The following is a 111,535-nucleotide window of genomic DNA, read 5'->3' as shown; positions in this document are numbered from 1 at the left end:
GGTCGGCGACGAGGCGTTCGAGCAGCAGGGGCACCGGATGATCGCGGACGCGCTCGCGGGCCTTCCCTGAGCGTCCGGGCCCCGAACCGTCCGGGCGAAGCACGCGACCGGCAGCGTGGTGCCCCTTGGTGGGGGCCCGCGTGCGGGACGCGGCACACCGTCGCAGGATGGCCTGCACGGGAGCCGGCCCCCGACAGGACGGGAGTGACCATGCCCAAGACGACGAAGAGCGGGAAGCCGAAGCACGACGAGCTGCCCGGCACGCTGCAGCGGTCGGGCGCGAAGGCCCAGCGCACGTTCGCCAAGGCGCACGACTCGGCGGCCGAGGAGTACGACGACGCCGAGCGGGCCCACCGGGTCGCCTACTCGGCGCTCAAGCACACGCACGAGAAGGTCGGCGACCACTGGGAGCCGAAGGACGAGAACGGCCCCTCGGACCCCCAGGCCGAGGGCGGGCGTGGCACGTCGCGGACGACGGCCGAGGGGGTCGACGCCAACGCCTCCAAGAGCCACCTGTACGACATCGCCAAGCGCCTGGACATCGCGGGCCGCTCGTCGATGGACAAGGACGCGCTCGTCGAGGCGATCAAGAAGGAGAACCGACGCCGCAGCCGATGATGCGACGTGGATCATGGGCGCATGCCGGACCGTCCTGCGCCCAGCCTGACCCTTGACCCTGACACCGTGTGAGGCCGTCCGATGGTCCATGACATGTTGAGCATCGGGCAGATCGCGCAGGGCACGGGCGTGTCACGCCGCATGCTGCGCCACTGGGAGACGCTGGGGCTGATCGAGCCTGCCCGCGTCGACGAGTCGACGGGGTACCGCCGCTACGCGCAGAGCCAGATCGGGCGGGTGCGGGCGGTGACGTCGCTGCGGGCACTGGGGTTCGGGCTGGAGGCGATCGTCGAGCTCCTCGACGCAGGCCTGACCGAGACCCGCCTCGTGGCGCTCCTGCAGGCCCGTGAGCGCGAGCTCGCGGAGCAGGTCGACGAGGCATCGGCACGTCTCGCGGAGGTGCGCTCGCGCCTCGCGTCCGTCGAGAAGGGAAACCGCACAGTCATGGACACTCTTCGACTCGCCCCGTTGCCGGCCCTCCGGCTGTCCGCCGTCCGCACGACCGTGCTCGACGAGACCGAGATCCCGCGTGCTGCCGGCGAAGCCGTGGCACGACTCCGGGAGCACCTGCGCTCCCAGGGCGTCGAGGACGCCGCGCTCGTCCTCACGTTCGACGGCACGGCCGACGACGTCATCGTGGTCACGGCCGGTGTCGAGACGGACGCCCAGGGACGCGAGCTCGACGTGGTCGAGGTCCCCGCCGTGCCTGAGGGCGTCTCCGTGACGTTCGACCAGGCGCCCGCCCTCCTCTCGGACGCCTGGGCCGCTGTGGACGCCGAGCTGGCGGACCGGCGCCTGCGCACGACCGGCGTGCACCGCCAGCTCGTCGCGTCGGGCGGCGCCTTGACGCTCCAGGCCGAGGTCCGCGCGCTCGCAGCCGAAGCCGGGCCCGGAGGAAGCTGAGCGCGGGAGCGCGTCCCCTGTCTCGGCGGTGACCGTCGTCCGGCCGGTCCGCTACCCGTGACCGGGGCGGCGTCGTCACACCAGGGCGACGCGGATCTCCGCGAGGCGCAGCAGGAAGGCCTTCTCGTCGAGCTTCTTGCGCCGGAGCCACGTCGTGACCTCCGCGTTGCACTTGCTCGCGTTGCACGATGCGCACGCGGGGACCACGTTGCCCACCGTGTACCGGCCTCCGCGCGAGATCGGGAGCACGCAGTCGCGCTGCAACGGGCGACCGGTCGCGCCGCAGTAGGCGCACCCGCCCCACGCGGCCTGGACGGCCTGCCACTGCGCGTCGGTCAGGTCGTTGTCGACCAGCCCGAGCCGACGCCTGCGACGCCGGGCGTAGCGGCCCTGCCGGGTGGAGGGGGTCATGGGCGACAGCGTAGGAGCGGCGCCCCCGAGCTCAGGCGTGGCGCACCGGACGGCGCGACGAGGCGGGCGGCCCCCGCCGGACAGCCCGCGATCACCCTGGTGCGCCATCCGGGACGAACTGCCATGCTCCAGACATCCGCGGTTCCGGTGACTCGAAGGAGCGTCCCGTGCGCAGCTCCCACCGCCCCACCCTCGCAGCCCTCCTCTCCCTCGTCACGAGCGCGCTCGTGGCGGTCCTCGTCGCCACCGCGCCCGCCGCCGGTGTGGCGCCGACGCCGGGCGCGACGCCGACGTGGCCGGGGCCCGTGCCGTCGCCGTGCCCGTCGCGGTCACCCGTCCCGGCGCCCGAGCCCACGTCCAGCGCCGGGCCGGTGCCCCTCTCGACGCCCGTGGCATGTCTCCCGCTCGGCACGTCGACGCTGGGCGGTCGCGTCACCGACGAGGGCGGCACGCCGGCGCAGGGCGTGACGGTCCGCGTGCGGAGCACCGTCACCGGTGAGGCGACGGCGTCCACCGACGGGGACGGCTGGTGGGCGGTCGGCAGCCTGCCCGGCGGGTCGTACCGGGTGTCGTTCGACGCCTGGCAGCAGGGCTTCGTCTCCGAGTGGTGGGACGACGCGCCGGACTCCGTGACCGCCACGGTGGTGACGCTGGCCGAGGGCGAGTCGGTGCGCGACCTGCAGACCCGGCTGGCGCGCACGGCGACGCTGAGCGGGCGCGTCGTCGCGCCGGGCGGCACGGTGCCCACCGGGACGAGCGTCATGGTCGACGACGCGACCGGGAGCGGGACCTACGGGTACTCGCCTGTCGGGGCCGACGGCACCTACCAGGTGGACGGGCTGGACCCCGGCTCGTACGTCATCCGGGTCGTCCCGGGAGCCGGCAGCTCCTGGGGCCCCACCTACTACCCGGACGCGCGCGGGCCGGCGACGGCGACGCCCGTCGCGGTGGCCGCGGGCCAGCGGCTCGACGGCCTCGACGTGACGCTGCAGACCAGCGTGGGCATCACCGGCACCGTCACCCTGCCGTCCGGTACCGACCCGTCCCAGGTCCGGGTCGTCGCGACGCCCCTGGACGACCCGCGGCTGTGGGTCCGCGCGGCCGGCGTCGCCGCCGACGGCACGTACCGCGTGACCGACGTGTTCCCGGGGTCGTACACCGTGCGCGTCGAGGACGCGGGTGCGAACCCGCCGATCACGACGCGGTACTACCCCGACTCGCCGACGGCCGACGGCGCACGGCCGGTCGTCGTCGTCGACGGGGCCGACACGACCGGCATCGACATCACCGCGGTGGCCGCCTCCCGCGTCACGGGTGTCGTCACGGGGGCGTCGGGACCCCTGCAGTGGGTCGAGGTCATGCTGGAGCCCGTCCGCGGGGGCGCCGGGGTCGGGCCCACGTTCACGGACGCGCAGGGCGCCTTCTCGTTCGCCGGGCTGCCCGCCGGCGAGTACCGGGTCCGGTTCACGGTGCCGACGGACGGACGCAACCGCACCCTGTACTTCCGCGCGCCGTCCGGCACGGTCTCGCAGGTGCGCGCCGCGAGCGTCGTGAAGGTCGGCAGCGGCGCCACGGTCGAGGTCCGGGCACGGGTCAAGGGCCGCAGCTGACCCGCACCGCCCACCCTCCGGGACGACGCGCTCGCGAGACCGGGCCTGGCTCGATCATCCGGCGTCGGGACGTCGCCAGGTCCGGTCTCGCAGCGGACCGGTCTCGGTGGGTGAGCGGGCCGGCGTCAGTAGCGGTAGACCGTCTCCGCGCGGTGGACGCCGCGGGGCCCGTACGGCGCCTTCTCGAGCCACACCGACGCCTCGGCGTCCCCGGGCGCGCGCTCCGCGGCGGCCAGCACGCGCGCCGCGGTCTGCTCGTCGGGGCGCAGGTGCGCGAGCGCCTCGCCCGCGGCGTCGCGGTTGAACAGCGCGGCGGAGCGGCGCGCGAGGGCGAACGCCTCGACCGGTGTGCGCGCGGCGGCGCCCGCCGCGCGGGTCGCCGCGGCGATCGCGATGGCGGCGGCCTCGGCGTCCGGCACACCGGAGTTCAGCCCGCGCGCACCGAAGGGCGCGAAGAGGTGGGCGGCCTCCCCGACGAGCAGGACGCGGCGGTGCGGGTCGGCGAAGTCGTGGGCCACGAGCTGGAGGAACTGGTAGGTCGACACCCAGGTCGTGCGCTCGCCGTAGCCGGGCGGCAGGACCGCGTCGAGCCACGCGCTCACGCCCTCGTCCGACGCGAGCGCGTCGGGGTCGTCGCCCTCGACGAGCTGGAGGTCGACGCGGTAGCCGCCCGCGAACGGCACGATGAGCACGTTGCGCCCGCCCACCGCGGGGTGCGCGTAGTGGAAGTGCCGCTCGTTCGGCAGGGTCGGCTCGTCCTTCTCGGCGACGTCGACGACGACGTACCAGCCCTCGTCGCGCGTGCCCTCCATGCGCGCCCCGACCTGCTTGCGGACCGCCGACCGTGACCCGTCGGCGCCGACGACGTACGACGCCTCCCAGCGGCGGCCGGCGACGGTGGTGAGCGTGACCCCGTCGTCGTCGGCGGCGACCTGCGCGATCTCCTGCGACCACGCGAACGTGACCCCGGCGGCCAGGGCACGCGCGTACAGGTACGCCTCGATCTGCACCTGCGGCAGGCTCGTGAAGTGCGGGTACACCCCGGCGGGCGGGTCCGGGTACGTCTTGGCGTACACCTCCTTGCCGCCGTGGAACGTGCGCTGGGTGTTCCAGTAGACGCCGTGCCCGTACAGCTCGGCGCCGAGCCCGGGGCTGATCCGGTCGAGGATCTGCAGGGTCTGGCTGTGCGTGAAGATCGCCCGGCTGCCGGGCCGCTGCCGTCCCTCGGGCCCAGCCTCGAGGACGGTGACGGGGACGCCGTAGGTGCGCAGCGCGAGCGCGGCGGTCAGGCCGACGGGACCCGCACCGACGACCACCACACCCTGGTCCTCGTCCCGCCGGGTGACGGGGTGGGCGGCGTCGGAGGGTGCCGTGCCGGGCTGGGCGGCGACGGGCTGGGCGGCGACGGGCTGGGCGGCGACGGGGGGTGTGCTCACGTCGGACATGTGTCTCCTCTCGGGGCCGCGACGACGACGGCGTCGAGGACGACCGGCCCGTCGGCCGTGATCCGGACCGGGTTGAGGTCCAGCTCGGTGATGTCGGCGTGCTCGCAGACGACCTGCCCGACGGCCCGCAGCACCGCTGCGAGCGCCGGCACGTCGACGGGCGGGGCCCCGCGGAACCCGGCGAGGACGGCGGGCGGCAACGCGCGGACCATCTCCTCGGAACGCGCGACGGACAGCGGGGCGAGCCGCAGGACGGGTTCGCCCCCCAGCTCTGCCGCGACGCCGCCCGGGCCCAGCAGGACGACGGGACCGAAGGCGGCGTCCCGCACGGCCCCGACGATGAGCTCGGTGCCCGGTGCCGCCAGCTCCTCGAGCAGGTACCGGCGGGCGGGCCGGGTCGCGGCACCCGACGCCTCGGTCGCGGGCGCGACCGCGTCGATCGCGTCGATCGCGTCGATCGCACGGTCCAGCCCCGCACCGTCGCGCACCCCGACGTGCACGCCGCCGACGTCGGATTTGTGCAGGACCGCGGCGTCGAGCACCTTCACGACGACCGCCGCACCGTCGCGACCGAGCTCCGCCAGCGCCGCGTGGGCCTGCGCCCGGTCGGCCGCGACGCGCCGCTGGGGCGTGCGGACGCCGTAGGACTCCAGCAGCGTCTTCGCGTCGTGCTCGTCCAGCGTGCGACCGACGGTCCGCGTCGCCGCGACGGGCGGGGCGTCGGCGACGGACCGCACGCGCGCGTCGGCGACCACGGCCGCGAGGCCCGTCGCGAGGTCGCCCGGGCCGGCGAGCACAGGGACGCCGACGTCGCCGAGTGCCGCACGACGCTCGGCGAGCGCGTCCGCCGGCCCACCGCTGGCGAACAGCACGCGGCCGGCGGCCGGGCCGAGCGCGGCGACGGGGTCGAGCGCACCCGGCTCGTCGAGCGCGTAGACCCCGACGACGTCGACGCGCGGGTCCGCCACGACGGCACCCAGCACGTCGCCGAACGTCGGTGACGGACGCCCGGTGTCCACCGGGTTGGCCTGGAAGGTGAGGGGCGGCAGCAGCTCGGCGATGCGCCGCTGCGTCGCGTCGGTGAGCCGCGGCAGCGCGATGCCCCGCGCACCGAGCGCGTCCGCGACGACCAGCCCGGGCCCCGCCTGACCGGTGAGCAGCCCCACGCCCGCGCGGTCGCCGGCCGGCAGCCGGACCGTGCGCAGCGCGACGAGCGCGGCGACCATCTCCTCGAGGCTGTCGACGACCACGGCCCCGGCCTGCTGCAGCGCCGCGCGGGTCACCGCGTAGGAGCCGGTCAGCGCACCGGTGTGCGACTGCGCGAACTCCGCGACGTCGGACCGGCCGACCTTGAACGCCACGACGGGCTTGCGTGCCGTCGTCCGACGCAGCGCGGCGACCAGGGCCGGACCGTCGGCGACGCCCTCGACGTGCAGCCCGACGGCCGTGGTCGCCTCGTCGCGTGCCAGGTGGTCGAGCAGCTCGGGGAAGTCGACGTCGACCGCGTTGCCGAGCCCGACCCCCAGCCGCAGGCCGACCCCCGCGCGGGCCAGCAGGAACGCGAGCGCGAGGTTCACGCCGCCGGACTGCGCCACGACGCTCACGGTCCCCGGGGCGAGGTCCGCGACGGCGGGCATGAAGTTCGCGGTGGTCCGGTCGACCGGGTTCATGAACCCCGACGTGTTGGGCCCCAGCAGCCGGATGCCGGCCTCACGGGCCACGCGCACGACCCGCTCCTGGAGGCGTGCACCGTCGGGGCCGGACTCCGCGAACCCGCCCGCGCACACCACGGCCGCACGCACCCCCGCGTCGCGCGCGTCCTCGAGCGCGCCGGGGACCGCGTCCGGCGGCACGACGAGCACCGCGAGGTCGACGTCCGACGCCTCCCGCAGGCTCGGCAGGGCGGTGCGCCCGAGCACCTCACCCCCGCGCGGGTTGACCAGGTGCAGGGTGCCGGGGAACCGGCGCAGCGCCTGGACCATGGCGTGCCCCGCCTTGCCCTCGCGCGCGGAGGCGCCGACCACCGCGATGCTCGAGGGGCGGAACATCGCGTCGAGGGGGGTGCGTGCGTCCCGCGGGTCGCGCGGGCCCGGGCGCCCGCGAGCGGCCCGCGGGGACCCGCCGCGGGCACGGGCGTCCGCGGTCGAGGCGGCGCTCACCGGCGCCCCGGCCGGTCGGTGTAGGCGATCGCGCCCTCGTCGGTGACGCCCACGTCGAGGCGGCCGAGCCCTTCGATCTCGACCGCGACGCGCTGACCGGCGGCGATCGGCCCGACGCCGGCCGGGGTGCCCGTCGCGATCACGTCGCCGGGGTGCAGGGTCATGACGTGGCTCGTGTAGGAGATGAGTTCGGCGACGCCGTAGATGAGGTCGGCCGTCGAGGCGTGCTGCCGCAGCTCGCCGTCCACCCAGCAGCGCAGCTCGAGCGCGTCGGGGTCGGGGACCTCGTCGGCGGTCGTCACCCAGGGACCGAACGGCGTGAACGTGTCGAAGGACTTGCGGGTCGAGCGGTCCTCGCCGGACCGGACGGTGATGTCGAGGACGGGCGCGTACCCGAGGACGTGGTCGAGCGCGCGCTCGGCGGGGACCCGGTGGGCCGTGCGGCCGATGACGACGCCCAGCTCGCCCTCGTGGTCGGTGCGCACGTCCAGGTACGGCAGCCGGATGGACCCGGTGGGCCCGATGACCGACGAGGTCGCCTTGAGGAACATCCCGTAGTCGGCGATGGTCCGCTGCTCGCCCATCTCGGCCTGGTGGTCGAGGTAGTTGACGGGCGCGCCGACGACCTTGCCGGGCCGCGCGATCGGTGCGGCGAGGCGGCTCGGGTCGGTCGGCTGCGACGGCAGCGCGTCGAGGTCGAGCCCGTGCAGGTCGCTCAGCGAGCCGCCGCGCTCCAGGAACGCCAGCAGCGGGCCGCCGGCGCCGGGCCGCAGCCCGAGGGCGTCAGTCAGGTCGACCGACCGGTCGTCCAGCACGGCGTGCAGGCGCCCGTCCAGGGTGCTGGCCAACTTCATCGTCAGTGGCTCCCGGCTCGCTCGAATGTGACACGACTATCTGCGGACGACGTAAGATATGTCAAGCATCGTCGCGGGCTGCGGCGACCGGCAGGGAGGGGACCCGCTGTGGCACAGACGAGCGAGGACGACCCGCGCGCCCCGCGCACGCGCGCCGGGTCGCCCCCGAGCCTGCTGCTGACGCTGCTCGGCGACTACTGGTGGGCCCAGACCGACCCGCTGCCGTCGGCGGCGCTCGTCGACCTGCTCGCCGACTTCGGCGTCAGCGACGTCGCCGCGCGGGCCGCGCTCAGCCGCATGGTCAAGCACGGCCTCCTGGTCTCGGCGCGCAGCGGGCGCCACACGTTCTACTCCCTGACCCCGCGCGCCCAGGCGATCATGCGCACGGGCGCCGAGCGCATCGTCGCCTTCGGTGCCGGGGACGGCGCCGACTGGGACGGACGCTGGAGCCTCGTGGCGTTCTCGGTGCCGGAGGCGAACCGCTCGGCGCGCGAGGCCCTGCGCACGCGGCTGCGCTGGCTCGGGTTCGCGCCGCTGTACGACGCCCTGTGGATCTCCCCGCACGCGCGTCACGACGAGGCGCTCGCCGAGCTCGGGGACCTCGGCGTCACGCGTGCGACGGCCTTCGTCGCAGCCTGCCCGCCGCTGCCCGACGCGGCCCTGGCACCCGAGAGCGCGTGGGACCTGGACGGCCTGGCCGAGCTCTACCGCGGCTTCGTCGCCACCTGGGAGCCCACCCACGCGGCCCTCAACAAGGGGGCCATCTCCCCCGTCGAGGCGCTCGTCAAGCGCACCGAGCTCATGGACGCCTGGCGCGCGTTCCCCGGCGTGGACCCGGACCTGCCGCGCCGGCTGCTGCCCGCGGACTGGCCGCGGGACCGCGCGCGTGACCTCTTCCTCGACACGTACGAGCAGCTCGGCGCCCCGGCCTCGGTGCGGGTGCGGCAGGTCATCAGCGGCTACGCGCCCGAGCTCGCCGACCGCGTCGTCCAGTTCTCGGTCGTCGCGGACCCACCCGGTCCGCGCCCCGTCCCCGTCACGTCGGCGGTTCGAGCGGCGGCAGGGTGATCCCGCTGGGCTGCAGGTGCGGCCCGAACGTGCTCCCCCACGCCTCACCGATCGCCTCGGCGCTCCACCCGCCCTCCCGGTACGTCACGGCGAGCTCCTGCGGGACGGAGTAGACCGACAGCTTGTCCCCGCCGATGCCGATCGCCTGCCCGGTGACGCCCGCGGACGCCTCCGACGCGAGCCACACCACGAGCGGTGCGACGTCCTCGGGTCCGCCCAGCGCGTGCTCCTGGCGCACGGTCCGCGGCAGCGGCTCCCCCCGGTCGTAGGCCGCGGCGACCTCCGCGTAGACCGGGATGGTCGCGGTCATCGCGGTGATCGCGGTCGGCACGACGGCGTTGACGGTGATCCCGGCCCGCGCCAGCTCGAGCGACCACGTCCGGGCCATCGCGACGATCCCCGCCTTCGCCGCCGCGTAGCTCGTCTGGCCGAAGTTGCCGTGCTGCCCGGCGGGCGAGCCGACGAGCACGATCCGCCCGCCCTCGCCACGCTCGCGCATCTGGGCGGCGGCGGCCCGCGCGCACGTGAACGTGCCCCGCAGGTGCGTGTCGACGACCAGGTCGAAGTCCTCGTCGGTCGTCTTCCACAGCACGCGGTCACGCAGCACGCCGGCGTTGGTGACGAGCACGTCGAGGCGTCCGAAGGCCTCGACGGCCGCGGCGACGAGCCGGTCGGCGGTCGCTGTGGGCCCCACGGGCGCGACGACGGCGACGGCCGAGCCCCCATCGGCGACGATCGCGTCGACGGTCGCCTGCGCGGTCTCGGCGTCGACGTCGTTGACCACCACGCCGGCGCCCGCGGCCGCCAGTGCCTGCGCGTACGCCCGGCCCAGCCCTCGCCCGCTGCCGGTGACGACGGCGCCCTTGCCGGTCAGGTCGACGCCCGCGCCCGCGCTCACGCGTAGTACCGCACGATCATCACGGCGACCGCCGCGGGCTTGGTCAGCCCCTCGGCCTCGAAGGTGTTCTCGAAGACGGCCTGGTACCCGCCCGCCACCTCGGTGACGGCGGACAGCGTCGACGCCACGCGGATGCGCGACCCGACCCGCACGGGCGCCGGGAACCGCAGACGGTCGAGCCCGTAGTTGACCCCCGTGCCCACCCCCGTCACCTCGACGACCTCCGCCATGAGCGGCACGACGAGCGCGAGCGTGAGGTAGCCGTGGACGATCGTCCCGCCGAACGGCGTACCCGCGGCGTACTCGGGGTCCAGGTGGATCGGGTTGTGGTCACCGGTCAGGTCGGCGAACCGGTCGACCTGCTCCTGGGTGATGGTGCGCCAGGACGACGGGCCGAACGTCGTGCCGACGAGCGACGGCAGGTCGGCCAGGGCGACCGTCGTCCGGGTCGGGGCCGACTCGCCGGGTGCGGTGGTGGCGGCTGCGGGTTCGGTCATGAGGTGCGCTCCGTCGGTCGTCGGGTCGGGTCGAGGTCGGGTCGGGTCCGGGTCGGGTGGGGTCGGTGGTCGGGTGGGGTCGGTGGTCGGTGCCGGCCGTCCGGCGCCGTCGGTCCCGGGTCGGCGTCGCTCACCCGTCGACGCGCACGACGACGGCCCCGGCGGAGTCGCCCGCGGCGCAGCCGGTGAACAGGCCGATCCCCCCACCCCGGGCGTGCAGCGCGTGGATCAGCTCGGTCACGGCGCGGGCGCCGGTCGGGCCCTGCGGGTGGCCGTAGACGAGCGACGAGCCGTACGGGTTCATGCGCTCGAGCGGGAAGCCGGTCTGCTCGGCGAACCACAGGTCGTTGACCGCGAACGGGTTGTGCGTCGTCACGACGTCGAGGTCCGCGACGTCCACGCCCGCGTCCGCGAGCGCGCGCCGGGCCGCGGGCACGGGCGCCTGCGGCATGTACGCGGGCTCCGCGCGCGCGAAGCCGGTCGCGAGGACCTGCGCGGTCACGCCGCCGCCGAGGTCACGCGCCCGGGCGGCGCTCGCGACGACGACGCCCGCGCAGCCGTCGGCGGGGTGCGTCTGCGCGCCGTACGTCACGACGCCGTCGGGCGTCACGGGCCGCAACCGGGCCAGCCCCTCGGCCGTCGTCGGGAAGACCCCGTGGTCCTCGGTCACCCACTCCTCGCCGCGGCGCGTCGGGATGCGCACCGGCACCATGTAGGCGCGCTGGACCGCGCGGTCGTCGGCCAGCGCGCTGCGGTACTGCTCGTGCCGCAGCAGCGCGACCTCGTCGACCTGCTCGCGCGTGTAGCCCGCGGCGCGCGCGGTGTTCTCGGCCGTGTCGTTCATGCTCTGCCCGGTGGTCGGGTCGAGCTTCATCGGGTCCAGCACCCAGTGCTCGCTGGTGGGCGCGCCCCCCGGGCTCGCCGCGCTGCTCCAGAGCATGAGCGGACCGTTGCTGGTGCGGTCGGTGACGACGCCGATCGTCGTCGTGTGCGCACCGAGCTGCACCTGCGCGGCGAGGTGCTCGATGACGGCGGCCGACGTCGCGCACGCCCGCGAGATCCACGGCCCCCCATGGTCCCCGGCGCCGAGGCGGCGCGAGACGAGGGTGACGCCGTAGAAGGAGTGCTGCTGCGGGACCGTGCACCCCAGCGTCCACTCGGTGATCTCCTCGGGCGGCAGCCCGCGGTCGGCCAGGGCGCGGCCCGTGACGTCGACCGCGAGGTCCAGGCTGTTGACCTCCGCCAGCGGTCCCTGCCACTTGGCGAAGGGCGAGGTCCAGCTCATGCCGAACGGGATGTGGGCGTCGGTGAACTTCACGGGGTCCTCTCGGCGTCGGGTGCGGTGTCGGGTGCGGCGACCGGGTCCACGAGCACGGGGACCTCGACCTCGGTGATGCGCCGACGCAGCCGGTGCATGTCGACCTTGCCGCTGGGGCTGCGCGCGAGCTCGTCGACCACGTACAGGCGGCGTGGCTTCTTGTACCCGGCCAGGCGCCGGCCGACCTCGTCCTGGACCTGCTCGGGCGTGAGCGGCGCGCCGGGCGCGGTGACGACGACGGCCGTGACGACCTCGCCCCAGCGCGGGTCCGGCAGCCCGAGGACGACGGCATCGACGACGCCGGGCAGCGCGAGCAGCACCTTCTCGACCTCGCCGGGGAAGACCTTCTCCCCGCCGGTGTTCACGACCCCGGACCCCCGCCCGAGCATCTCGACGTACCCGTCGCCCAGGACGCGCACCCAGTCGCCCGGCATGACGTGGCGCACGCCGTCGATCACGGGGTACGTCTCGGCGGTGCGGGCCGGGTCGTCGTGGTACCCCAGGGGCATCGCGCCGCGGTACGCGAGCATCCCGGTCTCCCCCACGTCGTGGACCGGCGTCAGGTCGGGCGCCAGGACGACCGCCCCGGGTGCGAGCCGCGGCCGGGACGGCAGGTCGTCCGGGCCGCGCACGACGCCGTAGGCGAACGGCCCGCCCTCGCTCGACCCGATGATGTCGATGAGGGTCGCGCCCGGCGCGTGGGCGATCAGCCGGGCCTTGAGGTCGTCGGACCAGACCATGCCGGAGCTCAGGACCGTGTTGAGGCACGAGATGTCACCGGCCCCCGCCTCGAGCGCGTCGACGAGCGGCCCGACGATCGCGTTGCCCGCGACGACGAGGCGCGTGACGCCGTGCTCCTCGACGGCGCGGACTGCCGCGCGCGGGTCGAACCGGGCGGCGGTGAGGAACACGACCGTGCCGCCGAGGACCATCGCGTTCATCACGTTGAACAGGGCCGTCGCGTGCATCATCGGCGGCAGCGGCAGGCACACCGTGCGCGGCAGGTCCTCGCGCGCGGCGACCTGCGTGACGTCGTCGAGGGACGTCGGGACGTCCACGGGCAGGGAGCCGTAGATCGAGAACAGCTGGCTGTCGAACAGGTTGCCGTGGGTCCAGACGACCGCCTTGGGGCGGCCGGTCGTGCCCCCGGTGAACATGAAGATCTTGTGGTCCGGCCCGCGGGGGTGCGGTGGGAGCGGCGGGGCGTCGAGCGCGGACGCGAAGGGCACCCCGGGGACGGGTGGCACGGCGTCCGCCGCACCGACCGCCTGGTCGGCGTCGTCGTGCGCCGTGTCCGGGACGACGAGGACGAGGCCCGGCAGCGGGACGCGCCCGGCGGCGCCGACCACGGCGGCGGCGAGGCTGCTGGGGTAGACGAGCGCGGACGGCCGCGACATCTCCAGCAGCTCGGCCAGCTCGGCACCGTGGTAGCGGAAGTTGATGTTGACCGGGATCGCGCCGATCTTGTACGCGGCGTACAGCGTGGTCAGGTACTCGACGCGGTTGTACATGAAGATCGCGACGGTCGAGTCGGGGCCCAGGCCGTGCGCGACGAAGGTCGCGGCGAGGCGTGCGGCGAGCTCCTCGAAGGCGGCGTAGGTGACGTCCGCGCCGTCGGCGTGCACTGCGACGCGGTCCGGCACGGCGCGCGCCACGGCGTCCCAGATCGTCGCGTAGTTGGCGCGATCCAGGTCACCGGACGACGGCGGGACGTCTGCCACTGCTCACATCCTCGTGGGCGGACCGCACGCGGGTCGCGGCGGTGCGATGACGTGGCATCGTGCCTGCCCCGAGCAGCCGACGTCAACCATTTCGGTGACGATCGTCAGAACTCTGTCGAATGACGAGGGTGGCCCCGCCGGGTCCGGCGCGGAGTTCGCCGCCCGCTCAGGCCGTGAGCCGCCGGGCGAGATCGGCCTGCGCCGGCCCCGCGAGGGCGGCGTGCAGGCGACGGAACGTCCCGACGGACCGCGCCGCCGGCCAGTCCGGCGAGAGGTGCTCGGCCGGGAGCCGCGGGACCGCCCGCAGCAGGTCCAGCCAGTCGGCGACCAGCGCCGTCACGTCGCGCAGCGCGTGGTCGACGTCGGGCGCGCGGTCCGCCCAGCGGTCCTGGAACTGCTCGTGCCGCGCCCGCATCGCCTCGAGCCGCCAGGCCGTCCGGACGCTGCGCGCGGCCGAGAAGCCCGGCACCTCGTGCGCGCGGAACGCCAGGAGCTCCAGCTCGCCGTCGTCGAGCGGGCCGTCGTCCGGCCCGTCGTCCTGCACCCCGCCGAGGGCCTGCGCGACGTCGACCTCCCCCGGCGCGATCCACAGACCGTCGCGCAGCAGCCCGAAGCCGGCCCACGCCAGCTGGGCGCGCACGCGGTGCCGCACGTCCCGCCGACGCTCCGGCACGGAGAAGCTGACGAGCGTCCACCCGCTGCCGTGCGGGGCGAAGGGGTCGTCGTCGAAGACGCGGCCCCGCGCCTCCTCCAGCACCCGCGCACTCTCCGGCGTGAGCCCGTAGGAGACGGTGCGCCCGACGCGCACGGGGGCGAGCAGGTGGCGGGCCGCCATCCGGCTCAGCGCCGCCCGCGTCGCGGCCTGCCCGACCCCCAGCTCGCCGAGCACGGCGATGAGCACGGACGCCGGCAGCGGCCCCGTGCCGCCGGCCACCATGAGCTCGCCCATGAACGCCAGCAGCAGCTGCTCCGGTCGCCGTCGGACCCCGGCGGGCTCCGGGCCGGGCGCGTCCCCGGGCGGCGTCGACATGCGCGCGATTCTCGCACGGAGGCCGGTCACCGACCCGCGTCGGGCAGTTCCGGATCATTGACACATGTGACATTCGACTGCACGATTGCTGGACGAGTGTCATGCATGGTCCGAGCGCTGGTCGGTCTCGACGGCGCGCGGTGCAGACCGCCCGTCACCCGAGATTCAACGGAGAATTGAGGACCCCATGAACCGACGTCCCGCTCTCGTGGCGGCGCTCGTCGCGGCGCTGTCGCTCGGACTGGCCGCGTGCTCCTCGTCCGACCCCGCGCCCGGCGCCGAGCCGGAGGCGTCGGCCGCACCGGACGCCGACAACCCCCGCGCCGTCACCATCGGGGCGCTCAGCATCAGCGAGACGGCTCCCCTGTGGGCCGCCGTGGAGGCCGGCATCTTCGCCGAGCACGGGCTCGACGTCACGGTCCAGCCCATCCAGGGCGGCGCGCAGGCCATGCCGGCCCTCGTCAACGGTGACATCGACTTCTCCGTCGGCCAGCCCTTCGGCGCGATGCGCGCGGGCTTGCAGGGCCTCGACGTCAAGATCGTCGCCAACTACGCGCAGAGCCTGACCGAGGGGGACGACATCAACTCGGTCGTCGTGGGCGCCGGCAGCGACATCACGTCGCCCGCCGACCTCGCGGGCAAGAAGGTCGCGGTGAACTCGCTCGGCGCGGCCGGTGACCTCACGATCATGGCGGCGGTCGAGGAGGACGGCGGCGACCCGGGCACCATCGAGTTCGTCGAGGTCGCCTTCCCCGACGCGCAGGCCCAGCTCGACGCGGGCAACATCGACGCCGCCTGGGTGCCCGAGCCGTTCGTGTCGATCATCCTCGGCGCCGGCGGCGCGCGGGTCGTCGACCCGTACCAGTCCGTGCTGCCCGGCCTTCCGACCCTCGTCCTGCAGACCACCGGCGCGACGGTCGCCGACGACCCCGAGCTGGTCGACGCCGTGCGCGAGGCCTTCACGGCCGCGTTCGCGTGGGCCGCGGACAACGACGAGGCCGTCCGGCAGTCGCTCGTCGACGAGATGTCGCTGCCCGAGCCGGCCGCAGCCAACCTCCGGCTCCCGCAGTTCTCCACCGAGATCGACCGTGACGTGCTGCAGGGCCTGGCGGACCTCGCCGTGGAGCACGAGTTCTTCGACCAGGCCCCCGACCTCGACACGCTCGTCGTCGTCGACTGATGCAGCTGGCCGACACGGTGTCCGGTCCGGGCCCCGGGGACGTCGCCCCCGGGGTCCGGTCCGGGGCCGGCGCCCGGGCGGGCGCCCGCCGTGGCGTCGGCCCGCGCGCCGGCGGCCCAGCCGTGCTCGGCACGCTCGGGGTCGCCGGCTTCGCGCTCACCTGGGAGCTCGTCGCGTGGGCCGAGGTCGTGAACCCGGCGTACCTGCCGCGGTTCTCGACGACGGCCGCGCGGCTGGTCACCGAGCTCGGCGAGCCCCGCTTCTGGTCGGCCCTCGGCGACACCGTGGTGACCTGGGCGCTCGGGCTCGGGATCGCGGTGGTGGCCGCCGTCGTCGCGGGCGCCGTCATCGGCCTCGTGCCGTTCCTGCGCCGGGCGACGCACAGCACCGTGGAGTTCCTGCGGCCCATCCCGTCGGTCGCGATCATCCCGCTCGCCGTCCTGGTGGCCGGGCTCTCGCGGGAGGCGGCGCTGGTGATCGTCGTCTACGCGCCGTTCTGGCAGGTGTTCATCCAGGTCCTGTACGGCGTCGGCGACGTCGACACCGTCGCCGACGACACGGCCCGCAGCTTCGGCCTCGGGCGGCTGCAGCGGCTGCGGCACGTCGTCCTGCCCACGGCCCTGCCGTACGTCATCACGGGTTTCCGGCTCGCGGCGTCGATCGCGCTCGTCCTGACGATCACGGCCGAGCTGGTCATCGGCAACCCCGGCATCGGCCGGCAGATCGACGTGTACCGCTCCGCGCCCGACGCCCCCGGCCTGTACGCGCTGGTGCTGGTCACGGGCCTGCTGGGGCTGCTGGTCAACCTCGTCACGCGGCTCGTCGAGCGCCGCGTCCTGCACTGGCACCCGTCGGTGCGGCGGGAAGGGGTCGCCTGATGCCCGCCGGTCCCGTGCCCGCGGTGCTGAGGTCCCCCCTGCGCCGCGCGCTCGCGTCGCTCGGCTACGCCGTGGGCCTGCCGGTCCTGCTCGTGATCGCCTGGGCGGTCGCCACGCGCGGCACGACGAACCTCTACTACCCGCCGCCAGCGCGCGTGCTCACGGCGTTCGTGAACACCTGGTTGGCACCCGACACCCTCGTGCGCGACGTCCTGCCGAGCCTGGGCCGGTTCGCCGTCGGGGTCCTGCTGTCGATCCTCATCGGCGTGGTCGTGGGCACGGCGATCGGCGCGACCCCGTGGCTGCGCGCCCTCCTGGAGCCGATGCTCGAGTTCTTCCGGGCCATCCCGCCCGTCGTGCTCGTGCCCGTCCTCATGCTGCTGCTCGGCATCGACGACACCATGAAGCTCGCGGTGATCGTCTCGGGCAGCGTGTGGCCCGTCCTGCTCAACACGATCGAGGGCGTCCGCGGGACCGACCCCGTGCTGGTCGACACCTCACGGTCCTACCGCGTGCGCGGCCTGCTGGCGTACCGGTACGTCGTCCTGCCGGCCGCGAGCCCGCAGATCATGGCCGGCGTGCGGCTGGCCCTGTCGATCGGGCTGATCCTCATGGTGATCTCGGAGATGTTCGCCTCGTCGTCGGGGCTCGGCTACCAGATCGTCTACTTCCAGCGGCAGTACATGGTCGCCGAGATGTGGAGCGGCATCCTGCTGCTCGGCCTCGTCGGCGTGGCCGTCGCCGCCGTCTTCCAGCTCGTCGAACGACGGGTCCTGCACTGGTACCACGGCTCGAGAGAGGTCGCCCGTGCCTGAGAACACGCCGCTGCTGTCCGTCCGGGACCTGAAGAAGACGTACCAGGGCGCCTCCGGGCCGGTCGAGGCCATCGGCTCGATCAGCTTCGACGTGCGCCCCGGCGAGCTCGTCTGCATCGTCGGGCCGTCCGGCTGCGGCAAGACGACGCTGCTCAAGTGCCTGTCCGGCCTGCTGCCGCCCACGGCCGGCTCGGTCACGCTCGACGGCGCCGAGGTCACCGCGCCGCCGAAGAAGATGGCCGTGGTGTTCCAGGAGTACGGACGCAGCCTCTACCCGTGGCTGACCGTGCGCGACAACGTCGGCCTGCCGCTCAAGGCCCGGGGTGTGCCGCGCCGCGAGCGTCTCGCCGCGGTCGAGCGGGCGCTCGCGGAGGTCGGGCTCGGTCACGCGCTCGACACCTACCCGTGGCAGCTGTCCGGCGGCATGCAGCAGCGCGTCGCGATCGCACGCGCCGTGGCCTACGAGCCCGAGATCCTCGTGATGGACGAGCCGTTCGCCGCGGTCGACGCCCAGACCCGCGCCGACCTGGAGGACCTGGTCCGGCGGGTCTGGCAGGACCTGGGGGTGACCGTCCTGTTCGTCACGCACGACATCGACGAGTCCGTGTATCTGGGCGAGCGCGTGCTCATGCTGTCGTCGTCGCCGACCGTCGTGCAGCAGGACCTGGCGATCGACCTGCCGGCCGCGCGCGACCAGCTGACGACGCGGGCCATGCCGAGGTTCACCGCGCTGCGGACGCAGGTGTACGAGCAGATCCAGCGCGCGAAGCGGGGGGAGACGGTCGCGGCGACGTCATGAGCGGCCGCACCTACGTACTGGGGGACGCCTGCGTGAGCCCTGGTGGCGGCTGCGGGCTCCAGCCGGGCTCCGGCTCGCTCGGTGGCAGGCCGCGCATCACGTGGATGCGGTCCACGACGGTGACGACGCCGAGCACGACGACGGCCAGACCGCCCGCCGCGACGACGTCCGTCAGGAAGTGGTAGCCGAGGTACAGGCGACTCAGGGCGACCGCCGCGGCACCGACGACACCGACGACCAGCCAGCCGACGACGACCCGCCAGGTCCGGTGCCGGCTCGCCACGAGGTACCCGGCGACCAGCAGGAAGGTCGCCGTCCCGATGGTGTGGCCGGACGGGAACGACCCGGTCGTCTCCGAGCCGGGGATGTACATGGTCTCCTCCGGCGGGCGGGGCCGGGCGACGATGCCCTTGACCAGCAGCGAGAGCAGCGTGGACGCGATCATCGCGCCGGCGAGCAGGAGCGGCCGCCACCACTCGCGAGCGCGCAGGCCCCAGGCCACGCACGCGACCAGGATGATGACCGGCAGCACCGTCGGACCGGTGACGAACGTGAGCGCGGCGAGGACCGCGGTGACGACGTCGCTGCGGACGCCGACCAGGAACTCGAGGACCGGTCGGTCCCACAGGGAGAAGTCGTCACGATCCTGGACCGCGTCGAACATGCCCCAGAAGACGAGCAGGCCGAGAGCCACGAGCACGACGCCGGGCACGACCGCCCGGAGCAGGGGCTGGTCGGCGTACCACGCGAGCAGACGGCGCGGCGGATCTCCGGCTGGCATCCGGTCACGCTACCGGCGCTCGTCGCGGACGGCTCCTTGACAGCCCTCGGCTCCGCCTACAGGTCGAGGGTCACGAGACGGTAGCCGGCATCGAGCTCGTCGAGGTCCAGCAGGTCGGCGTACGTCCTGGCCCACACGCCTGTCGCGATGTCGTTCTCGAGCCGATCCAGTCCTCGGCGGATCTCCGCGTCGCCAATTCGGCTCAGGACCGACATCCCCGCCCGGACCGACGGGTCCAGGTAGGCGGCCGGCCGCCTCCAGTAGGCGGCGGCGAACCCGTCGACGCAGTCGTGGGGCACGGGGACGGCCTCCACCTCGCACGGGCCGAGTGCCGCGACGAGACGCTCCATCGGGACGGCGTGCGCCCTGTCGTACTCGCGGGCCGCGGGGAGGTAGTCGCGCAACAGCCAGAAGTCACGGGTCACGGTCTCGTCGAAGGTCAGGACCACGACGCGGCGACGTGCGACCCGCTTCAGCTCGGCGATCCCGCGTTCCAGGTCGGTCCAGTGGTGCACGGTGAGGACCGCCAGGGCCGCGTCCACCGCGTCGTCCTCGAGGGGGATCGACTCGGCCACCGCGCACACGGCCGGCGCGGACCCGGCGGGCCGCTGGTCGATCATCGTCCTGCTCGGCTCGATGGCGACGACGGTGGTCGGCGGCTCGTAGGACCCGGTGCCGGCGCCGACGTTCACGACGCTCGACACGTCCCCGAGGGCCCGGTCGATCTGCGCGGCGATGGCGGGGTCGGCCCTGCGGGTAGAGGTGTACGTCCGGCCGATCTCGTCGTAGATGACCATCCGCCGATCCTGCCAGGCGGTGCCCTGCCGCCGACAGACACGCGTCGATCCCGTCGTCGGCCCGGCAGGGGTGGGCGGTCACGACGCTCCCCTGCCGTCAGGAGACGACCGGTGCCGCCGCACGCTCCTGCACCAGGATCTTGGTGAGCAGCCGCTGCAGCGTCTCGCGCTCCTGGCGGGTCAGCGCGGACGTCAGGACGTCGTCCACGCGGGCAGCCGCCGGGACGAGCTCGGTGAGCACGGCGAGCCCCTCGTCGGTGAGCCGCACGACGTTGCGTCGTCGGTCCACCTCGGCCCGCACGCGCTCGATCAGCCCGCGCGCCTCCAGCCGTGCGACGAGCCCGGCGACCGTCGACCGGTCGAGGTCGAGGTCGTCGCACAGCTCACGTTGGCTGGCCTCCCCCCGGGTCTGCAGCACGTTGAGCACGCCGAACTGCACGTTCGTCAGGCGGGACCCCACCTCCTGCGCCCAGGCCGCGAGGTGGGCCTGCTGCGTCCGGCGGACGAGGTAGCCCGTGTGGTGCGCGAGGTCGATCGGCAGCGGGTCCGTCACGACGCCATCGTGACAGCAGTCCCCCGCCGCGTCTGTGTACCCCGGTCAGAGCCAGCGTGGCGGCGGCGGGACGGGTGAGCCGTCGGATGTCGTCAGCAGGCGCTCGCCACCGCGACCCGTCGCCCAGCGGGCGAGGTCGGCGGCGCGGCCGCACACGCGCACCGACCCGTCGTCACCGTCGCGCGCCACGGGCCGGTCGGTGGGTTCCAGCACGGGCACCGCGCCCTCGCCGGGGCGCGAGCGCCACATCCGCGCCACGTCCGCGAGCAGCGCGTCGACGAGCTCGGGCGGGAACTGCCGGTACGACGCACCGTTGTCGAGGTCGACGGCATGCACCCAGACCTCGCGCGTGCGCATCCACACCGTCTCGCTCGCCGGCACCGTGCGCCCGAGCGCGGTGCGGACCGGGGCCGCCCACGCGTCGGGCGGCAGGTCCCGCCACTCGACGTCGAGGTGCACGGCCGCGTGCGCGGACAGGCTCCGCAGGGCCCGCGCCGGCAGCGTGGCCCCGTACGCGATCTCCGCGTCCCGCTCCTCGCGCGAGGCGTACATCGGGGTCTCGACGCCCGTCGCGGCCCACTCCGTCAGGCGCGTGAGCGCGCGCGCGTTGAGCCCGACGTGCGCGACGACGTGCCGCCGCGTCCACCCCGGCACGAGGGACGGGACGTCGAGCTCGTCGTTGCCCAGCTCGTTGAGCTTGCGCGAGAAGTACGCCTGCCCGCGCCGCGCCAGCAGCAGCGCAGCGAGCAGGTCGGGGTCGGCCGTCCGGTCGGTGCGTGCCGCCACGTCAGGCCTCCGCGACGACGTCGTTGCGGAGCTCGCCGAGCCCGCTCACCGATGTCGTGAGCACCTGCCCCGGCCGCAGGTAGCGCGGTGGTGTGCGGGCGTGCCCGACGCCGCCTGGCGTCCCGGTCGCGATGACATCGCCCGGGTGCAGGGTGACGATCTGGGAGACGTACGCGACGAGCGCGGCCGGTCCGAAGACCATGTCGTCGACAGCCGTGTGCTGCACCTGCTCGTCGTCGACGACGGTCCGCAGGTCGCCCGTCAGCGGCCCGGCCCCGGCCACCGTGAGCCAGGGGCCGAACGGCGTCGTCGCCTCGAACGTCTTGCCCTGCAGCCACTGCGCGGTGCGGTACTGGTAGTCGCGCATGGTGACGTCGTTGAGCACCGCGTACCCGGCGATCGCGTCGCGCGCGCCGGCCTCGTCGAGGCGGCGGGCCGTGCTGCCGACGACGACGGCGACCTCGCCCTCCCAGTCGACCGCGTCGGCGGCGTGCGCGGGCAGCACGATCGGGTCGTACGGTCCGACGAGCGCCTCGGGGTACTTCGCGAACAGCGTCGGGTACGACGGCAGGTCGCGGCCCATCTCGAGGATGTGGTTGCGGTAGTTGAGCCCGACGCACACGATCTTCGACGGCCGCAGCACGGGCGGCGCCCAGGCCCGGGGCTCGAGGTCCGCGAGCGCGTGCCGTCGTCCGTCGGCGGCCGCGGCACGCTCGCGCCAGTCGGCGCCTGCCAGCAGCGCGCCGACGTCGGCCACCCCGGGCAGCTCGACGGCCGCGTCGTCGTCGACCCGCACGGCGACGGTCGCCATCGGCGCCTCGCCGGGGGCGGCGAGGCGCAGCGTGCCCAGCCTCACGCGAGGTCCTCGTTGCGCTGCCCGGGGACGTAGGTGCGCGTGAACTGCAGCCGGTCGATGATCGGCCCGTCGGAGAACCGGAAGAGGTCGAACTGGCTGTCGGCGTGCAGAGACCACGGCACCCAGGAAGGGACGGCGAACAGGTCGCCGGTCTCGACGCGGTGCTCGGTGCCGCCGAGCACGACCGTGCCCTCGCCCTCGAACACCTGCCACACCGAGGACCCGACCTCGTGGCGCACCGGCGTCTGCGCCCCGGCGCGCAGCCGGTGGAACTCGCAGCGCAGGGTCGGCATGACGTCCCCGCCGGTCGTGGGGTTGGTGTAGCGGATCGCGGCGTGGCCCTGCTCGACGGTCGCCGGGTGACCCTCGTCCTCGAGCCTGAGCTGCTCGGTCAGCGCGCGGTCGGTGTGCTCCCACCGGTACGCGGAGAGCGGTGAGCTGCTCTGGTCCTGCAGCCCGGACAGGGGCCGCAGGCCGGGGTGCGCCCACAGCCGCTCGGACCGCGAGACGTCCGGTGACGCCTCGTCCGTGACGCGCTCGGAGCCGAACTCGAAGAAGCCCACGTCGGCGTAGTGCGAGAACGGGACGTCGAGGCCGTCGATCCAGGCCATCGGCTGGTCGGTGTCGTTGTGGTGGCCGTGGAAGTTCCAGCCGGGGGTCAGCAGCAGGTCGCCGCGGCGCATGGCGACGGGGTCGCCGTTGACGACGGTCCACACGCCCTCGCCCTCGACGACGAACCGGAACGCGTTCTGGCTGTGCCGGTGCTCGGGGGCGGTCTCGTGGCCGCCGAGGTACTGGATCGCGCACCACAGCGTGGGCGTGGCGTAGGCGGTGCCGGGCAGGCCGGGGTTCGCCAGGCCCATCGCGCGACGCTCGCCGCCGCGGCCGACAGGCACGAGCTCGCCGGAGCGCTGCGCGATGTCCAGGAGCGCCTTCCAGCGCCACACGAACGGGACGGCCTTCGGCGAGGGCGACATCGGCATGAGGTCGTCGCGCTGCGTCCACAGGGGGGCCAGGCTCTCGGCCTCGAAGTCCGCGTAGAGCTGCTTCAGCTCCGGGGTGTCGGCGGTGCCGTCCATCTGGTGCACGGTGGCCTCCTCGGTGGCGTCGTCGCCAGTCGTTGGTGTGCCAACGATAGAGGCACCGGGTGTCGGGAGGAAGGGCAGCCATCACCTCTCGATGCCCACTCCTGCATGTCTCAGAATCCGGGAGATAGGATGGGCAGCATGTCCGGTGCCACAGCCCTGTTCCGCACGGAGGTCCAGCGCGACGTCCTGCGCGACCTCGTGCTGTCGGCCGACAACACCCGGACGGCCGCCGACCTCGCTCGGAGTACGGGCCATCCCCCGTCGTCGGTGGCACGAGAGGTCGCCCGGCTCGTCGACGCCGGGCTGGTGCGGACGACGCCACGCGGCAGACGCCACCTGCTGAGCGCCGACTACGCCGACCCGTTCATGGCTGCCGTCCGTGACGCCTTCGCCGCCGAGGCGACCATCGAGGCCGAGCGCGACCGTGGCGTCCGGTGGTGGTCGACGATGCCCGAGGTCGCCGAACGCGTTCGTGACGCCCTCGCCGACGACGACAGCGTCTGGGCCAACCGGATGCTGTGCGACGCCGTCAACCAGATCCCGCTGGTCGCGGCGCTCGACGGTCTCGACGTCATGCTCGCAGCGCCGGAACCCATCGGGGACGACCGCTGGGACGCGCTGCTCGCCGGCGCCGTCCGGTACCGGCTGCGCCTCATCGACCGCTCGGCCCCGTCGTGGACCGAGCGCGACCCGCTGCCCGCGTGGTGGTGGCCCGGCGGCCGCGGTGCCCGCGCCGTCCTCGCGATGCAGCGCACCCCACCCGAGCTGTCCCGCCTCGGCATCTGGTTCGACGCCCGCAACTTCACCGGCGCATGACACCCGACCCGGCGCTCTCCCGCGAGGACATCCAGCAGCTGCTGACCGAGGTCGGCGCGTACCTGCACGTGCGCGGCTGGACGGCGACGGTCTACGTCGCGGGCGGCGCGGCGATGTCGCTGCTGTTCGACGGTCGGACCACCACCCGCGACATCGACGCCGTGTTCCGCTCCGACCGGGGGCAGCTCGAGGCGGCGGTCCGGGACGTGGCCACCCGGCACGGCCTGCCCGTCGACTGGCTGAACGACCGGGTCACCAGGCTCGTCCCGAGCGCGCTCGACACCGGCGTGACGGAGCTGGTCGTCCCCGGTCTGCACGTCCTCGTCTCCTCCGAACGGCACCTGCTCGCCATGAAGATGCTGGCCGGGCGCGAACGGGACGTGCCGGACCTGGCACTCCTCTTCCGACGTCTGGGCGTCAGCACCCCGGCGCAGGCCGTGGCGATCACCGAGGACGTGTTCGGGGACACCTACCCCGTCGAGCGACCGCCGGTGGAGTACCTGGAGGCCCTCGCCGCGGACGTGCTCGACGTGCGGTGACGCCCGCGTCCCCCCGGTAGGGTGCGTGCATTCGACGTCCGGGAGGACACTTGCTGGCACTGCAGCCACCGAAAGTGGAGCCGTTCTGCACGCTCGAGGTCGAGCTGGCGCCGATCATGGACCTCGGCCTCGGCCGGTTCGGCGAGCGCCGGATCATCCCCATCGTGGGCGGCCGCGTGACCGGTCGTGTCAGCGGGACGATCATGAACCTCGGCGCCGACTGGCAGTCCGTCGCGCACGACGGCGTGGCCGAGCTCGACGCGCGGTACGCCTTCGAGACGCCCGACGGGGCGCTGGTCGAGGTCGTCAACAAGGGCTACCGGCACGGCCCGGCGGACGTGATGCGGCAGCTCGCGTCCGGTGCGCCGACGCCGCCGGAGTCGTACTTCATGCGCTCGACCGCCCGGCTCGAGAGCGGGCACCCGGACTACCGGTGGCTCAACCGGATGGTGTTCGTCGGCACGGGCGCGCGCGACGCGAACAGCGTGCAGATCGACCTCTACAGCGTGGGATGAGGACCGGACATGGCTGAACCACGGGTGCTCGTCGCCGGTGGCGGGATCGGCGGGCTCGCCGTCGCGCTGACGCTGCACCAGATCGGCGTGCCGTTCACGGTGCTCGAGGGCGCGCGCGAGCTCGCGCCGCTGGGCGTGGGGATCAACCTGCAGCCCAACGCCGTGCGCGAGCTCGACGACCTCGGCATCGGCCCCGACGTGCTCGACACGATCGGCGTGGCCGCGCGCGAGTGGGCGCTGGTCGGGCGCAACGGCCACGACATCTACAGCGAGCCGCGCGGCCTGGACGCCGGGTACCGCTGGCCGCAGTACGCGCTGCACCGCGGCCGGCTGCAGCTGCTGCTCGCGCAGACGCTGCAGGACCGCGCCGGCCTCGACGCGATCCGGCTGGGTCACCGGGTGACCGGGTACGAGAAGAACGCCGACGGCTCGGTCACCGCGACCGGGCAGCACCCCGACGGGACCGTGTGGCGCGAGGACGGGGCGGTCCTCATCGGGGCCGACGGCATCCACTCGGCCGTCCGCGCGCAGATGCACCCCGCCCAGCCGCCCATCCACTGGGGCGGCACGATGATGTGGCGCGGCACCACGCAGGCCGTGCCCGTGCGCACCGGCTCGTCGTTCGTGGGCCTCGGTTCCGCGCGGCACCGCGTCGTCGTCTACCCCATCTCCCCCGCGGACCCCGTCACCGGCCTGGCGACCGTCAACTGGATCGCCGAGCTCACGGTCGACGACACCGCCTGGCAGCGCAGCGGCTGGTTCCGGCAGGTCGGCATCGAGGAGTTCGCGCACCACTTCGACGACTGGACGTACGACTGGCTGGACGTGCCCGACCTGCTGCGGCGGGCCGAGGTCGTGTACGAGAACCCGATGATCGACCGCGACCCCGTCCCCACCTGGCAGGACGGCCCGGTCCTGCTCGTCGGGGACGCCGCGCACGCGATGTACCCGACGGGCTCCAACGGCGCGAGCCAGGCGATCATGGACGCCCGCCACCTGGGCGCCGCGATGCTGCGGCACGGCGTGACGACGGACGCGCTCGCCGCGTTCGACGCGCAGCTGTGCGGCCCGATCTCCCAGCTGGTCCTGCGCAACCGCGGGGCCGGGCCGTTCGGGCTCCTCGACCTCGTCGACGAGCGGTGCGGCGGGGACTTCGACGACATCGAGGACGTCGTCCCGGAGCCCGAGCGGTCCGCGTTCATGGCCGGGTACAAGGCCGCTGCGGGCTTCGCGGTCGAGCAGCTGAACACGGCGGAGCCGACGATCCCGTCGGGCGCCCAGGCCCCCGTGACCGTCACCGGCCGATGAGCTCACGCTGCGGGCGTGGTCGGTTTCGCCACGACCGCTGACACGTCGGCGCAGCAGGATGCCGGTCGTGGTCACGTCCGTGACCACGACCGGCATTCCTGCCCTGCTACGCGACGGCTGTCGCCAGCTTCGTCGTGCGCCGGGCGGCCAGCGCGGTCGCGACGAGCGCGAACACGACGACGGCCCCACTGACGATGCCGTAGGACAGCAGGTCCACCACCGGCGGCCCGTCGAGCACACCGGCGCTGACGCCGATCACCGCCGGCACCACCGCCACGGTGCCCAGCACCCAGGCCGTGACCCCGGTGACCGCCGCCTCGACGGTGGTCATCCCCATGAGCTGGCGGCGTGTGGTCCCGGTGCGGTGCAGCAGCGCGAGCTCGTCGCGACGCGCCATCGTGGTCATGGCCAGCGTGCTCGCCGCACCGACCGCCACGACGCCGAGCAGCAGCAGGAGCAGGGCGACGCCGATGTCGTTCTCGCCGCCGGCCGACTGCATGGCCGTGGCGATGTGGGTCTCGGGGTCGGCCGCGGTCGCACCCAGGGCGGTGATCGCCGCGGTGGCGCCCGCCGTGTCCGCGCCGTCGGCGAGGTCGACCAGCAGCGTGTCGGGCACCACGGGCAGGCCGTGGGCCTCGGCGGTCGCCGGGCCGGTGATGATGGCCCCGACGCCCATGCCCCGCGAGTACACCGCGACGACGGTCGCGTCGACGACGTCCTCGCCGAGGCGGAGCGTGAGCGTCTCGCCCACGCCGGCACCGGACATGAACGCGGTGTCGGTGCTGACCGCCACGGTGTCGGGGGCGTCGATGCCGTCGAGCGAGCCCTTGACGACGTCGGGGTCGACCGCGGCGGTGCCGAGGGGCAGGACGCGCAGCGCGGTCGCCTCCCACCCCATGGCCCCACTCTCGGCGTCGGTGCGCATCTCGCCCGGGACCGACGCGAGCGGCACGGTCGACGCGACGCCCGGCACCGCGGCGACCTGCGCAGGCAGGTCCGGCGACGCACCCTCGGTCGGCGTCACGACGAGGTCGGCCTCGACCGCGGCGACGAACTGCTGCTCGGCGCCCTCCGAGATCGCGCGGTTGACGCTCGTCTGGACGGTCGCCGCGGCGACGACCAGGGCCAGCGGCACGACGACCGTGGTCAGCCGACGGGAGAAGCCGCGCACGTTGCGGACCGCGAGCATCGTGGCAGGACGGCCACCCGACGGGTGCATCCGCGCCACCCGGTCGAAGATCCAGCCGACGAGCACAGGCCCGGCGAGCGCCGCGGCGCCGACCAGCAGGAACGCCGACAGCGACGCCATCGCGGCCCCCATGGTGCCGGGAATGAACAGGGTCGAGAAGGCCATGGCCAGACCGCCGAGGGTCATCGCCAGGGCCGTCAGCCGCCGGCCGATCCCGACCTGCCGGTCCTCGACAGCGCTCTGCTGCAACGCCGCGGTGGGGTCGGTGCGGGCGGCCTCCCGGGCCCCGAGCCGGCCCACGGGCACCGCGGTGACCACGATCAGCGCGACGGCGGCCAGGACAGGCAGCGGCGAGAGCGCCGACGTGAAGTCCGGTGCGACCATCCCGCTGCTCACGAGCACGGGGTCGAGCAGGCGGGCACCGAACAGGCCCGCGATCGCCCCGAGGGGAGCGGCGACGAGCGAGACCACACCCACCTCGAGGGTGACGGTGCGCCGCACCTGCGACGGCGTCGCACCGACGGCGCGCAGCAGCGCGAACTCCCGGCGGCGGCTGCGCAGCGCGAGGCTGACGGTCGCCGCGACGACCATCACGACGACGACGATCAGCGTGCCGGCGTAGGAGGACGCGAGGGAGACGAGCAGGCTCCCGGAGGCGGAGTCACCGCCGGACTGCAGGCGCGTACCGGACTCGAAGAGGACACCCGTGATCGCGAGGACCGCCGCTGCGACGGCGAGGACGACGGCGGTGCCGGCGAAGGCACCGCGGTGGGCGCGGACGCCCGTGGAGGCGAGCTGCCACATCGTGCTCACCGACCCTTCGTGAGGAGGCTGGCGGTGACCTGCTCGGCCGTGGGGCCCTCGAGCCGGTCGACGATCAGCCCGTCCGCCAGGACGACGACCCGCTCGGCGGCTGCGGCGACCTGCGCGTCGTGCGTCACGACGACGACCGTCTGCCGGAGCTCGCGGGCCGTGTCGCGCAGCACCTGGAGCACCGCGGCGCCGGTCTTGGAGTCCAGGGCGCCCGTGGGCTCGTCCGCGAAGACGACCGCCGGGCGGGTGATGAGGGCACGGGCGATCGCGACGCGCTGCGCCTGACCGCCGGACAGCTCACCCGGCAGGCGGTCCATGAGCTCCGGCACGCCGAGGAACTCCAGCAGCGCCGACTCCCACGCCGCGTCCACCTTCCGGCCCGCGAGCACGAGCGGCAGGCGCACGTTCTCGCGCGCCGTCAGGTGCCCGATGAGGTTGTACGCCTGGAAGACGAAGCCCACGTGCTCACGGCGGAACCGCGTCAGGTCGTCGGGTCGCAGCGTCGTCAGGTCGTGACCGCCGACGACGACGGACCCACGGCTGGGCGTGTCGAGCCCCGCCGCGCAGTTCAGGAGGGTGGACTTGCCCGAGCCGGACTGCCCGACGATCGCGGTCACGGAACCGGCGTGCAGGTCGAGGGACACCCCGCGCAGCGCGTGGACGGGCTCGCGTGCCGGGTAGGTCTTGTGGATGTCGACGAGGCGGACGGCTGTGCTCGTCGCCTCGGCCGTGGTCAGCGTGGCCATGATGTGCTCCGGAGGTCGAGTGGTCTTGTCACTCTCGAACCTAGGTACCGGACGGGGTGCCCATCGAGCCTCCAAAGGACGGCCCGGCAGGGTTCCATCCTTCGATGCAAGGGCCGCCGGAGACCCGCGGGGCGACGTCCCGAGGCCCTCGCGCTGACCCCGTCACCGACCTGGCCTATGGTCAAGCAGTCCCGTGACACAGTCCGGTCCCCAACACGATCGGGGACGAATCGCCCCAAAGCGCTACAGTGACCGCCGCACCTCCGTGAACCGCGGCGGTGTCACGCGCTCGCCGGCTCTGGCGGGCACCCAGGGGTGGGGGGGTTCGCAGAGCGGCGCGGAGCGCGCTACGGGGGTACAGGGGAGACACGCATGGCCGTTGACGAGAGCGTGCGCGCCGCGGTGTCGACGGCTGACGTCGTGGCGGTCCCCCGGTCGGGGGGCGACGGCAGTCCGCTGTCGTGGTTCCAGGAGCGCCTGTGGGTCCACCACCGACGCAGCCCGCTGACCACGAGCTACAACCTGCCCCTGGTGCTGCTCGTGCGGGGCGACCTCGACGTGTCCGCGCTCGAGCGGAGCGTCGACGTCATCGTCGCGCGCCACGAGATCCTGCGGACCTCGTACGGCGAGACGGCCACGGGCGAGCCCCGGCAGCTGGTCACGCCGCCGGGACGCGTGCACCTGCCGGTCGTGGCGGTCGACCGCGAGGGGATGCTCAAGCACCTCGACGAGCTCCTCGAGCACCGCTTCGACCTCGAGCGCGGCCCGGTGTACGTCGCCCGGCTGCTGCGGCTGGCGGACGACCGGCACCTGCTGCTGCTGAACGTGCACCACATCGCCGCGGACGCCTGGTCGCTCAAGGCCGTCCTGCTGGGTGAGCTCCAGAGCGCCTACGCGGCGTTCTGCCGCGGGCAGGAGCCGGACCTGCCCCCGCTGACGGTGCAGTACCAGGACTTCGCGCGCGAGCAGCGCACCGCCGACCTGACCGACGACGTCGAGTACTGGCGCGAGACGCTCGAGGGCTACGAGGACAGCCTGGAGCTGCCGACCGTGCACGCGCGGCAGCTGCGGTCCGGCACGACGAGCGGGACCTTCGTGCACCGCTACTCCCCCGAGCTGTCCCAGGCGCTCGAGCGCTTCTCGCGGTCGCACGGCTGCACGATGTTCATGACCCTCCTCGCCGCGCTCGGCGTGACGCTCAGCCGCTACACGGACAAGGACGACCTGTGCGTCGGCACCACGACGTCCGACCGGCCGGCGGTCGAGCTCGAGCCGCTGATCGGCTTCTTCGTCAACATCCTGCCCATGCGGCTGCGCATCGACGAGGAGAGCACCGTCACCGCCCTGCTCGAGGCCGTGCGGGCGCAGGTGCTCGGTGCGTTCGAGCACCCGGTGCCCTTCGAGCGGATCCTGCAGACGACGGACGTGGCGCGTCGCGGCAGCGAGAACCCGCTGGTCCCCATCGTGATGCGGCACCAGAACTTCCCGGAGACGTCGCTGGACACGCCCCTGCCGGGTGGCGTCACGTTCCGCCCCTTCCCCGAGCCGGACGAGACGGACGAGGACGTGCTGCGGCTGCTCGCGCAGGAGCACGTGCCCGCGCGCTGCGAGATCGAGCTGTCGTACACCGGCGGCGCGGACGGGCTCGCGGTCGAGGTGGTCTACGCCTCGGACCTGTACGACCGGGGCGCGGTCGAGCGCCTGCTCGCCCACCACCAGTGCGTGCTGGAGGGCATGCTCGCCGACGCGGACCGCCGGGTGCTGGAGCTGCCGCTGCTGCGCGGCTCGGACGTCGCGGAGCTCCTGGCGCGCTCCGACCAGGCACCGGTGACCCCTGCGCCCGCCTGGACCTTCGTCGAGCGCTTCGACGCGCAGGCCGAGCGGACCCCGGACTCGGTCGCGTGCCGGGACGAGCACGGCGCGTGGAGCTACGGGCAGGTCGCCCGCCACGCCGACCGGGTGGCCCACGCGCTCGCCGCGCGCGGCACCGGGCCGGGCGAGCTCGTGGCCGTGTGCCTGCCCCGTGGCGGCGAGCTCATCGCCACGCTGCTGGGCGTCTGGAAGGCGGGGGCGGCGTACGTGCCGCTCGACCCGTCGTACCCCGCGGCGTACCTGCAGCAGATCCTCGACGACGCGAGCCCCGGCGCCGTCGTGTGCGACACCCCGCGCCAGGCGGTGCTGGGGGTCGACGACGCCCGTTGCGTGCTGCTGGACCGGCTCGACGACGTCCCGCCGGACGCCCCGGGGGCGTGGCGCCCGCAGCCCGGGCGGCCCGACGCGGTCGCGTACGTGATGTACACGTCGGGGTCGACCGGCACGCCCAAGGGCGTCCGCGTCCCGCACCGCCAGCTCGTCAACTGGCTCGGCGCGCTCGAGGCGAGCCTGCCGTTCCAGACCGGTGAGGTCGTGGGACAGAAGACCACCTTCGCGTTCGCGGTCGGGGTCAAGGAGCTGTTCGCGGGCCTGCTCAACGGCTGCCCGCAGGTCGTCCTGCCCGACGCGACCGTCCGCGACACCGCCGCGTTCGTCGACGCGCTCGCGGAGCACCACGTCAGCCGTCTCAACATCGTCCCGTCGCACCTGGCGGCGGTGATCGAGCACCTGGTGTCCAGCGGCAAGCGGCTGCCGGCGCTCCGGGTCGTCGTCACCGCCGGCGAGCCGCTGCCCCGCGCGCAGGTGCTGGGCTTCCGCGAGGTCGTCCCCGGGGCGCGGCTGCTCAACAACTACGGCTGCACCGAGCTCAACGACGTGACGTACCACGACACGGCGGGCTTCGACGGGCAGTCCGAGTTCGTGCCGATCGGCACCCCGGTCGCCAACACCAAGGTCTACGTGCTCGACCGCCACGGCCGCCTCGTGCCCGACGGCGTCCCCGGGGAGCTGCACGTCGCCACCGTCGGCCTGCCCGACGGCTACCACCGCCTCGACTCGCTCACCGCCGAGCGGTTCGTGCCGAACCCCTTCGGCACCGCGCCCAGCGACCGCCTGTACAACACCGGCGACGTCGTGCGGTACCTGCCCGACGGGACGCTCGACTTCATCGGCCGCTGGGACTTCCAGATCAAGGTCCGCGGCTCGCGCCTCGACGTGCGCCACGTCGAGGAGGTGATGAGCGGCTTCGACGGCATCCGGGCCCGCGCCGTCGTGGGCCGGGGTGACCGGCTGGTCGCGTTCTTCACGAGCCACCCGGGTCGTGCGGTCGACGTCGCGTCGCTGCGCGCGTACCTGCAGGACCGGCTCCCCGACTTCATGGTGCCCGACGCGTTCGTCCTGCTCGAGGCCATGCCGCAGCTGCCCAACGGCAAGCTGAACCGCCGCGCCCTGCGCGAGACGCAGGGCGAGCTGCAGCAGAGCGACGCGTACGAGGCCCCGGCCACCGCGACCGAGCGCACGCTCGCCGACATCTGGGGGCTCGTCGTCAACGTCCCGGCCGCGCGCATCGGCCGGCGGACGCACTTCTTCGAGATCGGCGGGCACTCGCTCGCGGCGATGCGGGTCCTGGCCCGGACGAAGGACTCGTTCGGTGTGGCGCTCGGACTCTCGGAGCTCTTCGACGCGCCGCGACTGGACACCCTGGCGGCGGCGATCGACCGTGAGATCGCGCGCCTGCCCGCCGGCGAGCACGGGACGTCGTCCTCGCGCCGTGCGGCTCGGGTCCCGCAGACCCGTGCGGAGGGTTCCGGCCTGCTCCACGACAAGGTCGTGCTGGTCACCGGCGGCAGCCGCGGGATCGGGCTCGCGACGGCCCTCCTGCTCGCCGAGCAGGGCGCGACGGTCGCCATCAACTACCGGGACAGCGAGGTGCAGGCGCGGCACGTCAAGGACCTGATCGAGGCGGACGGCGGGACGGCCGAGGTCTTCGGGGCGGACGTGACCCGCGCGGACGACGTCGCCGAGATGGTCGCGGCGGTCCAGGAGCGGTTCGAACGCATCGACGTCCTGGTGACGAACGCGCACATGCACTTCCGTCACGCGCCGTTCCTCGGGTACGACTGGGACGACCTCGAGCGGAAGGTCGGCGACGAGCTCAAGGCCGTCTTCCACCCGTGCCAGGCGGTCGCCCCCGAGATGATCCGCCGGGGCGAGGGCAGCATCATCGCCGTGTCGAGCACCCTGTCGAAGCGCAGCACCGAGGGGTTCCTCGCGCAGAGCACCGCCAAGGCCGCGGTCGACGCGTTCATCCGCTCGCTCGCCACCGAGCTCGGGCAGCACGGCGTCCGCGCGAACACGGTGGCGCCCGGGCTGACGCTGACGGACGCCGCCATGCCGATGGCCCCGCACGTCAAGGAGTCGGTCGCCGCCCGTTCCCCGATGCGTCGCAACGGCCTGCCGGAGGACATGGCCGGTGCCGTCGTCTTCCTCGCGAGCGACCTGTCGCGCTTCATGACGGGCACGTACCTGCCCGTCGACGGCGGCTTCACCACCCTGTAGCGCCCCCGAGACCGCTCGTCCAGGAAGGATCGGTCCCGCCCATGAGTGCCCGGCTCGTCGTCATCGACAACTACGACTCGTTCACGTTCAACCTCGTCCAGATGTTCCGCAGGTACGACCTGGACGTCGCGGTGTTCCGCGCGGACGCGCTCTCGGTGCAGGACGTCGCGCAGGAGGCCCCCGACTACGTCCTCGTGAGCCCGGGCCCCCGGGCCCCGCGGGACGCCGGGATCTCCACCGACCTCGTGCGCCGGCTCCACGACCAGGTCCCGATCCTCGGGGTGTGCCTGGGCATGCAGTGCATCGTCGAGGCGCTGGGCGGCAGCACCGTGCACGCCCCGGTGCCGATGCACGGCAAGACGAGCCGTGTGCACCACGACGGCACGGGGCTGTTCGCGGGGGTCCCCGAGGCGCTCACCGTCGCGCGGTACCACTCGCTGGCCACCACGGGCTTCGCCGACGAGCTGCGGGTCAACGCGCGCTCGGAGGACGGCGTCGCCATGGGGGTGCAGCACGTGCGACACCCGCTGTCCGGCGTCCAGTTCCACCCCGAGAGCTTCCTCACCGAGCACGGGTTCACGCTGATCGAGAACTTCCTGCGGACCGGTCCGCTGGCAGGATCCCTCCCATGAGCGCCGTGACCGAGCGGCCGCTGTCCGCGATCCGCACGCTGACGGGGGTCCACCGCGAGACCGTCGAGCTGGACGAGCCGTTCGTCGACGTGGTGCGCCGCTTCGCGCACCTGCCGGGAACGGTCGCGCTGCTCAGCGGTGGCGACCTGGACAGCGCACGGCACCACGTCCTGGGGGTGGACCCGTGGCTGACGCTGCGCGGGCACCGCGCGCGGACCACCCTCGTCGACGGCGACCGGCGGGTCGACCTGGACGAGGACCCCTTCGCCGCGCTGCAGCGCGTGCTGCGGCACGTCACCCTGCCCGCGGACGACTCGCTGCCGCTGACCGGCGGGCTCCTGGGCTACCTCGCGTACGACCTGAAGGACTGCCTGGAGGACCTGCCGCGGACCAGCGTCGACGACCTGGGGCTGCCGCTGATGCACCTCGTGGCGCCCACGGTCCTGCTGGTCCACGACCGGGTCACGGCGACGACGACGCTCCTGGTGATGCGCCTGCAGGACGACGACGACGCTGCCGTCGCACGACGGGTGGGACGGTTCACGGCGGCGTTGCACGCACCGGCCCCGGGTCCCGCGCCCGCGCCGCAACCGGCGGGGCCGGGCACGTCGGTCTTCACCCGGAGCGAGTACCTCGCCGCCGTCGAGGCGATCCGCGCCTACATCGTCGAGGGCGACGTCTACCAGGTGAACATGTCGCAGCGCTTCCAGGCACCGTTCACGGCCGACCCGTTCGACCGCTTCGCGACGATGTTCGCGGCCAACCCGGCGCCGTTCTTCGCGTACGTCGACGCGGGGGACCACCAGGTCGTCTCGACCTCCCCGGAGCGGTTCCTGCGGCTGCGGGACGGCACGGTGGAGACGCGCCCCATCAAGGGGACCCGGCCGCGCGGCGCGACCCCCGCGGAGGACGACCTGCTGCGGGCCGAGCTGCGGGAGAGCCCGAAGGAGGACGCGGAGCTGTCGATGATCGTCGACCTGCTCCGCAACGACATCGGCAAGGTCTGCCGCCCGGGCTCGGTGCGCGTGGCCGAGCACAAGCGCCTCGAGACCTACCGCAACGTCCACCACCTCGTCTCGACGGTGACCGGCGAGCTCGACCCCGGGACGGACGCCGTCGACCTGCTGCGCGCCACCTTCCCCGGCGGGTCGATCACCGGGTGCCCCAAGATCCGGGCGATGGAGGTCATCGACGAGCTCGAGCCCGTGCGTCGGCACGTGTACACGGGCAGCATCGGCTACCTGGGGTTCGACGGCGCGATGGACCTGTCGATCGCGATCCGCACCGCGACGTTCACCGGCGACAGGGCCGTGTTCTCCGTCGGCGGCGGCATCGTCATCGACTCCGACGCAGTGAGCGAGTTCGAGGAGACGCTGCACAAGGGGCGCACGCTCATGGACGCCCTGCACGCCGGCGGAGCGGAGCGCGACGAGCCGACCGTCTGGCAGGACGGCGCGTTCCTGCCGCGCTCGGCCGCGACCGTGCCGGTCGACAGCGAGGGCCTGGCGTACGGCTTCGGGTTCTTCGAGACGCTGCGCGTCGAGGCGGGGCGGCCGGTGCTGCTGCACGCGCACGTCGCACGCTTCGAGCGCGCGTGGCGTGAGCTGTTCGGCGGGACGCCGCCGGACGTGACGTGGGCGGACGTGATCGCCCGGCTCGTCGAGCGCAACGGGCTCGGGGCCACGACCGCCGTGGTCAAGCTCGTCGCCGCCGCGGGCAACGCGCCCGGCACGCCACCGGCGCGGACGCTGTTCGCGTCCGCCAAGCCCTACGCCCCGCGCTCCGCCCTGACGCGCTACGGCGGCCTGCGTCTGCGGACGTACCCGCACGCCCGGCACACGCACCTCGCCGACCACAAGACCCTGAACCACCTGTACTACCGGCTCGCCGGGCAGTGGGCGGACCGCCACGACGCCGACGAGGCGGTGGTGCTCAACGCCGACGGCACGGTGTCCGAGACCAGCTCGGGGACGCTCTGCGCGGTGCACGGCGGCACGGTGCGGTTCGCGACGTCCGAGCACGCGCTGCGCGGCACGACCGCCGAGCACGTCCGGCGCGTCCTGGCGGACCGGGGGTTCGTCGTCGAGGACGCCCGTCAGACGGTCGAGGACCTGCTGGCTGCCGACCAGGTGCTCGTGATGAACGCGCTCATGGGCGTCGTCCCGGCGGTGAGCCTCGACGGCACGGCGCTCGACGCGGACCCGACGCTGGCCGAGGAGCTCACCAGGGCGGTGCTGGGCGGCTGAGCGCGCGGCGGGGCGACGACCGGGGCGTCAGGACGGCGCGGGGCGTCAGGACGGCGCGGGGGCGAGGGCGACGCCGCGGGGCCGACGGGTCACGAGCACGATGAGGACCACCGCCACCAGCGGCGCGGCCAGCGGCAGCACGGCCAGCATGGGCAGCGCGACGAGCCACCCGACTGCCGCACCGACGACCACGACGAGCGCCCACCTGGCGACGGCGGGTCCCGGCAGGCGACCGACCAGCGGCACCGCACCGGCGACGCCGGCGAGCAGCGCCGCGGAGAACAGCAGGGCGGAGGGGGCCTCGCCCTCCGGTCCCATCGCGGCGGCCACGCCCCGGACGACGAGCGCGAGGGCCACCATCACCGTCATGACGAGCGCGCGGCGCCCCCACCAGCGCGTCGCGGCGAGCCCGGCGGCCACCACCAGCGGCAGAGCGGTCAGGGCCCCGACCGCGAGTCCGGCGTTCATGGCCGGCAGCCCCGCGAGGGCGGCCGGCAACCACGCCGGGTCCGCCGGATCCGGGGCGGCGAGGGCGTAGAGCGCCGCCGGCAGGGTCAGGGCACCGCTCACGGCGGCCAGCACGACGACGAGCCGCCGGTGCGGGACCACGGTGGGGTCGGGCCGCGACGCGACGCCCACAGGGAGCGTGGGGGCCGAGGGCACCGAGAGGTGGACGGAGTCGACGAGGGCCGCGAGCTGCCGCTCGCGCAGCCACGTCCGGCCGCACGCGAGGAGCAGCACGGTCGCGCAGGCCAGGACGCTGCCGGGTGCCAGCGCGGCGGCGCCCGCCACCACCGCCCCGCCGACCGCCAGGGCCGCGACCGCCGCCCGCCGCGCCACGGCGGGGCGCACCGAGCGCAGCACGTCCGACATCAGCGGCAGCAGCGCGACGGCGCCCGTGGCGACCGCCGCCCCGAGCAGGGGCAGGAAGGCCTCGGCGAACGGGGTCGACGCGGCACCGGCGTCCGTCTGGTCGAAGGCGACCGCCCAGGACAGCGCGGCGAGCGCGGCGAGCGTCCACGCGGCCGTCGAGGCCACCGCCGCCTGCAGGGCTCCGCGCGCGGCGACCAGGCCCACGTCGCGCGCCAGGACGACGAGGCTCAGCGACGCGAGGGCCGGCGCGAGGCCCAGCAGGAGGACGGTCGTGGCGACCGCCGCGACGCCACCGCGTCCGGCGAGGGTGAGGAGCCCCACGACGCCCGCGAGCCCGAGGACGACGCCCGCGAGTGCCAGCAGTGCCGCGGTCCCGGCTGCCGACGCCGAGGGCCTCCGCAGGCGCCGGCCGGAGGTGGTCGATCCGTCGTGCGACATGGCACCGGTGCTCTCTGCGACGACGGGCTCGCGCACGTCTGGCGGCGGGACGCACAGGTTAGCGCCCGGTCGTCGCTGCCGGAGGCGGTTCGGGCCGGCACTACCCGGCTCGGCGGTGGCGTCCCTACAGTGGTGGCCGCGCCGGTTTCGTCCCGATCCTCACGGTGCACTCCCGGCGTCGGTGGGGGCCCGCGCCCGGGGAGTCGCCACGCCCCCGTCGAAGGGGTACACCGATGCGATCCAGACTCACGACCGCCCTCGCCACCGTCGCGGCACTCACGCTCGTGACCGCCGTCCCGGCGTCCGCGCACGGCCCGCACGGGCACGGCTCCGAGCGGCCCACGACGTACCTGCTCGACCCCGTCGGCCCCGCCGCGGACGACGTCTACCCCGAGGGCATCGCCACGCGCGGCGACGACTTCTACGTCAGCAGCACGACCGACGGGACCATCTACCGGGGCAACCTCGACGACCCGACCGCCACGCCGTTCCTGCCCGGTGGGCAGGACGGGCGCGCGATGGCCGTCGGGCTGAAGGTCGACGGCCGGACGCTGCTCGTCGCCGGGGGCGCCACCGGCCGCGTGTGGGCGTACGACCTGCGGACGCGCGAGCTGACCGGGTCGTGGCAGGTCGTGCAGGACGGCACGCCGACGTTCGTCAACGACCTCGCCGTCAGCCCGCGCGGTGACGTGTACGTCACCGACTCCATGCGCCCGGTGCTCTACCGGATCGCCGCCCGCGAGCGCACGACGACGGGCACGGAGCTGCTGGAGCCGGTCGTGTCGTTCGAGGGCACCGACTTCACGTACGACCAGGACGTCAACGCCAACGGCCTCGTGGTCTCGCGCGACGGGCGGACCGCGGTCGTCGCGAAGACCCGCACCGGGCAGCTCTTCCGCGTCGGGCTGACCGACGGGAGCGTCGAGCTGATCGACCTGCGCGGCGGGTCCGTCGCGGGCGACGGGCTGCTGCTCGACGGCAACCGGCTGCTCGCGTCCGAGTGGACGGCCGACCCGCAGTCGGTCGTGACCGTGCGCCTCGACCGGGACCTCCGGTCCGGGACCGTCGTGTCGCGCACGACCGACCCGTCGTTCGACGACCCGACGACCATCGCCCGCGCCGGGCGCGACCTGCTCGTGGTGAACAGCCAGTTCGAGACGCGGTCGGCCGGCGGGACGCCGGAGCCGTTCACGGTGTCCCGCATCCCGGTCCCCTGAGCCTCCGTGAGCACCCGGCGAGCGGCGGTGCTGCTCAGCGCAGCCAGCGGCGCAGCCGCTTCCGGCTGGCCGCGGCCCAGACGGACGGCAACCGACCCTCCACCTCCCGCGCCCGGACCTCTTCCAGGGCGTGCATGCGACCGTAGGTGAACGCGGCGGCCGGGTCGGTCGTCGCCTCGGCCCGCTCCCGCAGGTGGGCTCGCAGCACGACCGTGTCCTGGTACTCCCCCAGCGCCTCCTGCATGCTCTCCATCGCCGCAGCGAAGGCGACGGCCTCGGCACCGAGGACGTCCCCGGCGAGCTCGGCCGCGTACCGCGTGCGCTTCGCGGCCTTGCGGGCGTCGTGGAGCAGACGAGCGCGCTCCTCCGGCTCCGCCGTCGCCATCGCGCGCTTCATGAGCCGACGCACGTCGGCGTACTCGGTCGCGATCCCGCGCCGCAGCGCCTTGCCCGCCGGCCGGTCACCCCGCTCCGTCGTGGGTGGAGCGGCCACGAGCTCCCCGAGGGTGTCGAGCACGCGGTCGTACCGGTCGCCCTCGAGCGCCCCCAGCATCGCCGTCCGGGCTGCGGCATGGGCGGACCGCGCATCCGTCTCGGCCGGACCGGGTCCGATCGCGGTGTCCGCCGACCCCGCCACGAGGGCCTCGCTCACCCGGTCGCTCACGACCTCGGCATCGCGGACGTCGCCCAGGACCCCCGCCAGCCACCGCAGCTCGCCCCGCAACGGCCCGACCACGTCCGGGTCGAACGCCGCGCGGAACGTGGCCAGGGCGCTGCGCGACCTCCGGGTCGCCACGCGCATCCGGTGGACGCTCCCGGGCGCACCCAGCCGGACCAGGAGGTCCTGGGACCGGATCTGCTCGAGCTGCTCCGCCAGGTAGGCCACGACCACGCTGCTCGTCGAGGGCTTCCTGGTCGGGCTGCTGCGCGGCGGGCGTCCGTCCTGCTCCGCGGGTGTCCCGAGGTCCAGGACGCGGGCGAGCTCGGAGGTGGTCGTCGGCTCCTCGGTCGGACCACCCTCGCCCAGCGCACCGGCGACAGCGGCCAGTCGCTCGTCAGCCCCGTCCGGCGCCCTGACCGTGACCTCGCGCCACGTCACCTCGGCGCCCGCGGCCTCACCGGAGCCGTCGACCGGCAGGATCCGACGGGCACTGACGCGGTCGTCCACCAGCTCGAGGACCTCCCGGTCCGTCGCGTCGAACACCCGGTGGACGGTGCGCCCGGTCATGACCCTGGCGACCGCGGCGAGTGGCCGGCCCCCGGTGCGGGCCCGCACCAGCCGCTGCAGCTCGTCGGGCACGGCGCTCCCGGCCCGCCCGGGCGGCAGACGGACCCCGCCAGGCCCGGGCGCACCACCCGCGACCTGCAGGTACCAGCCGCCGCCTCCTCCCCCGACGCGTCGACGCAGGGTGATCCCGTGCCGGGCGAGGAGCAGGTCCGCCGTGTCGACGTACGTGGTGCGCAGCACGTGCTGCTCCGGCTCGCCGCTGATCAGCGGCAGGGAGTCGTCCGGAGACGCGGCGAGCACGGCGAGGCTCGGCAGGTCGTGGCCGTCATCGACGGAGAGCCTCACCTCGGGCATGTCCCCGTCATACCGGAGAACCGCCGCGGCGGCTCGGGGAACGCGCGCTCGACGCGGGGTCGCCGGCGTGGTCCGACTGGCCGCACGGGCTGAGCGGCCCCTCGCCGAGCGCTGGCACGCGAACGGACGCCGTCCCTACAGTGGGCTCGGCGCCGGTTCGTCCCGATCGTCACGGTGCACCCAGGGGTGTCGGCGGGGGCCCGCGCCCGCTGGGACGGACGCCCCCGCCGAAGGGGTACACCGATGCGCTCCAGCCTCACGACCACCCTCGCCACCGTCGTCGCCCTGACGCTCGTCACCGCCGGCCCGGCCGCTGCTCACGACGCACAGGGGCACGAGCGGCACCGTCCCGACCGGCCGACGACGTACCTGCTCGACCCCGTCGGCCCCGCCGCCGACGACATCTACCCCGAGGGCATCGCCGCCCGGGGCGACGAGTTCTACGTCAGCAGCACGACCGACGGGACGATCTACCGCGGCGACCTCGACGAGCCGACCGCCACACCGTTCCTGCCGGGCGGGCAGGACGGCCGCGTGGTGGCGGCCGGGCTGAAGGTCGACGGCCGCACGCTCTTCGTCGCGGGCGGCCCCACGGGGCTCGTCTGGGCCTACGACCTGCGGACCCGCGAGCTCACGGGGTCCTGGCAGGTCGTGCAGGACGGCACCCCGGCCTTCCTCAACGACATCGCCATCGGCCCGCGCGGCGACGTCTACGTCACGGACTCGGCACGCCCGGTGCTGTACAGGATCGACGCCCGCGAGCGCAGGACGAGCGGCACCGAGCTGCTGGAGCCCGTCGTGTCGTTCGAGGGCACCGACTTCACGTACGACCAGGACATCAACGCCAACGGGATCGTCATCTCGCGCGACGGACGGTACGCAGTGGTCTCGAAGCCCCGGACGGGCGAGCTCTTCCGCGTCGGGCTGAAGGACGGCAGCGTCGCGCGGATCGACCTCGGCGGCGCCTCGGTGGCCGGCGACGGCCTGCTGCTGGACGGCCGCACGCTGCTCGCGGCCGAGTGGACCGCCGGTCCGCCGCAGTCCGTCGTCAAGGTGAGGCTGGACCGGGACCTCGCCTCCGGGACCGTCGTCTCACGCACGACGGACCCCACCTTCGACGACCCGACGACGATCGCCCGCGCCGGGCGCAGCCTGCTCGCGGTCAACAGCCAGTTCGAGGTCCGGTTCGGCGGTGGGGGGACGCCGGGGCCGTTCACGGTGACGCGGATCGCCGTCCCCTGACGCGCGACGGGCGGGCGGCCCCGGTCGCCCGCCCGAGGGGACCGTCCGCCCGACGTCCGATCCGGTCAGGAACGCCTTTCCTTCGTGTACAGGACGGCGGGAATGACGTATCAGTGAGGTATGCGCTTGCGCCTGCTCGCCTACCCGGTCGTGCTCGCGACGCTCGCCGTCGCGCTCGTCGGTGGTGTGCTGGAGCTGAGCGGGCACGGGACGGCGGCCCGCTGGGTGGTGTCCGCCTTCGCGGCCGTCGTCGTGGTGCGCCAGGTGCGCGGGATGGTGGCCGACCTGCGGGCCGGGAGCTACGGGGTCGACCTGCTCGCCGCGACGGCGATCGTCGCGACGGTCGCGGTCGGCGAGTACTGGGCGGCGCTGGTCGTGTGCCTGATGCTGTCCGGCGGTGAGGCGCTCGAGGACTATGCGGCCGGACGCGCCCGACGGGAGCTGACCGGGCTGCTGGAGAACGCCCCGCGCACGGCGCACCTGCGCGACGGCGCCGGGCAGCCCGTGGACGTGCCCGTCGAGCGGGTGGCCGTCGGCGACCTGCTCGTGGTCCGGCCGTTCGAGGTGGTGCCGGTCGACGGCGTGCTGGAGTCCGACGGCGCCACCCTGGACGAGTCGTCGCTGACCGGCGAGTCCCTGCCCGTCGAGCACGCGCGCGGCGACGGGCTGCTGTCCGGGTCGGTCAACGGCGGCGACGCGATCGAGGTGCGGGCGACCGCCGCCGCGGCCCAGTCCCAGTACCAGCGCATCATCGAGCTGGTGCGCGAGGCGCAGGACTCCAAGGCGCCGTTCGTCCGCCTGGCCGACCGGGTCGCGGTGCCGTTCACGCTGGGCGCGCTCGCGCTGGCCGTCGGGGCGTGGCTCGTGTCCGGCGACCCCACGCGGCTGGCCGAGGTGCTCGTCGTGGCGACGCCGTGCCCGCTGATCATCGCCGCACCCGTGGCGTTCATGGGCGGCATGTCACGCGCCGCGCGTGCGGGGATCATCGTCAAGAGCAGCGGCACCCTCGAGCAGCTGGCCCGCGCGCGCACGGCGGCCTTCGACAAGACCGGCACGCTCACGTACGGGCAGCCGCGGGTCACGCAGATCCACGCCGAGGGCATGGACACCGACCGGCTGCTGCGGCTCGCGGCCGCCGTGGAGCAGTACTCGAGCCACCCGCTGGCCGACGCGGTCGTCGACCGCGCACGGCAGGACGGGCACCCGGTGCCGGCCGCCGACGACGTCGAGGAGGTGCCCGCCCACGGCGTGCGCGGGACGGTGGACGGTCAGGTCGTCGTGGTGGGCAGCGCCCGCTACGTCGCGCGCGAGACCGGTGCCACGCCACCGCGCCCCGCCGGGGTGACCGGCGTGCACGTCGCCGTCGACGGGCACTACGCGGGGTACCTGGCGCTGGCCGACGAGCTGCGCGCGGAGACGCGCGCGACGATGGCGTCCCTGCGCCGGGCGGGCATCCGCACCACGATCATGCTCACGGGCGACGGCGAGCACGTCGCGCGCCACATCGCCGACCAGGCCGGCATCGACGACGTCCGCGCCGACCTGCTCCCGCAGGACAAGGTGGAGGCGATCCGCACGGCGCGACCCCGTCCGGTGATGATGGTCGGCGACGGCGTGAACGACGCCCCCGTGCTGGCGGCCGCCGACGTCGGCATCGCGATGGGCGCGCGCGGCGCGAGCGCCGCCAGCGAGTCCGCCGACGTGGTCATCACGGTCGACGACCTGGCCCGTGCGGCGCAGGCCGTGCACATCGGCCGGCGCACCATGCGCGTCGCCTGGCAGGCGATCGGCATCGGCATCACGCTGTCCGTCGGCCTCATGGTCCTCGCCGCGACGGGCGGGCTGCCCGCCCTCGCCGGTGCGTGGCTGCAGGAGGCCGTGGACCTCGCCACGATCCTGTGGGCGCTGCTGGCGGTACGCCCCAGCCGGTCCGAGCGCGCGGAGGGCGTGCGGATGGCCGCCGAGCTGACGGGTGCGGGCGCCGACCCCGCACTCACCCGGTAACGTCGACGATCCCGTTCTGGTACGCCCACACCACGGCCTGCAGCCGCGACTTCACGCCGAGCTTGGGCATCACGCGGGCCAGGTGCGACTTCACGGTCGACACCTCGAGGAAGAGCTCGCGCGCGATGTCCTCGTTGGACATGCCCTGCGCGAGCAGCAGGACGATGTCGAGCTCGCGCGGCGACAGCAGCTCGGTGGCGCGCGCCGCCGTCACGGGCTGCGTCCGGCGGCGCGTGACGACCTCGCGCAGGACCCGCCGGGTCAGCTCGTTGGCGAGCATGCCGTGCCCGGCGGCCACCGAGCGGACGGCCTCGACCAGGGTCGCGGGCTCGGCGTCCTTCAGCAGGAAGCCCGACGCACCGGCCTCCAGCGCACCGAACAGGTACTCGTCGACGTCGAAGGTCGTCAGCACCAGCACCGGGATCGGGTCCTCGACGTCCGGGCCGCACAGCTGGCGCGTCGCGGTGATGCCGTCGGTGCCGGGCATGCGGATGTCCATGCAGACCACGTCGGGCCGCAGCTCCCGGGCGAGCTCGACGGCTGTCGCACCGTCGGCGGCCTGCCCGACGACCTCGATGCCGGGCTCCGTCGCGAGCATCGTGGACAGCCCCATGCGGACCAGCATCTGGTCGTCCGCGACGACCACCCGCAGGCTGCCACCGGCGTCCTGGCTCATCGGCCCTCCTCCTCGCTCGTCGTCGGCTCGTCGGGCACGGCCGTGGCGACGGCCGTGGGGACCGACAGCGTGACCTGCCACCCGCCCTCGAGGGTGGCCCCGAACCGCAGGGTCGCACCCGTGAGCTCGGCACGCTCCTGCATCCCGACCAGACCGTAGCCGGGGTCGTGGTGCGCCGGGCCCTGCCCCGCAGCGGGCCGGCCGTTGCGGACCACGACGTCCACGCGGCCCTCGTCGCTCGCGTCGAGCCGCACCTCGCACCGCGCCCCGGGCGCGTGGCGGGCGGCGTTGGCGAGCGCCTCCTGCACGACGCGGTACGCCGCGAGCTGGGCCAGCGGACCGACGGCACCGGACGCGGCGAGCTCCCCCACGGGCCCCGCCGTCGTGAGCGACACCGGCAGGCCGGCCGCCTGCGCGCCGGCGACGAGGTCGTCGATCCCCGCCAGGGTCTCCATCCGCACGGGACCGCCCGGCTCGACGGGTGCGTCGACGTCGCGCAGCAGCACGACCAGGTTGCGCAGGTCCCGCAGCATCGCGGTGCTCTGCTCGCGCACCTGCGCCACCGCGACCTTGGCGCCCTCCGGGTCCACGTCGATCTGCCGGCCGATCGCGCCCGTCATCACCGCGATCCCCGAGAGGTGGTGCGCCGCGATGTCGTGCAGCTCCCGCGCCATCGCGGTCCGCTCGCGCTCGACCGCCACCTGCACCAGGGCGTCCCGCTCGCGGTCCTGCGCGTCGGCCGTGGCGGCCAGGGCCGTCAGCGCGTCGTGCCGGGCGGCGACGACGCTGCCGAGGACGAACGGCAGGCCGACCGCCGCCACGCCCTGCAGCAGTCCGGCGACGACCACGACCCAGCCCTCTCCTCCACTGCGGACCGTGGCGGCGGCCACCCCGGCGGCGACCAGCGCCGCGGCGCCCAGCAGGGTCGCGAGCAGGCGCCGGGCGGGCCGAGCGAGCACCGCCCGGTACGTCGCGACCATCACCGTCACCAGCCCGACACCGATCGCGTCCCCGCCCACGACGAACATCGCGGGTACACCGGCCGCGACGGCGAGGAGCGCGGCCCGCGGGTGCCGGCCCAACCCCGCCAGCGCGACCGCCTGGAGCGAGAGCACGGCGACCGCCCACCACCAGGCGGCGTCGCCGAAGCCGGGGACACCGTGTGAGGTCTGGGGGTCGGCCTGGATGATGACCACGGAGGCCGAGAGCAGCGCGAGCGACAGCACCCAGCACACCACCGGCACCACGTCGGTCGGCCGGCGGCGGTGCGCAGCGGGATCCTCGATCACGACGTCACGATAGACGCGCAGGCTCGGGCAGGGGGGCGCGGTCGTGGACGGGGTGCTGCCCGCCAGCACGCAGCAGACCACCGGGCGACGTAGGTCGCCCGGCGGCCGCTGTGAGCGGGATGCTCGATCACCGCCGTCAGGGCAGACGCGCCGGCTCGAGAGGCGGGGCGGTCTCGACGGTGCGGGTGGTCGGCTCCGCGGCCGGCTCCGGCTGGTAGCCCAGCTTTCCCCGGGTGGCCAACAGCGTGACGATCGTTCCCACGCCCGCCATCAGCAGCAGCGTGCGCTGGATCATGTCGAAGTTCTCCCCGATGGCCGGGAACATGTCGCCGATGAGGACGCTGGCGAAGGTGTTGATGCTGACGTGCAGGAGCATCGCCATCGGCAGGCTCTGCCCGGTGCGGTTGAACACCCAGGTCATGACGACGTTGAACAGGACGCAGAAGAGGATGAAGCCCAGGGCGCGGGACACGTGGAAGCTGTCCGAGTGACCCCACCCGGTCGCGAAGAGCGGCAGGTGCCAGACGCCCCACAGGACGCCGATGCCCACGGCCGCAGGCAGCGCCCCGAAGCGGCGCTGCGCCCGGGGGAGCGCGAAGTCGCGCCAGCCCGGCTCCTCGGCGAGCCCGGTCGTCAGGACCTGCATGACGAGGTAGGGCAGGTACGCGACGAGGGCCGCCATCGGCGGTGCCTGCACGTCACCACCCGTGATGACCAGCGCCGACAGCAGCACGGCTGCGGGGGTGCCGACGAGGATGCCGACGTACCAGCGCCAGTTGACCTTCCACTTGGTCACCCGCTTCACCCAGGCGCGCACACCGGAACGACCCTCGGTGACGGCGGTGACGAAGAACGCGGCGCCGATCGGTCCGAGGAACGCACCGGGCAGCATCACGAACAGCTGCCAGCCGCCGTCCCCTCCGGGAACCTGGATGTCCCAGGTGCCGAGCCCGTAGGGCCCGAGGACGAGCGGGATCCACGCGATCCAGCTGCCGGCGATCGCCAGCACGACGAACGACAGGAGCGGGAAGCGCCGGACGAGGTCCAGCACCCCTCCGCGCCTGGGTGGTGCGGTTACGGGTTCCGTGACGGTGCTCATCGGAGTGTCCTCTCGTCGAAGCCGGTGTGGCATGACTCGACGTTAGGAATCGGACACCCCGTGCCGCGCCGGGCGGACGGTGGAACGCCTGCGGTTGCATCGAAGGATGCAACCGCCACTCAGACGACGACGAGCCACGTCCCGCCGGGCGAGTGGTCCGCCAGCGCGACGCTGTGGACGGCCGGGTCGTCGTAGGTGTTCCAGTAGTAGGTCGTCGTCCTGGAGGAGAAGAGCCCGGTGTAGATGGTCTTCTCGAACTCCCCCGAGCCCATGGCGGCGCAACCGTCCACCATCGCGACCTGCTGCAGCGTGTGGAACGCGCGGCTGACGTTCTCCTCCTCGCTCGTCTTGGTCGGGTAGTGCTCGTTGACGTAGGCCGCACGGACGAACCGGGACGGCGAGTAGTAGTCGCCGGGGATCCCGCGCATGTGCGAGCCGGACCCGAAGGGGGTGAGGCGCGCCCTGCCGAGCTCGTACACCTCGGGGAAGTCCGGCGAGGTGTTGAGGTAGTTGCGCAGGTTCTCGTGGTGCCACATGAACCCCGGCTGGTTGGCGAGCACGTCGACGTCGTCGTCGAAGACGTGCATGCCGTCGGCCGTGTACTCCACCACGATGGCGCGCTGCGCGTCGCCGATGATCCAGTGCAGCAGCGAGCTGGGGTACTTGTCGTTGATCGGCTTGTCGACGATCGCCACGTCCGCGAGCGCCGCCTCGACCTCGTCGACGCTCGAGAACTGCGAGGCCACCCACAGGGGGAACTCGAACGCGGCGACGTTGGTCTTGCCGTCCACCGGCCCCGCGGCGTACGACGCGTACCCGGGGAAGTTCAGCCCTGCGACGGCCAGCCCGGCGTCGTTGCCGGCGTCGAAGTACAGCGGCGTGTCGTCCTCGACGATGCCCATGCCGATGACCGCGTGCCGGATGCTCGGCACCGCCCCGAACGGTGACCGCGTGCTGTACCCCGTGGGGGTGACCACCACCCGTTCCCCGTACCCGCTGGTCCAGTCGAGGTTCCGTGCGAGGTAGAGGTTGCCGTTACCGTCCGTGAACCTGATGCCTGTGCACATGGTGCCCCCCGTCGTCGACCGGCGCCCACGTCCGGGGCGTCCGCTTCAGAGCCCATGTTCCGCCCGGATCCGGGATCCGGCACGGCGAGTCGATCGGGTACGCACCTTCGGGACGCCCGGACCGGTGTCCTGCGTCCGTCAGGCGCGCACCGCGAGCAGGAACTGCCCGCCGCCCGGCTCGACCTGCGTCGTCACGGCCAGGTCGGGGGCGAAGCGCGAGAGCCGGTCGACCAGCCACTCGGCGGCCTGGTCGGCGTCCGCGCGGCTCGGGCAGCGCGCCACCACCTCGCGCCCGCCCTTGCGGCGCAACCGCTCGACGGTCTCCGCGATGGGCGCGGGGTCGACGACGAACAGGTCCGACGACCACGCGACGACCGGCTTGACCGCGCCCTTGCGGGTGTTGCAGGCGCGGTGGGCGAGCCGCTCGGTGCCGGCGGCCGCCTTCTTGGACTTCGCGACCGCGCCCGCGTCGACGCTCGGGCCGAGGTCGGAGTTCACCGACGCGTCGGGGTCCACGGGCTCGTCGCACAGCCAGCAGCGCCAGGAGTCCCGGTCACCGACGTCGCTCAAGTTGCTCATGCGCGCACGGTAGCCTCCCTGCCGCGTCCGGCGGGGGCGGGCGCCTGGCCCACCCCCGCGCGGCTCACGTCAGGACCGCGGGCGGGGCGGCACCCACAGGACGCCGCGCTGGTTCTGGAGGTCCCCGGTCCCGCGTGTCAGCGGGCGGTGCCATGCTCGACGGGTGGAGTTGCGGTTCGGTGGTGAGGTGGTCTGGTGGCGCGGCCCGGCGCCGTACCACTTCGTCGCGCTCCCCGACCCCGAGGCGGCACGCCTGCGCGTCGTCGCGTCACGCGTGACCTACGGCTGGGGCTGCATCCCCGCGACGGTGACGCTCGGTGGGACCACGTTCACGACGTCGATCTTCCCCAGGGACGGCGGCTTCATGGTCCCGCTCAAGGTGGCGGCACGCCGCGCGGAGGGGGTCGAGCTCGGCGACGACGTCCGGCTCCTCGTCGTCGTGGGTGACCCGGACGACGTGCCGCAGGACGTCCCGGACGACCGGGCCGCGACGGCCGCACGGCCGCCCGGGACCGTGCACCACGACCCCGCGGACGACGACGACTACTACGACCCGGCGACCACGCGCTGAGCCCCGGCCCCGCTGCGCAGCACCCACCGCAGCGCGTCGGGCAGCAGGACCCCGCCGTGGTTGACGCTGTGCCCGCCGTCCCCGACGACGAGACGGACGTCGTACCCCGCCTCGGCCAGCGCGGCCGTGGTCCGCAGGTTCTCGGCGAACCAGTTGCGGGTCGGCGCGTCCCAGTTCAGGTCGCGGTGCGCGGCCTGCAGGAAGACCCGCAGCGGCTTCCTGGCCGTGCGCGGGACCAGGTCGGGGTACGGGTTGCCGCCGGGCATCTGCGCGAAGCTCGACAGGAAGCCCACGACCCGGCGGAACCGGTCGGGACGCATCCACGCCGCGGTGAAGGCGGCGTCGCCCCCGCTGCTGCCGCCGCAGACGCCCCACAGCTCGGGGTCGTCCGTGACGGAGTACCGCGCGGTGACCAGCGGGACGATCTCGTCGAGCAGGAACGTGGCGTACCGGTCGTCGAACGCGTCGTACTCGACGTTGCGGTTCTTCGGCTGCGCGCCGCCCACCACGACGCCCGGGTCGACGAAGACGCCGATCGTGCACGGGATCTCGCCGCGGTGGGTGAGGTTGTCGAGCACGACACCGCCGCGGACCTCGCCCGCGGGGTCGAGGTACCACCAGCCGTCGTTGAACACCATGAGCGCCGCCGGACGCGCGGGGTCGTAGCAGGCGGGGACGTGGATCCACACGGTGCGGGACGTCCCCGGGTAGACGGTGCTGGACGACCAGTCCAGCTCCACCGTGGTGCCCGCCGGCACGTCGGGGTGCGGCTCGGAGTCCGGGCCGTGCGCGTAGCGGACGCCGGACAGGTCGACGGGCAGCGGGCGGTACGGCACCGGCGCGGCGGCAGCCTCGGACGGGCTCACGCGTACGACGCCGTCACGGTGCGGGTGGTCCCGTCGAGCGTCATCAGCCCGCCGTACGGGACGATCCACTGCGGCCGGGTGTGGCCGAACGGCACACCGACGCACACGACCGCACCCGGGTTGTACCGCGTGACCTGCTCCACGACGGCGTCGCGCTGCGCCGCGCGTCGGCTCGCCCGCTGCTCGGCGTCGAGCCGCACCTCGAAGCCGGTCACCGGCGGCCGCGCGACGCACACGCCCGCGACCGCCGCGAGCAGGCCGCGCTCGCCGAGCGACCGCACCCAGCGCTGCACCGTCGGCGCCGACGGCAGCTCCTCGCTGGTCTCGAGCAGCAGGATCGCGCCCTCCAGCGCGGTGGTCGGGGGGAACCGGTCGGCCAGGGCGAGCCAGTCGAGCACCTCGAGGCACCCGCCCCACGTGCGTCCGGTCACGGACCGCGCCGGGCCGGCCCACGTCCACGTCTCGGTGGGCTCACGCTCACCGTGCTCGGTCAGGGCGCGCGGGTCGAGCCAGTCGTGGCCGAGGTCCTCGGACTCGCCCGGCTCGGTGAGCGTCAGCGTCTCGCCGGTGAGCAGCGCTGCCCGCAGCGACGCGAGGTGGACGTCGTCGACCGCCGGCCCGGGGCCGAGGTGCACCTGGGTCGAGCCGCCGTAGAAGCCGGCGACGCCCTGCTGCCACAGCCAGCTCAGCAGGTTCGTGTTGTCGCTGTAGCCGAGGAACGGCTTGGGGTCCGCGCGGACGGCGTCGGCGTCGAGGTGGGGCACCACCAGGATCTGGTCGTCCCCGCCGATGGTGGCGAGCACGGCTCGGATCGTCGGGTCGGCGAACGCGGCGTCGAGGTCCCGCGCACGGTCCTGCGGTGACGCACCGAGCTGCCGGGTCGTCGGGTACTCGACGGGCACGAGGCCGGTCGCCTCGACCAGGCGCCGCATGGCCTGCTCGTGCACGGCCGGGGCGAACCCGGGCGCGGCGAACGAGGGCGAGACCACGGCGACACGGTCACCGGGGACGAGCTTGGGCGGGGCGACGAGGGACGGCATCGGCCCACCCAACCAGCCCTGGCCGCGCGGGGGCGAGATGAATCGGTGGCGAGCCCCCCGCACCGTCGCCGGTGGACCACGTGGCGGTGCTCGCACGACGTCCTGCTGAGTCAGCGCACCAGCCGCACCGACGCGATCCCGCCGAACGCCGAGCCGTCGTCGGCGGCGCCGTCGGGCACGAACCCGTTGCGCTCGTAGAAGCGCAGGGCGCGGGGGTTGTCGCGCGCCGCCCACAGCTGCGCCGGCGTGCCGGGCGGCAGCACCGCGTCGAGCAGCGCCTGCCCGGCGCCCGTCCCGTGGTGGGCCCGCAGCACGTACAGGTTGCCGAGCTCGCGGGCGCGGACCGGCGGATACCCGGCCCGCTCGCCGCCGTCCGTCGCGACGGCGACACCGACGACCTCGCCGTCGACCTCGGCGAGCCTCGCGTCGAGCCCCTCGGTGAGCAGCCGCCGCCACGTGGCGATGCTGCGCTCGGCCGAGACGCGCTCCCAGAACGTCGGGCTCGCGAGCGCCGCGTACGTCTCCACCCAGCAGGTGAAGTGGACGGTCCCCGCGCGCTCGGCGTCCTCGACGGTGACGGCGCGCACCGACACGGGCGTCACCCGTCCCGCCGCACGGAGAGGGTCACTCGGTGGTGTCCGTGCCGGACGACGGGTCCCTGCCCGCGTTCAGCTCCTTGTCGGCGAGGAACGCGTCGAGCAGCTCGAAGAGGACCGTCACGGCATGACGGTCCTGCTCCGGGGTGAGCTGCGACCAGCTGACGCTCTGCCCGGGGAACACGATGTGCATCAGGACCCCCGGCCACCCTTGACTGCCGTCGACCGCACCCGGGCGCGTCAGCAGCCAGTCCTTGAAGCCCTCGAGCGGCCCCGCGCCGGTGCGGCTCCCGTGGAAGTCGTACCCGCCGAGCCACGCGACGATGAGGGCGAGGCCGGCCCGGCCGACGAACATGCCCGGAGCCTTCCCGACCCAAGCAAGCGCCTCCCGCTCGCTCAGCGCCGACGACAGCGGCCGGTAGGACTGCGGCCGCTCCGACCACAGGGCACCGGCGTCAGCCCGCGCACAGGTCGGGCACGCCCGCGGCGAGCTCCACTCGAACAGCGCGCGGTAGACCTCGTAGCGTGACGCGTCGATCCCGCACAGCGTCGCGCCGTCGGCCGCGGCGTGCTCGACCCTGACCTCCGCGACCACCGAGGGCCACGCGAGGACCACCCCTGCCGGGATCCGGCCGCCGCCTGCGGCCCGGGCCTGCAGGCGCGACACCCAGTCGCGCGCCACCGCCATCTCGTCCGGGCTGAGGGCGCGGCGCTCACCGGGCACCAGAGCCATGGCGTATCCCACGGCCACATCCTGCCCGTCCGCACCTGGCGTGTCACCGCCGGGCCGGGCAGCATCTGCGCGGCCTGCACACGGACGGGTGGCACGACATGCACCTGCACTCACGGATCGCCCTCTGAGGGCAGCACGTCGGGCGTCAGCCCGCCGCGAGGACCTCCCGCAGCCGCGCCGCGAACGCCTCCGGCTGGCCCGGCATGCCGTACTCGTCGCCGAGGAACCCGCCGTGGTTGCTCGGGAACACCGCGACCTGGGTGCCCAGCAGGTCGGCCAGCGCGTGGGTCGTGCGCCACGTGATGATGCCCTCGCTCTCGATCCCGGCGGCGGGGACGACGCGCGTCGAGGCCGCGCGCAGCGCCGCGACGTCCGGGGCGTACGCGGTGACGGGGCCCGAGGCGCCCGACAGCAGCGGGTCGTCGCGCGACCCGTCGTCCTGCGCCGGCAGACCGAACTGCGCCGGGTCGGGCAGCTCGGTGAGGAAGCCCGCGGGGAACGGTCCCTGCCACGAGGTCAGCGCGATGAACGCGGCCATCCCGGCGCCCCACCCGTGCGCCTGGTAGGCCGCGTCGACCCGGGCGAACGCGGCACGTGCCTCGTCGGCGTCGTCCAGCACGCCGATCAGCGGCGGCTCGTGCGCGACGAGCGTCCGGACGTCCTGCGGGAACGCCGCGACCCACGCGAGGGCCGTGACCGCACCACCGCTGCTGCCGAACAGGTCGACCGGCCCGGCGCCGAGCGCGCCGACGAGCGCGTGCAGGTCGTCGGCCTGCACGCGCGGGTCGTGCACCGTCTGACCGTCGTCGCGCGTGCTGCGGCCCAGCCCGCGCGGGTCGTACGTGACCACCGTGCGGTCACCGAAGTGCGACGCGAGGGTCCCGAAGCCCGTCGCGTCCATGGGCTGGCCGATGAGCACGAGCGGCGGCTGCCCGTCCGTCGTCGGCAGCGGGCCGCGCACGTCGTACGCGATGGTCGCGCCGGGCACGTCCAGCGTGCGGTGGGTCGCGGTGTCGGTCATCGGGTCCTCCCGGTCGTCCGGACGTCTGTGTGCGATCACCCGGTTCGACCGGCCGTGTCGCCGGAACTCATCGGGGATGACGGCCCGGCAGCCGAGGAGTGGTGGTCCGGAGTGACAGCGGCGTCGACCACGGCTGGGATGGTGTGGTGGACGACGTCGGGGCGGGACCGGGCTGCGAGTGGTCCGCCGCGGGTCCGCTCGTCGAGCCGGTGTCTGCCGTCACGTCACTGGCGTTCGTGGTGGCCGCGGTGGTCGTCGTGGTGCTCCGGCGACGTGCCGGACTGCCCGTGCCGGTGGCGTACGTGGCGCTGGTGGCGGGTGTCGGCGTCGGGTCGGTCGTGCAGCACGGACCCGACCCGGCCTGGTCCGACCCCGCCCACGACCTGCCGCTCGTGGGGGTGCTGTGCTTCCTGGCGGCGGACGCCGTGGCGGCACGCCGGCGCACCGCGCGCCGATGGTGGTGGTGGGCCCTGCCGACGGCCGTCCTCATGGTCGTCGTGATCGCGTGGCCGCGGGCCGGTGACCTCGCGCAGGTCGGTGTCGCGGTGGTCGCCGGGGTGCTGCTCGTGCTGCGGGCGTACCGCGGGCCCGCCGTCCGGGCGCGGGTCGCCGTCGTGCTGGGGCTGCTGGGCGCCGGCGCGCTGGTCGGCTCGCTGTCCCGCACGGGCGGGCCGCTGTGCGACCCGTCGTCGGTCCTGCAGGGGCACGCCGTGTGGCACCTGGCGGCGGCGTCCGCCCTGGCGGTGCTCGCGCCGCTCGTCACCCCGGCGGGCGGGCCACCGCCGACGGACCCCGCGCCCCGTGGCCCGCGACCATGACCGCCCTGGGTCTGGGTGCTCGTCCGCCACGTGGACGTCCGTCAGCTCCTGTCACGCTCGAGGATCTCCAGGTAGTGCGGGTTGGTCATGACGCCCAGCACGTTGCCGAACGGGTCGACGACCGACGCCGTCACGAACCCCTCCCCCCGCTGGGTGATCGGCTCGCGCAGGGTCGCGCCGAGCCCCAGCAGCCGATCGACCGCGCCCGGCAGGTCGTCGACGTGCCAGTTGACGACCGCACCTCCGGGGACGTCGGGCTCCCCCTCGGGCGCGTACCGGCGGTCGATGATCCCGAGCTCGTGCTCGTAGTCACCGATGCGGAACTCGTTGTACCCAGGCCGCTGGAAGTACGGCTCGATGCCGAGCAGCTCGGCGTACCAGCGGGTCGCGGCGGCGTGGTCGGCGGCGTAGACGTTCACGGTGGCGAGTCCTCGGAGCATGGCGGTCCGTCCTCTCGGCTCGGGCGGGCCCCTCCCGCCCTTACACACCTCCAGCCTGGGGCCCAGCGTGCGGATCTGCTCGGCCTGCTCCACGGCGGGTGCACCCGCCGTCATCCACACGATCCTCGCGACGCCCCCCTCCGAAGCCGACCACCGCGCACCTCAGGCCGTGAGCCCGGCGTCCTGCAGCACCGCGCGGATCGTGCCCCGCGCGTGCTCCGCCAGCGGCACGTACCGGGTCCGGTAGTAGGGCAGCTGAAGGAGCGCCTGGCGCAGGGCCCAGCCCCGTCCGCGCAGCCACGTCGCGTCGTCCTCACCGAGCGCTCGACGGAACACCTCCCGCGACGGCGCGTCGAGGAAGTTCCACGCCGGGCTCAGGTCCCCCGCCGGGTCGCCGAGGCCGGTCCCGCCCCAGTCGATCAGGCCGACGAGCCGGCCGTCGCGCACCACGACGTTGCCGGGTGCGAGGTCCCCGTGCAGCCACACCCCGACCCCGTCCCACGGGTCGGCGGCGCACGACTCCTCCCATGCGCGCATGACGAGGCCGACGGGCACCTCGTCGCGGACGGCGTCCGCGTCGGCGGCGACGAGGCGGGTGAGGTCGGCCAGCGGGTGGGCGCGTCGATCGTTGACCGGGCCCGGCAGGTCCACGGCCCGCAGACGGCGCACGACACGCGCGAGGTCGCCGGCGAGCGCAGGCGTCGGCTGCGTCGCCGTGGTGCCGGCGACCCACCGGACGACCGACCACCGCCACGGGAACCCGTGTCCCGGCTCCCCGGACGCCACCGGCACCGGCGCCTCGACGCCGACCAGCGTGGCCAGCCGCTCCGTCGCGGCACGCTCCCGGTCGACGGCGCCACGCGCGCCGGAGATCCGCGGCAACCGCACGGCCAGGTCCTCGCCGAGGCGGAACAGCGCGTGATCGGTGCCGCGGTGCGGCAGCGCCTGGACCGGCAGGTCGCGCCAGCGCGGGTGCTGGTCCGCGACAAGGGCGCGCACCTGCTCGGTGGTGATGGCCACCTCGTCGTCGTGCACCGTCCCGACGGTAGGCGGGCGGGTGGCCCTGAGCACCCGTTTTCCGGGCGGAGCGGGATCGCGAGACGCTCTCACGTGCGCACGTCCCGCACATGAGCCGCGGCAAGCGTGCGCCGCGGGTCGCCGTCACCCGATGAGTACCGTCCGTGCGGACGGTCGGTACGCGTCGACGGCAACCGAGAGGCACCACATGACCGCGACCTACACCTTCGACGTCTTCGCCAGCCTCGACGGGTACGGCTCCTACGGCCCGCCCGGCGACTGGGGCGGCTACTGGGGCAAGCAGGGACCTCAGCTGCTGCAGCGGAGGCACGAGCTGTACAGCGGTGACCAGCGCATGGTGTTCGGCGCCACGACCCTGCGGGAGTTCGTCGCGATGCGGGCCGGGAGCACCGAGGACTCCGAGGTGCGTGACACGTGGGTCGAGGTGATGCGTCGGCTGCCGGCGACCGTCGTGTCGTCGACGCTCACCCACCCGGTCGACTGGCCCGACGTGACGATCGCGCACGGCGACGCCGTCGACGTGGTCACCCGCCTGAAGGCGGAGTCCGACGTGCCGCTGCGCTCGCACGGCAGCCTGTCCCTCAACTGGGCGCTGCTGGCGGCGGGCCTGGTCGATCGCGTGCAGGTGACGATCTTCCCGGTGATCACCGGTCGCACGGGCACGACGCCGGTGTTCGGCGGTGCGGGCGACTTCGACCTGGAGCTCCTGGACAGCCGTGTGCTCGACGGCCGCACGCAGGAGCTCACCTACCGGCCCACCCTGCACTGACGGCGGTCCGCCGCTGCGGTCAGCTCCCGCCGGCGGGTCGCACCATCGTCGTCGCGGTGGCGCCGCCGAGCTCGATCGTCCCGGTCGTGCGGAACCCGAACCGCTCGTACAGCCGGCGGCTGGCGTCGGTGGTGGCCTCGAGGTACACGGGCATCCCGGTGCCCTCGACGACCGCGAGGCGGTGCGCGAGCAGCGTCGAACCGACCCCCTGCCCGCGCGCGGCGGGTGCGGCACCGACGTAGGCGAGGAACCAGTGCGGGTACCGCGGACGCTGGGCGGCGAAGGCGCGCAGGGCGCGCACGGCGGCCGGGAGGTGCCGCAGGCCGACGGCCCCGACGAGCGTCGGCACCTCGCGGACCTGCGCCCACCTGCCCAGCGCGAGGTCCGGCGGCTCCCAGACGGCGACCCCGACCACCGGTCCCGCGGCGCCGGCGCGCGCGAGGTCGACGACACCCCCGCTCGCCAGCGTCATGCGGGCCACGGCGGCGTAGACGCGGCTCAGACGCGCAACCCGGTCGTCGTCGCCCGGCAGCATCGCGCGCGTCACGGCGTCGTCGCGCAACGCGTCCGCGAGGACGCGAGCGGCCTTCGGCACGTCCTGCGGGCGTGCACCCGCCACGTGGACGTCCACGGCACCTCCCCCGGTGAGCACTCTCGACCCCATTGTCCCCCCGGCGCATGACGTATCGACGCCGGAGCACCCGGTACCTAGTGTTGCCAAGCACCGGTACCTAGCGTTACTGTGTTCCAGTACCAAGTGACACCGAGTAGCAGGGACGCCACGTGGCCAGCCAGATGACCGAGATGCTCAAGGGCACGCTCGAGGGCATCGTCCTGACGATCCTCGAGGCGCGACCCGCCTACGGGTACGAGATCACCACGCACCTGCGGGACCAGGGCTTCACCGACATCGCCGAGGGCACCGTCTACGCGCTGCTCGTCCGCATCGAGCAGCGCGGGTTCGTCGAGGTCGAGAAGGTCCCGTCCGAGAAGGGGCCGCCGCGCAAGGTCTACTCCCTCAACCCCGAGGGACGCGCACAGCTCGCCGAGTTCTGGCGGACGTGGACCTTCCTCGCCGGGCGCATCGACCGGCTCCGCACCGCACGTACCGAGCACACGGACACGGAGGGCTGACATGGCCGCCAGGTGGATCGAGGCCCTCACCGGGCCGTGGGAGCAGAAGAAGCAGTACCGGCGGGACGTCGCCCGCCTGCACGGCCTGCCCGAGCCGTACCGCACGGCCGCGACGGGCATGCACCGCTACCTCATGGCCACGTCGGGCCTCACCGACGGGGACGCCCTGGTGCAGATGGTCGGCGACCTCGTGGACCTGTGGGACGGCGCCGCGGCCGACGAGCGGCCCGTGCGGGCGATCGTCGGGGACGACCCCGTGGAGTTCGCCGAGAGCTTCGCGGAGGCCTACTCCGGCGAGCGCTGGATCGACAAGGCCCGCGCGCGCCTCGTGCGGAGCATGGACGAGGCCGAGCGTCGGGAGCTGCCGTGAGCACCGCGGGCGTCCGGGTGCGAGGCGTCGAGAAGTCCTTCGGCGACGTCCACGTGCTGCGCGGCGTCGACCTGGAGGTCGCGCCCGGCAGCGTCGTCGCGCTGCTCGGGTCCAACGGCGCGGGCAAGACGACGCTCGTGCGCATCCTGTCGACGCTGCTGCGGCCCGACGCCGGCACGGCGACCGTCGCCGGGTTCGACGTCGTCGCCGACGCCGCGCAGGTGCGCGCCGCGATCAGCCTGACCGGCCAGTCCGCGGCCGTCGACGACGTCCTCACGGGCCGCGAGAACCTCACGCTCGTCGCGCGGCTGCGCCACCTGGACGCCCCCGGTGCCGTCGCCGACGCGCTCCTCGCGCGGTTCGGGCTCACCGACGCGGGCGGCCGACGGGCCGGCACGTACTCCGGCGGCATGCGCCGGCGCCTCGACATCGCGATGAGCCTCATCGGCGACCCGCCGGTGATCCTCCTCGACGAGCCGACCACAGGCCTCGACCCCCAGGCACGCCTGGAGGTGTGGGCCACGATCGCGGAGCTCGCCGCCGGCGGCACGGCCGTCCTGCTGACGACCCAGCACCTGGACGAGGCCGAGCACCTCGCCGACCGCATCGCGATCCTGCACGAGGGCGTCGTCGTCCAGGACGGCACCCTCGCCGAGCTCCGCCGGCTCCTGCCGCCCGCCACCGTCGAGTACGTCGAGAAGCAGCCGTCCCTGGAGGACGTGTTCCTCGCGCTCGTCGGCGCCCGGCCCGTCGCCACCGCAGCGACGGGCGACCCGACGCCCGCCACCCCGGCCCCGGAGGACCCGTCATGAGCGCCACCCACCTCGTCTCGGACACCGCCGCCCTCACCGGCCGCTCGCTGCGGCACGTCCTGCGCAGCCCCGACACGATCATCACCAGCGCGGTCACCCCCATCGCCCTCATGCTGATGTTCACGTACGTCTTCGGCGGGGCCATCGACACCGGGACGCAGGGGCCGTACCTCGAGTACGTGCTGCCGGGCATCCTGCTCATCACCGTGGCGTCGGGCGTGGCCTACACCTCCTACCGGCTGTTCCTCGACATCAGCAGCGGCATCGTCGAGCGGTTCCGGTCGATGCCGATCGCCCGGCCCAGCGTGCTGTGGGCGCACGTGCTGACGTCGGTCGTGGCCAACGTCGCCGGGGTCGCGATCGTCGTGGCGGTGGCCCTGCTGCTGGGCTTCCGCACGGGCGCGTCCGCCGCCGCGTGGCTCGCGGTGCTCGGCATGGTCGTGCTGTTCACGCTCGCACTCACCTGGATCGCGGTGATCGCCGGGGTGTCGGCCACGTCCGTCGACGGCGCCGGCGCGATCGGCTACGTCCTGATCTTCCTGCCGTTCCTCAGCTCGGCCTTCGTCCCCACCGGCACCATGCCGGGCCCGGTCGCGTGGTTCGCCGAGCACCAGCCCGTCACCGCGGTGATCGAGACGATCCGCGCGCTGTTCGCCCAGCAGCCCGTGGGTGACGACATCTGGGTGGCGCTGGCCTGGCTCGTCGGGGTCCTCGTCGTCGCGTACGTGGCGGCCGTCGCCGTCTACCGGCGCCGGATCGGCTGACGCCCCGCGCGCTCAGGCGTACGACGCCGACGCAGACGACCGCGTCGGGGTCCGACCGGCCCCGACGCCGGAAGTCATCGGTCGCCGACCACGCGGTCGCAGGCAGCCCGCGTACCCTCGTCCCGGGCGGCGACACCGTGCCGCCCTTCTCCCCCATGCAGGACGGACGGCGCATGAGCGCGCACACGACCACCCCGGTGCCCCCCACCGACCACACCGCCGACGCGACGTCGGCCGAGCAGTCCGGCGTCACGCCCGCCGACTTCGCGACCTTCCTGCGCGTCATGGACCAGGTCGCCGTCCTGCCGCAGGAGCACCCGCAGCACGCCGCCGCGCGCCGCGCGTCGTCCGCGCTGTTCAAGGCGGCGAAGAAGCACCGGCGGACCGAGAAGCGCCGCATGCTCGCGGAAGCCGACGCGGCCGTCATCGCCGCCACCGCGACGGGCAGCCCCGGGCGGATCGACGACGAGACGCAGGGCATCGCGCTGACGTCGTCGGCCACGGGCGCGATCGCCGGGACCCTGCTGCGCGCGCGCCCCTGCTACGTCTGCAAGCAGGACTACACGGTCGTCGACGCGTTCTACCACCAGCTCTGCCCGCAGTGCGCGGCCCTGCACCACGCCAAGCGCGACGCGCGCACGGACCTCACCGGCCGTCGCGCGCTGCTCACGGGCGGCCGCGCGAAGATCGGCATGTACATCTCGCTGCGGCTGCTGCGCGACGGCGCCGACCTGACGATCACGACGCGGTTCCCGCGCGACGCCGTCCGACGGTTCAGCGCGATGGAGGACTCCGCCGACTGGCTGGACCGGCTGCACGTCGTCGGCATCGACCTGCGCGACCCCGCGCAGGTGGTGTCGCTCGCGGACCACGTCGCCGCGCAGGGTCCGCTCGACGTCCTCATCAACAACGCCGCGCAGACCGTGCGCCGGCTGCCCGGGGCGTACTCGCGCATCGCCGACGCCGAGTCGGCGCCGCTGCCTGCCGAGGCCGCGCGGATGATCACGACGTTCGGGCACACGAGCGACGCGCACCCGCGTGCGCTGGCCGGGTCGGTCAGCGAGCTGACGAGCCCCGCGCTGGCGATCGAGCGCGCGGCGCGGGACGCGGACGAGCTCGTCGCGCAGTCCCTGACCGCGCACGCCGCGAGCCTCGAGCGACTCGTCGCCGGCACGTCGATCGACGCCGGCGGCCTGGTCCCCGACGTCGCCGAGTCCAACAGCTGGGTCGCGACCGTCGAGCAGGTCGACCCCATGGAGCTGCTCGAGGTCCAGCTCTGCAACCAGACGGCGCCGTTCATCCTCATCAGCCGCCTGCGCCCGGCCCTCGCGGCGTCGCCCGCGCGACGCACCTACATCGTCAACGTCTCCGCGATGGAGGGCGTCTTCGCGCGCGGCTACAAGGGCCCCGGCCACCCCCACACCAACATGAGCAAGGCCGCGCTCAACATGCTCACGCGCACCAGCGCAGCCGAGATGCTCACCGACGGCATCCTCATGACCGCCGTCGACACCGGCTGGATCACCGACGAGCGCCCCCACTTCACCAAGGTGCGGCTCGCCGAGGAGGGCTTCCACGCCCCCCTCGACCTCGTCGACGGCGCCGCCCGGGTGTACGACCCGATCGTGCGCGGCGAGGCCGGCGAGGACCTCTACGGCTGCTTCCTGAAGGACTACGCGCGCTCGCAGTGGTGAGCGGCCGCACGTCCGCCGGCACGCAGAAGCGGGGGCCCTCTCTCGAGGACCCCCGCATCTCGGCGGAGCCAGTGCTCAGCCGTCGGTGCTCAGCCGTCAGTGCTCAGCGGTGATTGGCCGTTCCGTGGTCGCGCCCGTCGTGGTCGTCACCCTCGACCTCCTTGGCGAGCACGGCGGAGCCGACCGCCCAGAGCGCGGCGCCGATGACGCCGACCCACACGCCCATGTCCGCGCTCAGGCCGTCGCCACGCTCGAGCCCACCCATGGGGTTCAGCGCGAAGGCCAGGCACTGGATCGTTGCGGCGATGCCGACCGCCATCGAGACGAGCGTCAGCCCGCGGTGCTGGGCGCGGCGCGCGAGCTTCCTGGCGTAGACCAGGGCGATGAGAAGCCCGAGTCCCAGATAGGCGATGAACGGCACGAGGGAATCCGTCTCGTAACCGGTGCGGGGGTCGGCGTCGCCCCCGGGGTTCACCCAGTTCAAGAACGGGGAGATGTTGAAGACCACGATGCCGACGGCGGCGACCGCGAGGCCTGTGGTCGCTGCTTTCCGGGTGTCGTGGCGGTCACCGGTAGCGGTGCGTGCGTCGGAGGCTGCCATCATGAAATAGGTCCCGTCAGATCAGCGTGCAGAATTCGTCGACATTTGCTCGGACGTTTCAAGCATCACATCATTCGGAACATTCTGCCCATCGAGATCTGATTTTCCGGGCTCCTGACTCTCGTCACGGGGACGGGGCGGCGCCGGGACCCGCCCCGGCGCCGCCCCGGCGACGTCACTCGGTGGGGGGCTCGTCCTGCCCGGACTCCTCCAGCGCGTCGGCCTCCTCCTTGGTGGCGTGGACCGCACCCTCGGCGTGGTCCGGCGGGCCGTAGACCGTGTAGAGGATCAGCGGGTTCTCACCGGTGTTGACGAAGTTGTGCGTGCGGCCGGCCGGGACGACGACGAGGTCGCCCTGCGCGACGTTGCGCTGCTGCCCGGAGACGATGGCCTTGCCGGTGCCGGACACGAACGTGAGGATCTGGTCGGTGTCCTCGTGGACCTCCTCGCCGATCTCCCCGCCCGGCGGGATCGTCATGATGACGAGCTGGGTGTGCTTGCCGGTCCACAGCACGCGCCGGAAGTCCGGGCTCTGCTCTGCGGTGGTCGCGATCGTCCAGTGCTCCACGGGTACCTCACCTCGATCGGGGACGGTGTCGTGGTAGATCCTGCAGCGCCTCGTCAGATCGCGCCTGCGGAGGGCGACCGCGGTCGCCGCACGCACCGTCGCACCGCCCGGCAGGAAGCGGCCCTCCCCCGCGCGTCGGCCGTGCGACCATCGGCCCGTGACGACGCTCCGCGAAGCCGGGACCGGCGACCTCGACCTGCTGTACGACCTGCTCCTGGAGGCCTTCAACTGGGACGGCACGGCGCGCTTCACGCGTGAGGAGGTGATCGCGGACGAGCACACCGCGAGGTACCTCGGCGGGTGGCGGCGCCCGGACGACTTCGGACTCGTCGCGGTGGACGGCGCGGCTCCGCTCGGTGCGGTCTGGGCGCGGGCGCTGCCCGCCGGCACCCCCGGGTACGGGTACGTCGCGGACGACGTCCCGGAGCTCGGCATGGCCGTGGTGCGGTCCGCGCGCGGGCGCGGCGTCGGCTCCGCCCTGCTGGCGGGCTGCGTGCGGCAGGCACGCGACCTGGGGTGGCGCGCGCTGAGCCTGAGCGTCGAGGACGGCAACACGGCCGCGCGCACCCTCTACGAGCGGCACGGGTTCGTGGTCGTCGGCCGCAACGGCGACTCGGACACGATGCTGCGGGAGCTGTGAGCCGTCGATGAGCGCGACGGCCGACCCGACGGCCCTGCTGCTCGAGCGTCTGCACACTGCGGGCATGACCGACGTCGTCACCGTCGAGCACGCGTCGGGGGGGCAGGCGGCGGTCGCGGGCCTCGCGCGCCGCGCGGACGGCACGTCGGTCTTCGTCAAGGGGTTCGTCGAGGCGCCGTCGGACGACGCGTTCGCCGCCGAGGCCGCGGGGCTGGACGCGCTGCGGACGCTCGGCGGCGCGACGACGCCGGACGTCGTGCTCGTCGGCCCGGACCTCCTCGTCCTCGAGGCGCTGCACCCCCGACCGGCCGACGCGGCGTTCTGGGAGCGGCTCGCGCACGTGCTCGCCCGCCTGCACACCACGACGACGCACCCCCGGTTCGGCTGGCACGACGACAACTGGCTCGGCCGTCGCCGGCAGGTCAACACGTGGCACGACGACGGCTTCGAGTTCTTCGCGCAGCACCGTCTGCTGCGGTGGCTCGACGAGCCCCGGGTCCGGACCCTGCTCGACGCCGGCGACCGCGCGGCGCTGGAACGCCTCTGCGCGCGCCTGCCGGAGCTGCTGCCGGTGCGGCCCGCGTGCCTCGTGCACGGCGACCTGTGGGCGGGCAACGTGCTGGCCACCGCCGACGGCGCCCCGGCGCTCATCGACCCGGCCGTGTCGTACACGTGGGCCGACATCGACCTCGCGCACGTCTGGACGACGGGTCCGCCACCCGAGGCCACCCGGTTCTTCGACGTCTACGCCGACCTGACCGGCCTGGACGAGGGGTGGCGAGAGCGCATGCCGATCGTGCAGCTGCGCCAGCACCTGGCGGTCATCGCGCAGTTCGAGGACGTCCGTGGTGCGGTCGACGACCTGCGGGCGACGCTCGCGCCGTTCCGCCCGCGGTCCTGACGCGGGTCGCGACCGCCTGCTCCCTGCGAGGACCCACGCCGGCGTGCGTCCTGCAGGTCCGGTTCCGCACATCAGACCTCCGCGGGTGACGATGGGCCCCGGTCCGTCCGCCCCCGGTGCGCAGCACCGCCGTCCAGGAGCCCCATGCCCACGACCTCCCCCGCCGCCCCGCTCGCCGCGCGCCGTGCCCGCGTCGCCGTGTCGACGGTGTTCTTCGTCAACGCAGTGCTGTACGCGAACCTCGTCCCGCGGCTGCCGGAGATCAAGGACCGCCTGGGCCTGAGCAACGCCGAGCTCGGGACCGCGATCGCCGCGATGCCGCTCGGTGCGCTCGCCGCCGGGCTGCTCGCGCCCGCGCTGATCCAGCGCCTGGGGTCGGCGAGGGTCGCGTCGTTCGGGCTCGTGCTGCTGGCCGCCACGGTGGCGTGCCTGCCGCTGGCCCCCGCCTGGGTGGCCCTCGCCGGGCTGATGCTGGTCGCCGGGGCGCTCGACTCCGTCATCGACGTCGCGCAGAACGCCCACGGGTTCCGCGTGCAGCGCGCGTACGGGCGCTCGATCGTCAACGCCTTCCACGGGCTGTGGAGCGTCGGTGCGGTGGTCGGCGGCCTGCTCGGCACCGCGGCTGCGGGCCTCGGCGTGCCGCTGCCCCTGCACCTGGCCGTGTCGGGCAGCGTGTTCGCGGTGGTGGCGGTGGTCGCGTACCGGTTCATGCTGCCGGGCCCGGAGGACGCGGAGCGGGACGCACCGGCCGAGCCCGACGCTGACGCCCCGGCGGTCGCCCGCGGGCGCCCGTCCGGTCGCGCGCTCCTGCCGCTCGCCGCACTCGGCGGGCTGGCGGCGTGCGGTGCGTTCGTCGAGGACGCCGGGTCCTCGTGGGGTGCGCTCTTCCTGCGCGGCGAGGTCGGCGCGGACGCCGCGACGGCGGGGCTCGCGTTCGTCGCGCTGTCCGTCGCGATGACCGTCGGGCGCCTCACGGGCGACCGCGCGGTCGACCGGTTCGGTCAGCGTCGCGTCGCGCTCGTCGGGGGCGCCGGCATCGCCGCCGGCATGGGCCTCGCGCTGGCCGTGCCCTCGGTCGCCACGACGCTCGTCGGGTTCGCCGCGGCCGGTCTCGGGGTCGCCACGCTCGTCCCGGCGGTCATGCACGCGGCCGACGAGCTGCCCGGCCTGCCGCACGGCGTGGGCCTGACGGTCGTCAGCTGGCTGCTGCGCGTCGGGTTCCTCGTGTCCCCGACCGCCGTCGGGCTCGTCGCGGACGCCACGAGCCTGCGCGTAGGGCTGCTGGGCGTGGTCCTCGCGGGCCTCACCGTGCTGGCGCTGGGCCGGTTCCTCGTCGACGCGCGTGGCGCGGGCGACGCCCCGTCCGACCCGCACGCACCGCCGACGACCGCCGGACCCGCCACGGCGCCGTTCTGACCCGACCGCTCGGGGCGACGGCCGCACGACGCGTGGCGGTTCCGTCGTGAGCGCCGCCCGTCCCTACCCTGGGCGCCATGCACACGGTGGAGCGCGGCGCCGGGACGCCGCTCGTCATGGTCCACGGCTTCGGCGTCGACCACCGGATCCTCCTGTCGCTCGACCCCGTGCTCGACGCGGCGGGCGGCTGGCGACGGATCTACCTGGACCTGCCCGGCACGGCCGGGACGCCCGTCGGGGAGGTGGCGGGCACGCGCGACGTCGTCGACGCCGTGGAGCGGGAGATCGAGCGGCGGCTCGGTGACGAGCCGTTCGCGATCCTGGGCAACTCCTTCGGCGGGATGGTCGCGCGGCAGGTCGCGCACGACTCGCGCGCGCGGGTGCTGGGTCTCGCGACCCTGGCCGGGGTGTTCGTCGCCGCGAACGAGCGCCGCACCCTGCCGCCGCGGACGGTGCTGCGGGAGGACCCGGAGGCGGTGCGGACCGCCGGGGACGCGGCCGACGACTACGTCGAGATGGCGGTCGAGCAGCACGTCGAGGGCGTCCGGGCGTTCCTCGCGCACGTGCACCCAGGGCTGCGCTCGGTCGACCAGGCCGCGCTCGAGCGCATCGCGCAGCGCTACTCCCTCGACGTCGAGCCGGAGGACGCGTCGCCCGAGCCGTTCACCGCCCCCGCGCTGTTCGTCACGGGCCGGCAGGACCACGTCGTCGGCTGGCAGGACGCGCTGCCACGGCTCGCGCACTACCCGCGCGCGACGTTCGCGGTGCTCGACGCCGCGGGCCACAACCTGCACCTGGAGCGCCCTGCCCCGGCGGCGGCCCTCGTCGTCGACTGGCTCGAGCGCGTCCGAGCGGCGCACGCCGGCTCCGGGGCCGCCTGACCTTCCCGGGCGGGCTCGGGAACACAGACGCCCGTTCAAGATGCTCAGCCTGCTGAGTGTTGCCACTCTGTACCCATGGAGACCATCACCAGCACAGCAGTCCGGGGCCGCGTGACGTCCCAGGACCGGGTCCGTCAGGTCACGGTGCTGATCGGCGCCGTCGTGGCCATCGTCGGCGCGACCGTCGGGTCCGGGGCCTTCGGTGGACAGCCGATCGCCGAGGCCGCGGGCGGTGCGCTGTCCGCCACGGCCACGCCGATCGCGCCCGACAGCCCCGCGTTCAACATCTGGTCGGTGATCTACACCGGCCTGGCGGTGTTCGCGATCGTCCAGGCCCTCCCCCGCAACGGCGCCGACCCGCGACTCCGGGCGATCTCGTGGTGGGTGCTCGCGTCGATGCTGCTCAACGCCCTGTGGATCGGGGCGGTGCAGCTCGGGACCGTCCTGGGCAGCGTCGTCGTCATCGTCGTGCTGCTCGCCGTGCTGGTGACCATGTACGTCAAGCTCCTGCGGCTGCCGCACACGGGCACGGCGACGTCCGTCATCACCGACGTGACGGTCGGTCTGTACACCGGGTGGGTCAGCGTCGCGACGCTCGCGAACACCGCGGCGTTCCTCGCCGACGCCGAGGTCGGCGAGCTCGGCCTCGGCGCGACCGGGTGGTCCGTCGTCCTCGTCTCGGCTGCCGCCCTGCTGGCCGTCGCCTACGGCACGTACGGTCGCCGTCGCCCGACCCTCGTGATCCCGATCGGGCTCGCGATGGGGTGGGGCCTGATGTGGATCGGCCTGGGCCGCACCAACGGCCCGCTGTTCGACGACACGGTGGCGACGGTCGCGTTCGTCGCCGCCGGCGTCGCGCTGCTCGCGCCGATCGTGGCGAGCCTGGCGGCCCGCCGCCGCTGACACCCGCGGGTCCGCGACAGCCGCGCCGCAGCGGTCGCCTCCTATCCTCGGGCCATGACGAACGGTGACGACACCCTGCCTGTCCGCACCGTCGGCGGGTTCGACCGCTCCGGCCGCCGGTGGGTGACGGGCATGTTCGCGGTCGGCGGCGCGGCCCTCGGGGCGCTCCTGCCGCTGCTTGCGCGATGGGCGGCCGAGCTGCCCTGGGTGCCGTTCCAGGGCCCGCTCCGGCTGCTCGGGTCGTTCGACCAGACGTGGCTGACCTGGGGCCGACCGGTGCTCGGGCTCGTCGCCGGACTGGCCCTCGCCGCGTGGGTCGTCTTCGACTCCCCCGTCCTCGACGTCGGCCCGGACCGGATCCAGGTCCGCCGCCGCGGCGAGGTGGAGAGGGTCGTCGAGCGCGCCAAGGTCGCCGCGGTGCACCCGCGTGGCTCGAAGCTCCGCATCGAGACGGAGTCCGGACGGACGCTGTTCGAGGGGGACGTCGAAGGCGACAAGGCGCAGATCCGCCGGGCGTTCGTCGACCACGGCTACCCCTGGGAGGGGCCGGCCGACTGAGGCGAGGCGGCCGCCGTCAGCGGCGCCCGGGGAACCGGAACGGGATCGGGATGCCCCCGCAGCAGCAGACGCCGCTCACGTCCGTCTGCGCGAGCAGCAGCGCCGCCCGGTAGCACGCGACGAACCGCACGGCCGTCGGGACGACGGACCGCACCACCCCCCGCTGCCGGACGAGCCCCCGCACCGCGGCGGAGCACGACGCGTCACCGTGCGCGACCCGGTGGGCGCAGCTCCAGCCCTTCCGCGGCGAGAGGCGCGTCTGGTAGGCGGCGATCAGGCGGTCGACAGCGCGGGCGGCGTGGGTCATCGGCTCACCGTAGGGGCACGGTGCAAGAGCCGCACGGCGGGCGTCCCGGGCCCTGCACCGTCGCCGCGCACGCGTCCCGATCCGTGGGACGGGACTCGCGCGGGACCGGCCTGAGGCGGCTCCCCGACCTCGGTGCGCCGCCTGATCCCGGTCCCGCGGGGCCGACGTCTCAGGGGCCGGTCAGCGCCCGCCGACCAGCGCGTCCAGCAGCGGGTCGACGTCGACGAGCGCCACGCGCGTCGCGGAGTCGCTCGTCCCGTACGGCAGCACGAGCGTGCGCCCGTGCAGCATCGCGCCGCACGAGTACACGACGTTCGGCACGTAGCCGGAGCGCTCGTCACCGACCGCCGTGAGCAGCGGTGACGTGAGGCGTCCGACGACGCGCGTGGGCTCGTCGAGGTCGAGGAGCAGCGCACCGATGCTGTAGGTGCGCATCGGCCCGACCCCGTGGGTCAGGACGAGCCAGCCGCGCTCGGTCTCCACGGGGGAACCGCAGTTGCCGAGCTGGATGGCCTCCCAGCCCTGCTCGGGGCGCTGCACGACGACGGGCTCGTCCCAGTGCACGAGGTCCTGCGACGTCGAGACGGCGTTGCTCTCACGGTCGGCGCGCGACATGGCGCACCAGCGCCCGCCCACCTGGCGGGGGAAGATCGCCAGACCCTTGTCGCGCGCCCCCGGCCCGCTCAGCGGGCGGCTCGACATCGTGACGAAGTCCTGCGTGCGGAGCAGCTGGATCGAGATGCCCTGCCCGTCGTACGCCGTGTACGTGCCCGCGTACGACGTGGCGCCGTCGGCGTGCTCGAGGCGCACCATGCGGACGTCCTCCACGCCGTTGCGCTCCGCAGGGGTCTGCGGCATCAGCACGCGCTCGTTCAGCGCGGAGTCCGCGGGGAACGTGATGTCGTAGCCGCGCGCGTCGGACCGCTGCGCCTGCTCCACCGCCACGACCGGCTGGACGGCCCGCGTGGGGGGTGGGTCGAACCGCACGACGTCGTCGACGTCGATCGTGCCGGTGCGCAGCTCCATGCTGGAGACGTGCCCCTCCCCCGTGGACCGCAGCGTCATGACGAAGCGGGTCGTCCCCGCCGGCAGTCCGCTCTGGTCGGGGTGGGCGACCATCGACGGGTTGAACAGCGCCGCCGACTGCACCGCGTACTCGGCCGTGAAGTACGCGCCGACGAGACGGCGGTGCTGCGCCGACATGGACCCGGCCGCGTCCGACCCGTGGCACACGTGCGCGAAGTGCGTCTCCCACGTCGCCTCGAGGTCGTGGTGCCGGTCGTCGAAGGCCCCGGTGAGCTCCGTCAGCTCACGCTCGACCGCGGCGTCGTCCAGCGCCCGCACGCGCTGCAGGACGGCCGCTGCGCGCGACCGGCCCGAGGACGCGAGCTCCTGGCCCGGGAGGAACAGCCGGGCCACGACGCGGTCCGGGTCGGGTCGCAGCAGGTGGTCGGTGCGACGCACCCAGGACCGGTCCGCGCCGGTGCCCGTCACGCCGCGTGACCGGCGGTCGCGGCGAGGAGCTGCGCGCACGCGAGCCACGCGAGCGTCGACTCCGCACCCCGGTTCTGGTTGACGCCGTCGCGCTCCAGGCCGTCGAAGCCGGCACCCGTGGCCGGGTCACGCACGGGGACGCCCGCGTCGTTCGCGCCCTCGAACCAGGCGACGCAGCGGTCCAGGACGGTGACCCAGCGTGGGTCGCCGGTGGCCCGCAGGGCCGTGGCGGCCGCCTCCGCGAGCGCGGTCACCTCCACGGGCTGCTGGTCGAACCCCTGGCGGTCGTCGCCCGGGCCGCGGCCGCCCACGGGGACGACGGACAGCCGGCCGTCGACGGTCTGCTCGGCGACGAGCCAGTCGAGCAGGCGGAGGCCGTCGGCGAGCAGGGCGTCGTCGCCGAGCGCACCGCCGACCGCGATCAGCGCCTCGGGCAGCACGGCGTTCGCGTAGGTCAGCCGCGGCTCGGGCCACGGCCAGCGCGCGTCCGTCGTCGGACGCGGCAGCGTCGCGCGGGCGTCGCCGAGGAGACGACGGGCGGGCCCGCTGCGCGGGTCGACGCGCAGCAGCTCCGCCGCGCCGAGCGCCGCGTAGGCCGTCGCGCGGGTGTGCGGGGACCGTGCGGCCATGGCGAGGGTCGCACCGCGGTGCGCGCCGCGTGCCATCGGCCCGGCGGGCAGCTCGACAGCCGCGACGGCCAGCGCCCAGAGCCCCCGTCCCCAGTGGTCGTCGGTCGACGGCTCGTCGAGCCAGGCGCCCTCCGGGTGGCGGCGGTTGTGCAGCCGGCCGTCCGGGTGCTGCGCCGCGCGCACGAACCTCAGGCAGGTCGCCGCGAGGTCGGCGGCCCGCGCGTCGGAGGACGGGAAGCGTGCCGTGACGACGAGCGCGCGTGCCACGTCGTCGACGCACATGCCGTGCTCGACGCGCGGCTCGTCACCCAGCGCGTGCTCGTAGAGACCGGTCGGGGTCGCGAGGCGCAGCAGGTGGTCGAGGCGCGGGCGGCGGTCGGCGTCGCGGACCAGGGACGGCCCCATCAGACGGCCGTCCGCAGCGCGGCACGTCGCACGGTCGCCGCGAGCCCCAGGTAGCGCCGCGCGACCGCGGGCCACAGCAACGCGTCGGCGAGCCCGCGGGCGGTCGCGCTCATGCCCTCGGCGACCCCCTCGACCGTGAGGACCCGCTCCAGGGCCGCGGCGATGGCGGACGGGTCGCGCTGCGGGACCAGCAGGCCCGCACCGCTCGAGAGCAGCTCGACGGCGTGCGGGAACCGCGTGGACACCACGGGCCGGCAGGCGGCGACGGCCTCGGTCAGCACGCCGGACGTCACCTGCTCGCGGGAGTCGTACGGGAGCAGGACGACGTCGGCCTCACGGACCACCGCACGCAGGTCGGGCCCGGACAGGTAGCGCGCGTCGAACCGCACGGACCCCGTGAGGTCGTGCTCGCGGGTCAGCGCGACGAGCCGGTCGCGGTACGCCTCGCCCTCGCGCTCGAGGACGCGCGGGTGCGTCTGCCCCACGACGAGGTACGTGGGCAGCGGCATGCGCTCACGCAGCTCGGCGAGCGCAAGGAGCGCCCACTCGATGCCCTTGCCGTCGGACAGCAGACCCCAGGTCAGCACGGTGCGCGGGCCGTCCGATGCGGGCCGGGGCGCCACGACCGGGGGGCGGTTGTCCTCGGCACCGTGCGGGATGACGACGACGTCCGCCGGGTCCACGCCCCACCCGGCGACGAGGCGGTCACGCGCCGTGGTGGTCATCGTCACCAGCGCCGACGACGCGGCGACGATGCCGGCCAGGATGCGGTGCTGGTTGGGCGTCGGGCGTGTCAGGACGGTGTGCAGCACCGTCACGACGGGCACGCGCACCCGGGCGAGGAGGTCGAGCACGTCCTGCCCGTCGGCGCCCCCGTAGATGCCGTACTCGTGCTGCAGCACCGCGACGTCGTACGCGTCGAGCGTCGCGGCGGCCGCAGCGGCCCCGTCCGGGTCGTCCGCGACCCACTCGTGCACGACGGGCGCGGACCGCTCCTGCGGTGCGTCGACCAGCCGCACGACACCCACGTCGGCACCGGCCTCGCGCAGGTGCTGGACGAGCGCCGCGCTGAACGTGGCGATGCCGCACGGGGTGGAGGGAAAGGTCGACAGCATGGCGAGACGAACACTCATCGGGTCTGCTTCCGTGGCGCTTGGCGCAGCGAGAGTGCTGCCGTCCACGGTGGGGGGGGAGGGGCCGCGTCCCGAAAGGGGCGCCGTTCCGGCGCCGGTCGCCGACCAGGGGTCCGGCGAGACAGGGCTGAGCCTACCCCCGGGGGCGTACGCTCACCCGGACCCCAGGAGGCCACCGTCAGAGTCGCCGTGCTCGCCTCGATCGCCCACCGCGTCCCGCCGCGTGGCTACGGCCCGTGGGAGCAGGTCGCGTCCACGCTCACCGAGGGCCTGGTCGCCCGGGGGCACGAGGTCACGCTGTTCGCCACGGCCGACTCCCTGACCGCTGCGCACCTGCACGCCGAGGCGCCCGCGGGGTACGAGGAGGACGCGACGGTCGACGCCAAGGTCAGCGAGGGGCTGCACATCGCCGCGTGCTTCGAGCGGGCCGGGCAGTTCGACGTCATCAGCAACCAGTTCGACTTCCTGCCGCTGGTGTTCAGCCGGCTCGTCACGACGCCCGTGGTGACGACGGTGCACGGGTTCTCCTCCGAGCGGATCCTGCCCGTCTACCGCGCGTACGACGACGTCACGCACTACGTCGCGATCAGCGACGCCGACCGGCACCCCGACCTGACGTACGCCGCGACGATCCACCACGGCATCGACGTCGACGCGTTCTCGCCGGGTGCGGGCGACGGCGGGTACCTGCTCTTCCTCGGACGCATCCATCCCGACAAGGGCACGGCGACGGCCATCGAGGTCGCACGGCGGGCGGGCCTGCCGCTCGTGATCGCCGGGGTCGTGCACGACGAGGAGTACCACCGCCGGGAGGTCCTCCCCCACGTCGACGGCGAGCACGTGCGCTACGTCGGGCCGGTCGGCCCCGACCAGCGCGACCGGCTGCTGGGCGGCGCGGTCGCCCTGCTGCACCTCATCGACTTCGACGAGCCCTTCGGCCTGTCGGTCGTGGAGTCGATGGCCGCCGGGACCCCGGTCGTGGCGTACCGGCGCGGGTCGATGCCGGAGCTCGTGACCCCGGGGTCGACCGGGTTCCTGGTCGACGACGTGCCGGGGGCGGTCACCGCCGTGGTCGCGGCCGCCGCGCTCGACCGGGGCGCCTGCCGCCGGGAGGCCCGCGCACGCTTCGCGGCCGACCGCATGGTCGCGGACTACGAGCGCCTGTTCGCCCGCGTCGTGGCCGAGCAGCGCGGCCGGCCTCGACGAACGGCTGTGGCGAACCTGGCACGCTGAGGCCCGTGGATCCTGCGACGCATCTCGGTACGTCCTCCGTGGCCCGTGCCTACGGCGCCTTCGCGGAGCGTGAGGCTCGCGGGACGTCGCCCACGTACGAGGAGTGGGCGGCCGGCGTCAGCACGGACCCGCAGGTCACGGCGCTGCTGGACGCGCTGCCGCCCGGCAAGCGGCAACCGAACCTCGTGTTCGCGGCCGCCCGGTGGCACGGGGCGTCGGGCGGCTACGGCGACCTGCGCCGCACGCTGGTCACACGGTGGGACGACGTGGCGGCGACCGTCCGCGTCCGCGCGACGCAGACCAACGAGGCGGGCCGCTGCGCAACGCTCCTGCCGTTCCTCGCGCGGCTCCCCCAGCCGCTGGCACTGCTGGAGGTCGGCGCGTCCGCGGGGCTGTGCCTGCTCCCGGACCGGTACTCCTACCGCTACGACTCCGCCGAGGGCGGCTCGCAGTCGCTCGACCCCGCGGACGGGCCGTCCGCGGTCGTCCTGCCCTGCGCCCTCGGTCCCGGGATCGCGGCACCGGAGCGGCTGCCCGAGGTCGTGTGGCGCGCGGGCATCGACCTGGCACCGGTCGACGTCACCGACGACGACGCGTGCGCCTGGCTCGAGACGCTGGTCTGGCCCGAGCACGACGCGCGACGCGCCCGGCTGCGCGCCGCCCTGGGCGTCGCGCGCACCGACCCGCCGCGCGTCGTCCCGGGCGACCTGCTCGACGTCCTGCCGACGCTCGCCGCGCAGGCCCCGGCCGGCGCGACGCTCGTCGTGCTGCACAGCGCGGTCCTCGCGTACCTGACCCCGCAGGGGCGTGAGTCCTTCGTGGACCTGGTCGGGACGCTGCCGGGGCACTGGCTGAGCAACGAGGGTGCGCTGGTCCTGCCGACCACCGCGGGTCTCGCCTCCAACCGCGTCGACCGCGGCTTCGTCGTCAGCCTGGACGGGACGCCCCGCGCGTACGCCGACCCGCACGGCAGGAGCCTGTCGCCGCTGCCGTGAGCCGTCGCCCGAACCCGCGGGTTACGCTCGCGCCGTGAGCGACGAGACCCCGGAGCCGGACGAGGCCGAGCAGTTCCTGCGGGACTTCCTGCGTGCGGCGACCCCGCAGCAGCGGCACACGTTCGTCCGACGGACGAACTACGACGGCGGTGACGCGACGATCCGGTTCGTGCTCGACGACCCGACGACGGACCGCGCCACAGCCCTGGCCGCCTACTGGATCCTCGGCGCCTGCTACTACTCGCGGTACGCGACGGCCGAGGAGACCGCCGACTACGAGCGGCCCACGTGGGAGCTGCTGCGCAGCATCGAGGAGCGGTACGCCGCCGGCTTCTGGGCCGACCACGGCATCGCGTTCGACCCGACGGACGACGACGAGATCGACTGGACCGACGACTACGGCGCCCCCGTGGCCCGGCCCGTGCCCGAGGTGATGCGGCGCGCCGTGCCCGGTGAGCTCGTCGACGACGCCGGAACGGAGGACGGCCTGCCGCTCGACGTGCACCTGCGGTGGACCGCCCTGGTCGACTGAGCTCGTGCCGACCCGCGGGCGCCGGAGCCGCGCGACCCCTAAGGTCGGCGGATGATCGTCGAGTCCAGCGTCGACGTCCCGGTCCCCCCGGACGTCGCGTTCGCGGTGTCGCAGACCACCGGCGCGGTCCGGCTGCGCTGGGACCCCTTCATCCGCCGGCAGGCCTTCCTCGACGGTGCGACGGCTCCCGCCAAGGGCGTCCGGACGCTCACGCGCCACCGCTCGGGCCTGCGGATGGTCAGCGAGTACGTCTCCTACAAGCCGCCGACGAACGTCGGGATGAAGATGGTCGAGGGCCCCTGGTTCTTCTCCGTCATGGCCGGCGGGTGGCGCTTCTCTCCGCTGCCGGACGGCGGGACCCGCGCGGTCTGGCGGTACAGCTTCACGTGCCGGCCGGCGTGGCTGGCGCCGGTGGCCGAGCGCGTCGGACGCGTCGTGCTGCAGCGGGACGTCGACCGCCGGATCGCCGGGTTCGCCCGCGGCTGCGCGGACCCGCAGGTGCTGGCCGCGGCGGGCTGACGCCCGCGAGTCACACGGTCGCCCTCCCGGACGCCCACCCTGTCCGCAGGTCGGGGCGGCACGTCGGCGTGACGACACCTGCGCACAGGAGTTGACTGACCACCACGCCCGGCCGCCGGGGACGCACGCGAGAGAGCACGCCCATGAGTGACCCGGTCATCGACGTCCAGGGCCTGAGCAAGTCGTTCGGCCGCTTCCGTGCGCTCGACCACCTCGACCTGCGCGTCGAGCGGGGGCAGGTGCACGGGTTCCTCGGCCCCAACGGCGCCGGCAAGTCCACGACCATCCGGGTCCTCCTCGGCCTGCTGCGGGCCGACGCCGGCACGGTCCGGCTGCTCGGCGGGGACCCGTGGACGGACGTCGTCGCGCTGCACCGACGCCTCGCGTACGTGCCCGGGGACGTGTCGCTGTGGCCCGGCATGACGGGCGGAGAGGCGATCGACCTGCTGGGGGCGCTGCGCGGCGGGCTCGACGAGCGCCGCCGGGCCGAGCTGGTCGAGCGGTTCGAGCTGGACCCGACCAAGCGCGGACGGCAGTACTCCAAGGGCAACCGGCAGAAGGTCGCGATCGTCGCGGCGCTCGCCTCCGACGTCGACCTGCTGCTGCTCGACGAGCCGACCAGCGGCCTCGACCCGCTCATGGAGAACGTCTTCCAGGAGGTGATCGGCGAGGCGAAGGAGCGCGGCACCACCGTGCTGCTGTCGAGCCACGTCCTGGCGGAGGTCGAGACCCTGGCCGACCGCATCAGCATCATCCGCGCCGGCCGGATCGTGCAGTCCGGCACGCTGGCCGACCTGCGCGGCCGGACCCGCACGACGATCCACGCGACCCTGGCACGCACCCCGGACGACGCGACGCTCGCGGCCCTCGGCGGTGCCCGCCTCGACGGGGACCGGCTGTCCGCGACCGTGGACTCCGCCGCGGTCGGCGACGCCATGGCCGCGCTGACCCCGTACGGCATCACGACGCTCACGGTCGCCCCGCCGTCGCTCGAGAGCCTGTTCCTGCGACTCTACGGCGACGACGAGGCGACCCGGTGACCACCGCCACCGCCTCGCTGACCGGCGCCCGGCCCCTCCTGCGGGCGACCGCCCGCCACGACGGCCGCCTGTTCGCCCCCTGGGTCGCGGTCGTGACGCTGCTCTCGGCGTCGTCGGTGATCGTCTACCCCTGGGTCTTCCCGGACCTGACGGACCGGCGCCTGCTGGCGGCGTCCATCGAGGCCAACCCCGCACTCGGTCTCGTCTTCGGGCCCGCGTACGACCTGACCACCGTCGACGGGTTCAACGCGTGGCGCAGCCTCGCCCTCGGCGGGTTCCTCGTGGCGCTGGGTGCGATCTTCGCGGTCACGCGGGCGACGCGCGCGCAGGAGGACTCCGGTCAGGCCGAGCTGCTGGCGTCCGGGGTCATGGGGCGCTCGGCGCGGCTGCTCGCGGGGGTCGCGCTCGCGCTCGTCGGCTCCGTGGTGGCCGGCGTCGTCGCGGGCGTCGTCACCGCGCTGTGCGGCGGCGCGTGGGAGGCGTCGCTGCTGCTGGGCGCGACGTTCACGGCGACGGGCTGGATGCTCGCGGGCGTCGCGGCCGTCACCGCGCAGCTCGGCTCCGACTCACGGACGGCGAACTCGCTGGCCGTCGCGACGCTCGGCGTGCTCTACGGGCTGCGCGGGTTCTGCACGGCGCTCGACGCGCCCTCGTGGACGGTCTGGGCCAACCCGCTCGGCTGGACGCTGGAGACGCGGCCCGCGAGCGGTGACCGGTGGGCGCCGCTCCTGCTGACGGTGACCCTCACGCTGGTGCTCGTCGGCGTCGCGTTCGTCCTGCAGGGGCGCCGGGACTTCGGCCAGGGGTCGATCGTCCCGCGCCCGGGCCCGGCCCGCGGCACGACGCGCAGCACGTGGCGGCTGGCGGTGCGGATCAACCGCGCACCGATCGTCACGTGGGGCATCACCTTCGTGGTCCTGGGCGTCGTCTTCGGGTACTTCACGACGTCGATCACGGACGTGCTGTCCGGCAACGGCGGCGTCCAGCAGATCCTGGCGTCCGGGGCGACCACCCCCGAGGCCCTGGCGGGCGCGTTCGTCCGCACGGTGCTGAGCCTGATCGGCATCGTGGCCGCCGTCGCGGGCGTGCAGGTGATGCTCAAGGTCCGTGCCGAGGAGGTGGCCGAGCGCGTCGAGCCGCTGCTCGCCGGCGCGGTCGCGCGTGTCAGGTACTACGCGAGCCACGTCGTCCTCGCCCTGTGCGTCGTCACGGCGTGCGTGCTGCTCGCCGGCACCCTCGTCGCGCTCCTCGCCTCCCGTGCGGACATCGGCCTGGGCTCAGGGGACGTGCTGCTCCAGGCCGTGGTGACCGTCCCGGCCGTGTGGACGGTCGTCGCCGTGTCGGTCGCGGTCGTCGGCGCCCGGCCCGTGGCGAGCCTCGCCTCCTGGGCGGGGGTCCTCGTGTCGTTCATGCTGACCCTGCTCGGCCCGACCTTCGGCCTCGACGACTGGGTGCTGGGCATCAGCCCGTTCTGGCACGTCCCGGACGCCACCGCCGCCGCCCCCGACTGGTCCGGCCTCGGCTGGATCACCCTGGTGACGGCCCTCCTCCTGGCCGTCGGCCTGCGCGGGTTCCGCCACCGCGACGTCAACCGCTGACACCCGTCCGCGCGGCCCCTGGCCTGCAGGAGCGCGGACCCGGGCCGACATGAACGCGGACTCCTGCCACCTCTCAGCGATGGGTGCGGCAGGAGCCCGCGTCCGGCACAGTCTGTCCTAGCGGCCGCACCCGACACGCTCCGCCGAGAGGGTGATGTCGTCGACCCAGACGTCGAACTGGTCGGGCGTCGCGCCGCCCTGGTACAGCTGCCAGCCGATCTTCACGGTGTCCGCCGTCGGCAGGACGAACGGCACGTCCGCACCGCCGTGGTCGTCCCCGGTCACCGTCAGGTCCGGCTGCGGGACGCCGTCGAACCACACCGAGACGCGGTTCTCCGGTGCGAACCACTCGAACTCGACGCACTGCCACTGGTCCTCGACGGTGGGTGCCGACTCGCGCCAGTTGGTCCAGTCGCCCGTCGGCCCGCCGTCGGCACCGACGCCCCAGAACGTCGCGTCGGGGCCGACCGTCGGCGCGAACTGCCCGCCGAGCGGCCGCACGACCTCGTCGCTCCCGGAGCCCGTGACCTCGACGAGCGTGAAGTGCGCCCAGTCGGGGGCGGTCGGGAAGTCGTCGACCTTGATGCGCAGCCGCCCGTAGAACGTGTTCTCGGGTGCCGCGAAGTCGACGACCTTGAGGAACGCGTACCCGTTGTCCTCGGTGTGCACGCGCAGCACCTTGCCCGCGTGCCCGGCCCGCTCGACCTTGAGCGTCCCGTGCCGGGTGTCGACGCCCCAGTCGAGGCTGGCCGCACCGCCCGTCGGCTCGGACTCGAAGTCCTCGCAGAAGAGGGCCTCGACGCTCTCGCAGCCGCCGCGCGGTCCGTGACCGGGCCCGGGCCCCTTGCCCGGGCCGGGTCCGTGCCCGCCCCCGGCGGCCGCGACGGGAGCGAGGGCGAGCGTGGCCGCGGCGAGGGCCGCGACGGTCGCCAGGGTGGGGATCGTCCTCATGCGCGCACCAACCGTTCGTTCGGGTGACGGAACCCTCGGATGCTAGGCAGGCCGGTGGACCCAGGTCCCGACCCGAAACGATTGATCGACCCGATCCCACCTCGGACTGATCCCCTCCCACCGCAGCCCCCTCCCGTCCCCTTCGCCCCCTTCACCTCCCTTCACCCCCCACCCCACCCGCCGAACTCGTCGTTCGGCGGCTTCAGACGGCTCAGAAGCCGCCGAAGGACGAGTTCGTCGGGGGATCGTCTCGTCAGGCAGACAAGGGCCAGTGACGGGGGGCGTCATGACCCCGGTGGCTGTACCGCAGGGTCGACTGGCGGGTGCGGGGGCGGGCGACGACGATCGAGGTGTCCGTCGTCGGACCGGAGGACTCATGGGGACCTGGGCACCTGACGACCTCGACCGCGTCGGCGGTGCGGAGGAGCTGCAGATCGCCTCGTACCGGCCGGACGGCACGCTGCGGCCGTACGTGACGATCTGGGGCGTGCGGGTCGGCGACGACCTGTACGTCCGCTCGGCGTACGGGCCGCAGAACGGCTGGTTCCGTCACGCCACGGCGGCGGGCACGGGTCGCGTGCGTGCCGCCGGCGTGGAGCTGGAGGTGACGTTCGAGGCGCCACCACCGGACGTGCATGCCGACGTGGACGCCGCGTACCACGCGAAGTACGACCGCTACGGGCCGCAGATCGTCGACACGGTGGTCGGGCCGCAGGTCGTCGACGTGACCCTGCGGGTCGTCCCGCGCGACTGACGCCGGGTCCGGCCCGCACGACTGACGCCCCGCCCGGCCCCGCGGGGCCGACCGAGGGACGTCCCGAGCCGCCCGACGAGCTCCTCGACCTACCCCCTGCACCCCGAGCCGGGCCCGGAGGTCAGGACACGCTGTGCAGCTCCGGCGACGACCCCTTGTCGTCGAGGATCGCGGCGTCGATCATCTCCTGCGCACGCTCGCGCTCGACCCCCAGGGCGAGCGCCATCTCCGTGAGCAGCGGCTGCGTCGCCGACCAGAGCTGGTCCTTCTCCCCCGTCGACAGACCCCGCTCCACGCTGCGACGCGTGAGGTCGCGCACGACCTCCGCCTGCACGAGGTGGTCCTGGCTGCGCATCCGCTCCTGGTTCTCCTTGAACCGGCGGGTCCACGCCTCGTGGACGTGCGCGGTCGGGGCCGAGAGGACGGCGAGGAGCGCGGCGATGCCGTCGGCGTCGTAGAGCGGCCGCAGGCCGATCTCGTCGGCCTTGGCCAGCGGGACGGACACGATCATCCCGCTCCCGACGACCTCGAGCTGCAGGTACTGGTGGGTCTCGCCGCGGAACGTCCGCTCGAGCAGGTCGACGACGCGGGTGGGGCCGTGGTGGGGGTGGACGACGATCTCACCGATGGCGGGCTGCATGGGTCACACCTCTTGCTTGGCGCGGCACCGCGCTCGGCCCCGTACGCGACGAGGACCGCCTCCCTGCGACGGCGTGCCGTCGCAGGGAACGCGCGGACCGGTCCACCACCCGGGATGGGGACGGGGAGCCGCGCGAGCCGGTGAGACCATTGTCCCACGCGACGCCAAACAGTGGACAGAGCCGCCGCGCACCCTCCCCGGCGACGACTGTCACACGGTCCGGGGCCCGCGGTGCCAGGGGTTGCGCGCGTCGGTGGACGCCGGCTGGGCGGCGACCGCCACCGCGTACGTGGGGCGGTCCGTCCCGGTGACGACACCGAGGTAGTCGTGCCCGGTCATGTGGCACCACACCGGTAGGTCGATGGGCGCGACGGGGTCGGCCGTCACCAGGTGGACGACGGCGCCCGGCGCCATCGTCGCGACCCGGTCGCGCAGCAGGACGAGCAGGCGGGCGCACCCGAGGTCCCCGCCGTCGATCGTCACGACGTCCCCCGTACCGGCCACGGCGCGAGGGTAGCCCGGGGTGCGCCCGGGACGTCGGCCACGACCGGCGCCGGCGGCCTCGAAACCTTGCGATTGGGCCGAATAAACCGGCAGACGTCCACGATGCGGTGGTTAAAGGATTAGATCCGCAAACTGGCGGGGAGCGGCCACGCTCCCACGCTGCACACTGCTGCCGTCACGGCGCAGGAGAACGATCACAGCCGATCACGCTCCCGTCGCGACATCCGCCGGCACGCAGGTGGGAGCGCGGGTCGGCCGAACCGTCACGTCCCCTCGCTCGACTGCCCAAGGGAGTGCCATCAGATGACCGACACTTTCGCGCGACGCCCCCGTCGTCGCCACTCGCTCCGCGCCACCGTGGGCGCGCTCGCCACCGGCGCACTCGTCGCCGGCACCGTCGCCCTGGCCGGACCGGCCTCGGCGCAGAACGTCAACAGCAACCAGACCGGCACCCACAGCGGCTACTGGTACTCGTTCTGGACCGACAGCCCCGGCACCGTGTCCGCCGTGCTCGGCAACGGCGGCAACTACTCGACGTCGTGGCGCAACACCGGCAACTTCGTCATCGGCAAGGGCTGGTCCACGGGCAGCGACCGCGCGGTCAGCTACTCCGGTCAGTTCAACCCGTCCGGCAACGCCTACCTGACGCTGTACGGGTGGACCAACGGCCCGCTCGTCGAGTACTACATCGTCGACAACTGGGGCACCTACCGTCCGACCGGCACGTTCAAGGGCACGGTCAGCTCGGACGGCGGCACGTACGACATCTACGAGACGACGCGCTACAACGCCCCGTCGATCGAGGGCAACAGCTCGACGTTCAAGCAGTTCTGGTCGGTCCGCCAGCAGAAGCGCACCGGCGGCACCATCACCGCCGGCAACCACTTCTCCGCCTGGCAGCGCGCGGGCATGCAGATGGGCCGCCACAACTACATGATCATGGCGACCGAGGGCTACCAGTCCTCCGGCTCGTCGAACATCACCGTCGGCACGGGCAGCGCTGACAACGGCGGTGGGAACAACGGCGGCGGCAACAACGGCGGTGGGAACACCGGCGGTGGTGGCAACGACAGCGGCAGCAACACCAACAACGGCTGCACCGTCACCTGGACCCGGGGCGAGGAGTGGGGTGACCGCTTCAACGTCAACTACACGGTGTCCGGCCGGTCGGGCTGGTCCGTGACGGTCTACCCGAACAGCGGCCAGTCGGTCCAGAACTCGTGGGGCGCCACCCGCAGCGGCAACACGTTCCGCTCCAGCGGTTCGAACAGCTTCGGCGTGACGTACTACAAGGGTTCGCAGAACATCAACTACATCCCCTGGGGCATCTGCTCCTGACAGCACGACGACGGGGTGCCGAGGTCGACGACCTCGGCACCCGTCGCACGTCTCCACCCGCCCGCCCCGGCACCGATCACTTTCGGTGCTGACGGCGGGCGGTGTCGGTCCGGGGACCAATGGGCGGCCGCAGAGTCCACCCACGGGTACACGTGACCTCCTTAAACGGTTTGGGTCACCCACGGGCTGTTCACCTGCGCATTCGCCTCGGTCACACTGACGAGGTCCGGTGTTCGAGGCGCCCACCCGCGCCTGGATCACCCACGCACGAGCCGGTGAGCGCCACCTGACCCGCCGGCCCGGACTCCTGTCCCACAGATGCGCTCGCACAGAGGAGCCTTTGATGCTCGATACTTTCGAAACGGCCCGGCCGGCCCGGAGGGGGCAGCGCACACTGCGCGCCCTCCTGGGCACGGTCGCCGCCGCGACGCTGGCCGCCGGCGGCGTCGCCGTGGCCGCGCCCGCGACCGCGGCCACGATCACGACCAACCAGACCGGTACCGACGGCATGTGGTACTCGTTCTGGACCGACAGCCAGGGCACCGTCTCCTCCGAGATGAACGGCGGTGGCAAGTACACGACGCGGTGGCAGAACACCGGCAACTTCGTCATCGGCAAGGGCTGGTCCAAGGGTGACAGCTCGAAGGTCGTGAGCTACTCCGGTCAGTTCAACCCCTCGGGCAACGCCTACCTGACGCTGTACGGGTGGACCAACGGCCCGCTGATCGAGTACTACATCGTCGACTCGTGGGGCACCTACCGCCCCACCGGCACCCACAAGGGCACCGTCACCACCGACGGCGGCACGTACGACATCTACGAGACGACCCGCGTCAACGCCCCGTCGATCGAGGGCGACTCCTCGACGTTCAAGCAGTTCTGGTCGGTCCGGCAGTCCAAGCGCGTGGGCGGCACCATCACCGCCGGCAACCACTTCTCCGCGTGGGCGTCCAAGGGCATGCAGCTGGGCAACCACAACTACATGATCATGGCCACCGAGGGATACCAGTCCTCCGGCTCGTCGGACATCACCGTCTCCGAGGGCTCCAGCGGCGGCAACACCGGTGGTAACACGGGCGGTAACACGGGCGGCAACACCGGTGGGAACACGGGCGGCGGCACGTCGAACGGCTGCACCGTCACGGCCTCGGCCGTCGCGGGCGAGTCGTGGGGCGACCGCTTCAACGTCAACTACACCGTCTCCGGCGCGACCAGCTGGACCGTCACGGTCAACCCCGGCTCGGGCCAGTCGATCCAGAACTCCTGGAACGCGACCCGCTCGGGCAACACCTTCACGTCGGCCGGCAACCAGAGCTTCGGCGTGACGTACTACTCCGGCGGCAACAACACCGTCCCGTCCGCGAGCTGCACGGCGGCCGGCGGCAACACGGGCGGCAACACCGGCGGGAACACCGGCGGGAACACGGGTGGCAACACCGGCGGGAACACGGGTGGCAACACCGGCGGAAACACGGGTGGCAGCACCCAGAACTGCTCGGCCGGCTACGTGGGCCTGACGTTCGACGACGGCCCCAACTCGGGCACGACGAACCAGATCATCAGCGCGCTCAAGGCCGCGAACGCCACGGCCACGGTCTTCCCGACCGGCCAGAACGCGCAGAACAACGCCTCCCTCATGCAGGCCTACAAGAACGCCGGCCTGCAGATCGGCAACCACAGCTGGGACCACCCGCACCTGGTGAACATGAGCCAGAGCGACGTCCAGTCGCAGCTCTCGCGCACGCAGCAGGCGATCCAGAACACCGCGGGCGTCACGCCCACGGTCTTCCGCCCGCCGTACGGTGAGGTCAACGGCACGGTCAACTCCGTCGCCTCGGGCCTCGGTCTGCGGGTCGTCACGTGGGACGTCGACTCGAACGACTGGAACAACGCCTCGTCGTCGAGCATCCGGTCGGCGGCGCAGCGGCTGACCAACGGGCAGACCATGCTCATGCACGACTGGCCCGCGGCCACCGTGCAGGCGCTGCCCGGCATCCTGCAGGACCTGCAGTCGCGCAACCTGTGCACCGGCCACATCTCGGCCTCCACCGGTCGCGCGGTCGCGCCGGCCGGCGGGAGCACGGGTGGCAACACCGGTGGGAACACCGGTGGGAACACGGGCGGCAGCACCGGCTCCTGCACCGTCACGGGCACGGCCGTCGCGGGCGAGTCGTGGGGTGACCGGTTCAACGTCACCTACACGGTGTCCGGCGCCTCGAACTGGTCGGTCTCGGTGAACCCGGGCTCGGGCCAGTCGGTCCAGAGCTCCTGGAACGCCACCCGGTCGGGCAACACCTTCACGTCGGCCGGCAACAACAGCTTCGGCGTGACGTTCTACTCGGGCGGGAACAACACGGTCCCGTCCGCCACCTGCACCGCACGCTGACACAGCACACCGCAACACCGCACGACCGCACGACCGCAGCACCGCAGCACCGCAGCACCGCAGCACCGCACGACCCTCGGGGCCGTCCGGCGGAGCAACCTCCGCCGGACGGCCCCGAGCCGTTCGCCCTGGACCCCACCGACGCGCTCGGCGTGCGCGTCGTTACGCTCCGGGGGTGTACATCCCCGTGTTCAACGCCCTCGACGACGCCGACGAGGTCCGTGCGCTCGTCGCGGCCGTCGGCTCCGCGGAGCTGGTGACGGTCGGCGCGGACGGCTACCCGACGTCGACGCTGCTGCCCGTCGTGTGGGACGGCGACCGGCTCGTCCTGCACATGGCGCGCGCCAACCCGCAGTGGCGGACCATCGGCGACGACGCCCCCGCGCTGGCCGTCGTCACGGGGCCGCAGGCGTACGTCTCCCCCACCTGGTACCCGAGCAAGGCCGAGCACGGGCGCATGGTCCCGACGTGGAACTACTCGGCCGTGCACCTGACGGGCCGGGCCCGCGTCCGCACCGACGCGTCGTGGCTGCACGAGGCGGTCACGCTGCTCACCGACCACCACGAGTCCGGCCGCGCCGACCGCTGGCACGTCACCGACGCCCCGGAGGCCTTCGTCGAGAAGCAGCTGCGGGCCGTCGTCGGCATCGAGGTGCTGGTCGAGCGCGTCGAGGCCAAGGCGAAGCTCAGCCAGAACCGCTCGGCGGCAGACCACGCGGGCGTCGTCGCCGGCCTGGCCACGCAGGACGACGCCCAGTCGGCCGCCGTCGCGCACGCGATGCGCACCCACGGCACCCGCGCCTGACTCCCCGCGAGAGGGCGATCGAGTCGCGCCCGGAATCCTTTCGTGCCTGCGACACCGTTCCTCACCTGCACGGCCCGACCGGCACTGCCGATCAGGTGTCCGCCGCGTCGGCCCCCGGGGGAACGGCACGGCGGCCTGTCCGTTTCGGTACGTTCGTGCCGTGCTCCGCGCCGCGACCCTTGCCGACCTCCCTGCTGTCCAGCGCCTGTACGGGGTTCTCCACCCCGACGAGCCGCCCGTCGCGCCGGCAGAGGCCCGCCGGATCCTGCAGCGCATCCTCGACACCCCGGGCACCGACGTCCTGGTGCTCGAGGACGACGGGGCGGTGGTCGCGACCGCGTGCCTGGTCGTCGTGCCCAACCTCTCGCGCGGGGGACGACCCTGGGCGGTCGTCGAGAACGTCGCCGTCGACGCGACCGTGCAGCGGCGCGGTCACGGCCGGCGTCTGGTCGGCGACGTGCTGCAGCGCGCGTGGGACGCCGGCTGCTACAAGGTCATGCTGCAGACGGCAGCCACCGGCGAGGACGTCCACACCTTCTACCGGGCGTGCGGCCTGACGTCGCGGACCAAGACCGCGTTCATGGCGTACGCCCCTGGGCTCTCCGTCGTGGGAGCGGCATCGTGAGCTCGCCGCAGGACAGGTGGAACCACAACCTCCACTACCACCCGCTCGTCCTCGACGCGGTCCCGGCGCAGGCGCGTACGGCGCTCGACGTGGGCACGGGTGACGGGCTGCTCGCCGCGGACCTGCGCCGACGCGTGCCGCACGTGGTCGGCATCGACCTGGACGCGGACGTGCTGACCCGCGCCCGGGCCGCGGGTGACGACATCGCGTGGATGCACGGCGACGCCCTGGACGCGCCGTTCCCGGCCGGGGCGTTCGACGTCGTCGCGTCGGTCGCGGTCCTGCACCACCTGCCCGACCTCGCCGACGGCCTGCGACGCCTGTCGACGCTGGTCGCACCCGGCGGCGTGCTCGTGGACGTGGGCATGGCCCGGTCGGTCGGCTGGCGGGACGCCCCCTGGGAGCTCGCCGGGGTCGCGCAGCACCAGGTGCTCCGCCGCACCCGCACCTACTGGGAGCACACCGCACCGACGCTCTGGCCGCCCCCGCACACCTACGCGGAGGTGCGGGCGATCGCGCGCGAGGTGCTGCCGGGGGTGCGCTGGCGGCGGCTGCCGCTGTGGCGGTACGCGATGGTGTGGCAGCGCCCCTGAGCCTGCGACCCGGCGTGGCGCCGTCGGTCCCGCGCGGACCGCCGGATCCGTTGGCGTACGAACCGTTTCGGCCCCTACGCCGGGCGGGTGGTGTATCGCTACATTCGCCGGACCGTGAACGTTCGCCACCCCACGGTCGACCTGCGTCCGGCATCGCGGCCGACGCACCGCCAGGGAGGAACCCCACCGTGCGACCCAGACACACCCCCACCCGCCTGCGGGCGGTGATCGCGGCATCCGCCGCAGCCCTCGTCCTCGGAGCCCTCGTCACGCCCGCCTCCGCCTCGCCCGTCGCGGCGCTGGCCGGCGGCGTCGTCCCCACCGCCGTCACCGCCGGCTGCGGCAGCGCGCCGCGCCTGGCGACCGGCAACCACACGATCACCAGCAGCGGCCAGCAGCGCCAGTTCCGGCTCGACGTGCCCGCCAACTACGACCCGAACAAGGCGTACCGCCTGGTGCTCGGGATCCACTGGTGGCACGGCACGTCCCAGGACGTCGTCAACGAGAACTTCTACGGCCTGAAGCCGCTGGCCAACAACAGCACGATCTTCATCGCGCCGCAGGGCATCGACAACGCGTGGCCCAACAACGGCGGCCGTGACGTCACGTTCATCGACGACATCCTGCGGACCGTCGAGGCCGCGCTGTGCGTCGACACGTCCCAGCGGTTCTCCACCGGCTTCAGCTACGGCGGCGGGATGAGCAACGCGCTGGCCTGCGCCCGCGCGAACGTCTTCCGCGGCGTCGCGGTCCTCAACGGTGCGCAGCTGTCCGGCTGCGAGGGCGGCACGCAGCCCATCGCGTACCTCGGCTCGCACGGCGTCGTCGACAGCGTCCTCAACATCTCGCAGGGTCGCGCCCTGCGGGACCGCGCGCTGCGGAACAACGGCTGCCAGGCGCAGAACGCACCGGAGCCGGCAGGCAACAGCGGCCAGGCGCACACCAAGACGACCTACCAGTGCCGTGACGGGTTCCCGGTCGTCTGGATCGCCAACGACAGCGACCACCAGTGGGCAGCCGTCGACCGCGGCAAGCAGCAGTCGCACGTGCCGGGCGAGATCTGGCAGTTCTTCACGGCGCTGCGCTCGACGACGGACACGTCGACCCCCACGCCGACGCCGACGCCGACAGTGACGCCGACGCAGACCCCCACCCCGACGCCGTCCGTCACGCCGACGTTCACGCCGACGCCGACGCCGACGACCACCACGCCGCCGCCCTCGGCGGGCTGCACCGCGACCTACACCACGACCAACTCCTGGCCCGGCGGGTTCCAGGGCGAGGTGACGGTGCGCGCCGGCGCGGCGATCTCCGGCTGGACGGTCAGCTGGACCGGCTCCAACCAGATCCAGCAGCTCTGGAACGGCACGCTCGCACCGCAGGGTGACCGGGTCGTCGTGAGCAACGTGTCGTGGAACGGCTCCATCCCGGCCAACGGGAGCGCGTCGTTCGGGTTCCTCGGCAGCGGCACGCCGTCCACGCCGACGCTGACCTGCACCGCCCGCTGACGACACCCACCGGCTGACGGCACCGCCGTCCGTCGCACCGTCCGGCAGCACCCGCTGCCGGGCAGCACCACCGCCTCCCGACCCGGACAGGTCCGCGCCTTCCAGGACGGGTCCCTCCCCCGGTGTCCGGGGGGTCGAGCGGGTCGCGCCGTCCTGGTGACACGGCGCGGCCCGCTCTCGGTCGTCCGCACCCGGGGGCGGGTCAGGGAGACGTGAGCCAGAGGCCCGCGACCGCGGCCGCCACGCACGCGACCAGCATGCCGACCGCGTGCAGCACCCCGGCGGCGCCACGGCCCGCGAGCAGCAGGCGCGCCGCCTCGACGCTCGCGGTGCTGAACGTCGAGTACCCGCCCAGGAACCCCACGCCGACCACCCCGCGCACGCCGTCGTGCCCCGGGTGCGCCAGCAGCCACCCCGTCAACGCGCCCAGCAGCAGGCACGCCGTCACGTTGACGACGAGCGTGCCCAGCGGCAAGCGGGCGCGACCGCGGGACACCCCGGTGTCGACGACGAACCGCGTCGCCGCGCCCAGCCCGCCCGCGAGCGCGACCACGACGATCACGACGGGCCGCCCGCTGCGTCGTCGCGCGGCGGTCGAAAGGCGAGCACCCGGCCCACGAGCAGGAGCCCGGCACCCGCGGCCACGACGCCGAGCACCACGCTGCCCAGCGCGTAGGCGACGCCGGTCGCGGCGTGGCCGGTCGCCACCAGCTGCTCGACCTCGAGCGCGAACGTGCTGTACGTCGTGAACCCCCCGAGGACGCCCGTGCCGACACCGAGGCGCACCGCCCGACGCCGACCGACGTCGGGACCGCGCTGCAGCACGGCCAGCAGCGCACCGAGCAGGAGCGAGCCGACGACGTTGACCACGAAGGTGCGCCACGGCCAGGCGCCGGGGGCGACGGGCTGCGTCAGCAGCGCGCGGGCGAGCACGCCGACGGTGCCACCGGCCGCGACGAGCAGCGCCCCGACGGGCAGCGGCAGCGGGTCGGGCGAGGTCACCGCTGCCACGGCGCCCGGGGGTCCTGCCAGTCGGCGACGCTCAGCGGCACGGTCAGCACCGGCCGGTGCTGGTGGTAGCCGAGGTGCAGGGCGATCGACCCCTCCAGCAGCTCCCGCAGCCGCCCCGACCGGCTGCCGACGACGATCGCGGACGCGTCGACGGCCCGCGCCAGGTGCGTGAGCGCCCGGTCCGGACGCCCCGCGAGGTAGTGCACGCGCCACACGACCTGCTGCCCGGCGAGGTGCTCGGCGGCCTGCGCGCGCAGCTCGTCGCGGACGCGCTGCCAGGTGTCGTCGAGGCCGTCGGGGTCCAGCGACATGTGGGCCACGGAGCCGTCGGCCCGCTCGTGCACCACGTAGCGCGAGGGGTCGACGTAGGCCAGGTGCAGGTACGGGGCGCCGACGGCCCGCCCCCACGCCGCGGCGGTGCGCACGACCAGCGGGTCCTGCCCGGGGACGACGCCCACGACCAGGGGGTGCCCGGCGGGGTCGACCATGCGGTCGAGCGCGGGCTGGGGGACCGGGCGGGCGTCCATGACCCATCCTTCCGCGGGGAGCAGGAGGAACCGTCGCACGTCACGGGCGGCACGGTTCGCCCCCCGACGTCCGTGCCGGAGCACACCCTACGGGGCGGGCGAGGGCAAGGGTGCCCGATTCGCGGCGCGTTCCGCGGCCGCAGGCGCCGACGCGGATTCGGGGTGCGCCGGGGCGGACCGACCGTCTAGCGTCGCCGCTCATGAGCGAGGACCTGCGAGTGAGCGAGGACCTGCGAGGACGGACCGCCGTCGTGACCGGCGTGAGCCGACGGCGCGGCATCGGCTTCGCGGTCGCCTCCCGGCTGGCCCGTGCGGGCGCCAACGTGTTCGTCCAGCACTGGGCCCCGCACGACGCGGAGCAGCCCTGGGGCGGCGACGACGTGCCGGCGGTGCTCGCGGCGCTCGAGGCCGAGCTCGTCCCGGGCGCCCGCCTCGCCGCGACGAGCCTGGACCTCGCGGCGCCCACGGGTGGCGAGGAGCTCGTCGCACGCGCCGTCGACGCGCTCGGTCACCTCGACGTGCTCGTCGCCAACCACGCACGCAGCGGCGGTGACGGCACGCTGGCGGAGCAGACCGCCGAGACGCTCGACGCCCACTGGGCCGTCAACACCCGCTCGACGCTCCTGGCGACCAAGGCGTTCGCGGCGCAGCACGACGGACGTCCCGGCGGACGCGTCGTGTGGATGACGTCGGGGCAGGTGCACGGTGCGATGCCGCACGAGATCGCGTACGCGGCGTCGAAGGCGGCGCTCGCGGGCGTGACCGCCTCGGTCGCGCACGACCTCGCCGACCGCGGCATCCTGCTGAACACCGTCAACCCCGGGCCCGTCAACACGGGCTACCTCGACGTCGACGCGCAGGCGCGCTCCCCTGAGGAGCTGGCCGCGATCGTCGCGCACTTCCCCGGCGGCCGGTTCGGCGAGCCCGACGACCCCGCGCGCCTCATCGAGTGGCTCGTCTCCGACGCCGGCCGCTGGGTCGTCGGCCAGGTCCTGTCCACCGAGGGCGGCTTCCGCCGCTGACCCGCCGCTCGTCGCCCGGCAGGGTGACGAGCGGGTGATCCTCCGCCCGCCCGAGGCTGACGGAGCACCCCACACCTGGACGAACGGCGCGTCGCCCCCGAAGGTGGGCAAGGTGGCAACGTCGACGCGCACCGGCACGTCCGACGTCCTGGTGCGCACCACCGCAGTCCTGTTCACCGTCGGCGGGGTCGCCGCGACCCTGCTCTCGCTCGACGTCATGCGCGTCGTGGGCACCGACGGCGTCCCGTTCCTGGTGCTCGCGCTCGCTGCCGTGGCGACCGGACCGGTGCTGCTCGCCCTCGGGCCACGGATCCCGGCGCGGGGCATCGCGGCCACCGTGCTCGTCGGTGCCGCCGTGCTGGGCGTCGGGACGGCGAGGTCCCCCACCCTCGCGCTCGCGATGGCGTCCGCGGCGATGGCCATGCTCGTCGCGATCGAGTCGATGCTCTTCCTGCGGCGGGGGGACGCGTGGGTCCTGGTCACGGTCGCCGGTGCGTGCCAGGTCGTCCCGTTGCTGGCGGTGCACCGCGTGCCTGCGCTGGTCTGCGCGGCGCTGGTGGTGCTGTGGGTGGGGGTCGCGTGGGTGGTCGGCGTGCTCGCCCGGCACGCGTCGACCGCGGGGGTCGACGCCCTCACGGGCCTGGCCGACCGGCGCGCCTGGGACGCCGCGCTCGAGCACGCCGTCGAGCGCCGTGAGCGCCGCGCCCAGCCGCTGTCCCTCGCGCTCGTCGACATCGACCACTTCAAGCTCGTCAACGACGAGCGCGGGCACGCGGCGGGTGACGAGCTGCTGCGGGAGACCGCGGACGCGTGGCGTGCGCTCGACGTGCCCGGCATGGTGCTGGGACGGCGGGGCGGCGACGAGTTCGCGGTGCTGCTGCCCGGGGCGACCGGGCCGCAGGCGCTCGCCGTGGCGGACCAGCTGTGCGCCGCCGCGCCGGCGGCGGTCTCGTGCGGGGTCGCCGAGCACGTCGAGGGCGAGACGGTGGCCCAGGTGCTGCGCCGCACCGACGCCGCCCTGTACGCCGCCAAGGCGGCCGGGCGGGGCCGCACGGTGCTGGCCGAGCGGCGCCGCAGCCGGCTCGTCGACGACCTCGCGCGCGCCCTGGCGGCCGACGAGGTGCGGGTCGAGCTGCAGCCGATCGTGTCGCTCACGGAGCGCAGCGTGGTCGCCGTCGAGGCGCTGGCGCGCTGGGACCACCCGCGCCTCGGCCCCGTGGAGCCGCTGGAGTTCGTGGCCGCCGCGGAGGACGGGGGCGTGATCGACCTGCTCGGCGCCACGGTCCTGCGGCGCGCGTGCGCGGACGCCCACGTGCTGCAGGAGGCGTGGGGGCGGCCGGTGACCCTGGGCGTCAACGTCTCGGGGCGCGAGCTGGTGGGGCAGCGCTACGCCGACCGTGTGCTGGCCGGGCTGGATGCGGCCGGCTGGCCGCGGACGCAGTTCGTCCTGGAGGTCACCGAGAGCGTCGTGGAGGCGTCCGGGCCGGCGGCGCTGCGCGCCCTGCGCGCCCTGCGGGAGGACGGCGTGCGCGTGGCGATCGACGACTTCGGCACCGGGTTCTCGTCCCTCAGCCGTCTCGACGAGCTGCCGGCCGACTTCCTCAAGCTCGACCGGCAGTTCCTGACGTCGCTGACGACGTCGGCCCGGCGCACCGGGATGGTCCGCGCGCTGCTCGACCTGTGCGCGGAGCTCGACATGCTCGTGATCGCCGAGGGCGTCGAGACCGCCGAGCAGGCGCGGCTGCTCGCGGACCTCGGCTGCCCCGCGGCGCAGGGCTACCACTACGGCGGCCCGATGCCCGTGGCGGAGCTCGCGGCGAGGTCGTGGCGGACGGACGACGCGGTCCCGCCGGCGGCGTCGGGCGGGTGACGGGCCGACCCACCGACTACACGGCGCGCACCGCAGCCGAGCACGCGCGGCTCCTGGCACACGTCCGCCGTACGGGCACCCCCCGCGGAGCGCACGACGTGACCATCGCGGCGCACGCCGCCGAGCACGGACGTGCCGTGGTCTCGCTCGACCCGCGAGCGAGGTTCGACGACCTGCCCGGCGTGCTCACCGCCACGCCGTGACGTCCACGGCTGCCGGCGCGCTCACGCCACCCCTCGACCGGTGCCGGGGCCGCCGGTAGCCTCGCGCCCGTGACGGCGGACGAGACGGCGCAGGGCTCCGCGCAGCCCCCCGGCCTGGACACCTCCCGCTACCGGTTCACGGCCGATCGTGCCGACGTCGACCGGCCGACCGTGCACCGCTGGCTGTCCGAGCGCTCCTACTGGGCCCGCGGCCGCGCGGCCGACGTGCAGGACGCCGCGATCGACGCGTCCCTGTGCTTCGGCGTCCTCGAGCGGGCGTCCGGCCGGCAGGCGGCGTTCGCGCGCGTCGTCACCGACGGCGCGACGTTCGCGTGGCTGTGCGACGTGTTCGTCGACGAGGCCGAGCGCGGCAACGGCGTCGGCACGGCGCTGGTGGCGGGCGTCGTGGCGCACCTCGACGCGATGGGCCTGCCGCGCGTGGCGCTGGCCACGGCCGACGCGCACGGGCTGTACGAGCGCTTCGGGTTCTCGGCCACGACGCCGGGGATGTACATGGCGCGGCTGCGCGAGCCGCGCGACGCGACACCCGACGCCACCTGACGTCGCGCCACATCACCTCACGGCCAGGACCGCCTCACCCCTCCGTCGCGTACGCGCGCGACTGCATCGCCCACAGGTCCGCGTACCGCCCGCCCGCGGCGACGAGCTCGTCGTGGGTGCCCTGCTCCACGACACGGCCCTGGTCGAGCACGACGATGCGGTCGGCGAGGCGCACGGTCGACATGCGGTGCGTGACGAACAGGGTGACGCCGCCGACCGTCGCCGCGACGTCCGCGGCGACCTCGCGGTACGCGTCGACGAGGCGCTGCTCCGCCATCGCGTCGAGTGCGGAGGCGGGCTCGTCGAGCACGAGCAGCAGCGGGTCGGTGCGCATGAGGGTGCGCGCGAACCCGATCCCCTGCCACTGCCCGCCCGACAGGTCACGCCCGTCCGCGTAGGCGTTGCCGAGCACGCCGTCCGGCCCGATCTCGGCCACGAGGGCACCGACGTCCGCGCGCGCGGCGGCGTCCGCCACGGCCTGCGGCGAGTCGACGTCCGCGAGGCGTCCGACGCCCACGCTGTGCTGCAGCGACAGCTCGACCCGCGCCAGGTCCTGGAAGAGCGCGGCGGTGCGGGCGCGCCACGCGGCGGGCTCGACGTCGGCGAGGTCGACGCCCTCGACGACCACGCGCCCCGCCGTCGGCCGGTACAGCCCTGTGAGGAGCTTGAGCAGCGTGCTCTTGCCCGCGCCGTTCTCCCCGACCAGCGCGACCGACGTGCCGGCGGGCAGGTGCAGGTCGACCTCGCTCAGGGCCGCGCCGTCCGCGTCGGGGTAGCGGAAAGTCACGCCGTGCAGGTGGATGCCGTCGCCCGTGCGGGCGGGCACGGGCGCACCGCCCGCGGGCGCGACACCGGCGGCGACCTCGGCCTCGAACGCGAGGAACCGGCGCAGCCCGACCGCGGCGCGGTGCACCGAGCCGAGCAGCGCGATGCCCGTGGCCATCTGGACGCTGAGCTGCGTCGCGAGCGTCACGGTCAGGACGACGTCACCGGCGCTCGCCCGGCCCTGACCGGCCAGCACGAACACCCCGACGACGGCGGCGATGTACCCGAGCCCGAACACCAGCTGCCCGACGGTCCGCAGCAGCGCGTACCGCACGTCGGCGCGGGTCATCGCGTCGTCGTACCGCCCGAGCAGCGCGCGCTGGCGCGCGAGCAAGAAGTCGGCGCCGCCGCTGAGGCGGATCTCCTTCTGCGACGCCGGGCTCGTCGCGAGCCGGCGCAGGTGCCGGATGCCGCGCGTCGTCGGGGACTGCGCCTCGCGGACCTGCTCGAGGTGCGTCTCGGCGCGTCGGCCCAGCAGGACGGGGACCACCGCGACCCCGGCGAGCAGCAGCAGCCACGGCGAGACGGTGCTCAGGACGAGTGCCGTGAGCAGCACCTGCACGGCGGTGGCGCCCAGCTGCAGCCCCGACTGCACGGCCGTGCGCACCTGCATGACGTCCTGGCGCAGCAGGTCGACGCGGTCGGCGAACGCGGGGTCGTCGGTGCGGTCCAGGTGGTCGGTGCCGTTGACGAGCCGCACGAGGTCGCGGTTGAAGCGCTCCTCGAGCAGCTCGGCGAGCGCGAAGTACGACAGGTGCGCGAAGTGGCCGAGCATGAGCTCACCGGTCAGCGCGAGACCGGCGACGACGGCCCAGACGACGGCCGTCGTGCCCGCGCCGTCGAGCACGGCGTCGACGAGGCGCCCCGCCGCGACGGCCATGAGCGGCGTCGCCACCGAGCCGGCGACGAGCAGCCCGCCGCCGACCAGCAGGCGGCGACGGTCGAGCCGCCACGCGATGGCCAGCAGCCGCCCCAGGGCGAACAGGACCTCGTTCACGGTGCCACCTCCACGTCGTCGTCGGCGTGCCCGGCGGCCGGGCCCGCAGGGGGCGACCCGTCCGTGAACCGGCGCGCCTGCACCTCGAACATCCGCGCGTACTCGCCGCCCAGGGCGACGAGCTCGTCGTGCGTCCCGGCCTCGGTGACGCGGCCGCCGTCCAGGACGACGATCCGGTCGGCCCGGCGCACGGTGGAGAACCGGTGCGAGATCACCAGGCTCGTGACGCCGCGCGTGAGGTCGAGGAACGTGTCGTAGAACTCCGCCTCGCCGCGCGCGTCGAGCTGCGCCGTCGGCTCGTCGAGCACCAGGACCCCCGCGCCGTGCCGCACCGCGAACAGCGAGCGCGCCAGGGCGACGCGCTGCCACTGCCCGCCCGAGAGGTCCCGCCCGCCGGGGACCGCGCGCGTCAGGGGCGTGTCCAGGCCCTGCGGCAGGCCGTCGAGCCAGTCACCGAGGCCGACCCGCCGCAGCTCGGCCGCCACGCCCTCGTCGTCGTCGACGTGCGCGATCGCGCCCATCGCCACGTTCTCGCGCAGCGTCAGCTCGTACCGCAGGAAGTCCTGGAACGTGGCGGCGAAGGTGCGCTGCCAGGCGTCGGGGTCGAGCCCGCGCAGGTCCGTGCCGTCGACGAGCACGGACCCCGCGCCGGGGGTGTACATGCCGGTGAGGACCTTGACGAGGGTCGTCTTGCCGGCGCCGTTGACGCCGACCAGTGCGGTCGACGTGCCGACGCGCAGCTCCAGGTCGAGACCGTCGAGCACCGGCCGGTCGGGGGTGTACCCGAACCGCACGTCCCGCAGCGCGATCTCGCGCGCGGGACGCAGGACGGCGCCGTCGGCCCGGGCGGGTGCCCCCGTGCGGCGGGCGGCGTCCTCGAGCTCGAGCATCGCCTCCCAGGCGCTGCGCCCGTAGACGAGCTTGACGTCGGACTCCGGGAAGATCACGCCGAACCGTCCGCACAGCGCGACGGCCTGGACCGCGATGCTCACGGCCGCCACGTCCGCCCCGGAGCGTGCCACGAGCAGCAGCGCGACCACCGACCCCACGGCCGCCACCAGCGCGTAGACGACGAACGGCGCCCCGTAGACCTCCCGGCGCCACCGCCACGTCGGCTCCAGCACGGCACGGTTCTCCGCGACGTACCGGTCCTCCAGCCACCCGACGAGCCCCAGCGTGCGGATCTCCTTGGCCGCCCGCGTGCCCGTCGCCAGCTCCCGCACGTACGTGACGCGGCGGCGCAGCGGCCCGAACGAGCGGATGAGCCGGCCCCAGCGGAAGAACCCCTCGGTCTGCCCGACGCGCGCCACGAGCGCCACCGCCAGCGCTGCGGCGGCCGCACCCGGCCCGACGACCACGGCGAGCAGCGCGACCGCCCCGACGAGCTGCGTGTAGCGGGCGGTCAGCGCGAGCGCCCCCTCCAGCGCGGCGCCCGGCGTGAGCGTCCACTGCTCGAACGCCTCCTCCGCCTGCGCGAGCCGGTCCGCGACGTCCGGCCGCTCGAGGCCCGCGAGCGTGGCGCCGTGGAACGCGAACGACGTCAGGCGCTCGATGCAGGCGGCGTCGACGCGGCGCTGCACCTTGCGCGACAGCACGAGCTGCACCGGCGCCAGCAGCTGCTGCACGACGAACGCCACCAGCGCCACCGCGAGCCACCCCGTCGCGGGCTCGCCGGTCACCACACGCTGCAGCGCGAAGCCCGTCCCCGCCATGAACGCGACGGGCGCCGCGCCGGCGACGACGTGCACCGCCAGGGTGAGGGCCACCAGCCCCGGGCGGGCGTACGGCAGCAGGCGGCGCAGGTGCGCGGCGGCCTCGCGGCGTTGCCGCCACCGCCGCCCGAGCCCTCGCAGCGTGGGACGCACGGCGTCCGCGTCCGTGCCCGCGTCCGTGCCCGCGTCCGTGCCCGCACCGCTGTCCGTCGTGCTCGTCACCGTCTTCGCCCCTGCCTGCCGCCCGACGTCCCCCGCCGCAGGCGCGAACCTAGGGCCGCCAGGACGCGCGGGACAAGACCAATCGGCGCATCCCGGGCCTGCGCGCCGGCGACGGCCGGCGTGGCGCGCAGCTCAGGCCGACTGCCAGGCGAACCCGTGGACCGTCGGGTCGCCGTCGCGCGTGAACCACGCGAGGGTTCCGCAGTCGTCCCACATCGCCCCCAGGGCGTCGTCCGTGTCGAGCTGCAGCAGCAGCGACCAGCGTGTCACCTCGGACACGATCGCCTCGCGGTCGGGGTCGGCGGCGCCGGCCGCGCGCAACGCACCCTCGGCGACGTCGTGCTCGACCGGGCCCTGAGCGGCGTGCGCGTGGCCGCCGACCTGGTGGCGCGGCTCAGCCGGCCAGTCCAGCAGCGCGTCGGTGAGCGCGTCGACCGCCGACCGGTCGTCCTGCGACAGGCCGGCCAGCCGCTCGAGCGCCTCCTCGACCACCGGCAGCTCCCGGCACGGGAACGTCAGGACACGACGCGCCGTGCAGCGCACCTCGCGCAGCCGCGGCACCCGCTCGTCGGGCGGGCTCCGCCGCTGTGCCGCCACGCCCTGGGGCACGTGCAGGACCCGCGAACCGGCCGCCGACCCGGGGTCGAAGATGCTGACGACGCCCTCGAAGTCGTCGTACGAGCCGTCGAAGAAGAAGAACAGCAGCCGCCCCGACGCCGGGACCGCCACGCCCGCGCCCGCGAGCGCCGCGCAGTCCAGCTCACCGACGTAGCCGAGCGGCCCGTGCCCCTCCCACACCGGCCAGGGGACCCCGTCGGGCAGGTCGGGATCACCGCCGAGGCGCGCCACGACCTCGTCGTGCGGCGCGGCCGGGACCAGGCGGAGCGCCGGCAGCGCCCAGGCGAGCCACTGGTCCACGGCGTCCGCCGGCAGGTGCCGCGCGAGCATCGTCGCGGCCGCCCGCGGTCCGTACGTCTCGTCGTGCGGGAAGCGCGCGCCGGAACCGGCCGGGGTGCTCACCGCTCAGAACGCGTGGATCGGCTCGGCGCGCTCGCGTCGCGTCAGGGCGGCGACGACCCGCGACTGCCCGTGCCGGGCGACCGCCAGGCGCACGAGCAGGTCGCGCACGGGGTCGAAGACCTCGTCGGGGAACGTGGGGGTGTCGAGCCCGACGCTGGCCGCCAGGTCGTCGGCGTGCACGACGACCTCGACCATGCGGGTGAGCAGGAAGTCCTCGCGGCGCAGCGCCCAGCCCGCCCACGACACGGGCACGACGTCACGCGCCGCGCCGCTGGCCACGGCGTCCCGGAACGCGTCGCGGTGGGCGGTGATGCGCTCGTGCAGCGCCCCCGGGCCGTCGAGCGCGGCCGTCTCGTCGCCGCTGCGGTCGTTGACGGGGTCCTCCGGCGCGGCCGTCGGCCACGCCGACCGGGCGTAGTGCTCGTCGGCGTCGGCCAGGACGGGCAGGTCCCCGGGGTCGCTGGTGACGGCCTGGGCGGCGCGCAGCACCTGGTTGCCCAGGTGGACGGCCAGCCCGCCGACGCCCAGGCCAGGCAGCGCGCTCGGCCCGGACCACCGGACCGCCACGTCGGGCTGCTGGACGAGGGCGAGGACCGCGTCGGCGGCCAGCAGGAAGGCGTCGTCACGGGTCATGCCGGGAGTCTGGCAGGGACGCCCGGGGGCCGGAAGGCCTGCTGGGCCGACGCACCGGGCGACCTACCCTGTCCCGGTGCCGGCACGCGTGCTCGAGACCCTGCTGCCCGAGCGCCTCGGACGTCCGTTCCGCTGGCTGCTCGCGTCGTCGTGGTCCTCGAACCTCGGCGACGGGATCGTGCTGGCCGCCGGTCCCCTGCTCGTCGCGTCGCGCACCGACGACGCGTTCCTCGTGGCGCTGGCCGCGCTGCTGGGGTGGCTGCCACCGCTGCTGTTCGGCCTGTTCGCGGGGGCCGTCACGGACCGCGTCGACCGGCGGCGGCTGGTCATGGCGATGGACGGCGCGCGCGTCGTGGTGCTCGCCGCGCTGGCGGCCTGCGTCGCCGTCGAGGCCGCACCGATCTGGCTGATCCTGGCGGCGTTGTTCCTGCTCGGGACGGCCGAGACGTTCGCGGACAACGTGAGCGGCACGCTCGTGCCCATGGTCGTGCGTCGTGACGACCTCGTGGTCGCCAACGCGCGCACCCAGGCCGGGTTCATCGGCCTCAACCAGCTGGCGGGCCCGCCGGTGGGAGCGGCGCTGTTCGCCGCGGGCCAGTGGTCGCCGTTCGCCGGGGCGGCGGTGCTCATGGCGGCCGGCGTCGTGCTCGTCTCCCGCGTCGTCCTGCCCGCCCACGGCCGCGCCACGCAGGAGCGGTCCACCGTCCGCGCCGACATCGCCGAGGGCCTGCGGTGGACGTGGCACCACCCGGCCGTGCGCACGCTCGTCCTGACGATCCTCATCTTCAACGTGACGTTCGGCGCCGCGTGGTCGGTGCTGGTGCTCTACGCGCAGCAGCGGATCGGGCTCGGCGACGTGGGCTTCGGCCTGGTGACGACCACGCAGGCGCTCGGCGGGCTCGTCGGTGTGGCCGCGTACGGGTGGCTGACGGTGCGCGTCAGCCTCACCGCGATCATGCGGGTGGGCCTGGTCCTGGAGACGCTCACGCACCTGGCGCTGGCCCTGGCCACGAGCCCGTGGGTGGCGATGCCGGTGTTCTTCGTGTTCGGTGTCCACGCGTTCGTGTGGGGGACGACGTCGATCACCATCCGGCAGCGGGCCGTGCCGCACGCGCTGCAGGGACGCGTGAACAGCGTCAACCTCATCGGGACGTTCGGCGGCCTGGTGGTGGGCGCCGCGATCGGCGGGTGGCTCGCGCAGCAGTGGGGGGTGACGGCGCCGTTCTGGTTCGCAGGCGTCGGGTCCGCGGTGTTCGTCGTGCTGATCTGGCGGCAGCTGCGGCACGTCGCGCACACGGACGCGCAGCCGGCGACCGGCGCGCCGCAAAGCGCGTGACCTGCGCGGAGGGTTCTGGCAGGGTCGGGCACGTGGACGACGTCGACACGACCCCAGCCCTCCGGATCGCGACCCCCGAGCGCCTGACCCCGGAGCGCACCGAGCCGCCGCACCGCGCCGACGAGGCGGGCACGCTGCTCGGGTTCCTCGACTACCACCGCCGCACGCTGCTGCTCAAGACCGACGGGCTAGACGCCGACGCCCTGCGCCACCGGCTGCCGCCGACGACCATGACGCTCGGTGGGCTGCTCAAGCACCTGGCGATGGTCGAGGACAACTGGTTCACCGAGGTCTGGCTCGACGAGCGCGTCGAGCCGTGGGCGTCGGCCGACTGGAAGGCGGACCGCGACTGGGAGTGGAACAGCGCCGCCGAGGACACCCCGGAGGAGCTGCGCGCCCTGTGGGACGCGGCGGTCGCGCGCTCGCAGCAGACCCTGGCGGCGGCGCTGGCCGCGGGCGGGCTCGACCAGGAGTCCCGCCGACGCCACTACGGCACGGGTGAGCCCGTGACGCTGCGCTGGATCCTCGTCCACATGATCGAGGAGTACGCGCGGCACAACGGCCACGCGGACCTGCTGCGCGAGGCGGTCGACGGCGCGACGGGCGAGTAGGGGCGCGTGTCGGTGGTGCGCGGCAGGATGGCGCCGTGGCCGACGACCTGCCCGAGCTGCTGCTCCCCGACGCGTCCGCGTGGCGCGCCTGGCTGACCGAGCACCACGCCCAGCCGACGGGCGTGTGGCTCGTCCTGCACAAGAAGGGCGGCGACGTCACGACGCTGACGTACGTCCAGGCGGTCGAGGAGGCCCTGTGCTTCGGGTGGATCGACGGGCAGGCCCGGCGGCGCGACGCGCACAGCAGCTTCCAGCGGATGACGCCGCGGCGTGCCCGCAGCGCGTGGTCGGCCGTCAACGTGGAGCGTGTCGAGCGCCTGGAGCGGGAGGGCCGCATGCAGGACGCGGGCCGCGCCCAGGTCACCGCGGCGCAGGCCGACGGCCGGTGGGAGGCCGCCTACCGCGGCCCGGCGACGATCGAGGTCCCCGACGACCTGACGGCGGCGCTCGACGCGGTGCCCGCGGCCCGCGCCTGGTTCGACGCATTGACCTCCGGCAACCGCTTCGCGGTCATCTCCCGCATCGGGCAGGCCAAGCGCCCCGAGACGCGCGCGCGTCGCATCGCCGGCTTCGTCGCCGACCTCGCGGGGGGCCGCACGCCCTACCCGCAGAAACGCCGTCCCGACGCCCTCTGACACGCCTCGGAGGAGAACGCTTGCCACGCCTGTTTCCTGCTGATGGAGCAGCTGCGCACGGGTGCGTGACGCGGCACCGCGATCCGACGCGGAAGTGGTCACATCCGTACCGCCGGGGCTCGGGAAGTGGTCGCAGGTGTGACCACTTCCGCCGTCGGTCGCGGGTCGGGCCTCACGTGGTGGTCGCGGCGAGCAGCGCGTCGAGCACCGGCTGCTGCCCGACCACCAGGAGCGGACGCGCCTGCTCGACCGGGAACCACGCGGCGCGGTCCACCTCGGGCACGTCGATGCGTCGGCCGGAGCGCGGCGGCCACTCGACCTGGGCGGTGCTGATCCCCGGCCGCGTCGTCAGGTCGGGGCACGCCGGGTCGTCAGGGGACCCGACGAGCGCGGCCGGGACCTCGACGGCCAGGACGTGCACGACCTTGCCGGAGGTGTACCGGAACGTGCCGAGGTCCACCGCCGGACCGTCCGGCGGCGGCACGCCGAGCTCCTCGGCGAACTCGCGGCGGGCCGCCGTCTCGACGTCCTCCCCCGGTTCCACCAGTCCCTTGGGCAACGACCACGCGCGCTCCTGCTTGCGTGCCCAGAACGGGCCGCCCATGTGCGCGACCAGCACGTGGGCGTCGGCGCCGCGACCGTGGTGCAGGAGCAGGGCGGCGCTCACCAGGGGCATGACGCCATCCTGCGGCCGGTGAGCGCCCGGCGGAAGTCCTCTGCCGTCTCGGCGGTCCACACCACCGTCGACGAGCAGGGTCGAGCCACCCGCCTGAACGTGAGCCTCGCGCCGCGCTGACGGCCGGGCCACGCCGGCGGGTGGCCCGCCCTCAGACCGTGACGGACAGCGCCGCGCCGATCTCACGCACGAACGCGTCCAGGTCGTCCGGGGTGCGCGACGTGACGAGCCGGAACCCGCCCGCGTCGTCCGCGACGACCTCCTCGTCGACCCAGGTGCCGCCGGCGTTGCGCACGTCGGTGGTCAGCGACGGGTACGACGTCAGGCGCTTGCCCTGCACCAGGCCCGCCTCGACCAGCAGCCACGGGCCGTGGCAGATCGCAGCGACCGGGCGTCCCGACGACGCGAACGCCCTGACCAGGGACACCGCCTCGCCCTGCAGGCGCAGGCTGTCGGCGTTGAGGGTGCCGCCGGGGACCAGCAGCAGGTCGTACGCGTCGGGGTCGACGGCGCCGAGCGTCGTCGTGGGCTGCACGGTGCGGCCGGGGTCCTTGTCGCCGACGAGCGTCTCGATCGGGGCGTCGTCGACCGCCGCGACGTCGACGGTCGCACCGTCGGCGCGCAGGCGCTCCACCGGGACGACGAGCTCGTCCTGCTCGACGCCGTAGTTGGTGACGACGGCCAGCACGCGGCGGCTGCTGAGGTCCGTGTCGGACATGTGTGCCTCCTCGTTCGTGGGGGGGAACCCGGGGTGGCCGGGCGTCCGCCACCGTAGGCACGGGGTACCGCGACCCGCACCCGGAGGCCGCCCCGCGGTCTGTTGCGGCGCCTCGGGGCCGGGCGGACACTCGACAGGAGGCGAGCCTCGGGGGGACGTGCTCGGCCCTGCGTCTCGCGTGCTCGGCTCGCGAGAGGACCCGTCGATGAGCAGCACCACGCGATCCACGGCAGCGGCGGGCGAGCCGGAGCTCGTCCTGTCCCCCCGCACGGTGTACGTGATCTTCAGCGCCCTGCTGGCGGCGATGTTCCTGTCGGCCCTCGACCAGTCGGTCGTGAGCACCGCGCTGCCCACGATCGTCGGCGACCTGCGGGCGGCCCAGCACGAGGGCTGGATCGTCACCGCCTACCTGCTGGCGATCGCGATCGTCATGCCGATCTACGGGAAGATCGGTGACCTGCGCGGACGCCGGCGGCCGTTCCTTCTCGCGGTGGCGATCTTCGTCGTCGGGTCGACGGGCTCGGCGCTCTCGCAGAGCTTCACCGACCTCGTCGTGTGGCGGTCCGTCCAAGGCCTGGGCGCCGGCGGGCTGGTGATCCTCAGCCAGGCGATCATCGCGGACATCGTCTCCGCGCGGGACCGCGGCAAGTACATGGGACCGATGGGTGCGGTCTTCGGCGTCGCGACGGTCGCCGGGCCGCTCCTGGGCGGCTGGTTCACCGACGGCCCCGGGTGGCGGTGGTGCTTCTGGCTGAACGTGCCGATCGGGCTCGTGGCTCTCGCGGTCGCGTGGTTCCGGCTGCGGCTGCCCTCGCGCACGCCGAGCGCACGCTTCGACCTCGGTGGGGCCGTCCTCATGGCGGCCACGACCGCCGGCATCGTCCTGTTCACCAGCTGGAGCTCCATCACGCCGGAAGGCCGGTACGACTGGGGCGACCCGCTGCTCCCTGGCCTCGTGGTGCTGACCGTCGTGGCCCTGGCCGCGTTCCTCGTCGTCGAGACGAAGGTGGCGGACCCGCTGATCCCGCTGCGACTGTTCCGCAGCCGCACGTTCTCCGTGTCCGTCACGATCGCCCTGCTGTTCGGCATGACGATGTTCGCGGCCCTGTCGTTCCTGCCGACGTTCCTGCAGATGGCACGCGGGTACGACGCCACCGACGCGGGGCTGCTGATGCTGCCGATGACGGTCGGCCTGATGATCACCTCGCTCGGGTCCGGCGTGCTCATCTCCGCGCGCGGGCGCTACAAGATCTACCCGATCCTCGGCATGGGCATCGCGACCGTGGGGCTCGCGCTGCTCACCCGGCTGACGCCCGACATCTCGATGGTGACGTTCGGCGCCATGATCTTCGTCCTCGGCCTCGGCCTGGGCTTCGTGATGCAGACCATCGTCATCGCCGTGCAGAACGCCGTGGCCCCCGACCTGGTCGGTGTCGCGACGTCCACCAACAACTTCCTGCGCGAGATCGGCGCGGCGGTCGGCACGAGCGTGTTCTCCACCGTCTTCACCACGAACCTCACGACCCGGCTGGCCGACGCCGTGAAGGACGCGCCCCCGGGTGACGTCCCGCAGGGCTTCGGCGCCGACTCCCTGACGCCCGAGCTCGTCCAGCGGCTGCCGGAGTCGCTGCGCGAGATCGTCGTCGACGCGTACACCGACGCGCTGGCGCCTGCGTTCTGGTACCTGGTGCCGCTGGGCGTCATCGGGTTCGCGATCGCCTTCCTCATGAAGGAGGTCGCGCTGTCCGACAAGGCCGGGCTGGTCGCGCGGGGTGCCGCCGTCACACGCTGAGGCCGCCACGCCGTCGAAATCACGGGTCGTCGCGCGTCATGGAGGTGAACGGGCACAGTGGGTGCCCCGGGACGTGCTGGAGGCGAGATGACGACGACCACCTACCTGCTGCTGCTGTGGGGCGACCCCGACGCCGACTTCGACGTGGCGGCCGCGTACGCCGAGACCACCGAGCATCTCGGCGGGTACTACCGGGTCCGCACCGCGGACCCCGACGCGGCCGGCGTCACGGTGGGTGCACCGTGAAGCTGGTGGTCCTCGTCTACGAGGACGAGGAGACGTACCGCAGCGCCGACGCCGCAGGGCGCGCCCGGTACGTCCGTGGGCACGAGGAGTTCGCTCGTCGGGCACAGGCGGCCGGCGTGACGATCCTCGCGGGCGAGGCCCTCACCGGGGTGGCGTCGGCACGCACCGTCCGGCACACCGGGGACGTCACCGACGTCACCGACGGGCCCTTCGCGGAGACCACCGAGCAGCTCGGTGGCTTCTACCTGGTCGAGGCGCCCGACGAGCGCACGCTCGTCGACCTGGTGCGCCTGCTGCCGGAGACGACGCACGAGATCCGGGAGTGCGTCGAGCCGTGAGGTCGGACGCGACGCCGCCCCCGTCCACCGGCGCGCCGGGGGCGGACGTCACGCACGCCCTGGGCGCCGCGTGGCGCGCGCACTGGTCGCACGTCGTCGCGCTGCTCGTCGCGCAGTTCGCCAGCCCCGACCTGGCCGAGGACGCGGCGGGTGACGCGTTCGAGGCCGCCGCGCGCACCTGGCCGCGCGACGGCGTGCCCGCCAACCCCGGGGCGTGGCTCCTGACGTCCGCGCGCCGCCGGGTGCTGGACCGGCTGCGCGCGCAGGCGGTCCACCGGCGCAAGGAGCCGCTCATGGTCGTCGACGACGAGATGCGCGCACTGGCCGCCGCGGCGCAGGACCCCGGCGCGCACGTCGCCGACGAGCAGCTGCGCCTCGTCCTGACGTGCTGCCACCCGGCGCTCGCCCCGGCGGACCGGGTCGCGATGACGCTGCGGTTCGTCGTCGGGCTGGGGACCGCCGACATCGCGCGCCTGCAGCTGGTCCAGCACACCGCGATGTCGGCGCGGCTCACGCGGGCCAAGAAGCGGCTGGCGACCACGGGCGTGCCGTTCGTCGTGCCGCCGCCCGGGCAGCTCGCCGAGCGGCTCGACGCGGTGACGACCGTGCTCTACCTGCTGTTCACGGCCGGGTACCAGCCCGCCGACGTCCCGGGCGGCCTGCGCGTCGACCTGGCCGACGAGGCCGTGCGCCTCACGCGCGAGCTCGACCTCCTGCTGGGTGGCTCACCGCGCGTGCGGGTGCTGCTCGCGCTGATGCTGCTGCAGCACTCCCGGCGGGACGCGCGCCTGGACGACGACGGCCGCCTGGTGCTGCTGCCCGACCAGGACCGCGCGCGCTGGCACACCGAGGACATCCGGGAGGGCGTCGCGCTGCTGGCCGCCGTCCCGGCGCTCGACGGGCTCGCGGAGGACCACCGGCTGCAGGCGCTCGCGGCGGCCGAGCACGCGACGGCCCCGACCGCGGCCGACACCCGGTGGGACGTCATCGCGCGTCTCTACGCGCAGCTGGAGACCCGCACCGGCTCGCCGGTCGTGCGGCTCGCGCGCGCTGTCGCGGTCGCGGAGGCCGACGGCCCGGACGCGGGCCTGGCGGTCCTCGACGGCCTCGACGACGCCCTCGCCCACCACCACCGGCTGCCCGCCGTCCGCGGTGAGCTGCTGCTGCGCGCGGGCCGCGGCGCGGACGCCGTCGCGGAGCTCGAGCGCGCGCTCACGCTGGTCCCGGACACCGCCGAGCGCCACCACCTCCAGGCACGTCTGGCGGAGGCGCGGTCGGCGACGCCCTGACCGGGCCACCCGTCAGCGCACGCGCGGGCTCCCGCCCGCACGCCGCCGCACGGCCAGCCGGGTGCGTGCCGCCAGACCGGGGACCTCCGCGACGTCCCGCGCCCGCGTGACGAGCGTGGCCACCTCGTCCGCGAGGCTCGGCAGGTCCGCGTCGGGATCGACCTGCAGCGTCGAGACGAGCACGTGGCGTCCCGCCTCGCGGTCGATCACGCTGCGCGCTCCCACGACGCCGGGCAACCGACGAGCCTGCTCCGCGACGTGCCCCCCGAGCGCGGACCCGTCCAGCGTGAGTCGCCCGTCCGCACCCGACCCGGGCAGCCGCAGGGTGCCGACGCGCGGCGACGCGAGGTGCGCCGCCAGCCACCACAGTGCGAGCAGCGCGAGCACGACCCCGCAGGCGGCAGCGACCCCGCCGAACCACCCGGTGTCGACGACCTCCTGGACCCGCCGGGGGTCGAGCACGTCGGGGGTCTGCGGCCACACGTCGCGCAGCGTCCCCGTCCACCACAGCACGGCGGCGACGCCCACGACGACCAGGGGGAGGCCGACGACGAACGCGACGACGCGGTTCAGCCCGCGCAGCCCGCGGTTCACCGCGCACCGCCGCTCGCCGCGTCGTCGTCACGGCGCGCGCGCCGGCTGTGCACGACCACGCGCGGGGCGTCGGCGAGCGCGCCGAGCCGCTCGGTGACGGCGGCCTGGATGCGCTCGTCCGTCCCGGCGTCGCCGTCGGTGGTCGCGTCGACCCGGACGGTGCGCCGCCCCCAGGTGCTGCGGACGTCGAGCACGCCGTCGACCTGCGCGGCAGCACCGGACGCGAGCCGCGCGACGTCGACGCCGAGCAGGTACTGCCCGCCACCGGCCGCCAGCGGGATCCCCGGGCGTCGCCGCCGGGCCAGCGCGATGACGAGGAGCCGCAGCCCGGCGAGCGCGAGGACCAGCCCGACGAGCGCGACCTGCCACGTGGGCCTGATCTCGCCGACCGCGTCGGCGGCCGCCACGACCCACGGCTCACCCCCGAGCACCCCGAGGGCCACGAGCCCGTCGTGCACCAGCACGACGGCGACGGCCAGCACGATCAGGGCCAGGACGACGCCGACCCAGCCGACGGCCCCGACCGGGCGGGGCGGTGCGAACGGCACGGGCTCGACCGCTGCGGGCGCGTCGGCGGCCGGGGCGCCCACCGGCGCGTCGACGTGCCGGGCCCGGGCGCCGCGCGCCTCGGTGGCCGCGCTCATCGCACACGCTCCGCGACCAGGGGCGCGGGGTCGGTGACCGCCACGACGCGCACGTCGACCCGGTCGGCCCGGACCCCGGCGTACCGCAGGACGGCGTCCTCGACCGCGTCCCGTACCCGCCGTGCGGTGCCGGCCGCGGGCGCGGGCCACGCGAGCGCGACGTCCACCTGGACCTGCGCGCGCGTGCCGTGGGTGTGCGCCGACGCGTGCGGCAGGTCGCGCCCCAGCAGGCCGGAGGTCGTCTCGACCACCCCGTGGACCCGCGAGGCGGCGGCCCGGGCGACCTTCTGCACGACCCGGTCGCTCACCGTCAGCGTGCCGCGCGCCTCGGGTGCCGTAGCGGGCGGGACGTCGGCCACGGCGACGTCAGCCACGGCGACGTCAGCCACGGCGACCACCGCCGGTGAGGACGGACGCGTCGATCCGGCCCTCCACGACCGCACCCACGAGCCACCCGACGGCGCCGAGCACGAGGGCGAGCAGGAAGCCGTTGAAGCCGCCGACGACCGCCGCGAGGGCGAGCAGCAGCCCGGTCAGCAGACCGGCAATGGACAGGGACATGGGGTGCTCCTCGGTTCGGGACGTGCGTGGTGCGGGCGGACGGTCGTCCGGGGATGCGGTGGTGCGGAGATGCGGTGGTGCGGTGGTGCGGCTAGGGCACGAGGTCGTCGATGGCGACGTGCACCTCTCCGCCGACGGCGCCACGCACGGCGCGGTGCACGGCAGCGGCGAGCTCACGCAGGTCACCGCCGAGCAGGGCCACGACGTGCACGTCGATCGACGTGCCGTCCGCGGTGCTGCGCCTGCGCACGCCCGCCACGCGTCGCCCGGGCAGGTGGGTGGCGATCTCCCCGAACGCCCCCGGGTACAGGCCGGCGACACCGGGCACCGCGAGCGCCGCCGCAGCGGCGAGCTCGGCGAGGTCCGGCGGCGCGAGGTCCGGCGGCCCGAGGACCGGCGGCGCGAGGTCCGGCGGCCCGAGGACCGGCGGCGCGAGGTCCGGCGGCCCGAGGACGGGCGGCCCGGGGACCGGCGGCCCGGGGACCGGCGGCCCGAGGTCCGGCCCGCCGAGGGCCGGCGGCACCGGGTCCGTCGTCATGCGACGCGCGGCTGCGGTGCGGGCTCGGGCTGCGGGTCGTCCTGCGGCAGGTGGACGTCGTTGACGGAGATGTTCACCTCGATGACGCGCAGCCCTGTCATACGCTCGACGGACGCGATGATGTTGCGTCGCACGCCCTCGGCCAGGTCGACGACCGACACGCCGTACTCGGCGACGAGGTCCACGTCGACGGCGGCCTCCTGCTCGCCCACCTCGACGCTGATGCCCTGCGCGTGGTTGGTCGTGCCGCCGGGGATGCGCTCGCGGATCGCGCTGAACGCGCGTGCGGTGCCACCACCGAGCGCGTAGACGCCGGCGACGTCGGAGGCGGCGATGCCCGCGATCTTCGCGACGACGCCGTCGGCGATGGTCGTCGTGCCCAACTTGGTCTGCAGGGGTGTCGCGCTGGAGTGGGGCGCGCCGCTGGTGCCGCTGTTGCCCACGCGCGGTGCGCGGTTCTCGGTGACGGTGGCCGGGGTGGTCGTCTGCTCGCTCATCGGTGCTCCTGGTGCGGTGGTCCGGGGTCGTGCAGAGGTCGTCGGCGTCCCGGGTGCCGTTCGGCCGGGGGACGCCGACACTGGGTGAGTGCCCTCCCGCGCGGCATCGTCACGGCAGACGGAGTGTGACCCACGTCACACCGTGCTTCCGGACGCCCCCGCCCCGCCTGCAGCACCACGCGCGCACCCCGCTCCCGCGCAGCCCCCGACCCCGGACCCCGCGAGCTGGGACGACCGCACCGACGACCGCACCGACGACACGCTCGTGGAACGCGCCGGGCTGGGCGACCACGCGGCGTTCGCCACGCTCGTCGCACGGCACGGCGCCGCGCTGTACCGCTACGCCCGGCGCCTCGCCCCGTCGCCCCAGGACGCGGAGGACGCGGTGCAGGACGCGCTGACTGCCGCGTGGCTCGGTGCCGATCGCTACCGCGGAGACTCCAGCGTGCGCACGTGGCTGTTCGGCATCCAGACCAACTGCGTGCGCCGCGCGGCACGCCGCCGGGCGCACGCCGCCGTCCCCGTCGCGGACGACGCCCGCCCCCCGCCGCAGGCACCCGCCGGCGACGAGCCCGTGGAGCACCTGCTCGCGACCGACCTGCGTGCGGCGCTGGACCGTGCGCTCGCGGACCTGCCCGGACCGCAGCGCGCTGTGTGGCTGCTGGTGGAGGTCGAGGGCATGTCCTACGGCGACGCCGCCCACGTGCTGCAGACCACCCACGCTGCGGTGCGCGGCTCCCTGGAGCGCGCCCGCCACTCGCTGAGCAGGAGGTTCGCCGCATGGCGCTGAGGGACCGACCCGGCACGGAGGATCTGCTCGACCTCGCCACCACGCAGCTGCGGCAGCACACCGACGAGGGCTGGGTGACCGTCGGCCCCCGCGGGCTGGCCGCCGCCCTCGGGGCGCTGCGCCCGTCGCAGCCGGTGCGGGGCCGGCACGCCGAGGGCCCGTTCACCGTGACGTCCGACGTGCTGCGGACGTCGCTGCGCACAGCACTGGACCCCGACCCGCGCCTGCGGGTGCGCCGCCTGGCGTTCCGCACCCGTGCCGACGACGCGCTGGACGAGGCGGTCGTCGAGCTGTCGGTCACCTACCTGCAGCCGATCGAGCCGCTGGCCGGGGACGTGCGCCGCACGGTGGCGGACCACCTGCGCACCGTGCTGGGTGACCCCGACCTGCCGGAGACGGTCGTCACGGTGGACCTGCTGGTGAGCGACGTGCACCGCCCGTGAGGCTCACGCGACGAGGAGGAGCACCAGCAGCGCCACGTTGAGCAGGACCACCAGCCCGACGACGACGCACAGCACGGCGTGCAGCCACGGCCCGTTGCGGTCGGCGCCCATGAGCCCGCGGTCGCGGCCGTACCGCACGAGCGGGACCAGGGCGAACGGGATGCCGAAGCTGAGGACGACCTGGCTGAGCACGAGCGTCCACGTGGGGTCCGCGCCGAGGGCGAGCAGCACGATCGCCGGCACCAGCGTGACGACCCGGCGCAGCAGCAGCGGGAAGCGCCGGCGCAGCAGGCCCTCCATGATCGTCGCGCCCGCGTAGGCGCCCACGGACGTCGACGCGAGCCCCGACGCGAGCAGGCCGATCGCGAACGCCAGCCCGACCGCCGGGCCCAGCGCGCCGACGATCGCGGCGTGCGCGCCCTCGATCGTGTCGGTGCCCTCGGCTCCCTGCAGCCCGGACGCGGCGAGCAGGAGCAGGCCGATGTTGACGGCACCGGCCACGACCAGCGCGACGGCGACGTCCCAGCGCGTGGCGCGCAGCAGACGGCGACGCGCCGGCCCCTCGGGCGCGCGCCCGTGCCGGTCCCGCGCGAGCGCCGAGTGCACGTAGATGGCGTGCGGCATGACGGTCGCCCCCAGCATGCTCGCGGCGAGCAGCACCGAGTCGGTCCCGGCGAACCGCGGGACGAGCCCGCCGAGCACGCCGCCCGCGCCGGGCGGGGAGACGATCAGCCCGGCCAGGAACCCCACGGTGATGACGACGAGCAGCGCCACGACGACGGCCTCGAAACGACGCTGGCCGTACCGGTCCTGCGTCGCGAGCAGCACGATCGACGCGACACCGACGATCAGCCCGCCGAGCGGCAGCGGGACGCCGAACAGCAGGTACAGGGCGATGGCGCCGCCCACCACCTCGGCGACGTCGGTGGCCGCGGCGACAATCTCGGCCTGGGCCCAGAACGCGAGACGCGGCCCGCGTCGCAGCCGGCCACCCAGCACGCCGGGCAGCGTCTGGCCCGTGACGAGGCCGAGCTTCGCGGACTGGTACTGGACCAGCACGGCCATGGCGTTGGCGGCCACGAGCACCCACAGCAGCAGGTAGCCGTAGCGCGCGCCGGCGGTGAGGTTCGCGGCGACGTTGCCGGGGTCGACGTAGGCGATGGCCGCGACGAACGCGGGGCCGAGCAGCGCGGCGCCGCGGGTCGTGGCGGGCGCAGAAGTTCGCATGGCCGAACTCTAGACATCAGGGTTCCGCAACGCCACGGGGCGACGGTCAGGCGACGGCACGCTCCCACGCGTCGTCCTCGGCACGCCGGAAGCCGACGCGCTGCAGGTACGGCGCCGATCCGGGCGGCGCGGTCGGCACGACGAGCCGGCTCAGGCCATGCGCGGCGAACACGTCCGAGTCGCGGTAGACGAACTCCCCCGGGGTGAAGTCGCGGAACCGCGGGGTCACCCAGTCCAGCACGACCACCCCGGAGCCGTCGCCGCGGTCACGCACCAGCACCACGCCGACCGTCTCGTCCCCGCGCACCACGAGGAACGCCAGCTCCGCGCCCGTCGCGTCCCCACCGGCGGCGTCGTCCCCCGGCACGCTCCGGTGCCGCGCGACGTCGTCGGCGTGCACCGCCAGGACGTGCCGCAGGTACGCGTCGTCGGGGGCGACCTCGACCACCGCGTAGACGTTCGCGTCGGACCGCTCGCGGCGCAGCCGCCACAGCCAGTAGACGTCGAT

At 74.5% G+C, this 111,535-nt stretch carries 117 protein-coding genes (2 of these 117 cut by a window edge); 59 read left to right on the top strand and 58 right to left on the bottom strand.

Going from position 1 to position 111,535, the window contains the following annotated elements; translation table 11 throughout:
* The 3 genes from NP048_RS01890 to NP048_RS01880 all read left to right on the top strand — a co-directional run.
* On the top strand, positions 1-70 hold the 3' end of the coding sequence (locus tag NP048_RS01890; protein ID WP_227577807.1) for a phosphotransferase enzyme family protein. It extends 779 nt beyond the left edge of the window; the window shows 70 of its 849 coding nt (coding positions 780-849); its start codon lies beyond the left edge, outside the window; its stop codon occupies positions 68-70.
* Between the two features lie 140 nt (positions 71-210).
* Positions 211-618 carry a ChaB family protein gene (locus NP048_RS01885; protein ID WP_227577806.1) on the top strand — a complete coding sequence of 136 codons (408 nt, stop codon included), beginning with the start codon at positions 211-213 and terminating at the stop codon, positions 616-618.
* Positions 619-711: 93 nt separating this feature from the next.
* Positions 712-1,521 (top strand): MerR family transcriptional regulator, encoded by an 810-nt coding sequence (locus tag NP048_RS01880; RefSeq protein ID WP_227577805.1) that lies wholly within the window; start codon positions 712-714, stop codon positions 1,519-1,521.
* Between the two features lie 75 nt (positions 1,522-1,596).
* Here NP048_RS01880 and NP048_RS01875 read toward each other — a convergent pair whose 3' ends face one another.
* Positions 1,597-1,932: an HNH endonuclease gene (locus NP048_RS01875; RefSeq protein WP_227577804.1), complete on the bottom strand. Its 336-nt coding sequence runs from the start codon at positions 1,930-1,932 to the stop codon at positions 1,597-1,599.
* Positions 1,933-2,321: 389 nt separating this feature from the next.
* Between NP048_RS01875 and NP048_RS01870 the strand changes: the two genes are divergently transcribed.
* Complete coding sequence (locus NP048_RS01870) at positions 2,322-3,542, top strand: carboxypeptidase-like regulatory domain-containing protein (protein WP_256769405.1); 1,221 nt, start codon at positions 2,322-2,324, stop codon at positions 3,540-3,542.
* Between the two features lie 125 nt (positions 3,543-3,667).
* Here NP048_RS01870 and NP048_RS01865 read toward each other — a convergent pair whose 3' ends face one another.
* From NP048_RS01865 to NP048_RS01855, 3 genes are read right to left on the bottom strand one after another with little or no spacing between them, the layout of a single operon-like run.
* Positions 3,668-4,987 carry an FAD-dependent monooxygenase gene (locus tag NP048_RS01865; protein WP_255620233.1) on the bottom strand — a complete coding sequence of 440 codons (1,320 nt, stop codon included), beginning with the start codon at positions 4,985-4,987 and terminating at the stop codon, positions 3,668-3,670.
* On the bottom strand, positions 4,975-7,146 hold the full coding sequence (locus NP048_RS01860) for an acetate--CoA ligase family protein (protein ID WP_227577801.1): 2,172 nt from the start codon (positions 7,144-7,146) through the stop codon (positions 4,975-4,977). The genes NP048_RS01865 and NP048_RS01860 overlap by 13 nt, the downstream gene beginning before the upstream one ends.
* The gene (locus NP048_RS01855) at positions 7,143-8,000 is read right to left on the bottom strand and encodes a fumarylacetoacetate hydrolase family protein (protein ID WP_227577800.1); all 858 of its coding nucleotides are present in this window, start codon (positions 7,998-8,000) and stop codon (positions 7,143-7,145) included. Before NP048_RS01855 ends, NP048_RS01860 begins: the two co-directional genes overlap by 4 nt.
* Before the next feature lie 108 nt (positions 8,001-8,108).
* On the opposite strand from NP048_RS01855, the gene NP048_RS01850 reads away from it, so the two are divergent.
* Entirely contained in the window at positions 8,109-9,068 is a 960-nt protein-coding gene (locus tag NP048_RS01850) for a PaaX family transcriptional regulator (RefSeq protein WP_227577799.1), read from the top strand.
* On the opposite strand, the gene NP048_RS01845 is transcribed toward NP048_RS01850, so the two are convergent.
* The 5 genes from NP048_RS01845 to NP048_RS01825 all read right to left on the bottom strand — a co-directional run bounded on the left by NP048_RS01845 (position 9,037) and on the right by NP048_RS01825 (position 14,532).
* The gene (locus tag NP048_RS01845; RefSeq protein ID WP_227577798.1) at positions 9,037-9,966 is read right to left on the bottom strand and encodes an SDR family NAD(P)-dependent oxidoreductase; all 930 of its coding nucleotides are present in this window, start codon (positions 9,964-9,966) and stop codon (positions 9,037-9,039) included. The two genes, NP048_RS01850 and NP048_RS01845, sit on opposite strands and share 32 nt — an antisense overlap.
* Positions 9,963-10,463 carry a MaoC family dehydratase gene (locus tag NP048_RS01840; protein WP_227577797.1) on the bottom strand — a complete coding sequence of 167 codons (501 nt, stop codon included), beginning with the start codon at positions 10,461-10,463 and terminating at the stop codon, positions 9,963-9,965. Before NP048_RS01840 ends, NP048_RS01845 begins: the two co-directional genes overlap by 4 nt.
* 130 nt (positions 10,464-10,593) lie before the next feature.
* On the bottom strand, positions 10,594-11,781 hold the full coding sequence (locus NP048_RS01835; protein ID WP_227577796.1) for a thiolase family protein: 1,188 nt from the start codon (positions 11,779-11,781) through the stop codon (positions 10,594-10,596).
* Entirely contained in the window at positions 11,778-13,502 is a 1,725-nt protein-coding gene (locus NP048_RS01830; protein ID WP_227577795.1) for an AMP-binding protein, read from the bottom strand. Before NP048_RS01830 ends, NP048_RS01835 begins: the two co-directional genes overlap by 4 nt.
* A 166-nt stretch (positions 13,503-13,668) precedes the next feature.
* On the bottom strand, positions 13,669-14,532 hold the full coding sequence (locus NP048_RS01825) for a PaaX family transcriptional regulator (RefSeq protein ID WP_227577794.1): 864 nt from the start codon (positions 14,530-14,532) through the stop codon (positions 13,669-13,671).
* Between the two features lie 187 nt (positions 14,533-14,719).
* Here NP048_RS01825 and NP048_RS01820 point away from each other — a divergent pair, with 187 nt between their 5' ends.
* Genes NP048_RS01820 through NP048_RS01805 form a run of 4 tightly spaced genes read left to right on the top strand, consistent with a single transcriptional unit; the run spans position 14,720 to position 18,204 of the window.
* The gene (locus NP048_RS01820) at positions 14,720-15,712 is read left to right on the top strand and encodes an ABC transporter substrate-binding protein (protein ID WP_227577793.1); all 993 of its coding nucleotides are present in this window, start codon (positions 14,720-14,722) and stop codon (positions 15,710-15,712) included.
* Entirely contained in the window at positions 15,712-16,590 is an 879-nt protein-coding gene (locus NP048_RS01815; RefSeq protein WP_227577792.1) for an ABC transporter permease, read from the top strand. The genes NP048_RS01820 and NP048_RS01815 overlap by 1 nt, the downstream gene beginning before the upstream one ends.
* Positions 16,590-17,405 (top strand): ABC transporter permease, encoded by an 816-nt coding sequence (locus tag NP048_RS01810; RefSeq protein WP_227577791.1) that lies wholly within the window; start codon positions 16,590-16,592, stop codon positions 17,403-17,405. Before NP048_RS01815 ends, NP048_RS01810 begins: the two co-directional genes overlap by 1 nt.
* Complete coding sequence (locus tag NP048_RS01805; RefSeq protein WP_227577790.1) at positions 17,398-18,204, top strand: ABC transporter ATP-binding protein; 807 nt, start codon at positions 17,398-17,400, stop codon at positions 18,202-18,204. Before NP048_RS01810 ends, NP048_RS01805 begins: the two co-directional genes overlap by 8 nt.
* Positions 18,205-18,214: 10 nt before the next feature.
* Here the strand turns inward: NP048_RS01805 and NP048_RS01800 are convergent, their stop codons facing one another.
* The 6 genes from NP048_RS01800 to NP048_RS01775 all read right to left on the bottom strand — a co-directional run bounded on the left by NP048_RS01800 (position 18,215) and on the right by NP048_RS01775 (position 23,056).
* Complete coding sequence (locus tag NP048_RS01800; RefSeq protein WP_227577789.1) at positions 18,215-18,985, bottom strand: phosphatase PAP2 family protein; 771 nt, start codon at positions 18,983-18,985, stop codon at positions 18,215-18,217.
* A 56-nt stretch (positions 18,986-19,041) separates the two neighbouring features.
* The gene (locus tag NP048_RS01795) at positions 19,042-19,782 is read right to left on the bottom strand and encodes a class I SAM-dependent methyltransferase (RefSeq protein ID WP_227577788.1); all 741 of its coding nucleotides are present in this window, start codon (positions 19,780-19,782) and stop codon (positions 19,042-19,044) included.
* A 97-nt stretch (positions 19,783-19,879) separates the two neighbouring features.
* Positions 19,880-20,335 carry a MarR family winged helix-turn-helix transcriptional regulator gene (locus tag NP048_RS01790; protein WP_227577787.1) on the bottom strand — a complete coding sequence of 152 codons (456 nt, stop codon included), beginning with the start codon at positions 20,333-20,335 and terminating at the stop codon, positions 19,880-19,882.
* Between the two features lie 45 nt (positions 20,336-20,380).
* Entirely contained in the window at positions 20,381-21,121 is a 741-nt protein-coding gene (locus tag NP048_RS01785) for a maleylpyruvate isomerase family mycothiol-dependent enzyme (RefSeq protein ID WP_227577786.1), read from the bottom strand.
* A 1-nt stretch (position 21,122) separates the two neighbouring features.
* A complete protein-coding gene (locus tag NP048_RS01780) occupies positions 21,123-21,977 on the bottom strand; it encodes a fumarylacetoacetate hydrolase family protein (RefSeq protein ID WP_227577785.1) in 855 nt (284 codons plus the stop codon).
* The gene (locus tag NP048_RS01775; RefSeq protein WP_227578239.1) at positions 21,974-23,056 is read right to left on the bottom strand and encodes a cupin domain-containing protein; all 1,083 of its coding nucleotides are present in this window, start codon (positions 23,054-23,056) and stop codon (positions 21,974-21,976) included. Before NP048_RS01775 ends, NP048_RS01780 begins: the two co-directional genes overlap by 4 nt.
* A gap of 147 nt (positions 23,057-23,203) precedes the next feature.
* Between NP048_RS01775 and NP048_RS01770 the strand changes: the two genes are divergently transcribed.
* From NP048_RS01770 to NP048_RS01755, 4 genes are all read left to right on the top strand, one after another.
* Positions 23,204-23,881: a winged helix-turn-helix domain-containing protein gene (locus tag NP048_RS01770; RefSeq protein ID WP_227577784.1), complete on the top strand. Its 678-nt coding sequence runs from the start codon at positions 23,204-23,206 to the stop codon at positions 23,879-23,881.
* Positions 23,878-24,420, top strand: a complete 543-nt coding sequence (locus NP048_RS01765) for a hypothetical protein (RefSeq protein ID WP_227577783.1) — start codon at positions 23,878-23,880, stop codon at positions 24,418-24,420. The genes NP048_RS01770 and NP048_RS01765 overlap by 4 nt, the downstream gene beginning before the upstream one ends.
* A 74-nt stretch (positions 24,421-24,494) precedes the next feature.
* Entirely contained in the window at positions 24,495-24,935 is a 441-nt protein-coding gene (locus NP048_RS01760; RefSeq protein WP_256769403.1) for a DUF3237 domain-containing protein, read from the top strand.
* A 9-nt stretch (positions 24,936-24,944) separates the two neighbouring features.
* Positions 24,945-26,243 carry a flavin-dependent oxidoreductase gene (locus NP048_RS01755; RefSeq protein WP_227577781.1) on the top strand — a complete coding sequence of 433 codons (1,299 nt, stop codon included), beginning with the start codon at positions 24,945-24,947 and terminating at the stop codon, positions 26,241-26,243.
* Positions 26,244-26,349: 106 nt separating this feature from the next.
* Here the strand turns inward: NP048_RS01755 and NP048_RS01750 are convergent, their stop codons facing one another.
* Together NP048_RS01750 and NP048_RS01745 are read right to left on the bottom strand one after the other, a co-directional pair.
* Positions 26,350-28,236, bottom strand: a complete 1,887-nt coding sequence (locus NP048_RS01750; protein WP_227578238.1) for an FtsX-like permease family protein — start codon at positions 28,234-28,236, stop codon at positions 26,350-26,352.
* Positions 28,237-28,241: 5 nt separating this feature from the next.
* Entirely contained in the window at positions 28,242-28,991 is a 750-nt protein-coding gene (locus NP048_RS01745) for an ABC transporter ATP-binding protein (protein WP_227577780.1), read from the bottom strand.
* 372 nt (positions 28,992-29,363) lie between these two features.
* Between NP048_RS01745 and NP048_RS01740 the strand changes: the two genes are divergently transcribed.
* Genes NP048_RS01740 through pabB form a run of 3 tightly spaced genes read left to right on the top strand, consistent with a single transcriptional unit; the run spans position 29,364 to position 36,300 of the window.
* A complete protein-coding gene (locus NP048_RS01740; protein WP_227577779.1) occupies positions 29,364-33,422 on the top strand; it encodes a hybrid non-ribosomal peptide synthetase/SDR family oxidoreductase in 4,059 nt (1,352 codons plus the stop codon).
* 41 nt (positions 33,423-33,463) lie between these two features.
* Positions 33,464-34,054 carry an anthranilate synthase component II gene (locus NP048_RS01735; protein ID WP_227577778.1) on the top strand — a complete coding sequence of 197 codons (591 nt, stop codon included), beginning with the start codon at positions 33,464-33,466 and terminating at the stop codon, positions 34,052-34,054.
* Positions 34,051-36,300 carry an aminodeoxychorismate synthase component I gene (gene pabB / locus NP048_RS01730; protein WP_227577777.1) on the top strand — a complete coding sequence of 750 codons (2,250 nt, stop codon included), beginning with the start codon at positions 34,051-34,053 and terminating at the stop codon, positions 36,298-36,300. The genes NP048_RS01735 and pabB overlap by 4 nt, the downstream gene beginning before the upstream one ends.
* A 45-nt stretch (positions 36,301-36,345) precedes the next feature.
* Here the strand turns inward: pabB and NP048_RS01725 are convergent, their stop codons facing one another.
* Positions 36,346-37,611 carry a hypothetical protein gene (locus tag NP048_RS01725; RefSeq protein ID WP_227577776.1) on the bottom strand — a complete coding sequence of 422 codons (1,266 nt, stop codon included), beginning with the start codon at positions 37,609-37,611 and terminating at the stop codon, positions 36,346-36,348.
* Between the two features lie 233 nt (positions 37,612-37,844).
* Between NP048_RS01725 and NP048_RS01720 the strand changes: the two genes are divergently transcribed.
* Entirely contained in the window at positions 37,845-38,828 is a 984-nt protein-coding gene (locus tag NP048_RS01720) for an SMP-30/gluconolactonase/LRE family protein (RefSeq protein ID WP_227577775.1), read from the top strand.
* A 34-nt stretch (positions 38,829-38,862) separates the two neighbouring features.
* On the opposite strand, the gene NP048_RS01715 is transcribed toward NP048_RS01720, so the two are convergent.
* Positions 38,863-40,410, bottom strand: coding sequence for a CYTH and CHAD domain-containing protein (locus tag NP048_RS01715; RefSeq protein ID WP_227577774.1), 1,548 nt, complete (start codon positions 40,408-40,410; stop codon positions 38,863-38,865).
* Positions 40,411-40,653: 243 nt separating this feature from the next.
* Between NP048_RS01715 and NP048_RS01710 the strand changes: the two genes are divergently transcribed.
* Both NP048_RS01710 and NP048_RS01705 read left to right on the top strand, forming a co-directional pair.
* The gene (locus tag NP048_RS01710; protein ID WP_227577773.1) at positions 40,654-41,652 is read left to right on the top strand and encodes an SMP-30/gluconolactonase/LRE family protein; all 999 of its coding nucleotides are present in this window, start codon (positions 40,654-40,656) and stop codon (positions 41,650-41,652) included.
* A gap of 120 nt (positions 41,653-41,772) precedes the next feature.
* Positions 41,773-43,656 carry a heavy metal translocating P-type ATPase gene (locus tag NP048_RS01705; protein WP_227577772.1) on the top strand — a complete coding sequence of 628 codons (1,884 nt, stop codon included), beginning with the start codon at positions 41,773-41,775 and terminating at the stop codon, positions 43,654-43,656.
* On the opposite strand, the gene NP048_RS01700 is transcribed toward NP048_RS01705, so the two are convergent.
* The 5 genes from NP048_RS01700 to NP048_RS01680 form a co-directional block, all read right to left on the bottom strand.
* Positions 43,646-44,332, bottom strand: coding sequence for a response regulator (locus tag NP048_RS01700; RefSeq protein ID WP_227577771.1), 687 nt, complete (start codon positions 44,330-44,332; stop codon positions 43,646-43,648). The genes NP048_RS01705 and NP048_RS01700 overlap by 11 nt on opposite strands.
* Entirely contained in the window at positions 44,329-45,621 is a 1,293-nt protein-coding gene (locus tag NP048_RS01695; protein ID WP_227577770.1) for a sensor histidine kinase, read from the bottom strand. The genes NP048_RS01700 and NP048_RS01695 overlap by 4 nt, the downstream gene beginning before the upstream one ends.
* A 136-nt stretch (positions 45,622-45,757) precedes the next feature.
* Entirely contained in the window at positions 45,758-46,672 is a 915-nt protein-coding gene (locus NP048_RS01690; protein ID WP_227577769.1) for a CPBP family intramembrane glutamic endopeptidase, read from the bottom strand.
* Between the two features lie 167 nt (positions 46,673-46,839).
* Positions 46,840-47,787 (bottom strand): choloylglycine hydrolase, encoded by a 948-nt coding sequence (gene bsh, locus NP048_RS01685; protein ID WP_227577768.1) that lies wholly within the window; start codon positions 47,785-47,787, stop codon positions 46,840-46,842.
* Between the two features lie 138 nt (positions 47,788-47,925).
* Positions 47,926-48,366 carry a hypothetical protein gene (locus NP048_RS01680; protein WP_227577767.1) on the bottom strand — a complete coding sequence of 147 codons (441 nt, stop codon included), beginning with the start codon at positions 48,364-48,366 and terminating at the stop codon, positions 47,926-47,928.
* 163 nt (positions 48,367-48,529) lie between these two features.
* Here NP048_RS01680 and NP048_RS01675 point away from each other — a divergent pair, with 163 nt between their 5' ends.
* A complete protein-coding gene (locus tag NP048_RS01675) occupies positions 48,530-48,937 on the top strand; it encodes a DUF1905 domain-containing protein (protein ID WP_308054107.1) in 408 nt (135 codons plus the stop codon).
* Here NP048_RS01675 and NP048_RS01670 read toward each other — a convergent pair.
* The 5 genes from NP048_RS01670 to NP048_RS01650 form a co-directional block, all read right to left on the bottom strand.
* Complete coding sequence (locus NP048_RS01670; protein WP_227577766.1) at positions 48,913-49,803, bottom strand: alpha/beta hydrolase; 891 nt, start codon at positions 49,801-49,803, stop codon at positions 48,913-48,915. The genes NP048_RS01675 and NP048_RS01670 overlap by 25 nt on opposite strands.
* Positions 49,800-50,843: a S66 family peptidase gene (locus NP048_RS01665; RefSeq protein ID WP_227577765.1), complete on the bottom strand. Its 1,044-nt coding sequence runs from the start codon at positions 50,841-50,843 to the stop codon at positions 49,800-49,802. Before NP048_RS01665 ends, NP048_RS01670 begins: the two co-directional genes overlap by 4 nt.
* A 110-nt stretch (positions 50,844-50,953) precedes the next feature.
* Positions 50,954-51,445 carry a GNAT family N-acetyltransferase gene (locus NP048_RS01660; protein WP_227577764.1) on the bottom strand — a complete coding sequence of 164 codons (492 nt, stop codon included), beginning with the start codon at positions 51,443-51,445 and terminating at the stop codon, positions 50,954-50,956.
* Positions 51,446-51,467: 22 nt separating this feature from the next.
* A complete protein-coding gene (locus NP048_RS01655) occupies positions 51,468-52,172 on the bottom strand; it encodes a hypothetical protein (protein ID WP_256769401.1) in 705 nt (234 codons plus the stop codon).
* 145 nt (positions 52,173-52,317) lie between these two features.
* A complete protein-coding gene (locus NP048_RS01650; RefSeq protein WP_227577762.1) occupies positions 52,318-53,193 on the bottom strand; it encodes an alpha/beta fold hydrolase in 876 nt (291 codons plus the stop codon).
* 146 nt (positions 53,194-53,339) lie between these two features.
* Between NP048_RS01650 and NP048_RS01645 the strand changes: the two genes are divergently transcribed.
* Positions 53,340-54,011 carry a hypothetical protein gene (locus NP048_RS01645; RefSeq protein WP_227577761.1) on the top strand — a complete coding sequence of 224 codons (672 nt, stop codon included), beginning with the start codon at positions 53,340-53,342 and terminating at the stop codon, positions 54,009-54,011.
* Positions 54,012-54,052: 41 nt separating this feature from the next.
* Here NP048_RS01645 and NP048_RS01640 read toward each other — a convergent pair whose 3' ends face one another.
* Together NP048_RS01640 and NP048_RS01635 are read right to left on the bottom strand one after the other, a co-directional pair.
* Positions 54,053-54,451: a VOC family protein gene (locus tag NP048_RS01640; RefSeq protein WP_227577760.1), complete on the bottom strand. Its 399-nt coding sequence runs from the start codon at positions 54,449-54,451 to the stop codon at positions 54,053-54,055.
* 162 nt (positions 54,452-54,613) lie between these two features.
* Complete coding sequence (locus NP048_RS01635; protein ID WP_227577759.1) at positions 54,614-55,486, bottom strand: aminoglycoside phosphotransferase family protein; 873 nt, start codon at positions 55,484-55,486, stop codon at positions 54,614-54,616.
* Positions 55,487-55,676: 190 nt separating this feature from the next.
* Here NP048_RS01635 and NP048_RS01630 point away from each other — a divergent pair, with 190 nt between their 5' ends.
* Positions 55,677-56,258 (top strand): dihydrofolate reductase family protein, encoded by a 582-nt coding sequence (locus NP048_RS01630; protein ID WP_227577758.1) that lies wholly within the window; start codon positions 55,677-55,679, stop codon positions 56,256-56,258.
* Between the two features lie 19 nt (positions 56,259-56,277).
* Here the strand turns inward: NP048_RS01630 and NP048_RS01625 are convergent, their stop codons facing one another.
* Positions 56,278-56,889: a GNAT family N-acetyltransferase gene (locus NP048_RS01625; RefSeq protein ID WP_227577757.1), complete on the bottom strand. Its 612-nt coding sequence runs from the start codon at positions 56,887-56,889 to the stop codon at positions 56,278-56,280.
* A 152-nt stretch (positions 56,890-57,041) separates the two neighbouring features.
* On the opposite strand from NP048_RS01625, the gene NP048_RS01620 reads away from it, so the two are divergent.
* The 5 genes from NP048_RS01620 (at position 57,042) to NP048_RS01600 (ending at position 61,032) form a co-directional block, all read left to right on the top strand.
* Positions 57,042-57,392, top strand: coding sequence for a PadR family transcriptional regulator (locus tag NP048_RS01620; protein WP_284439718.1), 351 nt, complete (start codon positions 57,042-57,044; stop codon positions 57,390-57,392).
* Between the two features lies 1 nt (position 57,393).
* Entirely contained in the window at positions 57,394-57,762 is a 369-nt protein-coding gene (locus NP048_RS01615) for a DUF1048 domain-containing protein (RefSeq protein ID WP_227577756.1), read from the top strand.
* Entirely contained in the window at positions 57,759-58,574 is an 816-nt protein-coding gene (locus tag NP048_RS01610) for an ABC transporter ATP-binding protein (protein WP_227577755.1), read from the top strand. Before NP048_RS01615 ends, NP048_RS01610 begins: the two co-directional genes overlap by 4 nt.
* Positions 58,571-59,338, top strand: a complete 768-nt coding sequence (locus tag NP048_RS01605) for an ABC transporter permease (protein WP_227577754.1) — start codon at positions 58,571-58,573, stop codon at positions 59,336-59,338. The genes NP048_RS01610 and NP048_RS01605 overlap by 4 nt, the downstream gene beginning before the upstream one ends.
* 173 nt (positions 59,339-59,511) lie before the next feature.
* The gene (locus NP048_RS01600) at positions 59,512-61,032 is read left to right on the top strand and encodes an SDR family NAD(P)-dependent oxidoreductase (protein ID WP_227577753.1); all 1,521 of its coding nucleotides are present in this window, start codon (positions 59,512-59,514) and stop codon (positions 61,030-61,032) included.
* A 103-nt stretch (positions 61,033-61,135) separates the two neighbouring features.
* On the opposite strand, the gene NP048_RS01595 is transcribed toward NP048_RS01600, so the two are convergent.
* Positions 61,136-61,633, bottom strand: a complete 498-nt coding sequence (locus tag NP048_RS01595) for a hypothetical protein (RefSeq protein WP_256769400.1) — start codon at positions 61,631-61,633, stop codon at positions 61,136-61,138.
* Between the two features lie 175 nt (positions 61,634-61,808).
* Positions 61,809-62,201, bottom strand: a complete 393-nt coding sequence (locus NP048_RS01590) for a cupin domain-containing protein (RefSeq protein WP_227577751.1) — start codon at positions 62,199-62,201, stop codon at positions 61,809-61,811.
* A 157-nt stretch (positions 62,202-62,358) separates the two neighbouring features.
* Here NP048_RS01590 and NP048_RS01585 point away from each other — a divergent pair, with 157 nt between their 5' ends.
* From NP048_RS01585 to NP048_RS01560, 6 genes are all read left to right on the top strand, one after another.
* Positions 62,359-62,841: a GNAT family N-acetyltransferase gene (locus tag NP048_RS01585; RefSeq protein ID WP_227577750.1), complete on the top strand. Its 483-nt coding sequence runs from the start codon at positions 62,359-62,361 to the stop codon at positions 62,839-62,841.
* Between the two features lie 7 nt (positions 62,842-62,848).
* Complete coding sequence (locus tag NP048_RS01580; protein WP_227577749.1) at positions 62,849-63,742, top strand: fructosamine kinase family protein; 894 nt, start codon at positions 62,849-62,851, stop codon at positions 63,740-63,742.
* Positions 63,743-63,886: 144 nt separating this feature from the next.
* Complete coding sequence (locus NP048_RS01575) at positions 63,887-65,158, top strand: MFS transporter (protein ID WP_227577748.1); 1,272 nt, start codon at positions 63,887-63,889, stop codon at positions 65,156-65,158.
* Between the two features lie 77 nt (positions 65,159-65,235).
* Entirely contained in the window at positions 65,236-66,039 is an 804-nt protein-coding gene (locus NP048_RS01570) for an alpha/beta fold hydrolase (protein ID WP_227577747.1), read from the top strand.
* A 75-nt stretch (positions 66,040-66,114) separates the two neighbouring features.
* The gene (locus NP048_RS01565) at positions 66,115-66,942 is read left to right on the top strand and encodes a tryptophan-rich sensory protein (RefSeq protein WP_227577746.1); all 828 of its coding nucleotides are present in this window, start codon (positions 66,115-66,117) and stop codon (positions 66,940-66,942) included.
* A gap of 54 nt (positions 66,943-66,996) precedes the next feature.
* Entirely contained in the window at positions 66,997-67,500 is a 504-nt protein-coding gene (locus tag NP048_RS01560; RefSeq protein WP_227577745.1) for a YqeB family protein, read from the top strand.
* Positions 67,501-67,516: 16 nt separating this feature from the next.
* Here the strand turns inward: NP048_RS01560 and yidD are convergent, their stop codons facing one another.
* The 4 genes from yidD to NP048_RS01540 form a co-directional block, all read right to left on the bottom strand.
* Positions 67,517-67,807, bottom strand: coding sequence for a membrane protein insertion efficiency factor YidD (gene yidD / locus NP048_RS01555; RefSeq protein ID WP_227577744.1), 291 nt, complete (start codon positions 67,805-67,807; stop codon positions 67,517-67,519).
* Positions 67,808-67,987: 180 nt separating this feature from the next.
* Positions 67,988-69,340: a glycoside hydrolase family 130 protein gene (locus NP048_RS01550; protein WP_227577743.1), complete on the bottom strand. Its 1,353-nt coding sequence runs from the start codon at positions 69,338-69,340 to the stop codon at positions 67,988-67,990.
* The gene (locus NP048_RS01545) at positions 69,298-70,335 is read right to left on the bottom strand and encodes a glycosyltransferase (RefSeq protein ID WP_227577742.1); all 1,038 of its coding nucleotides are present in this window, start codon (positions 70,333-70,335) and stop codon (positions 69,298-69,300) included. The genes NP048_RS01550 and NP048_RS01545 overlap by 43 nt, the downstream gene beginning before the upstream one ends.
* The gene (locus NP048_RS01540) at positions 70,335-71,468 is read right to left on the bottom strand and encodes a glycosyltransferase (RefSeq protein WP_227577741.1); all 1,134 of its coding nucleotides are present in this window, start codon (positions 71,466-71,468) and stop codon (positions 70,335-70,337) included. The genes NP048_RS01545 and NP048_RS01540 overlap by 1 nt, the downstream gene beginning before the upstream one ends.
* Positions 71,469-71,657: 189 nt before the next feature.
* Here NP048_RS01540 and NP048_RS01535 point away from each other — a divergent pair, with 189 nt between their 5' ends.
* The 6 genes from NP048_RS01535 to NP048_RS01510 all read left to right on the top strand — a co-directional run bounded on the left by NP048_RS01535 (position 71,658) and on the right by NP048_RS01510 (position 77,385).
* The gene (locus NP048_RS01535) at positions 71,658-72,701 is read left to right on the top strand and encodes a glycosyltransferase family 4 protein (RefSeq protein WP_227577740.1); all 1,044 of its coding nucleotides are present in this window, start codon (positions 71,658-71,660) and stop codon (positions 72,699-72,701) included.
* 5 nt (positions 72,702-72,706) lie between these two features.
* On the top strand, positions 72,707-73,696 hold the full coding sequence (locus NP048_RS01530; RefSeq protein ID WP_227577739.1) for a DUF2332 domain-containing protein: 990 nt from the start codon (positions 72,707-72,709) through the stop codon (positions 73,694-73,696).
* A gap of 34 nt (positions 73,697-73,730) precedes the next feature.
* Complete coding sequence (locus tag NP048_RS01525) at positions 73,731-74,228, top strand: DUF4274 domain-containing protein (RefSeq protein WP_227577738.1); 498 nt, start codon at positions 73,731-73,733, stop codon at positions 74,226-74,228.
* Between the two features lie 51 nt (positions 74,229-74,279).
* A complete protein-coding gene (locus NP048_RS01520; protein WP_227577737.1) occupies positions 74,280-74,747 on the top strand; it encodes a type II toxin-antitoxin system RatA family toxin in 468 nt (155 codons plus the stop codon).
* Between the two features lie 143 nt (positions 74,748-74,890).
* Positions 74,891-75,787 (top strand): ABC transporter ATP-binding protein, encoded by an 897-nt coding sequence (locus NP048_RS01515; protein ID WP_227577736.1) that lies wholly within the window; start codon positions 74,891-74,893, stop codon positions 75,785-75,787.
* The gene (locus tag NP048_RS01510; RefSeq protein ID WP_227577735.1) at positions 75,784-77,385 is read left to right on the top strand and encodes an ABC transporter permease; all 1,602 of its coding nucleotides are present in this window, start codon (positions 75,784-75,786) and stop codon (positions 77,383-77,385) included. The genes NP048_RS01515 and NP048_RS01510 overlap by 4 nt, the downstream gene beginning before the upstream one ends.
* A gap of 117 nt (positions 77,386-77,502) precedes the next feature.
* On the opposite strand, the gene NP048_RS01505 is transcribed toward NP048_RS01510, so the two are convergent.
* Positions 77,503-78,336, bottom strand: coding sequence for a hypothetical protein (locus tag NP048_RS01505; protein WP_227577734.1), 834 nt, complete (start codon positions 78,334-78,336; stop codon positions 77,503-77,505).
* Positions 78,337-78,712: 376 nt separating this feature from the next.
* Here NP048_RS01505 and NP048_RS01500 point away from each other — a divergent pair, with 376 nt between their 5' ends.
* A complete protein-coding gene (locus NP048_RS01500) occupies positions 78,713-79,090 on the top strand; it encodes a DUF2255 family protein (RefSeq protein WP_227577733.1) in 378 nt (125 codons plus the stop codon).
* A 121-nt stretch (positions 79,091-79,211) separates the two neighbouring features.
* Here NP048_RS01500 and NP048_RS01495 read toward each other — a convergent pair whose 3' ends face one another.
* Both NP048_RS01495 and NP048_RS01490 read right to left on the bottom strand, forming a co-directional pair.
* Positions 79,212-79,730: a CarD family transcriptional regulator gene (locus NP048_RS01495; RefSeq protein WP_227577732.1), complete on the bottom strand. Its 519-nt coding sequence runs from the start codon at positions 79,728-79,730 to the stop codon at positions 79,212-79,214.
* A gap of 210 nt (positions 79,731-79,940) precedes the next feature.
* Positions 79,941-80,234, bottom strand: a complete 294-nt coding sequence (locus NP048_RS01490) for a sulfurtransferase TusA family protein (protein ID WP_227577731.1) — start codon at positions 80,232-80,234, stop codon at positions 79,941-79,943.
* A 303-nt stretch (positions 80,235-80,537) separates the two neighbouring features.
* On the opposite strand from NP048_RS01490, the gene NP048_RS01485 reads away from it, so the two are divergent.
* The 6 genes from NP048_RS01485 (at position 80,538) to NP048_RS01455 (ending at position 87,489) form a co-directional block, all read left to right on the top strand.
* Positions 80,538-81,572 (top strand): glycoside hydrolase family 11 protein, encoded by a 1,035-nt coding sequence (locus NP048_RS01485; protein WP_284439717.1) that lies wholly within the window; start codon positions 80,538-80,540, stop codon positions 81,570-81,572.
* Positions 81,573-81,915: 343 nt separating this feature from the next.
* Entirely contained in the window at positions 81,916-83,958 is a 2,043-nt protein-coding gene (locus tag NP048_RS19290) for a glycoside hydrolase family 11 protein (RefSeq protein WP_284439716.1), read from the top strand.
* A 175-nt stretch (positions 83,959-84,133) separates the two neighbouring features.
* Complete coding sequence (locus tag NP048_RS01470) at positions 84,134-84,763, top strand: FMN-binding negative transcriptional regulator (protein ID WP_227577201.1); 630 nt, start codon at positions 84,134-84,136, stop codon at positions 84,761-84,763.
* A 160-nt stretch (positions 84,764-84,923) separates the two neighbouring features.
* Positions 84,924-85,388, top strand: coding sequence for a GNAT family N-acetyltransferase (locus NP048_RS01465; protein ID WP_227577200.1), 465 nt, complete (start codon positions 84,924-84,926; stop codon positions 85,386-85,388).
* Entirely contained in the window at positions 85,385-85,981 is a 597-nt protein-coding gene (locus NP048_RS01460) for a class I SAM-dependent methyltransferase (RefSeq protein ID WP_227577199.1), read from the top strand. The genes NP048_RS01465 and NP048_RS01460 overlap by 4 nt, the downstream gene beginning before the upstream one ends.
* A gap of 188 nt (positions 85,982-86,169) precedes the next feature.
* Positions 86,170-87,489, top strand: a complete 1,320-nt coding sequence (locus NP048_RS01455) for a CE1 family esterase (RefSeq protein ID WP_227577198.1) — start codon at positions 86,170-86,172, stop codon at positions 87,487-87,489.
* 202 nt (positions 87,490-87,691) lie between these two features.
* Here NP048_RS01455 and NP048_RS01450 read toward each other — a convergent pair whose 3' ends face one another.
* Genes NP048_RS01450 through NP048_RS01440 form a run of 3 tightly spaced genes read right to left on the bottom strand, consistent with a single transcriptional unit; the run spans position 87,692 to position 89,027 of the window.
* Entirely contained in the window at positions 87,692-88,051 is a 360-nt protein-coding gene (locus tag NP048_RS01450; RefSeq protein WP_227577197.1) for a fluoride efflux transporter FluC, read from the bottom strand.
* The gene (locus tag NP048_RS01445) at positions 88,048-88,500 is read right to left on the bottom strand and encodes a fluoride efflux transporter FluC (protein ID WP_227577196.1); all 453 of its coding nucleotides are present in this window, start codon (positions 88,498-88,500) and stop codon (positions 88,048-88,050) included. The genes NP048_RS01450 and NP048_RS01445 overlap by 4 nt, the downstream gene beginning before the upstream one ends.
* The gene (locus NP048_RS01440) at positions 88,488-89,027 is read right to left on the bottom strand and encodes a universal stress protein (protein ID WP_227577195.1); all 540 of its coding nucleotides are present in this window, start codon (positions 89,025-89,027) and stop codon (positions 88,488-88,490) included. Before NP048_RS01440 ends, NP048_RS01445 begins: the two co-directional genes overlap by 13 nt.
* A gap of 200 nt (positions 89,028-89,227) precedes the next feature.
* On the opposite strand from NP048_RS01440, the gene NP048_RS01435 reads away from it, so the two are divergent.
* The 4 genes from NP048_RS01435 to NP048_RS01420 all read left to right on the top strand — a co-directional run bounded on the left by NP048_RS01435 (position 89,228) and on the right by NP048_RS01420 (position 92,683).
* On the top strand, positions 89,228-90,049 hold the full coding sequence (locus NP048_RS01435; protein WP_227577194.1) for an SDR family oxidoreductase: 822 nt from the start codon (positions 89,228-89,230) through the stop codon (positions 90,047-90,049).
* A 112-nt stretch (positions 90,050-90,161) separates the two neighbouring features.
* On the top strand, positions 90,162-91,919 hold the full coding sequence (locus tag NP048_RS01430; protein ID WP_227577193.1) for a putative bifunctional diguanylate cyclase/phosphodiesterase: 1,758 nt from the start codon (positions 90,162-90,164) through the stop codon (positions 91,917-91,919).
* Positions 91,916-92,122, top strand: a complete 207-nt coding sequence (locus NP048_RS01425; RefSeq protein ID WP_227577192.1) for a type II toxin-antitoxin system VapC family toxin — start codon at positions 91,916-91,918, stop codon at positions 92,120-92,122. The genes NP048_RS01430 and NP048_RS01425 overlap by 4 nt, the downstream gene beginning before the upstream one ends.
* Positions 92,123-92,191: 69 nt before the next feature.
* Entirely contained in the window at positions 92,192-92,683 is a 492-nt protein-coding gene (locus tag NP048_RS01420; protein ID WP_227577191.1) for a GNAT family N-acetyltransferase, read from the top strand.
* Positions 92,684-92,717: 34 nt separating this feature from the next.
* Here NP048_RS01420 and NP048_RS01415 read toward each other — a convergent pair whose 3' ends face one another.
* The 4 genes from NP048_RS01415 to NP048_RS01400 all read right to left on the bottom strand — a co-directional run bounded on the left by NP048_RS01415 (position 92,718) and on the right by NP048_RS01400 (position 98,092).
* The gene (locus NP048_RS01415; protein ID WP_227577190.1) at positions 92,718-94,505 is read right to left on the bottom strand and encodes an ABC transporter ATP-binding protein; all 1,788 of its coding nucleotides are present in this window, start codon (positions 94,503-94,505) and stop codon (positions 92,718-92,720) included.
* The gene (locus NP048_RS01410) at positions 94,502-96,439 is read right to left on the bottom strand and encodes an ABC transporter ATP-binding protein (protein ID WP_227577189.1); all 1,938 of its coding nucleotides are present in this window, start codon (positions 96,437-96,439) and stop codon (positions 94,502-94,504) included. Before NP048_RS01410 ends, NP048_RS01415 begins: the two co-directional genes overlap by 4 nt.
* Positions 96,440-96,571: 132 nt before the next feature.
* Positions 96,572-97,459, bottom strand: coding sequence for a DUF1963 domain-containing protein (locus tag NP048_RS01405; protein ID WP_227577188.1), 888 nt, complete (start codon positions 97,457-97,459; stop codon positions 96,572-96,574).
* Positions 97,460-97,462: 3 nt separating this feature from the next.
* Positions 97,463-98,092, bottom strand: a complete 630-nt coding sequence (locus NP048_RS01400) for a maleylpyruvate isomerase N-terminal domain-containing protein (RefSeq protein WP_227577187.1) — start codon at positions 98,090-98,092, stop codon at positions 97,463-97,465.
* 76 nt (positions 98,093-98,168) lie between these two features.
* Between NP048_RS01400 and NP048_RS01395 the strand changes: the two genes are divergently transcribed.
* From NP048_RS01395 to NP048_RS01385, 3 genes are read left to right on the top strand one after another with little or no spacing between them, the layout of a single operon-like run.
* Positions 98,169-99,428, top strand: coding sequence for an MFS transporter (locus tag NP048_RS01395; protein ID WP_227577186.1), 1,260 nt, complete (start codon positions 98,169-98,171; stop codon positions 99,426-99,428).
* Positions 99,429-99,460: 32 nt separating this feature from the next.
* Positions 99,461-100,039: a DinB family protein gene (locus tag NP048_RS01390; RefSeq protein ID WP_227577185.1), complete on the top strand. Its 579-nt coding sequence runs from the start codon at positions 99,461-99,463 to the stop codon at positions 100,037-100,039.
* Between the two features lie 35 nt (positions 100,040-100,074).
* A complete protein-coding gene (locus NP048_RS01385) occupies positions 100,075-100,674 on the top strand; it encodes a YdeI/OmpD-associated family protein (RefSeq protein WP_227577184.1) in 600 nt (199 codons plus the stop codon).
* A 172-nt stretch (positions 100,675-100,846) separates the two neighbouring features.
* Here NP048_RS01385 and NP048_RS01380 read toward each other — a convergent pair whose 3' ends face one another.
* The gene (locus tag NP048_RS01380; RefSeq protein WP_227577183.1) at positions 100,847-101,350 is read right to left on the bottom strand and encodes an NUDIX hydrolase; all 504 of its coding nucleotides are present in this window, start codon (positions 101,348-101,350) and stop codon (positions 100,847-100,849) included.
* 151 nt (positions 101,351-101,501) lie between these two features.
* Positions 101,502-102,068, bottom strand: coding sequence for a type 1 glutamine amidotransferase domain-containing protein (locus NP048_RS01375; protein ID WP_227577182.1), 567 nt, complete (start codon positions 102,066-102,068; stop codon positions 101,502-101,504).
* On the opposite strand from NP048_RS01375, the gene NP048_RS01370 reads away from it, so the two are divergent.
* The 4 genes from NP048_RS01370 to NP048_RS01355 all read left to right on the top strand — a co-directional run bounded on the left by NP048_RS01370 (position 102,067) and on the right by NP048_RS01355 (position 105,733).
* Complete coding sequence (locus NP048_RS01370) at positions 102,067-103,860, top strand: MDR family MFS transporter (RefSeq protein WP_227577181.1); 1,794 nt, start codon at positions 102,067-102,069, stop codon at positions 103,858-103,860. The genes NP048_RS01375 and NP048_RS01370 overlap by 2 nt on opposite strands.
* Before the next feature lie 87 nt (positions 103,861-103,947).
* A complete protein-coding gene (locus NP048_RS01365; RefSeq protein WP_227577180.1) occupies positions 103,948-104,106 on the top strand; it encodes a hypothetical protein in 159 nt (52 codons plus the stop codon).
* Entirely contained in the window at positions 104,103-104,444 is a 342-nt protein-coding gene (locus tag NP048_RS01360) for a YciI family protein (protein WP_227577179.1), read from the top strand. Before NP048_RS01365 ends, NP048_RS01360 begins: the two co-directional genes overlap by 4 nt.
* Positions 104,441-105,733: an RNA polymerase sigma factor gene (locus NP048_RS01355; protein ID WP_227577178.1), complete on the top strand. Its 1,293-nt coding sequence runs from the start codon at positions 104,441-104,443 to the stop codon at positions 105,731-105,733. The genes NP048_RS01360 and NP048_RS01355 overlap by 4 nt, the downstream gene beginning before the upstream one ends.
* Positions 105,734-105,745: 12 nt before the next feature.
* Here the strand turns inward: NP048_RS01355 and NP048_RS01350 are convergent, their stop codons facing one another.
* The 6 genes from NP048_RS01350 to NP048_RS01325 form a co-directional block, all read right to left on the bottom strand.
* Complete coding sequence (locus tag NP048_RS01350; RefSeq protein ID WP_227577177.1) at positions 105,746-106,327, bottom strand: hypothetical protein; 582 nt, start codon at positions 106,325-106,327, stop codon at positions 105,746-105,748.
* The gene (locus NP048_RS01345) at positions 106,324-106,971 is read right to left on the bottom strand and encodes an Asp23/Gls24 family envelope stress response protein (RefSeq protein WP_227577176.1); all 648 of its coding nucleotides are present in this window, start codon (positions 106,969-106,971) and stop codon (positions 106,324-106,326) included. The genes NP048_RS01350 and NP048_RS01345 overlap by 4 nt, the downstream gene beginning before the upstream one ends.
* Positions 106,968-107,360: an Asp23/Gls24 family envelope stress response protein gene (locus NP048_RS01340; RefSeq protein ID WP_227577175.1), complete on the bottom strand. Its 393-nt coding sequence runs from the start codon at positions 107,358-107,360 to the stop codon at positions 106,968-106,970. The genes NP048_RS01345 and NP048_RS01340 overlap by 4 nt, the downstream gene beginning before the upstream one ends.
* On the bottom strand, positions 107,353-107,532 hold the full coding sequence (locus tag NP048_RS01335) for a DUF2273 domain-containing protein (protein ID WP_227577174.1): 180 nt from the start codon (positions 107,530-107,532) through the stop codon (positions 107,353-107,355). Before NP048_RS01335 ends, NP048_RS01340 begins: the two co-directional genes overlap by 8 nt.
* Positions 107,533-107,623: 91 nt before the next feature.
* The gene (locus tag NP048_RS01330; RefSeq protein ID WP_227577173.1) at positions 107,624-108,070 is read right to left on the bottom strand and encodes an Asp23/Gls24 family envelope stress response protein; all 447 of its coding nucleotides are present in this window, start codon (positions 108,068-108,070) and stop codon (positions 107,624-107,626) included.
* Complete coding sequence (locus tag NP048_RS01325) at positions 108,067-108,567, bottom strand: Asp23/Gls24 family envelope stress response protein (protein WP_227577172.1); 501 nt, start codon at positions 108,565-108,567, stop codon at positions 108,067-108,069. The genes NP048_RS01330 and NP048_RS01325 overlap by 4 nt, the downstream gene beginning before the upstream one ends.
* A gap of 142 nt (positions 108,568-108,709) precedes the next feature.
* Here NP048_RS01325 and NP048_RS01320 point away from each other — a divergent pair, with 142 nt between their 5' ends.
* The gene (locus NP048_RS01320) at positions 108,710-109,357 is read left to right on the top strand and encodes an RNA polymerase sigma factor (RefSeq protein WP_227577171.1); all 648 of its coding nucleotides are present in this window, start codon (positions 108,710-108,712) and stop codon (positions 109,355-109,357) included.
* Positions 109,348-109,800 carry a hypothetical protein gene (locus NP048_RS01315; protein WP_227577170.1) on the top strand — a complete coding sequence of 151 codons (453 nt, stop codon included), beginning with the start codon at positions 109,348-109,350 and terminating at the stop codon, positions 109,798-109,800. Before NP048_RS01320 ends, NP048_RS01315 begins: the two co-directional genes overlap by 10 nt.
* Before the next feature lie 3 nt (positions 109,801-109,803).
* On the opposite strand, the gene NP048_RS01310 is transcribed toward NP048_RS01315, so the two are convergent.
* Positions 109,804-111,027: an Nramp family divalent metal transporter gene (locus NP048_RS01310; protein WP_227577169.1), complete on the bottom strand. Its 1,224-nt coding sequence runs from the start codon at positions 111,025-111,027 to the stop codon at positions 109,804-109,806.
* Between the two features lie 46 nt (positions 111,028-111,073).
* Positions 111,074-111,535: the 3' portion of a hypothetical protein gene (locus NP048_RS01305; RefSeq protein ID WP_227577168.1), read on the bottom strand. Its footprint extends 177 nt past the window's final position; the window shows 462 of its 639 coding nt (coding positions 178-639); the start codon falls outside the window, past its right edge; its stop codon occupies positions 111,074-111,076.

Origin of the sequence: Cellulomonas xiejunii, from assembly GCF_024508315.1 — a bacterium.
Lineage (GTDB): Bacteria > Actinomycetota > Actinomycetes > Actinomycetales > Cellulomonadaceae > Cellulomonas > Cellulomonas xiejunii.
Note: the sequence above shows the minus strand (reverse complement) of the source record. Positions and strands in the feature narration are given on the sequence as shown.

What these genes read in the sequence shown, in the direction of transcription:
- NP048_RS01560 (WP_227577745.1), top strand. Translation starts at nt 66,997, where the DNA reads ATGACGAACGGTGACGACACCCTGCCTGTCCGCACCGTCGGCGGGTTC.
- NP048_RS01755 (WP_227577781.1), top strand. Translation starts at nt 24,945, where the DNA reads ATGGCTGAACCACGGGTGCTCGTCGCCGGTGGCGGGATCGGCGGGCTC.
- NP048_RS01315 (WP_227577170.1), top strand. Translation starts at nt 109,348, where the DNA reads ATGGCGCTGAGGGACCGACCCGGCACGGAGGATCTGCTCGACCTCGCC.
- NP048_RS01345 (WP_227577176.1), bottom strand. Translation starts at nt 106,971, where the DNA reads ATGAGCGCGGCCACCGAGGCGCGCGGCGCCCGGGCCCGGCACGTCGAC.
- NP048_RS01370 (WP_227577181.1), top strand. Translation starts at nt 102,067, where the DNA reads ATGTGTGCCTCCTCGTTCGTGGGGGGGAACCCGGGGTGGCCGGGCGTC.
- NP048_RS01815 (WP_227577792.1), top strand. Translation starts at nt 15,712, where the DNA reads ATGCAGCTGGCCGACACGGTGTCCGGTCCGGGCCCCGGGGACGTCGCC.
- NP048_RS01715 (WP_227577774.1), bottom strand. Translation starts at nt 40,410, where the DNA reads ATGCCCGAGGTGAGGCTCTCCGTCGATGACGGCCACGACCTGCCGAGC.
- NP048_RS01825 (WP_227577794.1), bottom strand. Translation starts at nt 14,532, where the DNA reads ATGTCGACGCCGCCCGGGGACGCGCCCGGCCCGGAGCCCGCCGGGGTC.
- NP048_RS01495 (WP_227577732.1), bottom strand. Translation starts at nt 79,730, where the DNA reads ATGCAGCCCGCCATCGGTGAGATCGTCGTCCACCCCCACCACGGCCCC.
- NP048_RS01640 (WP_227577760.1), bottom strand. Translation starts at nt 54,451, where the DNA reads ATGCTCCGAGGACTCGCCACCGTGAACGTCTACGCCGCCGACCACGCC.
- NP048_RS19290 (WP_284439716.1), top strand. Translation starts at nt 81,916, where the DNA reads ATGCTCGATACTTTCGAAACGGCCCGGCCGGCCCGGAGGGGGCAGCGC.
- NP048_RS01885 (WP_227577806.1), top strand. Translation starts at nt 211, where the DNA reads ATGCCCAAGACGACGAAGAGCGGGAAGCCGAAGCACGACGAGCTGCCC.
- NP048_RS01545 (WP_227577742.1), bottom strand. Translation starts at nt 70,335, where the DNA reads ATGGGGCCGTCCCTGGTCCGCGACGCCGACCGCCGCCCGCGCCTCGAC.
- bsh (WP_227577768.1), bottom strand. Translation starts at nt 47,787, where the DNA reads ATGTGCACAGGCATCAGGTTCACGGACGGTAACGGCAACCTCTACCTC.
- NP048_RS01775 (WP_227578239.1), bottom strand. Translation starts at nt 23,056, where the DNA reads ATGGACGGCACCGCCGACACCCCGGAGCTGAAGCAGCTCTACGCGGAC.
- NP048_RS01680 (WP_227577767.1), bottom strand. Translation starts at nt 48,366, where the DNA reads ATGAGCAACTTGAGCGACGTCGGTGACCGGGACTCCTGGCGCTGCTGG.
- NP048_RS01440 (WP_227577195.1), bottom strand. Translation starts at nt 89,027, where the DNA reads ATGGACGCCCGCCCGGTCCCCCAGCCCGCGCTCGACCGCATGGTCGAC.
- NP048_RS01720 (WP_227577775.1), top strand. Translation starts at nt 37,845, where the DNA reads ATGCGATCCAGACTCACGACCGCCCTCGCCACCGTCGCGGCACTCACG.
- NP048_RS01595 (WP_256769400.1), bottom strand. Translation starts at nt 61,633, where the DNA reads ATGGCAGCCTCCGACGCACGCACCGCTACCGGTGACCGCCACGACACC.
- NP048_RS01855 (WP_227577800.1), bottom strand. Translation starts at nt 8,000, where the DNA reads ATGAAGTTGGCCAGCACCCTGGACGGGCGCCTGCACGCCGTGCTGGAC.
- NP048_RS01375 (WP_227577182.1), bottom strand. Translation starts at nt 102,068, where the DNA reads ATGTCCGACACGGACCTCAGCAGCCGCCGCGTGCTGGCCGTCGTCACC.
- NP048_RS01795 (WP_227577788.1), bottom strand. Translation starts at nt 19,782, where the DNA reads ATGGTCATCTACGACGAGATCGGCCGGACGTACACCTCTACCCGCAGG.
- NP048_RS01705 (WP_227577772.1), top strand. Translation starts at nt 41,773, where the DNA reads ATGCGCTTGCGCCTGCTCGCCTACCCGGTCGTGCTCGCGACGCTCGCC.
- NP048_RS01820 (WP_227577793.1), top strand. Translation starts at nt 14,720, where the DNA reads ATGAACCGACGTCCCGCTCTCGTGGCGGCGCTCGTCGCGGCGCTGTCG.
- NP048_RS01600 (WP_227577753.1), top strand. Translation starts at nt 59,512, where the DNA reads ATGAGCGCGCACACGACCACCCCGGTGCCCCCCACCGACCACACCGCC.
- NP048_RS01630 (WP_227577758.1), top strand. Translation starts at nt 55,677, where the DNA reads ATGACCGCGACCTACACCTTCGACGTCTTCGCCAGCCTCGACGGGTAC.
- NP048_RS01810 (WP_227577791.1), top strand. Translation starts at nt 16,590, where the DNA reads ATGCCCGCCGGTCCCGTGCCCGCGGTGCTGAGGTCCCCCCTGCGCCGC.
- NP048_RS01400 (WP_227577187.1), bottom strand. Translation starts at nt 98,092, where the DNA reads ATGACCCGTGACGACGCCTTCCTGCTGGCCGCCGACGCGGTCCTCGCC.
- NP048_RS01335 (WP_227577174.1), bottom strand. Translation starts at nt 107,532, where the DNA reads ATGTCCCTGTCCATTGCCGGTCTGCTGACCGGGCTGCTGCTCGCCCTC.
- NP048_RS01500 (WP_227577733.1), top strand. Translation starts at nt 78,713, where the DNA reads ATGGGGACCTGGGCACCTGACGACCTCGACCGCGTCGGCGGTGCGGAG.
- NP048_RS01565 (WP_227577746.1), top strand. Translation starts at nt 66,115, where the DNA reads ATGGAGACCATCACCAGCACAGCAGTCCGGGGCCGCGTGACGTCCCAG.
- NP048_RS01800 (WP_227577789.1), bottom strand. Translation starts at nt 18,985, where the DNA reads ATGCCAGCCGGAGATCCGCCGCGCCGTCTGCTCGCGTGGTACGCCGAC.
- NP048_RS01575 (WP_227577748.1), top strand. Translation starts at nt 63,887, where the DNA reads ATGCCCACGACCTCCCCCGCCGCCCCGCTCGCCGCGCGCCGTGCCCGC.
- NP048_RS01380 (WP_227577183.1), bottom strand. Translation starts at nt 101,350, where the DNA reads ATGCCCCTGGTGAGCGCCGCCCTGCTCCTGCACCACGGTCGCGGCGCC.
- NP048_RS01505 (WP_227577734.1), bottom strand. Translation starts at nt 78,336, where the DNA reads ATGAGGACGATCCCCACCCTGGCGACCGTCGCGGCCCTCGCCGCGGCC.
- NP048_RS01520 (WP_227577737.1), top strand. Translation starts at nt 74,280, where the DNA reads ATGATCGTCGAGTCCAGCGTCGACGTCCCGGTCCCCCCGGACGTCGCG.
- NP048_RS01570 (WP_227577747.1), top strand. Translation starts at nt 65,236, where the DNA reads ATGCACACGGTGGAGCGCGGCGCCGGGACGCCGCTCGTCATGGTCCAC.
- NP048_RS01740 (WP_227577779.1), top strand. Translation starts at nt 29,364, where the DNA reads ATGGCCGTTGACGAGAGCGTGCGCGCCGCGGTGTCGACGGCTGACGTC.
- NP048_RS01840 (WP_227577797.1), bottom strand. Translation starts at nt 10,463, where the DNA reads ATGACCGAACCCGCAGCCGCCACCACCGCACCCGGCGAGTCGGCCCCG.
- NP048_RS01700 (WP_227577771.1), bottom strand. Translation starts at nt 44,332, where the DNA reads ATGAGCCAGGACGCCGGTGGCAGCCTGCGGGTGGTCGTCGCGGACGAC.
- NP048_RS01765 (WP_227577783.1), top strand. Translation starts at nt 23,878, where the DNA reads ATGACACCCGACCCGGCGCTCTCCCGCGAGGACATCCAGCAGCTGCTG.
- yidD (WP_227577744.1), bottom strand. Translation starts at nt 67,807, where the DNA reads ATGACCCACGCCGCCCGCGCTGTCGACCGCCTGATCGCCGCCTACCAG.
- NP048_RS01880 (WP_227577805.1), top strand. Translation starts at nt 712, where the DNA reads ATGTTGAGCATCGGGCAGATCGCGCAGGGCACGGGCGTGTCACGCCGC.
- NP048_RS01710 (WP_227577773.1), top strand. Translation starts at nt 40,654, where the DNA reads ATGCGCTCCAGCCTCACGACCACCCTCGCCACCGTCGTCGCCCTGACG.
- NP048_RS01435 (WP_227577194.1), top strand. Translation starts at nt 89,228, where the DNA reads ATGAGCGAGGACCTGCGAGTGAGCGAGGACCTGCGAGGACGGACCGCC.
- NP048_RS01615 (WP_227577756.1), top strand. Translation starts at nt 57,394, where the DNA reads ATGGCCGCCAGGTGGATCGAGGCCCTCACCGGGCCGTGGGAGCAGAAG.
- NP048_RS01485 (WP_284439717.1), top strand. Translation starts at nt 80,538, where the DNA reads ATGACCGACACTTTCGCGCGACGCCCCCGTCGTCGCCACTCGCTCCGC.
- NP048_RS01875 (WP_227577804.1), bottom strand. Translation starts at nt 1,932, where the DNA reads ATGACCCCCTCCACCCGGCAGGGCCGCTACGCCCGGCGTCGCAGGCGT.
- NP048_RS01325 (WP_227577172.1), bottom strand. Translation starts at nt 108,567, where the DNA reads ATGAGCGAGCAGACGACCACCCCGGCCACCGTCACCGAGAACCGCGCA.
- NP048_RS01745 (WP_227577780.1), bottom strand. Translation starts at nt 28,991, where the DNA reads ATGGCCACGCTGACCACGGCCGAGGCGACGAGCACAGCCGTCCGCCTC.
- pabB (WP_227577777.1), top strand. Translation starts at nt 34,051, where the DNA reads ATGAGCGCCGTGACCGAGCGGCCGCTGTCCGCGATCCGCACGCTGACG.
- NP048_RS01865 (WP_255620233.1), bottom strand. Translation starts at nt 4,987, where the DNA reads ATGTCCGACGTGAGCACACCCCCCGTCGCCGCCCAGCCCGTCGCCGCC.
- NP048_RS01330 (WP_227577173.1), bottom strand. Translation starts at nt 108,070, where the DNA reads ATGACGACGGACCCGGTGCCGCCGGCCCTCGGCGGGCCGGACCTCGGG.
- NP048_RS01665 (WP_227577765.1), bottom strand. Translation starts at nt 50,843, where the DNA reads ATGCCGTCCCTCGTCGCCCCGCCCAAGCTCGTCCCCGGTGACCGTGTC.
- NP048_RS01770 (WP_227577784.1), top strand. Translation starts at nt 23,204, where the DNA reads ATGTCCGGTGCCACAGCCCTGTTCCGCACGGAGGTCCAGCGCGACGTC.
- NP048_RS01605 (WP_227577754.1), top strand. Translation starts at nt 58,571, where the DNA reads ATGAGCGCCACCCACCTCGTCTCGGACACCGCCGCCCTCACCGGCCGC.
- NP048_RS01650 (WP_227577762.1), bottom strand. Translation starts at nt 53,193, where the DNA reads ATGACCGACACCGCGACCCACCGCACGCTGGACGTGCCCGGCGCGACC.
- NP048_RS01735 (WP_227577778.1), top strand. Translation starts at nt 33,464, where the DNA reads ATGAGTGCCCGGCTCGTCGTCATCGACAACTACGACTCGTTCACGTTC.
- NP048_RS01750 (WP_227578238.1), bottom strand. Translation starts at nt 28,236, where the DNA reads ATGTGGCAGCTCGCCTCCACGGGCGTCCGCGCCCACCGCGGTGCCTTC.
- NP048_RS01310 (WP_227577169.1), bottom strand. Translation starts at nt 111,027, where the DNA reads ATGCGAACTTCTGCGCCCGCCACGACCCGCGGCGCCGCGCTGCTCGGC.
- NP048_RS01725 (WP_227577776.1), bottom strand. Translation starts at nt 37,611, where the DNA reads ATGTCGCACGACGGATCGACCACCTCCGGCCGGCGCCTGCGGAGGCCC.
- NP048_RS01540 (WP_227577741.1), bottom strand. Translation starts at nt 71,468, where the DNA reads ATGAGTGTTCGTCTCGCCATGCTGTCGACCTTTCCCTCCACCCCGTGC.
- NP048_RS01580 (WP_227577749.1), top strand. Translation starts at nt 62,849, where the DNA reads ATGAGCGCGACGGCCGACCCGACGGCCCTGCTGCTCGAGCGTCTGCAC.
- NP048_RS01515 (WP_227577736.1), top strand. Translation starts at nt 74,891, where the DNA reads ATGAGTGACCCGGTCATCGACGTCCAGGGCCTGAGCAAGTCGTTCGGC.
- NP048_RS01365 (WP_227577180.1), top strand. Translation starts at nt 103,948, where the DNA reads ATGACGACGACCACCTACCTGCTGCTGCTGTGGGGCGACCCCGACGCC.
- NP048_RS01655 (WP_256769401.1), bottom strand. Translation starts at nt 52,172, where the DNA reads ATGGCTCTGGTGCCCGGTGAGCGCCGCGCCCTCAGCCCGGACGAGATG.